The organism is Streptomyces sp. HUAS 31 (genome assembly GCF_028198125.1).
Lineage (GTDB): Bacteria > Actinomycetota > Actinomycetes > Streptomycetales > Streptomycetaceae > Streptomyces > Streptomyces chartreusis.
Window position 1 is genome coordinate 8156698 of the sequence record NZ_CP116353.1, and the last position, 113471, is coordinate 8270168.

100 protein-coding genes, 3 tRNA genes and 3 pseudogenes (2 of these 106 only partly in view) are annotated in these 113471 nt (G+C 71.0%); 55 read left to right on the plus strand and 51 right to left on the minus strand.

Annotation, left to right across the window (positions count from 1 at the left end):
• Positions 1-49, minus strand: partial view of an aromatic ring-hydroxylating dioxygenase subunit alpha gene (locus PGH47_RS36055; RefSeq protein ID WP_271666909.1) — the start only. The gene continues 1019 nt to the left of window position 1, outside the view; the window shows 49 of its 1068 coding nt (coding positions 1-49); the start codon lies at positions 47-49; its stop codon lies off the left edge, out of view.
• A 513-nt stretch (positions 50-562) separates the two neighbouring features.
• Positions 563-1024: an ATP-binding protein gene (locus PGH47_RS36060; protein ID WP_271666910.1), complete on the minus strand. Its 462-nt coding sequence runs from the start codon at positions 1022-1024 to the stop codon at positions 563-565.
• A 167-nt stretch (positions 1025-1191) separates the two neighbouring features.
• Here PGH47_RS36060 and PGH47_RS36065 point away from each other — a divergent pair, with 167 nt between their 5' ends.
• Positions 1192-1569 carry an STAS domain-containing protein gene (locus PGH47_RS36065; protein WP_271666911.1) on the plus strand — a complete coding sequence of 126 codons (378 nt, stop codon included), beginning with the start codon at positions 1192-1194 and terminating at the stop codon, positions 1567-1569.
• Positions 1570-1661: 92 nt separating this feature from the next.
• On the opposite strand, the gene PGH47_RS36070 is transcribed toward PGH47_RS36065, so the two are convergent.
• Positions 1662-2633 (minus strand): L-threonylcarbamoyladenylate synthase, encoded by a 972-nt coding sequence (locus PGH47_RS36070; protein WP_271668233.1) that lies wholly within the window; start codon positions 2631-2633, stop codon positions 1662-1664.
• A gap of 349 nt (positions 2634-2982) precedes the next feature.
• Here PGH47_RS36070 and PGH47_RS36075 point away from each other — a divergent pair, with 349 nt between their 5' ends.
• Positions 2983-3228, plus strand: a complete 246-nt coding sequence (locus tag PGH47_RS36075; RefSeq protein WP_271666912.1) for a hypothetical protein — start codon at positions 2983-2985, stop codon at positions 3226-3228.
• Between the two features lie 313 nt (positions 3229-3541).
• Here the strand turns inward: PGH47_RS36075 and PGH47_RS36080 are convergent, their stop codons facing one another.
• Positions 3542-4462, minus strand: coding sequence for an SCO1860 family LAETG-anchored protein (locus tag PGH47_RS36080; protein WP_271666913.1), 921 nt, complete (start codon positions 4460-4462; stop codon positions 3542-3544).
• Between the two features lie 224 nt (positions 4463-4686).
• On the opposite strand from PGH47_RS36080, the gene PGH47_RS36085 reads away from it, so the two are divergent.
• Complete coding sequence (locus PGH47_RS36085; protein WP_271666914.1) at positions 4687-4809, plus strand: hypothetical protein; 123 nt, start codon at positions 4687-4689, stop codon at positions 4807-4809.
• A gap of 121 nt (positions 4810-4930) precedes the next feature.
• Positions 4931-6634: a hypothetical protein gene (locus PGH47_RS36090; protein ID WP_271666915.1), complete on the plus strand. Its 1704-nt coding sequence runs from the start codon at positions 4931-4933 to the stop codon at positions 6632-6634.
• 71 nt (positions 6635-6705) lie between these two features.
• Here PGH47_RS36090 and poxB read toward each other — a convergent pair whose 3' ends face one another.
• The 6 genes from poxB to PGH47_RS36120 form a co-directional block, all read right to left on the minus strand.
• A complete protein-coding gene (gene poxB / locus PGH47_RS36095) occupies positions 6706-8442 on the minus strand; it encodes a ubiquinone-dependent pyruvate dehydrogenase (protein ID WP_271666916.1) in 1737 nt (578 codons plus the stop codon).
• Positions 8443-8549: 107 nt separating this feature from the next.
• A complete protein-coding gene (locus PGH47_RS36100; protein ID WP_271666917.1) occupies positions 8550-9038 on the minus strand; it encodes a hypothetical protein in 489 nt (162 codons plus the stop codon).
• A 226-nt stretch (positions 9039-9264) separates the two neighbouring features.
• Complete coding sequence (locus PGH47_RS36105) at positions 9265-10263, minus strand: sugar phosphate isomerase/epimerase family protein (protein ID WP_271666918.1); 999 nt, start codon at positions 10261-10263, stop codon at positions 9265-9267.
• 26 nt (positions 10264-10289) lie between these two features.
• Positions 10290-11486, minus strand: coding sequence for a Gfo/Idh/MocA family protein (locus PGH47_RS36110; protein WP_271666919.1), 1197 nt, complete (start codon positions 11484-11486; stop codon positions 10290-10292).
• Positions 11487-11581: 95 nt separating this feature from the next.
• Positions 11582-12433, minus strand: a complete 852-nt coding sequence (locus tag PGH47_RS36115; protein WP_271666920.1) for a sugar phosphate isomerase/epimerase family protein — start codon at positions 12431-12433, stop codon at positions 11582-11584.
• Positions 12434-12536: 103 nt separating this feature from the next.
• Positions 12537-13556, minus strand: coding sequence for a sugar ABC transporter substrate-binding protein (locus tag PGH47_RS36120; RefSeq protein WP_271666921.1), 1020 nt, complete (start codon positions 13554-13556; stop codon positions 12537-12539).
• A 148-nt stretch (positions 13557-13704) separates the two neighbouring features.
• On the opposite strand from PGH47_RS36120, the gene PGH47_RS36125 reads away from it, so the two are divergent.
• Positions 13705-14742, plus strand: coding sequence for a LacI family DNA-binding transcriptional regulator (locus PGH47_RS36125; protein WP_271666922.1), 1038 nt, complete (start codon positions 13705-13707; stop codon positions 14740-14742).
• Between the two features lie 45 nt (positions 14743-14787).
• Here PGH47_RS36125 and PGH47_RS36130 read toward each other — a convergent pair whose 3' ends face one another.
• The 3 genes from PGH47_RS36130 to PGH47_RS36140 form a co-directional block, all read right to left on the minus strand.
• A complete protein-coding gene (locus PGH47_RS36130; RefSeq protein ID WP_271666923.1) occupies positions 14788-15375 on the minus strand; it encodes a hypothetical protein in 588 nt (195 codons plus the stop codon).
• Positions 15376-15468: 93 nt separating this feature from the next.
• Positions 15469-15684, minus strand: coding sequence for a hypothetical protein (locus PGH47_RS36135; RefSeq protein ID WP_107908204.1), 216 nt, complete (start codon positions 15682-15684; stop codon positions 15469-15471).
• 249 nt (positions 15685-15933) lie between these two features.
• Positions 15934-16956 carry a DNA-directed RNA polymerase subunit alpha gene (locus tag PGH47_RS36140; protein WP_271666924.1) on the minus strand — a complete coding sequence of 341 codons (1023 nt, stop codon included), beginning with the start codon at positions 16954-16956 and terminating at the stop codon, positions 15934-15936.
• Positions 16957-17523: 567 nt separating this feature from the next.
• Here PGH47_RS36140 and PGH47_RS36145 point away from each other — a divergent pair.
• Positions 17524-19575, plus strand: coding sequence for a phosphocholine-specific phospholipase C (locus PGH47_RS36145; protein WP_271666925.1), 2052 nt, complete (start codon positions 17524-17526; stop codon positions 19573-19575).
• Positions 19576-19605: 30 nt separating this feature from the next.
• On the opposite strand, the gene PGH47_RS36150 is transcribed toward PGH47_RS36145, so the two are convergent.
• Positions 19606-20751, minus strand: a complete 1146-nt coding sequence (locus PGH47_RS36150; RefSeq protein WP_271666926.1) for a hypothetical protein — start codon at positions 20749-20751, stop codon at positions 19606-19608.
• The gene (locus tag PGH47_RS36155; protein WP_271666927.1) at positions 20748-21605 is read right to left on the minus strand and encodes a phosphatase PAP2 family protein; all 858 of its coding nucleotides are present in this window, start codon (positions 21603-21605) and stop codon (positions 20748-20750) included. The genes PGH47_RS36150 and PGH47_RS36155 overlap by 4 nt, the downstream gene beginning before the upstream one ends.
• Before the next feature lie 233 nt (positions 21606-21838).
• Between PGH47_RS36155 and PGH47_RS36160 the strand changes: the two genes are divergently transcribed.
• Positions 21839-22453 (plus strand): TetR/AcrR family transcriptional regulator, encoded by a 615-nt coding sequence (locus PGH47_RS36160; protein ID WP_107908208.1) that lies wholly within the window; start codon positions 21839-21841, stop codon positions 22451-22453.
• Between the two features lie 168 nt (positions 22454-22621).
• On the opposite strand, the gene PGH47_RS36165 is transcribed toward PGH47_RS36160, so the two are convergent.
• The 3 genes from PGH47_RS36165 to PGH47_RS36175 form a co-directional block, all read right to left on the minus strand.
• The gene (locus PGH47_RS36165) at positions 22622-23695 is read right to left on the minus strand and encodes a DUF2510 domain-containing protein (protein WP_271666928.1); all 1074 of its coding nucleotides are present in this window, start codon (positions 23693-23695) and stop codon (positions 22622-22624) included.
• Between the two features lie 115 nt (positions 23696-23810).
• The gene (locus PGH47_RS36170; protein WP_271666929.1) at positions 23811-24965 is read right to left on the minus strand and encodes an anhydro-N-acetylmuramic acid kinase; all 1155 of its coding nucleotides are present in this window, start codon (positions 24963-24965) and stop codon (positions 23811-23813) included.
• Between the two features lie 18 nt (positions 24966-24983).
• A complete protein-coding gene (locus PGH47_RS36175; protein ID WP_271666930.1) occupies positions 24984-26315 on the minus strand; it encodes an MFS transporter in 1332 nt (443 codons plus the stop codon).
• A gap of 250 nt (positions 26316-26565) precedes the next feature.
• Between PGH47_RS36175 and PGH47_RS36180 the strand changes: the two genes are divergently transcribed.
• Positions 26566-29238, plus strand: coding sequence for an ATP-binding protein (locus PGH47_RS36180; protein WP_271666931.1), 2673 nt, complete (start codon positions 26566-26568; stop codon positions 29236-29238).
• A gap of 94 nt (positions 29239-29332) precedes the next feature.
• Here the strand turns inward: PGH47_RS36180 and PGH47_RS36185 are convergent, their stop codons facing one another.
• The 8 genes from PGH47_RS36185 to PGH47_RS36220 all read right to left on the minus strand — a co-directional run bounded on the left by PGH47_RS36185 (position 29333) and on the right by PGH47_RS36220 (position 36632).
• Positions 29333-30124: an SDR family NAD(P)-dependent oxidoreductase gene (locus PGH47_RS36185; protein WP_271666932.1), complete on the minus strand. Its 792-nt coding sequence runs from the start codon at positions 30122-30124 to the stop codon at positions 29333-29335.
• A 63-nt stretch (positions 30125-30187) separates the two neighbouring features.
• Positions 30188-31300, minus strand: coding sequence for a bifunctional 3-oxoadipate enol-lactonase/4-carboxymuconolactone decarboxylase PcaDC (gene pcaDC / locus PGH47_RS36190; RefSeq protein ID WP_271666933.1), 1113 nt, complete (start codon positions 31298-31300; stop codon positions 30188-30190).
• A complete protein-coding gene (pcaB, locus tag PGH47_RS36195) occupies positions 31297-32607 on the minus strand; it encodes a 3-carboxy-cis,cis-muconate cycloisomerase (RefSeq protein WP_271666934.1) in 1311 nt (436 codons plus the stop codon). The genes pcaDC and pcaB overlap by 4 nt, the downstream gene beginning before the upstream one ends.
• Positions 32604-33209 (minus strand): protocatechuate 3,4-dioxygenase subunit alpha, encoded by a 606-nt coding sequence (gene pcaG, locus PGH47_RS36200; protein WP_271666935.1) that lies wholly within the window; start codon positions 33207-33209, stop codon positions 32604-32606. Before pcaG ends, pcaB begins: the two co-directional genes overlap by 4 nt.
• A 6-nt stretch (positions 33210-33215) precedes the next feature.
• Positions 33216-33989: a protocatechuate 3,4-dioxygenase subunit beta gene (gene pcaH / locus PGH47_RS36205; RefSeq protein WP_271666936.1), complete on the minus strand. Its 774-nt coding sequence runs from the start codon at positions 33987-33989 to the stop codon at positions 33216-33218.
• 17 nt (positions 33990-34006) lie between these two features.
• Complete coding sequence (locus tag PGH47_RS36210) at positions 34007-35209, minus strand: thiolase family protein (RefSeq protein ID WP_271666937.1); 1203 nt, start codon at positions 35207-35209, stop codon at positions 34007-34009.
• The gene (locus PGH47_RS36215; RefSeq protein ID WP_271666938.1) at positions 35206-35850 is read right to left on the minus strand and encodes a CoA transferase subunit B; all 645 of its coding nucleotides are present in this window, start codon (positions 35848-35850) and stop codon (positions 35206-35208) included. Before PGH47_RS36215 ends, PGH47_RS36210 begins: the two co-directional genes overlap by 4 nt.
• A 2-nt stretch (positions 35851-35852) precedes the next feature.
• On the minus strand, positions 35853-36632 hold the full coding sequence (locus tag PGH47_RS36220; protein WP_107908218.1) for a CoA transferase subunit A: 780 nt from the start codon (positions 36630-36632) through the stop codon (positions 35853-35855).
• Positions 36633-36843: 211 nt separating this feature from the next.
• On the opposite strand from PGH47_RS36220, the gene PGH47_RS36225 reads away from it, so the two are divergent.
• Positions 36844-37308, plus strand: a complete 465-nt coding sequence (locus tag PGH47_RS36225; RefSeq protein ID WP_271666939.1) for a MarR family winged helix-turn-helix transcriptional regulator — start codon at positions 36844-36846, stop codon at positions 37306-37308.
• 29 nt (positions 37309-37337) lie between these two features.
• Here the strand turns inward: PGH47_RS36225 and PGH47_RS36230 are convergent, their stop codons facing one another.
• On the minus strand, positions 37338-38282 hold the full coding sequence (locus tag PGH47_RS36230) for a DUF3048 domain-containing protein (RefSeq protein WP_271666940.1): 945 nt from the start codon (positions 38280-38282) through the stop codon (positions 37338-37340).
• Positions 38283-38584: 302 nt separating this feature from the next.
• Here PGH47_RS36230 and PGH47_RS36235 point away from each other — a divergent pair, with 302 nt between their 5' ends.
• Positions 38585-39775 (plus strand): zinc-dependent alcohol dehydrogenase, encoded by a 1191-nt coding sequence (locus PGH47_RS36235; RefSeq protein ID WP_271666941.1) that lies wholly within the window; start codon positions 38585-38587, stop codon positions 39773-39775.
• A 43-nt stretch (positions 39776-39818) separates the two neighbouring features.
• Here the strand turns inward: PGH47_RS36235 and PGH47_RS36240 are convergent, their stop codons facing one another.
• Positions 39819-40889 (minus strand): ATP-dependent DNA ligase, encoded by a 1071-nt coding sequence (locus PGH47_RS36240; RefSeq protein ID WP_271666942.1) that lies wholly within the window; start codon positions 40887-40889, stop codon positions 39819-39821.
• Between the two features lie 75 nt (positions 40890-40964).
• Between PGH47_RS36240 and ligD the strand changes: the two genes are divergently transcribed.
• Positions 40965-42026, plus strand: a complete 1062-nt coding sequence (gene ligD, locus PGH47_RS36245) for a non-homologous end-joining DNA ligase (protein WP_271666943.1) — start codon at positions 40965-40967, stop codon at positions 42024-42026.
• 10 nt (positions 42027-42036) lie between these two features.
• On the opposite strand, the gene PGH47_RS36250 is transcribed toward ligD, so the two are convergent.
• A complete protein-coding gene (locus PGH47_RS36250; RefSeq protein ID WP_271668234.1) occupies positions 42037-44229 on the minus strand; it encodes an OmpL47-type beta-barrel domain-containing protein in 2193 nt (730 codons plus the stop codon).
• A 14-nt stretch (positions 44230-44243) separates the two neighbouring features.
• Positions 44244-46721 carry a ThuA domain-containing protein gene (locus tag PGH47_RS36255; protein ID WP_271666944.1) on the minus strand — a complete coding sequence of 826 codons (2478 nt, stop codon included), beginning with the start codon at positions 46719-46721 and terminating at the stop codon, positions 44244-44246.
• A gap of 178 nt (positions 46722-46899) precedes the next feature.
• Between PGH47_RS36255 and PGH47_RS36260 the strand changes: the two genes are divergently transcribed.
• From PGH47_RS36260 to PGH47_RS36270, 3 genes are all read left to right on the plus strand, one after another.
• Positions 46900-47886, plus strand: a complete 987-nt coding sequence (locus PGH47_RS36260; protein WP_271666945.1) for a multicopper oxidase domain-containing protein — start codon at positions 46900-46902, stop codon at positions 47884-47886.
• Positions 47887-47900: 14 nt separating this feature from the next.
• The gene (locus PGH47_RS36265) at positions 47901-48836 is read left to right on the plus strand and encodes an ornithine cyclodeaminase family protein (protein ID WP_271666946.1); all 936 of its coding nucleotides are present in this window, start codon (positions 47901-47903) and stop codon (positions 48834-48836) included.
• A 194-nt stretch (positions 48837-49030) separates the two neighbouring features.
• Positions 49031-50068: a LacI family DNA-binding transcriptional regulator gene (locus PGH47_RS36270; RefSeq protein ID WP_271666947.1), complete on the plus strand. Its 1038-nt coding sequence runs from the start codon at positions 49031-49033 to the stop codon at positions 50066-50068.
• 22 nt (positions 50069-50090) lie between these two features.
• Here the strand turns inward: PGH47_RS36270 and PGH47_RS36275 are convergent, their stop codons facing one another.
• The gene (locus tag PGH47_RS36275; protein WP_271666948.1) at positions 50091-50882 is read right to left on the minus strand and encodes a VOC family protein; all 792 of its coding nucleotides are present in this window, start codon (positions 50880-50882) and stop codon (positions 50091-50093) included.
• A gap of 272 nt (positions 50883-51154) precedes the next feature.
• Between PGH47_RS36275 and PGH47_RS36280 the strand changes: the two genes are divergently transcribed.
• The 5 genes from PGH47_RS36280 (at position 51155) to PGH47_RS36300 (ending at position 54417) form a co-directional block, all read left to right on the plus strand.
• A complete protein-coding gene (locus PGH47_RS36280; RefSeq protein WP_176574620.1) occupies positions 51155-51409 on the plus strand; it encodes a WhiB family transcriptional regulator in 255 nt (84 codons plus the stop codon).
• 82 nt (positions 51410-51491) lie between these two features.
• Positions 51492-51565 (plus strand) — tRNA-Gly (locus PGH47_RS36285).
• A gap of 10 nt (positions 51566-51575) precedes the next feature.
• Positions 51576-51647 (plus strand) — tRNA-Glu (locus tag PGH47_RS36290).
• Between the two features lie 41 nt (positions 51648-51688).
• On the plus strand, positions 51689-53101 hold the full coding sequence (locus PGH47_RS36295; protein ID WP_271666949.1) for an SDR family oxidoreductase: 1413 nt from the start codon (positions 51689-51691) through the stop codon (positions 53099-53101).
• Positions 53102-53208: 107 nt separating this feature from the next.
• Complete coding sequence (locus PGH47_RS36300; protein WP_271666950.1) at positions 53209-54417, plus strand: ribonuclease inhibitor; 1209 nt, start codon at positions 53209-53211, stop codon at positions 54415-54417.
• A 27-nt stretch (positions 54418-54444) separates the two neighbouring features.
• Here PGH47_RS36300 and PGH47_RS36305 read toward each other — a convergent pair.
• Together PGH47_RS36305 and PGH47_RS36310 are read right to left on the minus strand one after the other, a co-directional pair.
• Positions 54445-55078: pseudogene (locus PGH47_RS36305) on the minus strand (AAA family ATPase); the annotation flags it as partial.
• 35 nt (positions 55079-55113) lie between these two features.
• A pseudogene (locus PGH47_RS36310) lies at positions 55114-55656 on the minus strand (DUF2201 family putative metallopeptidase); the annotation flags it as partial.
• Between the two features lie 89 nt (positions 55657-55745).
• Between PGH47_RS36310 and PGH47_RS36315 the strand changes: the two are divergent.
• Positions 55746-55821, plus strand: a tRNA-Trp gene (locus PGH47_RS36315).
• A gap of 27 nt (positions 55822-55848) precedes the next feature.
• On the opposite strand, the gene PGH47_RS36320 is transcribed toward PGH47_RS36315, so the two are convergent.
• The 6 genes from PGH47_RS36320 to PGH47_RS36345 all read right to left on the minus strand — a co-directional run bounded on the left by PGH47_RS36320 (position 55849) and on the right by PGH47_RS36345 (position 63498).
• Positions 55849-56688, minus strand: a complete 840-nt coding sequence (locus tag PGH47_RS36320; protein ID WP_271666951.1) for a hypothetical protein — start codon at positions 56686-56688, stop codon at positions 55849-55851.
• 102 nt (positions 56689-56790) lie between these two features.
• A complete protein-coding gene (locus PGH47_RS36325; protein WP_271666952.1) occupies positions 56791-57765 on the minus strand; it encodes an acyl-ACP desaturase in 975 nt (324 codons plus the stop codon).
• A gap of 218 nt (positions 57766-57983) precedes the next feature.
• The gene (gene ddaH, locus PGH47_RS36330; protein WP_271666953.1) at positions 57984-58760 is read right to left on the minus strand and encodes a dimethylargininase; all 777 of its coding nucleotides are present in this window, start codon (positions 58758-58760) and stop codon (positions 57984-57986) included.
• Between the two features lie 101 nt (positions 58761-58861).
• Positions 58862-61129 (minus strand): excinuclease ABC subunit UvrA, encoded by a 2268-nt coding sequence (locus tag PGH47_RS36335; protein ID WP_271666954.1) that lies wholly within the window; start codon positions 61127-61129, stop codon positions 58862-58864.
• 10 nt (positions 61130-61139) lie between these two features.
• A complete protein-coding gene (locus PGH47_RS36340; RefSeq protein WP_271666955.1) occupies positions 61140-62765 on the minus strand; it encodes an ABC-F family ATP-binding cassette domain-containing protein in 1626 nt (541 codons plus the stop codon).
• A 316-nt stretch (positions 62766-63081) separates the two neighbouring features.
• A complete protein-coding gene (locus tag PGH47_RS36345; RefSeq protein WP_271666956.1) occupies positions 63082-63498 on the minus strand; it encodes an SsgA family sporulation/cell division regulator in 417 nt (138 codons plus the stop codon).
• A 223-nt stretch (positions 63499-63721) separates the two neighbouring features.
• On the opposite strand from PGH47_RS36345, the gene PGH47_RS36350 reads away from it, so the two are divergent.
• Both PGH47_RS36350 and PGH47_RS36355 read left to right on the plus strand, forming a co-directional pair.
• The gene (locus PGH47_RS36350; RefSeq protein ID WP_443048594.1) at positions 63722-64825 is read left to right on the plus strand and encodes a WD40/YVTN/BNR-like repeat-containing protein; all 1104 of its coding nucleotides are present in this window, start codon (positions 63722-63724) and stop codon (positions 64823-64825) included.
• A gap of 47 nt (positions 64826-64872) precedes the next feature.
• Positions 64873-65196, plus strand: coding sequence for a plasmid stabilization protein (locus PGH47_RS36355; RefSeq protein WP_271666958.1), 324 nt, complete (start codon positions 64873-64875; stop codon positions 65194-65196).
• 3 nt (positions 65197-65199) lie between these two features.
• Here the strand turns inward: PGH47_RS36355 and PGH47_RS36360 are convergent, their stop codons facing one another.
• Positions 65200-65496: a YciI family protein gene (locus tag PGH47_RS36360; RefSeq protein WP_271666959.1), complete on the minus strand. Its 297-nt coding sequence runs from the start codon at positions 65494-65496 to the stop codon at positions 65200-65202.
• 41 nt (positions 65497-65537) lie between these two features.
• On the opposite strand from PGH47_RS36360, the gene PGH47_RS36365 reads away from it, so the two are divergent.
• Positions 65538-66227 (plus strand): endonuclease V, encoded by a 690-nt coding sequence (locus PGH47_RS36365; RefSeq protein WP_271666960.1) that lies wholly within the window; start codon positions 65538-65540, stop codon positions 66225-66227.
• A gap of 85 nt (positions 66228-66312) precedes the next feature.
• Entirely contained in the window at positions 66313-66459 is a 147-nt protein-coding gene (mmpA, locus tag PGH47_RS36370) for a morphogenic membrane protein MmpA (protein ID WP_163017079.1), read from the plus strand.
• A 6-nt stretch (positions 66460-66465) separates the two neighbouring features.
• Here mmpA and PGH47_RS36375 read toward each other — a convergent pair whose 3' ends face one another.
• Positions 66466-67644 (minus strand): saccharopine dehydrogenase family protein, encoded by a 1179-nt coding sequence (locus tag PGH47_RS36375; protein ID WP_271666961.1) that lies wholly within the window; start codon positions 67642-67644, stop codon positions 66466-66468.
• 91 nt (positions 67645-67735) lie between these two features.
• On the opposite strand from PGH47_RS36375, the gene PGH47_RS36380 reads away from it, so the two are divergent.
• The 7 genes and pseudogenes from PGH47_RS36380 to PGH47_RS36410 all read left to right on the plus strand — a co-directional run bounded on the left by PGH47_RS36380 (position 67736) and on the right by PGH47_RS36410 (position 75172).
• Positions 67736-68116 (plus strand): MmcQ/YjbR family DNA-binding protein, encoded by a 381-nt coding sequence (locus PGH47_RS36380; protein ID WP_271666962.1) that lies wholly within the window; start codon positions 67736-67738, stop codon positions 68114-68116.
• Between the two features lie 128 nt (positions 68117-68244).
• A complete protein-coding gene (locus PGH47_RS36385; RefSeq protein WP_271666963.1) occupies positions 68245-69393 on the plus strand; it encodes a CaiB/BaiF CoA transferase family protein in 1149 nt (382 codons plus the stop codon).
• Positions 69390-70532: an acyl-CoA dehydrogenase family protein gene (locus PGH47_RS36390; RefSeq protein ID WP_271666964.1), complete on the plus strand. Its 1143-nt coding sequence runs from the start codon at positions 69390-69392 to the stop codon at positions 70530-70532. The genes PGH47_RS36385 and PGH47_RS36390 overlap by 4 nt, the downstream gene beginning before the upstream one ends.
• Before the next feature lie 21 nt (positions 70533-70553).
• A complete protein-coding gene (locus PGH47_RS36395; protein WP_271666965.1) occupies positions 70554-71768 on the plus strand; it encodes an acetyl-CoA C-acetyltransferase in 1215 nt (404 codons plus the stop codon).
• Positions 71769-71802: 34 nt separating this feature from the next.
• Positions 71803-73977: a 3-hydroxyacyl-CoA dehydrogenase NAD-binding domain-containing protein gene (locus tag PGH47_RS36400; protein WP_271666966.1), complete on the plus strand. Its 2175-nt coding sequence runs from the start codon at positions 71803-71805 to the stop codon at positions 73975-73977.
• 118 nt (positions 73978-74095) lie between these two features.
• Positions 74096-74481, plus strand: a pseudogene (locus PGH47_RS36405) (thiamine pyrophosphate-binding protein); the annotation flags it as partial.
• A gap of 280 nt (positions 74482-74761) precedes the next feature.
• Positions 74762-75172 carry a hypothetical protein gene (locus tag PGH47_RS36410; protein ID WP_150498905.1) on the plus strand — a complete coding sequence of 137 codons (411 nt, stop codon included), beginning with the start codon at positions 74762-74764 and terminating at the stop codon, positions 75170-75172.
• A gap of 110 nt (positions 75173-75282) precedes the next feature.
• Here the strand turns inward: PGH47_RS36410 and PGH47_RS36415 are convergent, their stop codons facing one another.
• The gene (locus PGH47_RS36415; protein WP_271668301.1) at positions 75283-75429 is read right to left on the minus strand and encodes a hypothetical protein; all 147 of its coding nucleotides are present in this window, start codon (positions 75427-75429) and stop codon (positions 75283-75285) included.
• A gap of 3 nt (positions 75430-75432) precedes the next feature.
• Positions 75433-76164 carry a MerR family transcriptional regulator gene (locus PGH47_RS36420; RefSeq protein WP_271666967.1) on the minus strand — a complete coding sequence of 244 codons (732 nt, stop codon included), beginning with the start codon at positions 76162-76164 and terminating at the stop codon, positions 75433-75435.
• A gap of 221 nt (positions 76165-76385) precedes the next feature.
• Here PGH47_RS36420 and PGH47_RS36425 point away from each other — a divergent pair, with 221 nt between their 5' ends.
• Complete coding sequence (locus PGH47_RS36425) at positions 76386-77852, plus strand: amino acid permease (protein WP_271666968.1); 1467 nt, start codon at positions 76386-76388, stop codon at positions 77850-77852.
• 221 nt (positions 77853-78073) lie between these two features.
• A complete protein-coding gene (locus PGH47_RS36430; protein WP_271666969.1) occupies positions 78074-78976 on the plus strand; it encodes a PfkB family carbohydrate kinase in 903 nt (300 codons plus the stop codon).
• A 101-nt stretch (positions 78977-79077) separates the two neighbouring features.
• On the opposite strand, the gene PGH47_RS36435 is transcribed toward PGH47_RS36430, so the two are convergent.
• Complete coding sequence (locus tag PGH47_RS36435) at positions 79078-80571, minus strand: M1 family metallopeptidase (protein WP_271666970.1); 1494 nt, start codon at positions 80569-80571, stop codon at positions 79078-79080.
• Positions 80572-80778: 207 nt separating this feature from the next.
• Between PGH47_RS36435 and PGH47_RS36440 the strand changes: the two genes are divergently transcribed.
• The 5 genes from PGH47_RS36440 to PGH47_RS36460 all read left to right on the plus strand — a co-directional run bounded on the left by PGH47_RS36440 (position 80779) and on the right by PGH47_RS36460 (position 88676).
• Positions 80779-82749, plus strand: coding sequence for a Xaa-Pro dipeptidyl-peptidase (locus PGH47_RS36440; RefSeq protein ID WP_271666971.1), 1971 nt, complete (start codon positions 80779-80781; stop codon positions 82747-82749).
• Positions 82746-84005: a M14 family metallopeptidase gene (locus PGH47_RS36445; RefSeq protein ID WP_271666972.1), complete on the plus strand. Its 1260-nt coding sequence runs from the start codon at positions 82746-82748 to the stop codon at positions 84003-84005. Before PGH47_RS36440 ends, PGH47_RS36445 begins: the two co-directional genes overlap by 4 nt.
• Before the next feature lie 88 nt (positions 84006-84093).
• Positions 84094-85797, plus strand: coding sequence for a BCCT family transporter (locus PGH47_RS36450; RefSeq protein ID WP_435887746.1), 1704 nt, complete (start codon positions 84094-84096; stop codon positions 85795-85797).
• 170 nt (positions 85798-85967) lie between these two features.
• The gene (locus tag PGH47_RS36455; RefSeq protein WP_125525326.1) at positions 85968-86990 is read left to right on the plus strand and encodes an oxidoreductase; all 1023 of its coding nucleotides are present in this window, start codon (positions 85968-85970) and stop codon (positions 86988-86990) included.
• Between the two features lie 45 nt (positions 86991-87035).
• On the plus strand, positions 87036-88676 hold the full coding sequence (locus PGH47_RS36460; RefSeq protein WP_271666973.1) for an ABC-F family ATP-binding cassette domain-containing protein: 1641 nt from the start codon (positions 87036-87038) through the stop codon (positions 88674-88676).
• Positions 88677-88775: 99 nt separating this feature from the next.
• On the opposite strand, the gene PGH47_RS36465 is transcribed toward PGH47_RS36460, so the two are convergent.
• The 3 genes from PGH47_RS36465 to PGH47_RS36475 all read right to left on the minus strand — a co-directional run bounded on the left by PGH47_RS36465 (position 88776) and on the right by PGH47_RS36475 (position 92382).
• On the minus strand, positions 88776-91169 hold the full coding sequence (locus PGH47_RS36465) for a Tex family protein (protein ID WP_271666974.1): 2394 nt from the start codon (positions 91167-91169) through the stop codon (positions 88776-88778).
• Between the two features lie 103 nt (positions 91170-91272).
• Positions 91273-91404: an LPFR motif small protein gene (locus PGH47_RS36470; RefSeq protein ID WP_271666975.1), complete on the minus strand. Its 132-nt coding sequence runs from the start codon at positions 91402-91404 to the stop codon at positions 91273-91275.
• Positions 91405-91512: 108 nt separating this feature from the next.
• The gene (locus tag PGH47_RS36475) at positions 91513-92382 is read right to left on the minus strand and encodes an SCO6745 family protein (RefSeq protein ID WP_271666976.1); all 870 of its coding nucleotides are present in this window, start codon (positions 92380-92382) and stop codon (positions 91513-91515) included.
• Between the two features lie 113 nt (positions 92383-92495).
• On the opposite strand from PGH47_RS36475, the gene PGH47_RS36480 reads away from it, so the two are divergent.
• On the plus strand, positions 92496-93455 hold the full coding sequence (locus PGH47_RS36480) for a GlxA family transcriptional regulator (RefSeq protein ID WP_271666977.1): 960 nt from the start codon (positions 92496-92498) through the stop codon (positions 93453-93455).
• Positions 93456-93519: 64 nt separating this feature from the next.
• On the plus strand, positions 93520-94155 hold the full coding sequence (locus PGH47_RS36485; protein ID WP_271666978.1) for a DJ-1/PfpI family protein: 636 nt from the start codon (positions 93520-93522) through the stop codon (positions 94153-94155).
• On the opposite strand, the gene PGH47_RS36490 is transcribed toward PGH47_RS36485, so the two are convergent.
• On the minus strand, positions 94142-94897 hold the full coding sequence (locus tag PGH47_RS36490) for an enoyl-CoA hydratase/isomerase family protein (protein ID WP_271666979.1): 756 nt from the start codon (positions 94895-94897) through the stop codon (positions 94142-94144). The two genes, PGH47_RS36485 and PGH47_RS36490, sit on opposite strands and share 14 nt — an antisense overlap.
• A gap of 113 nt (positions 94898-95010) precedes the next feature.
• Between PGH47_RS36490 and PGH47_RS36495 the strand changes: the two genes are divergently transcribed.
• Together PGH47_RS36495 and PGH47_RS36500 are read left to right on the plus strand one after the other, a co-directional pair.
• Entirely contained in the window at positions 95011-95604 is a 594-nt protein-coding gene (locus tag PGH47_RS36495; RefSeq protein ID WP_271666980.1) for an HdeD family acid-resistance protein, read from the plus strand.
• Positions 95605-95778: 174 nt separating this feature from the next.
• A complete protein-coding gene (locus tag PGH47_RS36500; protein WP_125525340.1) occupies positions 95779-96288 on the plus strand; it encodes an ATP-binding protein in 510 nt (169 codons plus the stop codon).
• A gap of 48 nt (positions 96289-96336) precedes the next feature.
• Here the strand turns inward: PGH47_RS36500 and idi are convergent, their stop codons facing one another.
• The 3 genes from idi to galE form a co-directional block, all read right to left on the minus strand.
• Positions 96337-96930: an isopentenyl-diphosphate Delta-isomerase gene (gene idi / locus PGH47_RS36505; protein WP_271666981.1), complete on the minus strand. Its 594-nt coding sequence runs from the start codon at positions 96928-96930 to the stop codon at positions 96337-96339.
• A gap of 213 nt (positions 96931-97143) precedes the next feature.
• On the minus strand, positions 97144-98085 hold the full coding sequence (locus PGH47_RS36510; protein WP_271666982.1) for a cation diffusion facilitator family transporter: 942 nt from the start codon (positions 98083-98085) through the stop codon (positions 97144-97146).
• Between the two features lie 157 nt (positions 98086-98242).
• A complete protein-coding gene (galE, locus tag PGH47_RS36515) occupies positions 98243-99214 on the minus strand; it encodes a UDP-glucose 4-epimerase GalE (protein ID WP_271666983.1) in 972 nt (323 codons plus the stop codon).
• Between the two features lie 280 nt (positions 99215-99494).
• Here galE and PGH47_RS36520 point away from each other — a divergent pair, with 280 nt between their 5' ends.
• From PGH47_RS36520 to shc, 13 genes are all read left to right on the plus strand, one after another.
• Positions 99495-101336: a DUF5941 domain-containing protein gene (locus PGH47_RS36520; protein WP_271666984.1), complete on the plus strand. Its 1842-nt coding sequence runs from the start codon at positions 99495-99497 to the stop codon at positions 101334-101336.
• Positions 101333-102085: a phosphocholine cytidylyltransferase family protein gene (locus tag PGH47_RS36525; protein WP_030950985.1), complete on the plus strand. Its 753-nt coding sequence runs from the start codon at positions 101333-101335 to the stop codon at positions 102083-102085. The genes PGH47_RS36520 and PGH47_RS36525 overlap by 4 nt, the downstream gene beginning before the upstream one ends.
• On the plus strand, positions 102073-103134 hold the full coding sequence (locus PGH47_RS36530) for an iron-containing alcohol dehydrogenase family protein (protein WP_269638813.1): 1062 nt from the start codon (positions 102073-102075) through the stop codon (positions 103132-103134). The genes PGH47_RS36525 and PGH47_RS36530 overlap by 13 nt, the downstream gene beginning before the upstream one ends.
• Complete coding sequence (locus PGH47_RS36535) at positions 103112-103891, plus strand: CDP-alcohol phosphatidyltransferase family protein (protein WP_271666985.1); 780 nt, start codon at positions 103112-103114, stop codon at positions 103889-103891. Before PGH47_RS36530 ends, PGH47_RS36535 begins: the two co-directional genes overlap by 23 nt.
• A 5-nt stretch (positions 103892-103896) precedes the next feature.
• Complete coding sequence (locus PGH47_RS36540; protein WP_126898869.1) at positions 103897-104769, plus strand: glycosyltransferase family 2 protein; 873 nt, start codon at positions 103897-103899, stop codon at positions 104767-104769.
• A 93-nt stretch (positions 104770-104862) separates the two neighbouring features.
• Positions 104863-105792, plus strand: coding sequence for an ABC transporter permease (locus tag PGH47_RS36545; protein ID WP_271666986.1), 930 nt, complete (start codon positions 104863-104865; stop codon positions 105790-105792).
• Positions 105785-106564 (plus strand): ABC transporter ATP-binding protein, encoded by a 780-nt coding sequence (locus tag PGH47_RS36550; RefSeq protein ID WP_107908264.1) that lies wholly within the window; start codon positions 105785-105787, stop codon positions 106562-106564. Before PGH47_RS36545 ends, PGH47_RS36550 begins: the two co-directional genes overlap by 8 nt.
• 389 nt (positions 106565-106953) lie before the next feature.
• Positions 106954-107853 carry a squalene synthase HpnC gene (gene hpnC, locus PGH47_RS36555; RefSeq protein WP_271666987.1) on the plus strand — a complete coding sequence of 300 codons (900 nt, stop codon included), beginning with the start codon at positions 106954-106956 and terminating at the stop codon, positions 107851-107853.
• On the plus strand, positions 107850-108797 hold the full coding sequence (gene hpnD / locus PGH47_RS36560; RefSeq protein ID WP_271666988.1) for a presqualene diphosphate synthase HpnD: 948 nt from the start codon (positions 107850-107852) through the stop codon (positions 108795-108797). Before hpnC ends, hpnD begins: the two co-directional genes overlap by 4 nt.
• On the plus strand, positions 108797-108940 hold the full coding sequence (locus PGH47_RS36565) for a DUF6380 family protein (RefSeq protein WP_271666989.1): 144 nt from the start codon (positions 108797-108799) through the stop codon (positions 108938-108940). Before hpnD ends, PGH47_RS36565 begins: the two co-directional genes overlap by 1 nt.
• Positions 108937-110364, plus strand: a complete 1428-nt coding sequence (gene hpnE / locus PGH47_RS36570) for a hydroxysqualene dehydroxylase HpnE (protein ID WP_271666990.1) — start codon at positions 108937-108939, stop codon at positions 110362-110364. The genes PGH47_RS36565 and hpnE overlap by 4 nt, the downstream gene beginning before the upstream one ends.
• Positions 110364-111500 carry a polyprenyl synthetase family protein gene (locus tag PGH47_RS36575; RefSeq protein ID WP_271666991.1) on the plus strand — a complete coding sequence of 379 codons (1137 nt, stop codon included), beginning with the start codon at positions 110364-110366 and terminating at the stop codon, positions 111498-111500. The genes hpnE and PGH47_RS36575 overlap by 1 nt, the downstream gene beginning before the upstream one ends.
• Before the next feature lie 143 nt (positions 111501-111643).
• Positions 111644-113471, plus strand: the 5' portion of a protein-coding gene (shc, locus tag PGH47_RS36580; RefSeq protein ID WP_271666992.1) for a squalene--hopene cyclase. It continues 197 nt past the right edge of the window; the window shows 1828 of its 2025 coding nt (coding positions 1-1828); it begins with the start codon at positions 111644-111646; its stop codon lies off the right edge, out of view.

A 113471-nucleotide genomic window follows, 5' to 3' on the forward strand; every position in this document is an offset into this window, starting at 1 on the left:
AGGCGGCTACGTACCACTGGTTCCTGGCGAAAGTCGTCATGTGCGGCATGGCTGCGGCTCCCGTCTCTGGCTGATGGCGACATCGTCCGGAAGGGCGCCGCTGCGCCGCAACACCTCTTCCGCCTCACGGAAGGGGCGACATAAGAGGCCTGTTCAGGCCGACTTCTATTTCTATGTGGCAACTCCCCGGCTGAGTACGGCAGATACAGCTGAGTCTTTCGGCTCCTTCGCGGGCGTCCTGCTCGTGATCGTCTTCTCAACCTCCACCGGCAGGCAGCATGACGAAGGGCTCCGCGAGGACGTGACTTGCGGGAGCCCTTCGGCCGTGCGATGCAGCACCACCCCGGGACGACGCCCCCGATTTGGTCGCCCGCCTCACCCTGTTCGCCGCCCACGCGGCTGAACTCATCCCCGCGTCCCTCCAGCAGGTACGCCCAAGGCACCGTGCTTCCCCGAGGTTGTGCCGGCGGAACTGCGCACAGCCCCGATCCGGCACGTCCCCTCACGGCCCCTTGGCCTGTGAACCGCGCAGGCGTGTAATGCGATCGACTGGAGTCCGCTCCTAGATGTCATCGTCGAGCAGGGCGATGCGGGCCGTGATGCGTTTGCCGACCGGCTTTCGCTGGGCCTCGAAGCCGTGTGCGACGGCCAGCACGATCTCCAGACCGTGCTGGCCGACCCGGCCGGCATCGGCTGCCCGGGCCTTGGGTAGGGCCGGGTCGGAGTCCCATACTTCGACTTCCACGACGTCACCGTCGGTACGGAGGTGCATCAGCACCGGGCCGGGGGCGTACTTGCGGGCGTTGGTGACCAGCTCACTGACGACCAGCTGCGTGAGGTCGATGCCGCGCTGCGAGACCGTGACCCCATGCTCGACCTGGGTGCGCTTCAGGAAGTCGGCAGCCAGATGGCGGGCTTGAGCAATGGTGGTGCCGTCTCCCTCAAGGGCCACGGTGGTCTGCAAGGCCGGGCGCCGGCCCCCGGTCGTGCCGTCCTCGCCCTGCTGTGCCGCTTCCCTCGTCACTGCCGTAGCTCCCCGTTCACATGCCGCGCCTACCCACCCGCGCACGATTGAGTCCCCGCGTATGGTGACGCCGAATGCGCCTTGCCGGCTCCACCGCCCGGAGGTGTTCTTCCCGACGATGCGGGGCATCACTTGGGGCGAGGATCCGAGCGTGCCAGGATCACGGCATGGCTGATGACGCATGGACGGGTACCGACCGGGCTGGGCAACTGGGAGAGCTGTCGGTCGTTGTCGCCGTCAACGGCGGCATACGCGTGGTGTCCGTCACAGGGGAGATCGACCAGCAAACCGCTGAACCGCTGCGGCAGGCCCTGGATATGAGCACTCCTCCCGGCCCGCGTGTCGTGGTCGACATGAGCGGTGTCAGTTTCATGGATTCCACCGGCATCAACATCCTCATCGCCGCGCACCAGGCTCTCTCCGAAGCCGGCGGCTGGCTGCGCCTGGCCGCCGTCACGGAACCCGTGCAACGCACGATCCAACTCGTCGGCCTTCACACCGTCATCGACTCCCGCGAGACCCTCGAACAAGCACTCCACAACTGACAGCCCGACAGCGCTTGGGCCACATCGGCTCCGCGTCCGAGCGTCGTCGGCTCTGACGCAATACAAAGGCCGTACGGACTCCGAAGGGCCGGTCAGTCGGTGGGCCGGGGCCCCGCGGCGCGGCGGAGCCGGTTGGCGATCGCCAGTCCCAGCCCTTCCTCCGCCGGCAGCGACGCGACGATGACGTCGCATCCTTGCTGGTCGAGCTCGCGCAAGAACCCGTAGAGCCCGCGTGCGTAGGCGGGCATCGAAGCGGGGACCGTCACCACGGCGTGCGCCTTTACCGGGGTGTCGGCATAGGAGGCGGGAAGGAAGACGCCCACCTGGTGCCCCGTCTCCTGCGCGAGCTCCGCCTCGGCGACGACCTTCCCCGGCTCGACGAGGACGACCCGCGCCCGCGGCGCGTAGTGCGACGGATGCTGGCCGGGCACGCGAACACGGCTCGTCGAAGGAACTGAGAGCGGGAACCCCAGAGCTGCTTCGAGGTCCTCGCGCGTCACCCCGCCGGGCCGGAGAACGCTCGGCTGATCGCCCGTGGCGTCGACGATGGTCGACTCGACGCCGACCGTGCAGAGGCCGCCGTCCAGCACGCAGTCGACGTCGCCACCGAGTTCCGCACGGACGTGGTCCGCCGTGGTGGGGCTGACCGCTCCGAAACGGTTGGCGGACGGGGCAGTGACACCGCCGAAGGCCGTCAGCAGCGCCAGCGCGACGGGATGGTCGGGCACGCGCACGGCCACGGTCTCCAGACCGCCCGTCGCTTCGAGCGGCACCCGTCGGCCGCGCCGCAGGACCAGCGTCAGCGGCCCCGGCCAAAAGCGTTCGGCCAGCAACCGCGCGGCTGCGGGCACATCCTCGACCCAGTCATCCAGGTGTTCTGCGCCGCCGATGTGGACGATCAGCGGGTGGGAGGGCGGGCGCCCCTTGACCTGGAAGATGCGCGCGACGGCGGCGGGATCCTCGGCATTGGCGCCCAGGCCGTAGACCGTCTCGGTCGGGAAGGCCACCAGACCCCCGGCGCGCAGCACACCGGCCGCCTGCTCGATATCAGTGGTTCTTGCCATCACCTTCGCAATGCTCCCACTACTCCACTCCCGCACGTTCCGCGTTCCCCCACCCACAGCCGCACCGAGGTCTCCCCAAGCACACGATGGGAGGAAAAGAGACGCCAACACATGCGTTGTGACCGAGCCGAAGTCATGCACAGGGTTGTCCGTTGTCCGGTGCCGGATGCCCGTTGCGAGATCACCGTCGTGGGTCTCTGACCGGATGCTGCGGATCGGACAGTGATTCGCGCCGGGTGTGCGGGCGTCGTTGCCTGAAGACGATGACTGACCACGGAGCCGACCTGCTGATCCGCGCCGGCGCGGTGCACACGCTGGTGCCCGGTCAGGCCCCGCAGCGGGCACTGCCGTGCGCGCCGACGACATCACCGTCTTCCCCGTCACCGACCCGGCCGCCACCGTCGTCAGCCACGGCCACCCCGGTCTCGTCGACACCGTCCTGGTCGCCGGCCGCGTCGTCAAACGGGACGGAGCCCTGGTCGGGGTGGACCTGCCCGCGCTGAAGACGCGCCTGACCGCCTCCCGTGACCGGGTCGCAGCGGCCGCCGGCGTCCGGCTCGACCGCACCTGGCGTCCCCGGTCCGCACCGAAGTAGCCGCACCGGGCAAACCCAGCGGTCGGTAGTCGGCGCGACACTGGCGCTGCTCTCCCCTGAGGCCTGAGCATTGGTCACCACTGTGCGTGATCGGTTCCCATGGACGGTGACCTTCAGTGCCTGGCCGATTTGCTCGACGGTGGGCAGGTCGTCGCCGTCCGAGGAGATTGGCGCTCAGCTCACCCACGAGGTCGGCCAGGCCCGTCCGGACCTGATCGCGGACCCCCATCAGGGCTGGCGCAGCCCCAGGGCTCGGACTTCCCGTGCCGGGGCCGGCTGCCCGTAGGGTCAGTCACTCGACTGGGTACCGGGGTCAGGAGTGCCTGCGGCTGCGGGCGCGGGCGAATGCGACGGCGCTCCCGCCCACGGTTACGAGGAAGGCTCCGGCTGCCAGGATGTAGGGCGTGAGCAGGCTGCCGCCGGTCTTGGCCAGGTGGGTCTCCTTGGAGTCAGTGACTGCGGGTGTGATCGACTCCGTCATGGATGGCGCGGGGCTGTCGGATGCCGGCCGCGGGGACCGGCAGGTGGCCTGCGCCAGGGTCACGGTGCCCTCCACCTTTTCCACGCCCAGCTTCAAAGGATCTACGGACACCTGCAGTTGGAGTGAGGTGGCGGCGGCCGTGCTGCCGGTCACCTCCTTGTGGGACAGGGAAACCCGGACTGTGCCCACGCCCGGGGCCTCGACGGCGACGGTGCGGTCGGGCGCCAGTGAGACCTGTTCGCCCAGGACCGCGATAGGGCCCAGAACCTCGGACTTGGCGGACGGCTGCTGTCCGGCGACGCAGACCGCGGCCGCCGTCACCTCTTCGACCTCGAGCAGCGGCAGCACCGGAAGCCCGGGTAGATGAACACGGGCCCGCACGAGGTGGGACATGCCCTCCGCCCGGCTCTTGGCCACGTCGGCTCTGGCCATGGCGACGTCGGCCTCCAGCAGATGGACGGGGCGATCGCCGTTGACGTGGTCGAGAGTGACGTCGAGGGTCTTCTTCTCGGCGGTCGCCGGCGCCTGAACCTCGTTGAGCGAGGCGCGCAGGGGCATGAGTCCGCTCGCCCCGAGACTGGAGACGTCCAGCGCGGCACGGAACACTGCTGCGGTGGCTCTTCCCTTGGGCCTGTCGGTGGCGGGACCGGCAGCGGCTTGAGCCGTGACGGCCGAGTTGGCCATCAGCAAGCCGCAGGCTGCCAGGGCGGCGAGGCGGCGGGCGTAGGCAGTCAGAGGAGGAAGACCGGTCAACGTTCTGTTTCCTTGCACACGGTGAGATGGGGGGCGCCGGTGCCTGCCGGAGCGGCAGGCGGCAGCAGGGCTCCATCTTGCTGAGACATGAGCGACAAGTCGGGCACCACGCCCACCATTCACCACAAGGTGGATGTTTGCGGGCTCCAGTTCTAACCACGTTCTAGCCACGGCTGAGTGCGCTCGCGGTCTGGACTTGAATCGGATCAAGGCAAGAGCGGGGGGTGCCCCTGATCTCTATGGTCAAGGTGGAGGGCCAGGATGGAGGTATGGCGATCTGGTTCCGCACCACCTACTACGAGGACGAAGAGCTCTGGCTGTACTTCGAGGCCGGTCGATCTCGGTGACGTAAGCCGCACGCCCGGTCGATAAGGTGTGCGTTCGTCGGTGATCGACTGTGCGCGGCCGGCGGCCGTTGGGGAGGGGCTGGTTGTGGGCAGGTTGCCCGGCGTATTCGCACTGCCCAGAATGCTGCGGCACTTCGCGGCCACTGGGGACGGACTGCCGCCGGACGGGGCGGTGGAAGTGGACGCGCCGGATGCCGGTCTGCGGGCCGCGCTGTCCGCGGCGCGGTCGGGAGCCTGGGAGGCGGCGGCGGAGTTGCTGGCGCGGACGCGCGTCGACCGGGACTGGGACCGACGAGGCCAGTACAGCGCTGGGCTCGCCGAACTCGCTCTGCACCACACCGGATGGTTCGACGAGTGGCGGCGCGCGCGACCCGGCGACCCCGACATCGCCCTGGTCGCCGCCGAGTTGGAGATCGACCGCGCCTGGGAGATCCGTACCGCCGCGCGTGCCCGGTATGTGTCGCGGGAGCAGTTCCAGGCGTTCCGCACGGTCCTGCGCGACGCGATACCGGTCCTGCGTACGGCTGCAGACCTCAACCCCGAAGACCCTGTCCCCTGGCGGGTGTTCATCGCGCACGCCATGGGACTCGGCGCTCCGCGCGAGGTGTTCGACGAGTACCTGGCTCGGGGCCGCGCGGCGGATCCGCATCACATGGGACTGCACGCCCGCGCGGTGCAGTACCTGGCGCAGAAGTGGTACGGCTCGCACGAGGAGATGTTCGCGTTCGCCGAGTCGGCCGCCGCCGCGGCCCCGGATGGGTCACCGCTGCGCGGTCTGCCACTGCACGCGGTCACCGAGTACGCGCTGGAGCACGAGGCGGGGATCGGGAAGGGGCCGGTGGCCTGGTCCCGTATCGAGGGGCTCGTCGAGGAGGGACTGGAACTGTCGGCGAGGTTCGAGCCCGGTGACCGGCGGGCGGCGGGCTTCCGTAATCACCTCGCGCTCGCACTGATCCGCTCCGACCGTGAGGCCGAGGCACTGGAGGTCTTCCGGCTCATCGGCAGCGACGCGCGCACATTCCCGTGGGCCTACCTGGGCGATGCCCGGGAGACGTTCCTGCTGATGCGCCAGGGAGTACGCGCCCATATCGCCCGCCGGACACCGTACTTCGGCGGCTCCGTGCCCGCGCCGGCAACGGACGGACCGCCGGGACCCACGGACACGTCGATCGCGGCAACGCCCCCTGCCGCTGCTCCGGCCGTCGCGCACTGTGGTGCGCCGCTGGGCGAGGTCCGGGACGCTGTTCTGATCACCGGCACCACCATGCGTCTCGCGCCGGCGCCCGGCGGAGGCACCTTCGTCGAGACGGCACCCTCGGCCGATCCGCCGGGACGACGCAAGGGCATGCGTACGACGCTGCTCGGGGAAGGCGGGCTGCCCCGCCTGGCCGCCACGTTCAGCCGGGGTGAGAAGTGGCCGGTCCTGGTCGTGGCCAAGGAGGGCGCCGACTACACGCTCCAGCTCTACCGAGACGGCCGTCTGGTGGCCGCCCACGTGTGGTGGGAGGACCCCGCGGAGATGCCGACGCAACAGGAAGCGGCGGAGCGGGCGACCGCGCTGACGGCGGCCTACGGGAAGACGGACCACCGGCCCCTGGCCGCCGCGTTGCGTGGCACCGGTGATCCACGGCGGCACCTCGACGAGGCCTTCGCCGCGCTGGGGCTGCCGACCCTCCCCGCCGGCTTCGGGCAGCGACCGGAGCCCTTGGCCGAGGCTCGGGGGGCGCGGCTGGTGGAGCGGCGGTCCTTCCTGCGTGCCGTCAAGGAGACGCTGTCATCGGGGAGCGACGGCACCTCCGGCGGAGAACTGCCGCCCTTGTCCTGAGCAGGTACGTTGCCTTGAGGGTTCGCCTGGGTCGCCCGGGCCGTCGTGCGGGTGATCCCCCGTCCGGCGACCTACTCGAGGCTGAGCTGGCGCATGTTCGTCTTCGTGAGTTCCACGATCTCGTCGCCGCGCCCGGAGAGGATCGTGCGGGTGGCGAACAGGGTGAAGCCCTTGATCTGCTCCAGGGTGAGCTTTGGAGGAAGTGAGAGTTCCTGGCGTTCGGTGTGGACGTCGACCAGCGCGGGGCCGTCGTGGGCGAAGGCCGCCCGCAGTGCGTCCTCCAGTTCGTCGGCGCGTCGGACTCGGGAGGCGTGCAGGCCGGCCGCGCGGGCCTGGGCGCTGAAGTCGGGATTGTCCAGGCCGGTGCCGTAGGTGACGACGCCGGCGGCCTTCATCTCCAACTCGACGAACGCGAGCGCCGAGTTGTTGAAGACGACGACCTTCACCGGGAGGTCCAGTTGTCGCAGCGTGATCAGTTCGCCGAGCAGCATGGCCAGGCCGCCGTCGCCGGAGAGTGCGATCACCTGGCGGCCGGGATGGCTGGCCTGGATGCCGATCGCGTGCGGCAGCGCGTTGGCCATCGAACCGTGGTTGAAGGAGCCGATCAGCCGCCGCTCGCCGTTCATGCGCAGATGGCGCGCCGCCCAGACGGTGGGTGTGCCGACGTCGGCGGTGAAGGCCGCGTCGCGGGCCGCGAGACGGTCGATGGTCGCGGCGACGTGCTGCGGGTGCAGAGGCGAGTCGGTGGGCTTGGCCTCGGCCAGCCGGTCCAGGCGGGCGCGTACTCGCTCGTAGTGGCGGCGCATCGTCCTCAGGTAGCCGTCGTCGTCCCGACGGTCGAGGAGGGGGAGGAGTGCCCGGGCGGTGTCCTTGACGGTCCCGACCAGCGGGACCTCCACCGGCGTACGGCGTCCGATGTGCTCACCGCGCACGTCGACCTGCACGACGGACGCCTTCTGCGGATAGAACGAGCGATACGGGAAGTCGGTGCCCAGCATCAACAGGGCGTCGCAGTGCTCCATCGCCCGGTAGCCGGAGCTGTAGCCGATCAGCCCGGTCAGGCCCACGTCGTAAGGGTTGTCGTACTCCAGGAACTCCTTGCCCCGCAGCGAGTGCACCATGGGTGCCTTCAGCGCCTCGGCCAGTGCCACGGCCTCCTCGTGGGCCCCTTCGCAGCCGGCCCCGGCCAGGATCGTCACCCGCTCCGCGGAGTTGAGGACCCGCGCGGCACGGGCCAGTTCGCTGTCGTCCGGCCGCATGTGGGACGAGGTCTTGACGATCGGGTGCGCGGCGGGTCCGTCGGGTGCCGGCGCCAGGAACAGTTCGCCGGGGACGACCAGCACCGCCACTCCGCCGCGTTCGAGCGCGGCGCGGATCGCCATTCCGAGGAGCCAGGGCACCTGCTCGGGCATGCTCGCCAGTTCGCAGTACACGCTGCACTCACGGAACAGCAGCTCGGGATGGGTCTCCTGGAAGTATTCGCTGCCGATCTGCTCCTGGGGAATGTGCGCGGCCACCGCGAGCACCGGCACCCGGCTGCGCTGTGCGTCGAACAGCCCGTTGATCAGGTGCAGGTTTCCCGGCCCGCAACTGCCGGCCGCGACCGCGAGACGCCCCGTCACGCCCGCCTCGGCCGCGGCGGCGAAGGCCGCGGCCTCTTCGTGCCGGACGTGCCCCCAGGCGATACCGCCGTCACGGCGCAGCGCGTCGGTGAAGCCGTTGAGGGAGTCTCCGGGCAGGCCGTACACCCGCTGCACACCGGACGCCTTGAGCGTGGAAACGATCAGGTCAGAGACCGTGTCGGCCATGATGGGACGCCCTCCTGACGGGGGCCGCGGACGGCGGTGGGAGCACCGCCGCAGGTCCTGCCCTCAGGATCGCCCGGCTCGGGGAAGGCCGCACCCGCTGCCCGGGTTCAGCAACGCGCGGGTACACCGCCGAGCAGCCGGTTGAACACACTCACCGTCACCACCGCGTAGGCGAGGTGGGGGACGATGTCGGAGATCCAGTCGGACGTGGCCCAGGTCCGGGGATCGGTCACCCCGAGTACCGTCATGGGCCCGTTCGTGGCCACCAACGCCCCCAGCACGGCCACCGTGTACTGGGCGCCGCGCGTCGGACGCCAACCAGCCGCGTGCCCCAGCCCCAGCATCACGCCCATACCGGTCCCGGCCGCCAGGCCCGTCAACGCACCGAGAGCCGAGACCCGGCTCTCCTCGGCCTGACCCTCTCCCGGGATGCGCACATGGAGCTCTTGCGCCAGCCTGCGCACTGTCGTCTCGGGTGTGGAACTGGCCGGCCGGCCCCGCACCACCATGTCGCCGTAGGAGACGACGTCGAGCGCCGTCGCACCCGCGGCGCCGGCGGCGGCCCCGTACAGCAGCGGGCCCGTGACACACACCATGGAAACCCTCCTACGGCTCGCACAGGGGCAGGGCCCGAGCAGGCCGCGAGGCGCATGCGGAGGCGTTGCGCACCGGACGGCAAAGGCGAGCAGGGCCACGAGTCCCTGCTCGTGCCGGCCGTCCCGACGACCCACTTCTCCCCTCAGAATGCGCCCCCTGCGCCTCCCACGCCACGGGACGGCGCGCGTCGACCACGCGCGCCGCCACCGTCCGGCCGGGCTTCGCTCAGAGTGCGGCCGCTGCGCCCCGCAGGTTCTTCGCCGCCAGTGCCAACCCCTCCGTCTGGGAGAACGCAGCGTCCTCGTGCTCGATGTTCACCGCCATGTCCGGGTCGACCTCGGCGAGGGCCCGCAGGAACTCCGTCCAGAAGGGGACCTCGTTGCCGAGGCCGACGGCGACGAATTTCCAGGCCGGGTTCTCGGGCCAGGTGTTGCACCAGAAGCCGTAGCCGGTGGGGACCTTGCCCTCGGCTTCGGCGGGGACGCGGGTGAAGGAGGTGTCCAGGACGCCGCGGATGTCGGCGCCGGGGCACAGCGTCGCGTCCTTCGCGGCGGCGTGGAACACCAGCGGGCCCAGCCACTTGATGCAGGCGATGACGTCCATGCCCTGCCACATCAGGTGCGACGGGTCCATCTCCGCGCCGACGTTGGTCAGGCCGCCCGCCTCGACCAGCCGCTTCAAAGTGACCGGCGAGAACACGAGGTTGTGCGGGTGCATCTCGATGGCGACCCGGACGTCGTTCTCCCGGGCGAGCGCGTCGATCTCCTTCCAGAACTCGACGGCCACACCCCACTGGTAGTCCAGTACGTCCATGTAGACGCCGTCCCAGGGATTGACGACCCAGGACGGGTACTTGGCGTCGGGGTCCGAGCCGGGCGTGCCCGACATCGTGACCACGTGCCGTACACCCAGCTGGCCGGCCAGGCGGATCGTGCGCCGCAGGTCGTCCGCGTGCTTGGGGCCCACCCCCGGCAGCGGGTTGAGCGGGTTGCCGTTGCAGTTCAGGCCGGTCAGTTCCATGCCCCGGTCCGCGAAGACGGCCAGGTACTCCTCGCGCGCCGTCGCCGAGGAGAGCAGCAGGTCGACCGGGCAGTGGGGCGAGGGGATGAAGCCTCCGGTGTTGACCTCCACCGAGGTCAGACCGTTCTCCTTGAGGATGTCGAGGGCCTCGGTGAGGGTGCGGTCGTGCAGACAGGCGGTGTACGCGCCGAGCTTCAGGGCCATCGGGTGTCTCCTTCGGTAGGGGGCGATCAGGCGACGGGCGGGACGGTGACCGCCGCGCCGTCCCTGCGGGAGGACTCGACGACGGCCTGGATGATCTCCATGGTCCGCAGCGCGTCGGCGAAGCCGGCGCACGCAGGCAGCGGCTCGGCGACCCCCGCGACCTGGTCGAGGAACGCGCGGGCCTGATAGGTGAAGTTGTCGCCGTTGCTCGCGCCGACACCGGCCGCCTCCATCGGCACGCCACCCGCGAAGTACGGCATCTGCGGACCGGCGATGACCTGCCGGGCGCCGCGCGTACGGGCGTCGGGCTGGGCGTCGTCGAAGAGGTACTCGGCGGGCCGGTGCTGGTCGAACGCGGCCCGGCCGCCGACGCCGAGGACGTCGAAGAACAGCCCGTTCGGCAGGCCGAAGCCGGTGCGGGTGACGGAGAAGGTGCCTACGAGACCGGAATCGAAGCGGGCCGTGAACGTGGCGGTGTCCTCGTTCTCCACCTCGCCGAACTCGTCCGAGACGGGAGCCGCGTTGTGCCCGACGACCGCGCCCAACGGCAGCGGACGCTTGGTGATCTGCGTCGAGAGGGAGGCGCCGGAGACGGAGGTGATGGGTCCGGCGACGTACTCGGCGACGTCGATGACGTGCGAGCCGACGTCCCCCAGCGCGCCGGAACCCGGGCCGCCCTTGAAGCGCCAGCTCAGCGGGCCATTGGGGTCAGTGGCGTAGTCGCACCAGTAGCGGCCGCTGAAGAGAGTCGGATCGCCCAGCTCACCGGCGCGCACGTGCTCGCGGATCGCGGCGACGGCGGGCGCGCGGCGGAAGGTGTAGCCGACGGCCGTCACCACCTCCGCAGTGCGCTCCAACTCGGCCATGGCGCGCGCGTCCCGCATCGAGCCGGCCAGCGGCTTCTCGCACAGCACATGCTTGCCGGCGGCGACCAGGGCCTCGGCGATCGGCCGGTGCAGGGCGTTGCCGACGACGATGCTGACGGCGTCGATCGCCGGGTCCTCGGCTACGGCCTCCCAGCTCGGCAGCGCCTTCTCGAAGCCGTAGCGGCGGGCGGCGTCCTCGGCCAGCTCCACATGGGCGTCGGCGATCGCGGCCAGCCGGACCGGCGGCAGCCCGGCGCCGAAGACCGTGTTGACGTTGCGGTATCCGGCGGCGTGGCTGCGCCCGGCCATGCCGGCTCCGATGACCGCGACGGAGAGGGGTCGGGTGGACGTGGTCATGGAAGTGCCTTTCACGGACGAGGGGTGGTCGGCCGGCGAATTGCCGGCGGAAGCGCGACTCGAACGGCCTGACGGAGAGGCCCCGGCATTACGGATCACTTCGCCAGAAACTCGGTGATCTTCTCGCGCATGAAGACCGACGACTCCTTCGCCCGTTCCTCCCAGGCGAAGACACAGGCCGTCAGCGTCCCGTCGAAGCCGTTCGCGCGCAGTTCGCGGAAGAGTTCGTCGAAGTCGACCTCGCCCTCCCCGATGTCCAGGTGCTGGTGGACGCGGGCGGACGTGCCGGGCGGGTTGAGGATGTAACGGTTGCCGGAGGACGCCGTGTGGTCGAAGGCGTCGGCGAGGTGGACATGGGTGAGCAGGTCGCCCGCGTACCGGATGATGCCCGGGGCGTCGGTGCCGATGTGGAACGTGTGCGGGGCGCAGTAGAGGAAGCCGACGTTGGGGTGGTTGATGCCCCGGATCAGGTTGACCGCGTCGTAGCCGTTCTCGACGAAGTCGTCGGGGTGCGGCTCGACGGTCAGACGAATGCCCTCGCGCTCGAACAGCGGCAGCAGTTCGTCCAGCGACTTCCAGAACTGCGCCTCGCTGCGGTCGGGATCCTCGGGCCGTCCGTTGAACTCCGAGATCATGCTGTCCACACCGAGATCGGCGGCGATCTGGATGGACCGCTTCCAGTACCGAACGGCCGCCTGCCGGGCTTCCTCGTCCGGGCCGGACCAGCGGAACAGCGGCAGGATCGAGGAGACACCCACTCCGGCCGTGTCCAGCGCCTTGCGGAACTTCCGGACCGTCGCGTCGTCCACGCGAGGGTGGCGGAAGAACGGGATGAAGTCCTCCCGGGGGGAGAGCTCGATCCACTCGTACCCCAACTCGGCGACCACGGAGGGCAGTTCGAGCAGCGGGACGTGACGGATCATGTACGGGTCGAGGGCGATCTTCATGAGGGAATGCCTTCGGGTGGGAGGGGCGGGGCGGATCGTGCGTCGCCGGGGCCGAGGGCGGGCGGTACGGTTGCCGCCGGCTCGGCCCGCTGGGTCGCGCCCGTCACCGGGTGCCCTTCGCGGCGAACCCGGCGATGGCCTCGACGTTGGACTTGTCGACGAACGCCGGACCCGTCAGGATCGGCGCCTCACCGCCGCCGCTGTAGTTGCCGTTGTTCTTGTGGAGCCACAGGGCGTCGACCGCCAGATAGCCCTGGAGGTAGGGCTGTTGGTCGACGGCGAACTCGACGGAGCCGTCCCTGACGGCCGCGATGAGCTCCTTGTTGAGGTCGAACGTGGCGATCTTCGCCTTGCTGCCCGTCTCGTCGACCGACTGCACGGCCGTCAGCGCGACCGGGGCGGCGAGCGTGACCACCTGGTCGATCGAAGAGTCCTGCTTGAGCTTGGCGGTGATCGTCGACTTCACCGAGGGCATGTCGGCACCGTTGACGTAGAGCTTGTCGGTCCTGCCCTTGAAGCCCTTCTCCACACCGGCGCAGCGCTGCTCCAGGTTGACGGCGCCCTGGACCTGCACCACGCACAACGCGTGCTCGGCGCCGGTGCCGTTGAGCCTGGTGCCGAGCGCCTCGCCGGAGATGGCCTCGTCCTGGCCGAAGAAGGACAGCAGGCCCTGCTTCTGCCAGTCGGTCATGCCGGCGTTGAAGCCGACGACCGGGATGCCGGCCTTGACCGCCTTGGCGACCACGTCCTTCAGCGCGTCCGGCTTGGCGAGGGTGACGGCGATGCCGTCGACCTTCTGGTCGATCGCGTTCTGCACCAGGTTCGCCTGGTCGGCGGCCGTCTCGTCGTTGGAGTAGATCAGCTTGACGTTGTCCTTGGCGGCGGCGGCCTCGGCGCCCTTGCGGATGGTGTCCCAGAACGTGTCGCCGGAGGGCGCGTGGGTGACCATCGCGATCGTCATGCGGGGCGTGGTGGCCTTGCCGGCGGACACACCGCTGCCGGCGTCCTCGGCCTGCTTGCCGCCTGAGCCGCTGGAACAGCCGGCGAGGACCAGCGCGGCGGCGATGGCCGCGGCCATGGTGGGGGCGACTGCGCGGGGGTGGGGGAGGGGTGTGCGACTCATGCTGAATGCACCTCACTGTGCGACGACGCCGGAGACTGGCTTTGTCGGTACAACAGGATCTTTTAAAGCGCTTTAAGTCCTGGTACTATCAGTCCGGTTTCACTGATGTGTCAAGGGTGTTGCGCCAGAGAATTGCCGGGAGGTCCGAGTGGGCGACGTCGCATCCGGGCGTCAGCGAAACGGCACGAGCAAGCGCCCCCGGCTGGAGGACGTAGCGGCCCGCGTGGGCGTGTCGACCGCGTCCGTGTCACTGGTGCTGCGCGGTGCGCCCGGCCCCAGCGAACGCACCCGGCAGCGGGTCCTGAAGGCCGCCGCCGACCTCGGCTACCAGGTCGACCGCACCGCCAGCACGCTCGCCAGCCGACGCAGCCGACTGCTCGGCGTGATGATCGACGTGCACAGCCCCTTCCATGCCGAGCTGGTCGAGCATCTGCACACCGAGGCCGAGGAGGTCGGCTACGACCTCGTCCTGAGCACCCAGACCCGCACCCGCGACGAGCACACCGCCGTCGAGACGCTGCTGGCGTTCCGCAGCGAGGCGCTGATCCTGCTCGGTCCGACCGCTCCCGCCGACACGCTCGTCTCCCTGGACCGCAAGGCCCCGGTCATCGTCGTCGGCCGGCGGATCGCCGACGGGGATCTGGACGTGGTCCGCAGCGCCGACGACGAGGGGGTCGGCCTGCTCGTCGACCACATGGTGGGCCTCGGTCACCGGGCGATCGCGCACATCGACGGCGGCAAGGGCGTGATCTCCACGGACCGGCGCCGCGGATACCGCACGGCCATGCGGCGGCACGGTCTCGACGCGCACATCAGGGTGCTGCGCGGCGACAACACGGAGGCGGCCGGCGAGCGCGCCGCCCGCCAGCTCCTCGACTCCGGCGATCCGCCCACGGCTGTCGTCGCCTACAACGACCAGTGCGCCATCGGCGTGCTCGCCGCCCTCCAGCGTGCCGGGGTGGCCGTCCCCGGTGAGGTGTCCGTGGCCGGCTACGACGACGACACGCTGTCCCGCCTGAGCTGCTTCAACCTCACCACGGTCAGCCAGGGCGCCCGGGAACAGGCCCGGTACGCGGTCGCCGCCGCGGTGGAGCGCCTGGACCAGGACCGGGCCGAGCCCCGCGAGGTGGTGCTCACCCCGGAACTCGTCGTGCGCGGCACCATCGCCGAGCCCCGCGACGGCTGACCGGGGATCGGGGGTGCCCCTCGATGGGGCGGCGCCGTGCTCGGCTCAGCCCAGGGATCGTTCGAACGTGAGGCCCAGGTGCCGGTGGAGTGCGTCACGCTGCTCGGCCGTGGCCAGGACCATGAAGTCGTCGTCGAGATGAGGGCCCTCCTGCTCGACGCAGCGGAAGTCCCTGGGGTCGTCGTCGGGGCTGAGCGCTTCGATGGCCTGCTGTGCGGCTCCCATGTCGAGGTAGTCGTTCGACTCCTGCTCTACGCCGAAGGAGAGCGGCTTGCCGTTGCGGGTGAAGTGCATCGTGCCCAGGCCGCAGTCCTCGTCGTCCGGGTCGGTCTTCTCGAAGCGGTAGTCGGAGACCGTGACCTTGCCGCCGGTGAGGGCCGCGGCCTCGTTCAGGAGCCACTCGTAGTGCGCGTCGGCGAAGTCGACGTCCTCGGAGTGGATGGCCACGGCCACCCCGAACGATTCGAGTGCACCGGCGATCTCGTGCCGTCTCTTGATCGGCTCGGCCGCGTAGGAGGCGGCCTCGTCCAGGACGCTCCGGGCCTTGTCCTCGGTGATCATTCCGAGGCCGGTGAGGACTTCGGCTATCCGTACGTAGGTGATCGCCTGGGTATTCGCCTGGATATTCGCCACGCCGGCATCCTGCCAGGCTCACCGTTCCGGCGGCTTGTACGCGGGCTCAGGCGCGGGTGCTGTGACCTCGGCCCACCTGCCCGGCGGCTCCCGTCAGTCGCCCCCGCGATCCATGACCCGGCGAGCGGCCTCGGCCTCCGCGGCCGGCGGTGACAGTTCGTCGAGGGTGTCGAGTTCGTCGTCCGATTCCAGCTCGCGTTCCCAGGCCGCCGCAAGGCGTTCTTGCTCCTGGCGCGGCTTGGCGCCGACGGCCTCGCGCTGCTCCGGGTCCAGGGCCGCCAGGAATCGTCCGACCGGGTCCATGGGCATACGGTGCTCCTCGCTGCCGGAAGGGGTGCCGCCCTGCCCAGCATGGCTGAACACTGCGCCCACCCGCCTCCCGACACCGCCACGGAACACCCCGTTGGTCCCTTGGACGGCGGACCGGAGGCCGCCATCGGCGGTCGCTCCGGCACCGCATGCCGGGGCGGCATCGCTTCGGGCACCGTGGTCAAGGGGTCGACGACCCGTTCGTCCCGATGTGTCGTCTCTCTCCTGACCACGGCCCCGGCGCAGCGCCTAGTACTGCTCGGTCTCCACGAAGCCCGCGTCCGCGTCGTCGTCGGCGCCGAAGGCGTCGGCGGCGGCCGTGGGGTCGAATCCGGGCGGGCTGTCCTTGAAGGCCAGGCCCATGCCGGCGAGCTTCGCCTTGACCTCGTCGATGGACTTCGCACCGAAGTTGCGGATGTCCAGCAGGTCGGCCTCGGAACGAGCCACGAGCTCACCCACGGAGTGGATGCCCTCGCGCTTGAGGCAGTTGTACGACCGAACGGTGAGCTCCAGCTCCTCGATCGGCAGCGCCAGGTCGGCGGCGAGGGCGGCGTCCGTCGGGGACGGGCCCATGTCGATGCCCTCGGCGTCGATGTTCAGCTCGCGCGCCAGACCGAACAGCTCGACCAGGGTCTTACCGGCCGACGCCATGGCGTCACGCGGACGCATGGCCTGCTTGGTCTCGACGTCGACGATCAGCTTGTCGAAGTCGGTGCGCTGCTCGACACGCGTGGCCTCGACCTTGTACGTGACCTTCAGAACCGGCGAGTAGATCGAGTCGACCGGGATGCGCCCGATCTCCTGGCCGACCTGCTTGTTCTGCACGGCGGACACGTAACCACGGCCACGCTCGACCGTGAGCTCCATCTCCAGCTTGCCCTTGCCGTTGAGCGTGGCGAGGACCAGGTCGGGGTTGTGCACCTCGACACCGGCCGGGGGCGCGATGTCGGCGGCGGTGACCAGACCCGGACCCTGCTTGCGCAGGTACATCACGACCGGCTCGTCGTGCTCCGAGGAGACGACCAGCTGCTTGATGTTGAGGATCAGGTCGGTGACGTCCTCCTTGACGCCCGGCACGGTGGTGAACTCGTGCAGCACGCCGTCGACGCGAATGCTGGTGACAGCGGCGCCGGGGATCGAGGACAGAAGGGTGCGGCGAAGAGAGTTGCCGAGGGTGTAACCGAAGCCCGGCTCCAGCGGCTCGATCACGAACCGGGAGCGGAATTCGTCGACGACCTCTTCGGTCAACGAGGGACGCTGAGCAATCAGCACGAGGTGTTGCCTCCAGTGGTTTGGTGCCCGCTATGTGACACCGTAGACACCACGAAGGGTACGGCCGATACGGCCGGGACGGCGCGCCAAGGGGCCGACCCGCCCGAATCCGGCCCGGCGAGGACGTGTGGTACTGCTCACTGGCCCCGCAGTTCCCACGCCCATTTCTCTTTCCCTCCCTGCCACTCCCGGGCGCGCCGGACGGCCAGGCAGGCGTGTGCGGCCATGGCACAGAGTGACGTCGTGATCACGGCGCCGGTTGCGACAGTCGATGGAACAAATGTGCGCGTAAGGCCGGCGGTCCTTGGCGTGAGGCCGCCCCCATCCCGTCGAAGGGCCCGGTCATCGGCACGTGAGTTCGACAGGGAATCCGTGCTCGTCCACTCTGCCGTGATCGCGGTCGTCCGCGTGTCCCGGACCCCAACACACCTCACGTACCCCCGACTTTCACACGAGCGCCACCGCACCCTTCCCTGACGTTTGGTGCTCCTGGAACACTCCTTCCGCGCGCATTCCGTCACATGCCGTTCGGTCAAATCACCCTCTATGGGAAGAGGTCCCTCACTCATGCCCGAAGTCAATCGCCGCAGTTTCCTCCAAATCGCGGGCGCGACCACGGCGTTCACGGCTCTGTCGAGCAGCATCCAGCGGGCCGCCGCCATTCCGGCGAACCACCGCACCGGGTCGATCGAGGACGTCGAGCACATCGTCGTCCTGATGCAGGAGAACCGTTCCTTCGACCACTACTTCGGCAAGCTGCGCGGCGTCCGCGGCTTCGGCGACCCGCGTCCGGTGGCCCACGACAACGGCAAGTCGATCTGGCACCAGTCGAACGGCACCAAGGACGTCCTGCCGTTCCACCCGGAGGCGGACGACCTCGGAATGCAGTTCCTGGAGGGCCTCCCGCACGGCTGGAACGACGGCCACCAGGCCTACAACAGCGGCAAGTACGACAAGTGGATCCCCGCCAAGGGCACCACGACCATGGCGTACCTGACCCGCGAGGACATCCCCTTCCACTACGCCCTCGCCGACGCCTTCACGGTCTGCGACGCCTACCACTGCTCGTTCATCGGCTCCACCGACCCGAACCGCTACTACATGTGGACGGGCTACACGGGCAACGACGGCACCGGCGGCGGCCCGGTCCTCGGCAACGACGAGCTCGGCTACGGCTGGACGACCTACCCCGAGCGCCTGGAGCAGGCCGGCATCTCCTGGAAGATCTACCAGGACATCGGCGACGGCCTGGACGCGGCCGGCTCCTGGGGCTGGATCGCGGACGCCTACCGCGGCAACTACGGCGACAACTCGCTGCTGTACTTCAACAAGTACCGAAACGCCAAGGCGGGCGAGCCCTGGTACGACAAGGCCCGCACCGGTACCGACGCCAAGAGCGGCGACGGCTACTTCGACCTGCTGAAGGCCGACGTCAAGGCCGGCAAGCTGCCGAAGATCTCCTGGATCGCCGCGCCCGAGGCCTTCTCCGAGCACTCCAACTGGCCCTCGAACTACGGCGCCTGGTACATAGCGCAGGTGCTCGACGCCCTCACCTCCAACCCGGAGGTCTGGTCGAAGACGGCTCTGTTCATCACCTTCGACGAGAACGACGGCTTCTTCGACCACGTCGTACCGCCGATGCCGCCGAAGGACGCCTCCCAGGGCAAGTCCACCGTCGATGTCTCGCTCGACCTCTACAAGGGTGACAGCAGCCGTCCGGCCGGCCCCTACGGCCTCGGCCCGCGGGTGCCCATGCTGGTCGTCTCGCCGTGGAGCAAGGGCGGCTACGTCTGCTCCGAGACGCTCGACCACACCTCGATCCTGCGCTTCATGGAGAACCGCTTCGGTGTGAAGGAGACCAACATCTCCCCCTGGCGCCGAGCCATCTGCGGCGACCTGACCTCGGCCTTCGACTTCTCCCGCAAGGACAGCCGCCCGGCCGCCCTGCCGGACACGGACGACTACGAGCCGCAGGACCGCGAGCGTCACCCCGACTACAAGCCGGTCCCGCCGGCCGCCGGCGACATGCCGAAGCAGGAGCGCGGTCTGCGTCCCTCGCGCCCGCTGAAGTACGCGCCGCACGCCGACGGTTCGGTGGACGCGGGGGCCGGCAAGTTCACGCTGTCGTTCGCCTCCGGCGCCAAGGCCGGTGCCGCGTTCCACATCACGTCGGGCAACCGCACCGACGGCCCGTGGATGTACACCACCGAGGCCGGCAAGGGCATCGCGGACACCTGGAACTCGGCGTACTCGGGCGGTGCGTACGACCTGACGGTGCACGGCCCGGCCGGTTTCGTGCGCTGGTTCAAGGGCTCGAACAAGGTGGCCGGCCCCGAGGTCACCGCCCGCCACCAGGGCGACGACATCGAGCTGACCTTCACCAACAAGGGCACGACCAGCGTCCGCCTCAAGATCGCCAACGGGTACGGCGGCCGTCCCTCGACGGTGACCGTGCGCCCCGGCGCCAAGGTGTGCCGCACGGTCGACCTCGCGGCGAGCCGGCGCTGGTACGACCTGACCGTCACGTCCGAGTCCGACCCGGCGTTCCTGCGGCGCTTCGCCGGGCACGTCGAGAACGGGCGGCCGGGCGTGAGCGACCCCGCGATCATCTCGGAGTAGTCGGGACAGCCGGGCCGCCCGGCGCACGGTTCACAGCGCGGTGAGGTGCCCCGGCCCGGGCTGCCGGGGCACCAACGCCGGTTCGGTGGCGGCGGACCCGGGCTCCAGGGCCAGTACGGCGGCCACGGGGTGGTCCTCGTCGGCTGCCGGGTCCGGCGGCGCGCCGACGTCCGCGGCCGGGTCGGCCGGGACGCGGTCGATCGCTGCGGGACCGGTGGCGGCCACGGGGTTCGCGGCGAGGCCGGTCGTGCCGGCAGAAGCGGTGGCGAGGCCGGTCGTGCCGAGCTGGGGCGCGGCGTGACCGGTCGTGCCGGGAGTGTTCGAGGCGACGACGATCGAGACGCCCGACTCGGCCGGCTTCGGTGTCGCGCGGCTCAGCAGCACCACGCCCCATGACGCCAGGCCGGCTCCGGCCAGCGCGAGCAGGATGCCCGTCGGCCCGCCCTGGAGGCGCTCGCCGAGCAGGACGAGTCCGATCACCGCGGCCGCCAGCGGGTTCGCCAGCGTCACCACCGCGAGCGGGGCGCCGAGACCGCCCCGGTAGGCGGTCTGCGACAGCAGCAGACCGCTCGCCGCGAACGCCGCGACCAGCAGCGCCACGCCCACCACCTGAAGGCTGAGCAGCGGGGCGGAGTGGTCCGTCGCGGCCACCGTCACGGTCTGCGTGAGCGCCGAGGCGACACCGGAGGCGAAGCCGGACGCGGTCGCGTGCCGCAGCCCCGGCCGGGCGCCCGGCCGTGACAGCATGCCGATCAGGGCCGCCGTCACCGCCGCGACCGCCAGCGCCTCGGGGGTGCTCAGCACGTCGTCGGGCGCCGGCCCGGACGCCGTGACGAGGATCGCTCCCAGGCCGGCCAGCGTCAGCGCCGTACCGCGCCACTCGACACCGCTGACCCGCCGCCCCGCCAGGCGCGCGCCCAGCGGCACCGCGGCCACGAGGGTGAGCGCGCCGAGCGGCTGCACCACGGTCAGCGGGCCGTACTTCAGGGCCACGACGTGCAGCAGCGCGCCCGAGCCGTTGAGCAGGACCGAGCCCCACCAGGCGCCGGAGCCCAGCAGCCGCAGCAGGCCCGAGCCCGGGGCACGGGAGGCCAGCCGCTCCTGGGCGACGGCCGCGGCGGCGTAGGCGACGGCGGAGAACAGCGACAGGACGACGGCGAGCAGGGTGGCGTTCATCGGGCCGCTCCCACGAGTTCGGACTCATCGTCGACGGTTGCCTCGCCCCGGGCCGCGGGTACGAGCTTCCCGGTGCCGTGGCCGGCCGTCGTCGCGGTGCGCCGCGGCGGGCGGAGCGAGACGGGCGTTCCGGCGGAGGAGGCCCGGGGGCGGATCACGGCGAGGGCGACGCCGAGCATGGCCGTGGCCACGATCGCGTCGAGCCAGTAGTGGTTGGCCGTGCCCACGATCACCAGCAGGGTCAGCAGCGGGTGCAGCAGCCAGAGCAGGCGCCAGCGCGAGCGGGTGGCCACGATCAGGCCGATCGCGACCATCAGGGCCCAGCCGAAGTGCAGCGACGGCATCGCCGCGAACTGGTTCGAGAGGTGGTCGGTCTGCGGGGAGCCGTACACGGAGGGGCCGTAGACCTGTCCGGTGTCGACCAGTCCGGTCGCGGCCGACATGCGCGGCGGGGCGAGGGGGAACGTCAGGTGCACCAGGAGGGCGGCGGCGGTGACGGCGGCGAGGACGCGGCGGGCCCAGACGTAGTGCGTCGGGCGCCGCAGGTACAGCCAGACCAGGAAGGCGACGGTGGCCGGGAAGTGGACGGTCGCGTAGTAGGTGTTCGCGACGTGTATGAGCGTGTCGCCGTGCAGCAGCAGGTTCTGCACCGAGCCCTCGCCGGGCAGATGAAGGGTCCGTTCCAGATCCCACACTCGGTCCGCGTTGCGGAAGGCCTCGGCGGTGTGACCCGTGGCCAGCTGGCGGCCGAACTTGTAGACGACGAAGAGCCCTGCGACGAGCAGGAGCTCCCGGACGAGCGGAGGCCGCGCTATCGCGGTCTTCGCCTCTGAAGGCTCGGTGCGGGCATTCATTCCCCCGGCCCTTTCGCTGACGTGAGTGGTGCTGGCCGAGCTGTCGAGCTGTTGACTCCTCGGGCTCGGCGAACTCATCGGTACGGCCGCGTACCGAAACGCGCCTGTACCGATACGCCACTGTACCGATACGTCGCCGTTCCGGTACAGTGACGTTTCGATAGACGTGCGACACACTGGAAGGCGGGCCCCGGACAAGGCGGGGCGTGGCACCAGAGCGAGGAGACGAGCAGATGACGTCGCAGGCCGCGGACGGACCGGAGACGGTCGCCGCCTCGCGCCGCTCCAAGATCACGCCCGAGCGTGAGCAGGAGTTCTTCGACGCCGTCCTCGAACAGGTCCGCGCCTGCGGCTACGACTCCGTCACCATGGAGGGCGTCGCCGCCACCACGCGCTGCAGCAAGGCCACGCTCTACCGGCAGTGGAAGACGAAGCCGCAGTTCGTGGCGGCCGCGCTGCGCGCCAGCCGGCAGACCCGCTTCGACGGCATCGACACCGGCACGCTCGCGGACGACCTGCGGGAAGCCGCACGGGCCGCGGGGGCGTGGTCGGCCAAGGACACCCGGCTGTTGCAGGCCCTCGGGCACGCCGTCATGGAGGACCCGGAGCTCAAGAAGGCGCTGCGCGAGGCGCTCATCGACCCCGAGATCGACGCGCTGCGGCAGATCCTGAGGCGCGGCGTCGAGCGGGGAGAGGTGGCCGCGGACAATCCGGCGCTGGAGTACATCCCCGCCCAGATCTTCGGTGTGCTGCGTGCCCGGCCCGTGCTGGAGGGCGAGGACGCCGACCCCGAGTACATCGTCCGATTCGTGGAGGCCGCCGTGCTTCCGACGCTCGGACTCACCTAGGACCCAGGCCGCCGTCCACGGGATGACTGGACGGTGACCTGTTCCGCGCCGCACCGTGGGGACGGGGGCGGCGCGCACCCCCCGGCCGGGTGGGGTTCCTCTTGAGCGGAGAGGAGTCCCACCCGGCCGCCATGTGTCCGCGGCGGACCGGGGCGGGCCCGGGGTGGATCAGATGTCCTGGCCGTTGCCGCCGCCCGTGGACACCTTGATGCCCTTGGTTATCTCGTCGATGACCGACTGCTTCTCACCGACGTCGACGCCGAAGCGGACCACGACCATCTGCCGCTCATTGGTGGGGGAGGGGAAGGCGAGCGACTCCACGTAGCCGTCGGCGCCCTTGCTCGTGACCGCCTTCCAGCGGACCAGATAGCCCTTCTGCCCGGCCACGGTCACCGCCTTGGAGGCCAGCACCTCGTGCGAGGTGATCTTGCCGTACCCCTTGCCGTAGGACTCGTCGGCGTTCGCCGCGATGTCCGCCTTGGCGACCTCCTCCGCGGTGTCGCCCTTGGTGCCGAGCGCGAGCGCGGGCGCCGAGTAGGCGCCGCCCTTCATACAGGTCTGGGAGGTGTCGGCGGGGCACTTGTACGACTCCTTCGACGAGACCTGCGCACCCACGGTGATCTCCTGGCCGTACCAGCCGTCCGGCACGGGGACGCTGATCCCGTTCACCGCGTCGGCCACCGAACCGCTCTCGATCCTCGGCGCCTCGGACCCCTCCGGCGAGGGCGACTGCCCACCGGATCCGCCGTCACCGCCGCCGGAGTCCCCGAAGGGTCCGCCCTGCCCGCCACCGGGCCCGCCCTGGCCGTCCTGTCCGCCCGGGCGCTGCTGGGAGTTGGAGCCGCCGCCCGAGCCGTCGTTCGCGGTCAGCGCGTACACGCCGACCCCGATGCTCGCGAGGACGACCGCGGCCACCCCCACGGCTATGCCCGTGCGCAGACCCCGTCGCCCGCCGGACTGCACCTGGCCGGGATAGCCGGGGTGCACCGGATAGCCGGGGTACACCGGATGGGCCGGCTGCTGCGGGTGGCCCGGATACACGTGGTCCGGATGCGGCTGGTCCGGATGTGCCGGGGGCTGCGCGGCGGCCGCCGGCTGCTCCGGGGGGCTCCAACCGTCGGCCTGCCCCACGGGCCGGACCTGGTCCGTCCATGCCTTGCCGTCCCACCAGCGCTCGGTGGGCGGACCGTCACTTTGCCGGCCGGGATCGGGGTACCAGCCGGGAGGAGTCTCCTGCGTCATGTGCACACCGTATGAGGCGTCGGTGAAAGGGGGATGAGAGGACCCGTCCCGGGGTCCGGAATGTCGGCTCGATCGGTGCCGATTCCGCCGCCGGCATCACGGCACGCCGCCTGAGTCACTCCACCACGAGCCTCACGGGCCGCTGCACCGCCGGCGGCGGAAGCCGCAGTCCGCCCCGGCCCGGGGTGATCGAACCCAGCACGCGCGCGTGCCGGGCGCCGGTGGCCGAGGGCACGGCGCCGGGCAGACCGTGCGCGGTCAGGAAGCCGAGCACGGCGAACGCGTACGCCTCCTTCGCGGCCGACGCCAGCCCCAGCTCGTCGGAGGTGCGCAGCGCCACCCCGGGCAGCCGCTGCCCGAGCATCCGCATCAGCACCGGATTGCGCGTCCCGCCCCCCGACGCGACGACCTCGGTCGCGCCCAGCGTGCTCACGGCATCGGCGACCGTCCGTGCCGTGAGCATGGTCAGAGTGGCGACGACGTCCTCGGCGGGCAGGGTGCCCACACCGGACAGCGCGTCCCGCAGATGCCCCAGGTGGAACAGCTCCTTGCCGGTCGTCTTCGGCGCGGGCAACGCGTAGTACGGCTCCTCCAGCAGCCTCAGCAGGAGTGGCTCGCGGACGGTGCCGCCACCGGCCAGCGCCCCGTCCACGTCGTACGACAGCCGACCGCCGCTGAACCCCCGTGCCGCCGCGTCGATCAGCGCGCAGCCCGGCCCGGTGTCGAACGCGGTGCCGTCGGGCGCGGTCAGGTTGGCGATGCCGCCGAGGTTGAGCGCGACGGGCGTGCCCGGCCGGCCGCGCAGCCACAGCAGGTCGACCAGGCTGACCAGCGGTGCGCCCTGACCCCCGGCGGCGATGTCGCGCGATCTGAAGTCGGCGACCACGGGCAGCCCGGTCGCCTCGGCGATCCACGCGGGCTGCCCGAGCTGGAGCGTGCCGTGCACCCGGCCGTCCTCGGCCCAGTGGTACACCGTCTGCCCGTGCGAGGCGATCAACTCCGCCCGTCCGTCGCACAGTTCACGCACCGCACGTACGGCCGTCGCGGCGAACGCCTGCCCGATGCGGGTGTCGAGCCGGCACACCTCGGCCATCGAGGTCGCCCCCGGCGGCAGCGACGCCGCGAGCGCCTCACGCAGCGTCTCGTCGTACGCCTCGCTCACCAGCCCCAGCGGCTTGAGGGCCAGACTGCCGCCGTCGAGGCTCAGGTCGGCGGCGCCGGCGTCGATGGCGTCGTACGACGTGCCCGACATCAGGCCGATCACCCGCATCAGATCACCCGCATCCGATCAACTCGCCTTTCCCTTCGCTTCCTTCACCCCCGGGTCCCTCGCATCCCGGGACCCGGCCCGGCCGGCCACGGCCCTGGGGGCCCAGGCCAGCGCCAGAACGCTCACCGCGCACGTGGCCGCCGCGTAGTACGCGGGGATGTCCACGCTCCCCGTCCGCTCGATCGTCTCCGTGATGATGAGGCCGGCGCAGCCCGAGAACACCGCATTGGACAACGCGTAGGCGAGTCCAAGACCCGTGTAGCGGACGTTCGTCGGGAACAGTTCCGCCAGCATCGCCGGCCCCGGGCCCGCCATCAGCCCCACCACGGCTCCCGCGCCCCACACTGCCGCACCCTTCACGGTGAGGGAAACGCCCGGGTCCTGGAGAAGGTTGAGCAGCGGCACCGCGAGCAGCACCACGAGCACCGCGCCCGTCAGCATGACCGGCCGGCGTCCGAACCGGTCGCTGAGCAGGCCCGCCGGCACGATCGTGACCGCGAAGCCGAAGTTCGCCAGCACCGTCGCGATCAGCGCCTGCTGGAAGGACGCGTCCAGCGTGGACTGGAGATACGACGGCAGCACGACCAGGAAGGTGTAGCCGGCCGCCGCCCACCCCATGATCCGTCCCGCCCCCAGCGCGATCGCCCCGGCGACCTCCCGCGCGGGCGGCCGCTCGGCCTGCCGCTCCTCCCGGAACGCCGGCGTCTCGTCCAGCCGCAGCCGCAGCCACAGCGCGCCGAGACCGAGCGGCAGCGTCAGCAGGAACGGCAGGCGCCAGCCCCAGTCGCCGAGTTGCTCCTCCGTCAGCGCGGTGGCGAGCAGTGCCGCCACCCCCGCGCCGCCCAGCAGCCCCAGCGCGACGGTGAACGACTGCCACGACCCGTACAGCCCCCGTCGCCCCGGTGGCGCGAATTCGGTCATCACCGACACCGCGCCACCGAACTCCCCGCCCGCCGACAGCCCTTGCAGCACCCGCAGGAACGTCAGCAGCCACGGCGCGAGGGCACCGACGGTCGCGTACGTCGGCAGCGCGCCGATCAGCGTCGTCGCCACGGTCATCAGGGTGATCACCAGGATCAGCACCGGGCGCCGCCCGATCCGGTCCCCGAGCCGGCCGAACAGGGCCGCTCCGACGGGCCGGAAGAAGAACGCCAGCGCGAACGAGGCGTACGTCCTCACCAGCGCCTCGACCTCGCTGCCGCCCTCCGGGGTGAAGAACCGCGCCGCGATGATCGTCGCGAAGTAGCCGTAGACACCGAACTCGTACCACTCGATGAAGTTGCCCACCGACCCCGCGACCAGGGCCTTGCGGGACCGGACCGTGCCTCGCTCATGGATAGCCAACGTCATCCCGCGCCTTCGCAAGTCGCCCGAGGGCCGGCCGGCCGTCGAGCGGATGTCGACTGAATGCCGGTTCGAACGACGGTTTTTGACTGCCATTTAGGTTTTCAGGGGCTGGTCGCGGGCCCTTCGCGTCGCCTGCCCGCACCCGTTGTCACCCATCACGGCAACAGCTGCCCGGACAGGCCTCCACTCAGTCACCCGGAGGGCTACGCTCGAGGTCTGTACGTCGTCAGGGCGACATCGGGGAGGTAGCGGGATGACGCAGGTACGGCCCACACCGGCCGCCTCGGCTTCCCTCTGGGAGCGCGACGAGGAACTCGCCGCGGTCGAGGGGGCCCTCGACGCGCTGTGCGCGGACAACTCCTCGTCGGGCAGCCTCCTGGTACTCCGGGGCGAGGCGGGACTCGGCAAGACCGCGCTGCTGGCCGAAACCCGTCGCATCGCCGAGACCCGCGGCTGCACGGTGTGGTCCGCCCGCGGCAGCGAGACGCTGAGCGAGGTCCCCTTCAACGTCGTACGGCAGCTGCTCCAGCCCGCGCTGCTGTCGCTGATGCCGGAGGAGGCGCGCGAGTACCTCGGCGACTGGTACGACATCGCCGGACCGGCCCTCGGCATAACGGAGCCCGGGGACCGCCAGGCGGACCCGCAGGGGGTGTGCGACGGACTCGTCGCCGCCGTACGCCGGCTGGCCCGCCGCGACTGGCCGTTGGTCCTGCTGATCGACGACGCGCACTGGGCCGACCAGGAGACCCTGCGCTGGCTCGCCGCGTTCGCCGAGCACGTCGGCGAACAGAACGTCCTCGTCGTCGTGGCCCGCCGCCCCGGCGAGACCAGCAACGGCGACAGCGCCCGCCACCTCGACTCGGTCGCCGCCGCGGGCTCCTCAGTGGCCACGCTGAGCGCGCTGACCCCGGACGCCACCACCGGCCTCACCCGCGCCACCCTGGGCGTGCACGCCGACGCCCCGTTCTGCCGCGAGGTCTGGGCGGTCACCGGCGGCAACCCGTACGAGACCGTCGAGCTCCTCGCCAAGGTCCAGGACAGCGAGTTCGAGCCCACCGAGTCGGCGGCCGCCGAGCTGCGCGCCCTGAACCGCGCGGCCCGTGGCGGCGGTCTCGTCGCCCGCCTGGAGACCCTCGGCATCGAGTCCACCCGGTTCGCCTGGGCGGCCGCGATCCTCGGCACCGGCATCTCCGTCGACCTGGTCGCCGAACTCGCCACCATGAACCTGGACGAGGCCGTGCGCTGCGCCGCGAAGCTGCGCACCGCCCGCATCCTCACCGAGTCGGACCCGGCGGGCGTCCAACCCGACGACGGCGACCTCCAGTTCGTGCACCCGCTGATCGCCACCGCCGTCTACAACTCCATCCCGGACGCCCTGCGCACCGCGATGCACGGCATCGCCGCCCGCGTCGTCACCGACAACGGCCACGGCGCCGCGGTCGCCGCCCGCCATCTGCTGGAGGTCCACCCGGACGACGACGAGGAACTCGTCGAGCAGCTGCGCGAGGCCGCCCGCGAGCACCTCGCCGTCGGCGCCCCGGACGCGGCCCGCCGCTGTCTGGAGCGGGCCCTGCTGGAGCCACCGCTGCCCGCGGTCCACGCACGCGTCCTCCACGAACTCGGCTGCGCCACCCTGCTGACCGCACCCGCCAGGACCATCGACCACCTCCAGGCCGCCCTCGCCATGCCCGGCCTCGACGGCGACGAACGCGTCGACGCCGTCTACCGCCTCTCCCAGGCCCTCCTGCACAACGACCAGCTGGAGGAGGCCGTCCGCACCGTCGAGGCGGAGGCAGCCCGGCACCCCGCCGGACCGGCCAGGCTGCGGCTCCAGGCCGTGCAGTTCATGTGGGAGGGCATCCACGCGGGCGAGACGACCTCACCCGGGCGCTCCACCCGCCTCGCCGAACTCGCCAGAACCTGCACAGGACGCGACAACCCCGAGCGCGCCCTGCTCATACTGCGCGGCTTCGACGCCATGGCCCGCGGCGAGAACGCCGAGGAGGTCGTCGAAGTGTGCGACCGCGCCCTCGTCAACGGCCGCCTCGCCCCGGGACTGGGCTGGACCGACCCCGAGTGGGGCATCGAACTGCCGATGATGCTGGCCAGCGCCTACGCCTACACGGACCGGCTGGATCGCGCAGAGGCCCTCTACAACGAGGCGCTGCGCGCGTACGAGTCCGCCGGCTGGAGCGGCGGCCACCTCTCCCTGGCCCACGCCTACGTCGGACTCGGGCTGCGCCGGCGCGGCAGCCTCCGGGAGGCGGAGGCGTCCCTGCGCAAGTCGCTGGCGCTCGCCGAGCGCGTCGGCCGACGGCTGCCGCTGCACTGGTCGGCCACCTGCAACCTCGTCGACACGCTGCTCGCCCGCGGCCATGTCCAGGAGGCCTGGGACATCGCCGACCAGTACGGCTTCGCCCCGCCCTACCCCTCCACCATCGTGCTGCCCGACCCGCGCTCCGTCCGCGGCCGGCTGCTCCTGGCCGTCGGCCGCACCAAGGACGGCATCAACGAACTGGAGGCGGCGGAGAAGGCCGCCGAAGCGCGCGGCCACCACAACCCGGTGCTCGCCCCGTGGGCCGTCGACCTCACCCGCGTCCTGGCGAGCGAGGACCCGGAGCGTGCCGCCCGCCTGGCCACCGAGGTCCGCCGCAACGCCGAGCGACTGGGCACCGACACCGCGATCGGCGAGGCCCTGCGGTGCGCCGCCGCGTTGGAGACCGGGCAGCGCGCGGTGCGCCTGGCCGAGCAGGCGGTCGCCTATCTGGAAGCCTCCCCGTGCCAGTACGAACACGCGGCCGCCCGCGTCGAGTACGGGATCGCTGCGCGGTCTGCCACGGAGCTGCGGCGGGGGATGACGCTTGCGCAGGCGTGCGGGGCGGATGGGCTGGTGCTTCAGGCCGAGGCGGCGTTGGCGCTCCGCTAGGAGGCCGGATTTCGGCTGCGGCGCCGTGGGGACTGGTCGCGCCCACGCGGCGGAGCCGCACATCGATACCGCCCCGCGCCCCTGTCGGGGCGCGTCAGAGGCTGAGGAGTTGATCGGTGACCGTGGCCAGTCGCCGCTGCACGCCCGCGTCGTAGGTCCCCTCGTGCGCCCGGGCCGGGGCCGCCCCGTCGAAGTAGCCGCCCGTTCCCATCTCCCGTGTCGCAAGGGCCAGGACGCCCGGTGCCCCGTCGGCGACCGTGTTCCACGGTTCGATGCCGCCCTCACGGACCATCCCGGTGTCCATGAACGTCGCCGGATGCAGCACATTGACCGCGACCCCGGTGCCCGCCAGCTCCTCCGCGAGGGTGAACGTATGGGCCGCGAGGGCGAACTTGCTGCGTCGGTAGGCCACGGTGCCGTCGTAGCCGCGGGTCAGCTCCGGGTCGTCGAGGTCCAGAGGCTCCTGGCCCGCCGAACCCACGTTGACGATCCGCGCGGGCGCGTTCGCGCGCAGCACGGGCAGCAGCGCGCGGGTCAGCACGACCGGCGCCAAGTAGTTCACCGCGAGGCGCAGTTCATGCCCGTCGGCGCTGAGCTCACGGCCCGAGCCGGGCGAGCCGAAACCCACCCCGGCGTTGTTGATCAGCACGTCGAGCTCGGGATGCTCCCCGGCGACATGCGCCGCCAGCTGCCGTACCTGATCCAGTGAGGCCAGGTCCGCCACGAACCCCTCGGCCTCGCCCTCGGCCCGCAGCTCCTCGGCGAGCCGCTCGACCCGGACCGCGTCCCGTCCGTGGGCGAGGACGCTGTGCCCGGAGCGGACCAGCTCGAAGGCCACGTATCGGCCGAGACCCGAGGTGGCGCCGGTGATCAGAATCGTGGACATGCACCCACCGTAGGCGCGGGCGCAGCCATGTGCGAGGTGCCGCTGGAGCTACGACCAGCAGGGTCACCCTTCCTCTTCCGCGAGCACCCGCTGGGCCGTCGCGAACGCCGAGTTCGCCGCCGGGACTCCGCAGTACACGGCCGTCTGGAGCATTACGGCGCCGATCTCCTCCGGCGTCAGACCGTTGCGCAGCGCCGCTCTGACATGCATGGCCAGCTCGTCGTAGTGGCCGTGCGCGACCAGCGCCGTCAGGGTGATCATGCTGCGCTCGCGGCGGGTGAGCGTCGGGTCGGTCCAGATCTCGCCCCAGGCGTAGCGCGAGATGAAGTCCTGGAAGCGTGCGGTGAACGGTGTCTGCCGTGCCTGGGCCCGGTCCACGTGCGCGTCTCCCAGCACCTCGCGCCGTACCTCCATGCCGCGCCGGGCGCCCCCGTCGAAGTGCGCCCGCAGTGCCGTGAGCACGGCTTCCGGGCACTGTGCCGGCGCCAGGTGCGAGGCTCCGGGGATCTCGACCAGCGCGGCACCCGGCACGGCGTCCGCGATCTCCCGCAGGTGCACCGGCGGGGTCGCGGGGTCCTCGCGCCCGGCGATCAGCAGTGTCGGGGAGGAGATCTCGGCCAGCCGGTCGCGCAGGTCGAAGGCGGCGAGGGCGTCGCAGCAGGCGGCGTAGGCACCGGGATCGGCGTCGCGGTGGTCCCGCACCAGCTCCGGCACGGTGAACCCGGGTGTGAACCAGCGGGCGTTCGCGCTCTCGGCGAGTCCAGCGAGCCCTTCGCGGCGCACCAGCGCGGCCCGCTCCTCCCACGGCTTCGCACCGTTGAAGTGCGCCGACGAACAGATCACGGCCAGCGAGTCGACCCGTTCGGGGTGGTGCACGGCGAGATGCAGGCCGACCGCACCGCCGAGCGAGACGCCCGCGTGGGCGAACCGCTCGATGCCGAGCGAGTCGGCGAGTGCCAGCACCAGTCCGGCGAGGTCATCGACGGTGGCGCCCGCCCGGATGAGATCGGCGGCCGAACCGCCGTGCCCCGGCAGTTCCCAACGGACCACCCGATGGGTGATCGACAGCTCGGGCGCGACCTTGTCCCACAGGGCGGACGACGTGCCGAGGGAGGGTCCGAGCAGCAGCGGCGGTGCCGAGGGGGGCCCTTCGGCACGGTGGTCGAGGAGTTTCAACGTCGCTCCAGGGCGCGGTCGGTGAGGGCTCCGGCGGAGCCGGTGTAATGGGTGGGGTCGAGATCGACGTCCGCCAGCTCCGGTGCCTCGGCGAGCGGACGCCCCTCGGCGGCCAGCCGGGTCAGCAGCTCCTTGGCGCGGGCCCGGCCCAGCACCGGGGCGAGTTCGGCGGACAGCCGCTCGGAGACGATCAGCCCATGGGTCAGGTCCAGGTGCGCACGCATGACATCGGCGCTGACCCGCAGCCCCTCGGCCAGTTCCACGGCGTCCCGGGCGGCCCCGCCGACCAGCCGCAGCAGATCCCGCAGCGGCTCCCACTCGGCGTGCCAGGCGCCGGCCGGCCGCTCGTCCTCGGCGGCCAGCGAACCGTACAGCGTGGCCGCGAGCTGCGGTGCCCGCCGGGCGGCGGAGGCGATGAGGGTGGACCGTACGGGGTTGGACTTGTGCGGCATGGCGGACGAGCCGCCGCCGCTGCCCTCCGCGACCTCGGCGATCTCGGTGCGGGAGAGGGTGAGCACGTCCACGGCGACCTTGCCGAGCGCGCCCGCCGTGAAGGCGAGGCATCCGGCGAGATCGGCGACGGGCGTGCGCAGGGTGTGCCAGGGCAGGTCGGGCGCCCGGAGGCCGAGTTCACGGGCGTACGCGGCCGGCAGCGCGGTCGGATCGCTCGCGCCGTACGCCCCGAACGCCGCCAACGTCCCCGCCGCGCCGCCGAGTTGGGCGGGCAGCGAGTCCCGTACGGTCCGTACCCGGTCCCGGGCGTCGAGCAGCAGCGCCCGCCATCCGGCCGCCTTCAGCCCGAACGTGGTCGGTACGGCGTGCTGGGTCAGCGTCCGCCCCGGCATCGCGGCGTCCCGGTGCTCGGAGGCCAGCCGGGCGAGCGCCGCAGCCGTGCGGTCCAGGTCGCCGAGGACCAGGTCGAGGGTGCGTGCGGCGACCAGCATCGACGCCGTGTCCATGATGTCCTGGCTGGTCGCGCCCCGGTGGACGTAGGGGCCGTACTCCTCGCCGTACTCTTCGCCGACGGCCTTCGTCAGGTCGCCGACCAGCGGGATCACCGGGTTGCCGCCGGCGCGGGCGCGCTCGGCGAGGGACCGTACGTCGAACCGCCCGGCGTCCGCCGCCCGCGTCACCGCCCGCGCGGCCCCGGCCGGGGCGAGGTCAAGGGCGGCCTGGGCCCGGGTGAGGGCGGCCTCCGCGTCGAGCAGGGCCTGGAGCCAGGCCGTGTCGCCGGTCGCGGTGGCCGCGGGGGAGCCTGCCCACCCGGGGGCGAGCAGGCCGGTGTCGTCGCCGTCGGCAGAAGTCACTGGAACTCCAGGAAGACCGTCTCGCCCTCGCCCTGAAGGCGGATGTCGAAACGGTATGCGCCCGGGCCCTCTTCCTCGGCGATCAGCGTGTCGCGTCGCGCCTCGTCCAGTTGGGCGAGCAGCGGGTCGGCGGCCAGTGCCGCGGCGTCGCCCGGCAGATAGATCCGGGTGAACAGATGCACCAGCAGCCCGCGCGCGAACACGCACACGCTGATGTACGGCGCGCTCCGCCCCCGCGCCCCCGGCCGCAGCGTACGGGCCGTCCAGTGGCCGGACGCGTCCGTCTGGACGCGCCCCCAGCCGGTGAACTCCACGCCGTTGCGGCCCAGGAAGCCGCCGCTCGCCGGGTCGCGCCGCATCGAGCCGTCGACGTGGGAGACGCGGCCGTCCGGGTCGGCGCCCCACAGCTCCACGAAGGCGTCCGGGAGCGGCTTGCCCTCGCCGTCGAGGACGTACCCCTGGAGCGTGATGGTGTCCGGATGGCCGGCGGGGGCGATGTCGCCGCCGCCGGGGAAGGGCAGCGCGTGGCCGTAGAAGGGGCCGACGGTGTGCGACGGAGTGGGGAGCACCGTCTCAGGGCGGCTCGTGTCGATCTTCGTCATGGCAGGTCAGCGCCCTTCTTCGATCCAGGTGGCGGCGGGCCCGTCGAGCACGATGTCCCAGTGGTAGCCCATCGAGAACTCCGGTACGGACAGGCTGTGGTCGTACGTCGCCACCAGCCGCTGCCGGGCCGCGTCGTCCGTCACCGACTGGATGATCGGGTCGTACGGGAACAGCGGGTCGCTCGGGAAGTACATCTGGGTCACGAGCCGTTGGGTGAACGCCGTTCCGAACAGCGAGAAGTGGATGTGGGCCGGCCGCCAGGCGTTCTCGTGCTGCCGCCAGGGGTAGGGGCCCGGCTGGACGGTGGTGAAGCGGTAGAAGCCGCTGTCGTCGGTGAGCGTGCGGCCGACGCCCGTGAAGTTCGGGTCCAGCGGGGCGTCGTGCTGCTCGCGCTGATGGGCGTAGCGGCCGGCCGAGTTCGCCTGCCAGATCTCGATCAGCTGACCGCGGATCGGGCGGCCGGCGGCGTCGAGGAGGCGGCCCTCGACGGTGATGCGCTCGCCGATCGGCTCCCCGGTGTGCTGCCGGGTGAGGTCGCTGTCGATCTCGGTGATGTCCCGCTCGCCGAAGGCGGGGGAGTACAGCTCCACCAGCTCCGGGTCCTTGCTGACGTCGATGGCGATCGGCGGCTGCTTCGGGTGACGCAGGACGGAGGACCGGTAAGGGGCGTAGCCTCGCCGCGGATGGTGCTCGACCGGGGCGCCGTCTGCGACCCGCTTCTCGTACGCGGCGTGCTCGGCCGCGATCTCCTGGTCGATGTCGTGCTGGGTGAGAGTCATGGGAGTTCCTCGGGTTCCTAACGCTCCAGGACGAGGGCGAGGCCCTGGCCGACGCCGATGCAGAGGGTGGCGACGCCGGTCCCGGTGCCCTTGCGGGCGAGTTGGTGGGCGACGGTGCCGGCGAGGCGGGCACCGGAGGCGCCGAGTGGGTGGCCGAGGGCGATGGCGCCGCCCTGCGGGTTGAGGATCGCCGGGTCGAACTCGGGCCACTCGGCGACACAGCCCAGCACCTGGGCGGCGAACGCCTCGTTCAGCTCCAGCACGTCCAGGTCGGCGAAGTTCTTGCCGGCCTTGGTGAGGGCCCGGTTGACGGCCTCGACGGGGGCGAGGCCGAAGTAGTGCGGGTCGAGGGCGGACACGCCGGTGGCGGAGATCCGGGCGAGCGGCTCGCGGCCGGTGGCCTTCAGGCCCTCCTCGTCGGTCAGCAGCAGCGCGGCGGCGCCGTCGTTGAGGGGTGAGGCGTTGCCCGCGGTGACCGTGCCGTTCTCTTCGCGGAAGGACGGCTTGAGCCGGGCCATCGCCGGCAGGGAGGCGTCGGGGCGTACGCACTCGTCGGCGGTGAAGACGACCGGGTCGCCCTTGCGCTGCGGGATCGACACGGGTGCCAGCTCGGCGTCGAACAGGCCGGCCTGCTGGGCCTTCGCCGCCTTGAGGTGTGAGGCCAGCGCGTACTCGTCCTGCTGCTCCCGGCCGATCTTGTGCTTGTCCGCGATCAGCTCGGCGGACTCGCCGAGCGGGACGGTCCACTGCGGTTCCATCCGCGGGTTGACCATGCGCCAGCCCAGGGTGGTGGAGTACAGCTCGGTGTGCCCGGCGGGGAAGGGCCGGTCGGACTTGGGCAGCACGTACGGCGCCCTCGTCATGGACTCCACGCCACCGGCCACGGCGATGGAGGCGTCCCCGACGGCGATGGCGCGGGCGGCCTGGATCACGGCTTCGAGGCCGGAGGCGCACAGCCGGTTGACCGTCACGCCCGGAACGGAGGTGGGCAGTCTGGCCAGCAGGGCGGCCATCCGGCCGACGTTGCGGTTCTCCTCGCCCGCGCCGTTGGCGTTGCCGAAGTAGACGTCCTCGACCCGGGACGGGTCCAAGTCGGGCGTACGGCCCAGCAGTTCGTGGATCGCGTGGGCGGCCAGGTCGTCCGGGCGGACCGGCGCGAGTGAACCGCCGTACCTGCCGAACGGTGTGCGTACGGCATCGACGATGTAGACGGTCTTCACAGCAGGCCCTCCGTGACGGTGAGCTTGGCGTCGGTCTTCGCGACGATCTCGTCCGTGCTCACGCCGGGTGCCCTCTCGACGAGGTGCAGCCCGTCGTCGGTGACGTCCAGGACGCCGAGGTCGGTGATGATCCGGTTCACGCACGCCTTGCCGGTGAGCGGCAACGCGCACTCGGTGAGGATCTTCGCCGAGCCGTCCTTGGCGGTGTGGGTCATCACGACGATGACCTTGCGGGCGCCGTGCACCAGGTCCATCGCCCCGCCGATGCCGGTGATCATCTTGCCGGGGATCGCCCAGTTCGCCAGGTCACCGGTCTGCGAGACCTGCATGGCGCCCAGCACGGCCACGTCGATGTGCCCGCCGCGGATCATCGAGAACGACAGCGCCGAGTCGAAGAAGGAGGCGCCGGGCAGGACCGTGACGGTCTCCTTGCCGGCGTTGATCAGATCGGGGTCGACCTGGTCCTCGGTGGGGTAGGGGCCGGTGCCCAGGATGCCGTTCTCGGACTCCAGGACCACCTCCACACCCGCCGGGAGATAGTTCGGGATCAGGGTCGGCAGTCCGATGCCGAGATTGACGTACTGGCCGTCCTGGAGCTCACGAGCGGCCCGCGCGGCCATCTCTTCCCGCGTCCACGCCATGATCAGTTCTCCGTCCCTCGTGCCTGGGGCACGGAAACCGTGCGCTGCTCGATGCCCTTGTCGGCGGCCTGCTCCGGGGTGAGCGCCACGACCCGCTGCACGAAGATCCCCGGCAGATGCACCGCGTCCGGGTCGATCGCGCCCGGCTCCACGAGTTCCTCGACCTCGGCGATCGTCACCCGCCCGGCCATCGCGGCCAGCGGGTTGAAGTTCCGGGTGGACCTGTTGAACACCAGGTTCCCGTGCCGGTCGCCCTTCGCGGCCCGCACCAGCGCGAAGTCGGTCCGGATGCCGCGCTCCAGCACGTACTCGGTGCCGTCGAACTCCCGCACCTCCTTCGGCGGGGAGGCGAGCGCGACCCCGCCGGAGCCGTCGTAGCGCCAGGGCAGCCCGCCCTCGGCGACCTGTGTGCCCACCCCGGCCGGCGTGTAGAACGCGGGGATCCCGGCCCCGCCGGCCCGCAGCCGCTCGGCCAGCGTGCCCTGCGGGATCATCTCCACCTCCAGCTCCCCGGCCAGGTACTGGCGGGCGAATTCCTTGTTCGCGCCGATGTAGGAGCCGGTCACCCGGGCGATCCGGCCCGCCGACAGCAGCACCGCGAGGCCGGACTCCATCGCCCCGCAGTTGTTCGAGACGACCGACAGCCCGGACACACCACGCTCGTACAGAGCCTGGATCAGCACGTTCGGCACACCGCTCAGCCCGAAGCCACCCACCGCGAGCGACACGCCGTCGCCGACATCGGCCACCGCCTCCAGGGCCGTGGCGACCACCTTGTCCATCCGAGAAGCCCCATCTCTTCCGAGCTCCCAGCACCCAAATTAGTCAGGGCACTGATTATTTCTGCGAAGTCCTTCCTCACGCTGCCACCGGAGCGGGAACCCGTCAAGACCTCGGCAAATGTGAGGCTCGCCGGATCTGCCGGGCCGCAGACAGTCATCGCGAGGCCGGGTATTGTTCAGTGCACCGACGAAAACGACCAGGGGAGCGCGCATGGCCGCCGTGGACCTCACCACCCACCCCGGGCACCTGGCCCGGCGGCTCCAGCAGGCGCACTACCTGCTGTGGAACACGATGGTGTCCGAGGAGATCACCTCGCCCCAGTTCGCCGTCCTCAACACCCTCGTCGCCGAGCCGGGCCTCGACCAGCGGACGGTGGGGGAGCGGGTCGGGCTCGACCGGTCGACGATCGCCGAGGTGATCAGCCGGCTCGGCCGGCGCGGACTGCTCGACAAGGTCCGCGACCCCCAGGACGGCCGCCGCTTCCTGCTGCGCCTCACGGACGAGGGTCTGCGCACCCACAAGAAGCTGACCCTGCGCACGGCCCGGATGAACCAGGTCTTCCTGGCCCCGCTCTCCAGCGAGGAGCAGACCGTCTTCTTCGACCTGATCAGGCGGGTGGCGGACGCGGCCGAGGGGCTGCGCCATCCGGCGGAGCCCCTCGTCGCCCAACCCTGATCCCGTCCCGGCATGCCCGGGCCGGACCCTCAGGACGCGTTCGCGAACACCACCCAGACCTGGCCGTGCTGGAAGTTCATCCGCTTGCCGCTGTTCGTCGTGAACGTCGTGCCGTCAGTCGCCTTCGCGCGCTTCCACTTGACGTCGTAGGCCCGTCCGTCGCGCAGCACGCGCGCCTTTCCGGAGCCGACCGTCTCGGTGTACGGCGTGTAGTGGCCGAGCTTGTCGTGGAACGTGGACTTGCGCACCTTCACGTACTGCACGACGACCGTGCCGGCCATGACCCGCTTGCCGTCCGTCGTGCCGGCCGCCTTGCCGTCCATGCCGACCAGCCAGCGGCCCTGGCTCCTGGACCAGGTGAAGGTGTACCGGGCGGCGTCGTAGGTCACCTTCTGCGTGGTGGTCGGCTTGCCGCCGGCGGGGGCGGAACCGAAGCGGAAGCCGGTCGTCAGGGCAGCAGTGCCCGGTGGCTCGGCCATCAGCCGGTTCGGCCGCAGGTAGAGGTTGTGCGGGGAGGGCCGCATCTTGCTGCGGAAGTACGCGGTGGACGCCTTGCCGGGCGGCTCCGCCTTCAGCGGTGCCTGGTCGATCTTAGGCAGGAGCTTGCCCTGTGCACCGGAGAAGGCGAGCGTCGGCCGGTCGAACTGGCGCAGCAGCTCCAGGTCGGTCTCACGGGCGCTGCGCACCGGCCCGACGGCCTTGGGCAGCTTCTGCGCGTACACCGCCATCAGACGGCTGAGTCCGCCCTCGACCGGCTCGACGTACACGATGTCCGCCTCGTTGAGGCCGGTGTGCGGCCGTGCGTTGCGGGAGTTGTCGATCTTCACGGCCAGTACGGAGCCGCCCTTCGCCCGGCTCTCGCCGTCGCCCGTCGGGGAGCTGCTCCGGCCGCGGCCGTCGTCGTGGGAGCCGTCGGACGTCGTGCATCCCGCGGCCAGGGAGGCCGCCAGGGTGGCGGCCAGCAGTCCGGTCATGGTCGTGGCGCGTCTTGCGCGCGCCGGTCGTCGCCTGCTCACCGTCGTCACCCGTAGCCACCCGCCCGGTTCATGTCATCAATTGTGCGCTTATCTGTTCATAGGTTGCATACCCGATCGGGCCTGGCTCTCCTCGGCGTTCCGCCGATCGGCCCTGGCATCGACAGCCGGTCGGCTGACAGGTCATGGCTTGGGGACGGCTCCGGGGTTCGCCCGTCGGCGATTCGGCCCGGGAGCGCCCGGGTACCCGGTTCGCCCACCGTACGAGCGCCGAGCGCGGACGACCGGAGGGAGCGCGGGCGATGAGGGCAGTGACCTGGCAGGGAAAGCGGGACGTACGGGTGGAGACCGTGCCCGATCCCGGGATCCAGGAGCCGACGGACGCGGTCGTCCGCATTACCTCCAGCGGGTTGTGCGGCTCCGATCTGCATCTGTACGAGGTGCTCACGCCGTTCATGACGCCGGGGGACATCCTCGGGCACGAGCCCATCGGGGTCGTCGAGGAGGTCGGCGCGGGAGTGCCGGACCTCCAGGCCGGCGACCGGGTCGTGGTGCCGTTCCAGATCGCCTGCGGCAACTGCTGGATGTGCCTGACGGGGCTGCCCACCCAGTGCGAGACCACCCAGGTCACCGGCGAGGGCATGGGCGCCGCGCTGTTCGGCTACACCCGCCTCTACGGCGCGGTGCCGGGCGCCCAGGCCGAGTACCTGCGGGTTCCGCAGGCGCAGTACGGGCCGATCAAGATCCCGGACGGGCCGGCCGACGACCGGTTCGTCTACCTCTCCGACGTGCTGCCCACCGCCTGGCAGGCGGTCCGCTACGCCGAGGTCCCCGAGGGCGGCAGCGTCGCGGTGCTCGGCCTCGGTCCCATCGGCGACATGGCCTGCCGCGTAGCCCGGGTGACGGGCGCGGAGCGGGTGTTCGGCGTGGACCTGGTGCCCGAACGGCTGCAAAGGGCACGCGAGCGGGGCGTGGAGACATTCGACCTCAGGAGCTTCGACGACGAGAAGGAACTCGTCGCCGCCATCCGCGACCGGACCGACGGCCGCGGCCCCGACGCCGTCATCGACGCGGTCGGCACCGAGGCCCACGGCAGCGCCGCGGCCCGGCTCGCCCAGCAGGCCTCGGCGCTGCTGCCGCGCAAACTGGGCGCGCCGCTCGCCGAGCGCTTCAGCGTCGACCGGCTGGCCGCCCTGTACACCGCGATCGACCTGGTGCGGCGCGGCGGCACGATCTCGCTGTCCGGTGTCTACGGCGGCACGGCGGACCCGATCCCGCTGCTCACGCTGTTCGACAAGCAGATCCAGATACGGATGGGCCAGGCCAACGTACGCCGCTGGGCCGACGACATCCTGCCGTACCTCACGGACGAGGACCCCCTCGGAGTGGACGACTTCGCCACCCACCGCGTGCCGTTGAGCGACGCCCCGCACGCCTACGAGATGTTCCAGCAGAAGCAGGACGGCGCGGTGAAGGTGCTCATGAAGCCCTGACGGGCCGGGTGAAACGCCCCGCGAGGTCGGGCCTGCGCGAGGATCAGGCCTGCGGGCCGAAGATCGCCCCGAGGTCGTAACGCACCGGCTCCTCCAGCTGCGCGTACGTGCAGCTGTCCGGCGTGCGGTCCGGGCGCCAGCGGCGGAAGCGGGCCGTGTGCCGGAAACGCACGCCGTTCTCCATGTGGTCGTACGCCACCTCGGCCACCCGCTCCGGCCGCAGCGGCACCCAGGACAGGTCCTTCTTGCCCGACCAGCGGCTCGGCGCACCCGGCAGCCGGGCCGACTCGTGCGCCGCCTCCTCGGCCCACGCCGCCCAGGGATGCCCCGTGGCGTCCTCCATCCGCAGCGGCGCCAGTTCCTCGATCAGCTCGGCCCGCCGCTTCATCGAGAACGCGGCCGACACCCCCACGTGCTGGAGCGTGCCGCGGTCGTCGTGGAGGCCGAGCAGCAGGGAACCCACGATCGGCCCGCTCTTGTGCAGCCGGTAGCCCGCGACGACGACGTCCGCCGTGCGCTCGTGCTTGATCTTGAACATGGCCCGCTCGTCCGGGAGGTAGCGCAGCGTCAGCGGCTTGGCGATCACCCCGTCAAGACCCGCCCCCTCGTACTGCTCGAACCAGCTCTGCGCCGTCTCGACGTCCGTCGTCGCCGGCGCCACGTGCACGGGTGACGACACCCCGGACAACGCCATCGTCAGCAGCGCCCGCCGGTCCGCCAGCGGCGTCTCCACCAGGGACTCGTCCGCGAGCGCCAGCAGGTCGAAGGCCACGAACGACGCCGGGGTCCGCTCGGCCAGCGTCCGCACCCGCGAGTCCGCCGGGTGGATGCGCTCGGTGAGCGCGTCGAAGTCCAACCGCCCCTCCCGGGCGATCACGATCTCCCCGTCCAGCACGCACCGCTGCGGCAACCGCTCCTTCAGCCCCTCGACCAGCTCGGGAAAGTACCTGGTCAGCGACTTCGTGGTACGGCTGCCCAGCTCGACCTCGTCCCCGTCGCGGAACACGATCGCCCGGAACCCGTCCCACTTCGCCTCGTACTGCATGCCCGGCGGGATCTTCGCCACCGACTTGGCGAGCATCGGCTTCACGGGCGGCATCACCGGCAGGTCCATGCTGTCGATTCTGCTCGCATACGGCGGCCGCCGCCCGGTGTGCGAGCGGTGCGCCGGGCGCCTACCGTGGCTCGCATGGGCGAAGCGGTGGAACTGGAGGCGGCCGGGCGGACGGTACGCCTGTCCAACCCGGGCAAGATCTTCTTCCCGGAACACGGCTACACCAAGCTGGACCTCGCCCGCTACTACATCGCCGTCGGCCCCGGCATCCTGCGCGCCCTGCGCGACCGCCCCACGACCCTGGAGCGCTACCCGGACGGCCTGAACGGCGAGTGGTTCTACCAGAAGCGGGCGCCCAAGAACATGCCCGACTGGATCCCCCGCGCCCACATCACCTTCCCCAGCGGCCGCAGCGCCGACGAGATGTGCCCCACCGAGGAGGCCGCCGTCCTGTGGGCCGCCCAGTACGGCACCCTCACCTTCCACCCGTGGCCGGTCCGCCGCGGCGACGTCGACAGCCCCGACGAACTGCGCATCGACCTCGACCCGCAGCCCGGCACCGACTTCGACGACGCCGTCACCGCCGCCCACGAACTGCGCGCCGTCCTCGACGAGTTCGGCGGCCTGCGCGGCTGGCCCAAGACCTCCGGCGGCCGCGGTCTGCACGTCTTCGTGCCCATCGAGCCGCGCTGGACCTTCACCCAGGTGCGGCGCGCCGCCATCGCCGTCGGCCGGGAGCTGGAACGCCGGATGCCGGAGCAGGTGACGATCAAGTGGTGGAAGGAGGAGCGCGGGGAGCGCATCTTCGTCGACTACAACCAGACGGCCCGCGACCGCACGATCGCCTCCGCCTACTCCGTACGCCCCCGCCCGCACGCCCCGGTCTCCGCACCCCTCAGCTGGGACGAGGTCGGCGTCGCCCACCCCCAGGACTTCGACATCACCACCATGCCCGTCCGTTTCGCCGAACTCGGCGATGTGCACGCGGACATGGACGACCACCGCTTCTCCCTGGACGCGCTGCTGGAGCTGGCCAACAAGGACGAGCGCGACCACGGGCTGGGCGATCTGCCGTACCCGCCCGAGTACCCGAAGATGCCGGGCGAGCCCAAGCGGGTACAGCCGAGCCGGGCCAAGAAAGCGGCGCCTCCCAAGGACGAGCCGAGGGAGACGCCGCCGGAACCTACAGCTCCTTGATGCCCGGAACCTACAGCTCCTTGATCCGGACGTCCCGGTACGAGACCACGTCCGTCGTGCCGTGCACCTGGAGCCCGACGTAACCGGAGGCGAACCGCCGCCCGTCCGTGCCCGGGTCGTCCGAGCGGGGCGGGGAGAACACCTGGCCACCGGTGTTGTCGAACTCGTTGATCAGCACACCGTTGCGGTAGACCGAGTAGTGCTGGTCGACCACCCGGATCTCGTAGTCGTTCCACGTGCCCTTCTGGGTGACACCCGCACCGGCGAGCCCCACCCGGTCGAAGCCGTAGACCGAACCGGTCTTGTACATGTCGCCGTCAGGACGGTCGAAGACCTGCACCTCGTGCCCGTACTTGATGGCCACCCACTCCGGCCGCGACTCCTCGGGGTGGTCGTGGACCCACGGGAAGCGGACGAACACACCGGAGTTGGCGTTGCCGGTGCCCGGTGCGTCGTCACGCCACTGGAGCTTGAGCGAGAAGTCGCCGTACTTCCGCTCCGGGAACCACAGCATGCCGAGGCCGGCCTTGGTCGTCCCCGAGGTGATCGAGCCGTCGCCGTTCGGTGCGAACGAACCACCGCCCACCTGCTGCCACTTGGCGAACGACGCCGCGCTGCCGTCCAGGATCGTGCGGTAGCCCTCGGTCTGACCGGGCTTGCCGATCCCGGACTGGCGGGCCGCCTTGCGGATGGCGTTGTACTCGCGCTGGTCGACGACCCCGTCCTTCAGGAGCTTGTCCAGGACCGCCGTCACATGCTTGAGGAACAGCGCGTGGGACGTCCACTCCTTCTCGTCCTCGATCAGCTCGTTGATCCGGCACCGGCTGTTGGTCAGCCGGTTCGGGACACCCGAGTCGACCGTGCCGACGATCACCGTCAACCGCTCGTCGAACTCCGCGCAGTTGGGCGCCGGCACCTCACTGGACACCACGGTGAACGTCACCGTACGGGCCGCGGAGGTGTTGCCCGCCTTGTCCGTCGCCCGGTAGCCGAGGGTGTGCGTGCCCGCACGGTCGACCACCACCGGGGCGGTGTACGCGAGATACGGCCCGCCGTCGATCGAGTACTCGATCCGGTCGACGCCCGAGCCGTGGTGCTCGTCGGTCGCCGTGACGGTCACCTTGGCATTGCCGATGTAGGCACCGGACGAGTTCTTCGCGCCCTCGACCGTCACACCCGTCACCGGCGCGGTCTTGTCCGGCTGGGGCGCCGCCACGACCGTGAACTGCACGTTCTTCTCCGCCGCGACGTTCCCCGCCTTGTCGGTGGCGCGGTAGCGCACGGTGTGACCGCCGACCTCGTGCACCATCACGGGCGCGGTGTACGGCTGCCAGGCGCCGGAGCCGATCGCGTACTCGATGGTGTTGACGCCGGTACCGGTGTCGGAGGCGGAGACGGTGACGGTCGCCATGGCGACGTACGCCCCGTCGGGGTTCTGCTCGCCGCTGACCGTCGCCGACGTCTCGGGCGCTGTCGTGTCGTCGCTCTGCGGCGCCACGACCGTGAACGAGACGCTCTTCTCCGCGGAGACGTTGCCCGCCTTGTCGAGCGCGCGGTAGCGGATCTTGTGATCGCCGACCTGATCGACGACGACCGGGGTGGTGTACGGCAGCCAGGCACCCTCGTCGCCGACCGCGTACTCGACGCGGTCGACCCCGGAGCCGCCCTCGTTGTCGGTGGCGTGCAGTGCCACGCTCGCCGAACCGACGTACTGCCCCTGCGCGTTCTGCGTCCCGCTGACATGCGCCGACGCCTCGGGCGCCGTGGTGTCGTCGCCGTTGCCCTCGGTCACCACCAGGATGCCCTGCATCTGCCCGTGACCGGGGATCGTGCAGTAGTAGCGGTAGCGGCCCGGGGTGAGCGTGACCTCGGCGGTGTGCTTGCCGCCCTGGCCGTCGTTCGGGTTGGCGAGGATGTTCAGCTGGACGTCGTTGTTGTACTCGGGGTCCGAGGTGTCGAACGTCAGCGTGTGCGGCATCCCGGTGGTGTTGCCGGTCGCCGTGCTGTTCTCGAAGACGATCGTCGTCGAGCCCGCCACCGCGGTCGTCGGCGCCGAGCCGTACTTCGTGATGTCGTCGCCCGCCGTCCAGGTGAGAACCTGTGCGGCGGCGGCCGCCTCGGGCTGCGGTTGCGGCTGTCCGGTCGCGGGCAGCGCTTGCAGCCCCAGCACCACCATCAGCGCGGCCAACAGGGCCGCCCACATTCTTCGTTGCCGGGTCACTGCGCCCCCCTCGCCAGCTGGTCGGCGGCCGGGGTCGGCCCGCCGCCGGTGTAGGTGACCCGCCACAGCGCCGACTTGGCGTCCGAGGTGAAGAAGCCCCGGCCGTAGTCGAGCACGTACAGCGCGCCGTCCGGACCGAACTTCCAGTCCATGAGGTTCTTGATGCCGTCGTTGCCGATCGGCACGATCTTCTTCAGCGACTCCGAGTGCACCGGCAGACCGCCGTCCCCGTGTGTCTTCGGGTCGGTGAGCACCGCGTTGCGCGGCTGGTCGGCGTCGTAGAAGTCACCGACGAACCACTTGCCGTCCCAGTAGGCCGGCCACTTGGTGCCACTGGTGCTCGCCGCGTCGTACCGGTAGACCGGCCCGTTCATCGCGGCCTGACCGCCGCCCTTGAGCCACGGCAGCGAGTAGGTGGCCTCCTCCTGCTTGTACGACGGCACCCCGCTTGCGTCCCGTGGGAAGTCCGGGGCACCGCCCTGGGGCGAGTACCAGATGTTGTTGCCGGTGACCGGCGGAAGGTTGACGAGACCGTCGTTGTTCGGCGACTCGTTCTTCGGGGCGTTGCAGTCGTACCAGCCCAGCGGCTTGCTGGGATCGGGCAGATTGCGGTCCCGGTAGGGCTGCTTGTTGCCCATGCAGTACGGCCAGCCCCGGTTGCTCGCCTTGGTGATGACGGCGAACGTGTCGTACTTGGCCGGGCCCCAGGTCGTCGACGGCGCGCCCGCGTCGGGGCCGACCCAGCCCGCGTACAGGATGTCGGTCTGCTTGTCGACGAAGATGCGCGCCGGGTTCCGGACGCCCATCACATAGATCTCGCCGCGCGTCTTCCCACCGCCCTCGTCGGTCTCCTGGCCGGTGAAGAGGTTGCCCGACGGCAGTGTGTAGGTGCCGTCCGGCTCCGGGTGGATGCGCAGGATCTTGCCGTTGAGGTTGTTGGTGTTGCCGGCGGTGCGGCGCGCGTCGGCGAAGGAGACGCCCTTGTAGTTGGGCTCGGGGTTGTTGCCCGAGTAACCGCCGCTGAACCCGCTGGAGTTGTTGTCGCCGGTCGCGATGTACAGGTTGCCCTTGGAGTCCCAGGTCATCCCGCCGCCCGCGTGGCAGCAACTGTGCACCTGCACCGGCCACTTGAGCAGGACCTTCTCACTGCCCAGGTCCAGCTTGTTCGTCGCCAGGTCGAGCGTGAAGCGGGAGACCCGCCGCTCGGCCATCCGGGTGTCGCGGTTGAGCTGCGAGTGCGGGGTGTAATGCAGGTACACCCAGCCGTTCTCCTCGAAGCGCGGGTCGAGCTCGATACCGAGCAGGCCCTCCTCGACCTTGATCAGCTCGTCGCCGCCGCCCTTGTTGCCGAAGATCGTGAGCGCCCCGGCCAGGGTGACCTTCTTGGTCTTCGGGTCGTAGACGTGTATCTCGCCCTTGCCCTTGCCGATCTCCGGGTTGTTCCAGTCGGTGACCACCGGCTGGGAGGAGTCGGCGCCGCCCCGGCCGATGTACAGAACCCGGCCGTCGGGGGCCGTGACCAGGCCGTGCGGTTCGCCGATCTGGTCGTTCTGGCCCGCCTGGTTGGGCTGGGTGAGGCGCTCGGCCTTGTAGTTGCCGGTGATGGTCGCCTTGCAGTCGGCCTGCGACACCCGGGTCGTCCACAGCAGGGCCCCGCGCAGATGCGTACGGAAGTCGGTCTCGTCGTACGACGACACCGTGCCGCCCATGCCCGTGTAGAAGGAGCGGCCGCCGTCGTAGTCACGGCACCAGCTCACCGGGTGGTCCCAGCCGTTGGCGCTCGACCCCGGCTGGTAGCCGGCCTCCCGCACCCGGGCGACCGTGTGCACCGAACCCGAGGGGTTCTTCGTCCAGTTCAGCCACTTGTCCGGCCGCTTCCACTGGACCGGCAGGTCCTTGGTGGCCGGATGTCGCCGGTCGCCGACCTCGACGACCGCCCGCTGCGCGTTCGTCGGGCCGCCGGCCGCCGGGCGGGCACCTACGAGGCCGGTGAACCAGTCCGAGTACGGCTCGGCGCGGGCCGCGTCATGGATGCCGACGAAACCGCCGCCGGCCTCCATGTAGGACTCCAGGCCCGCCTCCTGCTCCGGGTCGAGGACGTCGCCGCCACCGGTCAGGAACACGATGGAATTGAACCGGCTCAGCCTCGTCTCGTTCGTGAACACCGAGGCGTCGTTGGTGGCCTCGGTCCTGTAGCGCTGGTCGGCCGGGCCCGACAGGCCGATCTTCTCGATCGCCTCGATGCCGGCGTTCACCAGCGGCGACTCCTCGCCGGAGGCAGCGGACCCGTAGAAGATGAGCACCCGTACATTGGCGCCGCCCGGAGGCGACTTGATGGACATCGTTGTCAGGGGCGGTTCCGGGGCAGGACGCGCGTCGGCCGCCGGGGCTGCCATCAGCCCGGCGCCGACGATCCCTGCCGTCACGGCAGCCACCCAGGTCTGTCTTCTCGTGCTCAACCCTCGTAAGTGCATGGGCACCTCCACGGTCACAGCAACAGCGAGAAGGAAGCTAGACCCCTTTGACCGACAGGCCAATACCTATGACCGCATCGGGACCAACTTTGTCCTGGGTGTGGATAAACGGGGGAGCGGCCGGTACCGTCTCAGCGGTTCATCCCCGTAATTTCCGTACCGCCGTGGGGAGTTCGGCATGGACAGACGCAGCTTCAACAGACGTGTACTGCTGGGCGGCGCCACCGTCGCGACATCGTTGTCGCTGGCATCGGTACCCGAGGCCGTCGGCGCTGACACACCACCGAGGACCGCCCCGGCCGGAGGCGAGGTCAGACATCTCAAGCTGTACGCCGAGAAGCTCGCCGACGGGCAGATGGGCTACGGCCTGGAGAAGGGCAAGGCGAGCATCCCCGGGCCGCTGATCGAGGTCAACGAGGGCGACACCCTGCACATCGAGTTCGAGAACACGATGGACATACCGGTGAGCCTGCACGTCCACGGCCTCGACTACGAGATCAGCAGCGACGGAACGAAGATGAACAAGAGCGACGTCGAGCCGGGCGGCACCCGCACCTACACCTGGCGCACCCACGCCCCCGGCCGCCGCAAGGACGGCACCTGGCGGGCGGGCAGCGCCGGTTACTGGCACTACCACGACCATGTCGTCGGCACCGAGCACGGCACCGTCGGCATCCGCAAGGGCCTGTACGGGCCGGTGATCGTGCGGCGCAAGGGCGACATCCTCCCGGACGCGACCCACACGATCGTCTTCAACGACATGCTCATCAACAACAAGCCCGCGCACACCGGCCCCAACTTCGAGGCCACGGTGGGCGATCGGGTCGAGATCGTGATGATCACGCACGGCGAGTACTACCACACCTTCCACATGCACGGTCACCGCTGGGCGGACAACCGCACGGGCATGCTCACCGGCCCCGACGACCCCAGCCAGGTCATCGACAACAAGATCGTCGGCCCCGCGGACTCGTTCGGCTTCCAGGTGATCGCCGGCGAAGGGGTCGGAGCCGGTGCGTGGATGTATCACTGCCATGTGCAGAGCCACTCCGACATGGGGATGGTGGGGCTCTTCCTGGTGAAGAAGACGGACGGCACGATTCCCGGCTACGAGCCGCACGAACACGCTCATGGGACGGCCTCGGGGTCCGCGCACGAGCACTGACGGATCATGGACGGGTGACTCTTGTTCTGACACGCGGCGACCTGGAAGCGGTGCTGGCACCCGGGGCCTGCCTGGAGGCGTTGCACGACGGCTTCCTGCGGGCGCGGGACGCCACGGTCGCCGGGCAGCGGGTGCGCACCGACCTGCCGTTCCCCGGCACGGCCACCGCCCTGATCCCCGGCGTCCTGCCGGGCATCGAGGCGTACACGGTGAAGGTCAACGCCAAGTTCCCCGGCGCCCGGCCCGCCCTGCGCGGAGTGATCTGCCTGCACAGCGGGCAGGACGGCGAACTCCTCGCGCTGCTCGACTCGGCCACGGTGACGGCATGGCGCACGGGGCTCGCGGCGGCCCTGGGGACGCATGCGCTGGCCGGACCGGGAGACGTCCTCGGGGTGGTCGGCGCGGGCGCCCAGGCGGAACTGACGCTGCGCGGACTTGCCGAACTACGGCCCTGGAGCGACCTCGTCGTCCATGACACGGACGCCGGACGGGCCGAGGAGTTCGCCGTACGGCACGCCGGCCGGACGGCGGCCTCGGCGCAGGAGGTCGCGGCGGCCGCCGACACCGTACTGCTGGCCACCTGGGCCCGTGAGCCCCTGCTGCGGCTGTCGGACACCCGGGACGGCCAGCACTTCACGAGCCTGGGCGCGGACGAGCCCGGCAAACAGGAGCTCGCCGCCGATCTGCTGCGCGCCGCGCTCCTCGTGGTGGACGACCGCGAACTCGCCGCGAGCACCGGCGCTTTGGCGGCCGCCGGCCTGCCCTCGACTGCTGCTGACGCCGAGCTGGCGGACGTCCTGCGGGGCGACCGTCCGGGGCGGGCGAGCGCCGCAAGCCGGAGCGTCTACGCGCCGGTCGGACTTCCCTGGCAGGACCTTGCGCTGGCGTGGTCGGCGTACGGGGCGGCGGAGCGGGAGGGCGTGGGGCGGCGGGTCGATCTGTTGGCGTGAAAGGCCGCTCGTGCCGAGCTTCCCCGGTGCGGGAAGCCGGGCGAGCCCCACTCCCGGTCGGCCTCGTGGCGGGTGTGGCCGCGCGCAGGACACCCAGCACGGGGCGTACGGAATCCCGGCGGGACGAGAGCGCTCTCACGCGCAGCTCACGGCAGGGCTATCCTGATCGGCAACCGTCGATGAGGAGCCGCGCAGTGACCGGTACAGCCCCGCGCCCCACTCTGGAGGCCGTCGCCGAGCGGGCCGGGGTCTCGCGGGCCACCGTGTCGCGCGTCGTCAACGGCGGGGACGGAGTCAGGGAGCCGCTCGTCGAGCGGGTCCGCAAGGCCGTGGAAGAACTCGGCTATGTGCCGAACCAGGCGGCCCGCAGCCTGGTGACCCGGCGCCACGACGCCATCGCGGTCATCGTCGCCGAACCCGAGAGCCGTGTCTTCGCCGACCCCTTCTTCGCCCTGCAACTGCGCGGCATCAGCAAGGAGTTGACGGCCCACGACAACCAGCTCGTACTGCTCCTCACGGAGGGCCGGGACGACCACGCCCGCGTCGGCCGCTACCTCGCCGGCGGGCATGTCGACGGGGCGCTCGTCTTCTCCCTGCACCTCGACGACCCCCTGCCCGAACTGATCCAGCGCGCCGGAGTGCCCACCGTGTTCGGCGGACGGCCCGGCTGGAGCGGCGACGGGCGCGGGGTGGCCTACGTCGACGTGGACAACCGCGGCGGCGCCCGCGACGCCGTACGGCACCTCGTCGGCCTCGGCCGCACCCGGATCGCGCACATCACCGGCGCCCTCGACCAGACCTCGGCGGTGGACCGGCTCGACGGATACCGGGACGTCATGGTCGACGCCGATCCCCGGCTGATCGTCGAGAGCGACTTCACTCCGGCCGGCGGGGAGCGGGCGATGCGCGAACTGCTGACCCGCTGCCCGGACCTGGACGCGGTGTTCGCCGCCAACGACCTCACCGCGGCCGGAGCGCTGCGGGTGCTGCGGGAGGCCGGGCGGCGGGTGCCGGACGACGTCGCCGTGATCGGCTTCGACGACATGCTGCCGGTGACGGAGCAGACCGAACCGCCGCTCACGACGATCCGTCAGGACATAGAGGAGATGGGCCGGCTGATGGCCCGGCTGCTGCTGCGCGGCCTCGAACGCAACGCCGCCGACGAGGGCATCGCGGCCGCGCCGTCCAGCGTGGTGCTGCCGACCACGCTGATACGGCGCGCCTCCGCGTAGGCCGAACCCTGGCGCCGTCCCGTCAGCTCCGCGCGGGCGCGCTCCTGATCACCGCGAAGCGGGCGCCGTAGGGGTCGGTGAGCTTGGCGATACGGCCGACGTCGGGGAGGTCCGTGGCGGGCATGCGGACCGTGCCGCCCAGCTCCTGGGCCCTGGCGACCGTCGCGTCCGTGTCGGTGACCTCGAAGTACGGCAGCCAGTACGGCGGGCTCTGCGCCTCCGCCGGGTCGTCCGCCTTGTCGACGACCCCGCCGAACATGGCGTCCTCACCCTGGCCGCCGGGGCTGAAGGTCGTGTACGTGCCGCCGTAGAAGTCGAGGGCGAAGGTCTCCATGCCGAGCGTCGCGTTGTAGAAGCCCGCTGCGGCCGGCACGTCCGCCGTGTACAGCTCCAGCCAGCACAGCGAACCGGGCTCCTGGACGACGTCGAGGCCCTTGTTGGTGCCGGGCTGCCACAGGCCGAAGTGGACGCCCGCCTTGTCGGCGAGGACGGCCATGCGGCCCATGTCCAGCACGTCCATGGGCTGGATCAGCACCGAGCCGTGCGCCTCCTCCGCGGCCTTCGCGGTGGCGTCCGTGTCCGGCGTCTGGAAGTACACCGTCCAGGACGGCGGCCCCTGATCCTCGGTCGTCTGCATACCGCCGGCCACCGTCTTCCCCTCGAGCTGGAAGAGGCCGTAACCGCCGGTCTCGGGCCCGCCCGGCTGAAAACGCCAGCCGAACAGACCGCCGTAGAAGTAACCGGCGCTCTGGATGTCGGGTGTGGTGAGGTCGATCCAGTTCGGCGCGCCGGTGACGAAACGGGTGGTGAGCATCATCGCCCTCCTCGGAAGGGTCCCGCTGTCTGCTGCACTGCCGAGTCTTGCACCGCCCACTGACAATCGCTGCCGGAACACCGCCGTCTGCCGGGACCGCCGTACTGTCACTGACAGTGACCGTCAGGCGTCTCGTAGTTTTCTTCCGCTTCCGCGCGCCGCCGTGCGCCGCGGAGCGCCGAAGAGGAGCATCGAGTCGGCCGGGGGCCCTGCGACGCGGCGTTGATCCCGCGTTGATCGAACGTTTTTCGCCGCCCGGCACGATCCTGCGCATGCACATCGACACGATCGCGATGATCACCTCGCCCGACCTGACCTGGCAGGAGGAGGCGTTGTGCGCACAGACCGGGGCGGACTTCTTCTTCCCCGAACCAGGAAGCTCCGTCCGGGAGGCGAAGCGGATCTGCGGCATGTGCCCGATCCGCTCCGCCTGCCTGGAGTACGCCCTCGACAACGACGAACGCTTCGGCGTCTGGGGCGGCCTGTCGGAGAAGGAGCGACTGGAGCTCAGGCGTACGTCGCGCTGAACCCCGGGTCCCGGCGGTTTCGTGGCGAGCGGGAAATTCGGTGCGGGCGGGGTTCGGGCGGCGGTTAGGATCCGGGGGCGCACCCGGGGTAGCGCAGAGGCAGGCGCACTCGCCTTGCCCAGGCGAAAGACATCGGTTCGAATCCGATTCCCGGGCTGCGTCCGTGGGCCCTGTGGAGCAGAGGCAGACTCGCCGCCCTCTCAAGGCGGATACGCCGGTTCGAATCCGGCCGGGGCCCCGTACAGGCGTGGGGTACCGGCGGGGATTCGGGCGGGGAACATGGGCGACGCGGGTGCGGACGGCACTGGCTCCGGCATCGATATCGGCTCCGGTGCCGCTGTCGACTCGGGCTCCGGCTCCGGTATCGGCCAGGACGAGCTCGACGCGTTTCACCGTACGGTCGGACGGCTGCGGGCGCTGTCCGTGGACGACCCGGTGCGGCTGCGGGCCGAGCAGGTCGCCGCGTCCTTCGCCCGGGACGGACGGCTGCGGCGACGCAAGGAGCGGGACGCGCAGGCGTCGGCGGCGGACGCGGCGGCGATGGCCGCGACCTCGACGGGCGCTGTCGACCGGCGTGAGGACGCACCGCTGGTCCCCGTCGACGAAGCGGTCGGCGACGCGGGCGTTTATCGCAAGCCGCGCGGTTGCTACATCTGCAAGTCGTCCTATCGACAGGTCGACTCCTTCTACCACCGGCTGTGCCCGCGCTGCGCCGCCGACAACCGGTCCCGGCGCGCCCTGAGCACCGACCTGGGCGGGCGCCGCGCCCTGGTCACCGGCGGCCGGGTGAAGATCGGGTTCCAGCTTGCGCTGATGATGCTGCGGGACGGCGTCGAACTGCTGGTGACCAGCCGCTTCCCGCACGACACCGTGCGCCGCTTCCAGGAGGCGCCCGGCAGCGAGAAGTGGCTCGACCGGCTCACCGTCGTCGCCGTCGATCTGCGCGACCCGCGCCAAGTCCTCGGCTTCTGCGAGGAGTTGCGGCAGGAGGGCGAGCCGCTGGACATCCTCGTCAACAACGCCGCGCAGACGGTGCGGCGGCCCGTGGAGTCGTACGCCCTGCTGGCCGCCGGCGAGTACGACGCGCTGCCCGACGGCGCTCGGCGGGCGCCCGGGTTCACGCCGATGCGGATGCTTCAGAGCGGCGCCGCGTCCCCGCCCGTCGCCCTGCGCGAGGCCGACGAGGCCGGGCTGCTGCCCGACCCGTCCCCGGAGAACTCCTGGTCCGCCCGGCTCGGCGACCTCGACCCGGCCGAGGTGCTGGAGACCCAGTTGGTCAACGCGCTGGCGCCCGCGCTGCTCTGCGACCGGCTGCTGCCGCTGCTGCTGGCCTCGCCGAACCCCCGGCGCTACGTCGTCAACGTGACCGCGGTGGAAGGCCGTTTCGCCGTCCGCAACAAGATGGCGGGCCATCCGCACACCAACATGGCCAAGGCCGCCCTCAACATGCTCACCCGCACCAGCGCCGCCGAACTCGCCGAGCAGGGCGTGCACATGTGCGCCGTCGACACCGGCTGGATCACCGACGAGAACCCGGCGCCGAAGAAGACCCGTATGGCAGGGGCCGGTTTCCGTACGCCGCTGGACATCGTGGACGGGGCGGCGCGGGTGTACGACCCGATCGTGCGGGGCGAGGCGGGGGATCCGGTGTCCGGGGTGTTCCTCAAGGACTACCGGGAGGCGGCGTGGTGAACGAGGAGGCCGGTCCGGCGGTGGACGAGGGGTCCGGTTCGGCCCGGGAACGGGAGGCCGGGCCTGTGGTTGAGGGGGAGGGTTCGGTGGTTGAGGGGGAGGGTTCGGTGGTTGAGGGGGACGGACCCGTGGTGCGGGCAGAGGGGGCTTCGGCCTTCGCCGGTGTGCCGTCCGTCGTGCCGCGGCCGATCGCTGAACTCGGCCCCCTGCTGGAGTGGTTGCGTGCCGGTCGGCCCGCCGGGGAGCGGCTGGACTTCGCCGCTGGTACGGCGTTGCCCGACGGGCGACTCGACCTGTGCAAGCAGGGGCTGGGCGCGGAGGGCGCCGCCCTCGTCGCCGGCGCCCTGGCCGAAGGCCCCTCTCCCGTACGGCATCTGCTGCTCGGCACCGACGGGTTGGGCGACGAAGGGGCCGCCGCCGTCGCCGGGACCGCCACGGACGTCGAGACGCTGTACCTCGGCTGCAACGGGATCACCGCGGGCGGGGCCTGCCGGATCGCCGATCAGCTGCGGGCGTCGCCGCAGGTGGTGACCGGTGTCTGGCTCAAGCGGAATCCGCTGGGCGGCGGGGGCGGGCGGGCTGCCGCCGAAATCGTCGAGTCCGCACGGTCGTTGCGGACGCTGGACCTTGTGCAGACCGGACTCGACGCGGGTGCCGTAGCCGTCCTCGCCGACGCGCTGCTGGCCGCCGCCGGGAACGGGCGGCGGATCGAGCGGCTCTTCGTCGGAGGCAATCCGCTGGGGGCGGACGGGGCGCGGGCGTTGGCCGCCGTCGTGGAGGCGGGGGCCGTCGACGAGCTCTACGTGTCCGCTGCGCGGTTGGGGGACGCGGGGGCGTCGTGCCTGGCCGAGGCACTGGAGCGGGCGCCGTACGGGCGGCTCGTTCGGTTGTCCCTCGCCAGCAACGGCATCGGGCCGCAGGGCATGGCCCGCGTGGTGACTGCGGCGGTCGCTTCCGGTGTCACGCTGCTGGATCTCGGGCGGGTGCGGGCGGCGGCGGTGCTCGGGGCGGTGGACAACCGGATCGATCTCGCTGCCGCGGAGGGAATGGCGGGGGTGCTCGCGGGGCGGGAACATCGGCTGGCCCATCTGGTGCTCAGCCACACCGGTATGCGCAGCCGGGAGGCTCATCGGCTGCTCGACGCCGCGTCCATCGCCGTCACGGCCACCCGGTTCGTGTTGGGACAGGGGATCGCAGGGAGCATCAAGCGGCGGTTGGACGGGTTGAGCGCGGGAGTTCCTCAGCCGGTGGTCCCGGCTGATGTCGCCGCTGTCCGCAGCGTGCATCGGACGGCTCCGCCGGCGCCGGGCGGCTGACGAGGGGTTTGCCCCCCGCCTCTCACCTCACCCCCCCAACCCCACGAACACCTCCGTCCAGAACCGCTGCTGTCTCTCTGACGCCCCCACCAGATACGTCGCCCTCAGCTTCGGCGGCAGCAGGGCCACGAAGCGGGCCACCACCGCTCGGTGCTTCTTCAGTTGGGACAGCTCCGCGTTGGCCAGGATCTGGTGGACGACGTCCGTGTCGTCCGTGCCCTCGGCCGAGGTCTCGGCGGCGCGGCGTAGACGGGACTCCCAGGCGGCTGCGTCGCGGGCCAGTTCACGCAGGCCCGTGACCGGGCGGCCCCTGAGGCGGTCCATGAGAGCCGTCAGTGGTACCGGGGCGTATTCGCCGTCGCCCAGATAGACCGTGGCCATCTCCAGAGGGAGGCCGCGGCGGTGCAGCTTGATGAGCCGCTCCAGGGTGCGCTTGGTGATCCAGGCGCGGCCGTCGTGGTCGATGTCGTGCTTCCACCACTCGAGCACCGTCTCGGCGTCCTGGCCGTAGTGCGCGAGGAGCCACTCGTTCGCCGGGATGTCCTCGGGCCGGGACCTCCAGGGATGCCGTGAACCGGGTCGCCCGGGCGATGTTGTTCCGCGCGACCAGCAGCTTGCGGCCCAGGTGGTAGGGCGGGTTCTGGACGGCTATCTGGGCCCGTCCCGTCGGCCGAAGGGATCGGCGCGCACAGGTCGCGGCACCGGCTCCAGGCCGTGCGCCGTCAGGTCCGCGCGGTAGGCGGCGTACACCTCGCGGGGGTCGACTCCCGTCGGACGGCCCTCCAGCAGCGGCAACTGCTCTCTGCCGAGCCGGATCAGGGCCACGTGGTTGATGGAGACCTCGCAGGCCAGCTCGAACACTGGGTCCTCGCGCAGCTCCGCGTCGGTGAACAGATGCCGGTGCACGAGGTGCCGGGCCTCGTGGAACAGCACGAACTTCACGCCGTCCAGGCCCAGTCCGACGAAGAAGCCGGGGTTGTACAGCAGCAGGCAGGTGCCGTCGCCCGAGGCCACCACGGCCGCCGTGTCCACCGCGGTCGTCGGGATCTGGTGGTGGCACTTCGCGTACAGCCAGGACGCCACCGCCGACTCCGTCAGGCCGAAGTCCAGCAGCGCGGCCTCCTTGAGCCGGCGTGCCTCCTCCACCGTCGCCGGGTCCGCCGGCCGGTGATGCTCCAGCGCCCTGCGGTCGTTCAGGTCGACCACAGGGACACGCCGCCCCCGCTCTCCGTACGCCATGACGAGCCCCCGTACCGAATTTCCCCCAGACCTCATTGGTAGCAGCGCCCACTGACAACGGGCCAACGCATTACGCTCGGGGATCAAGGGCGGGGTCGTAGCGCAGAGGCAGGCGCGCCGGTCTCCAAAACCAGAGCACGCTGGTTCGAATCCAGCCGCCCCGCCCCCCTCACGGCGAGCGGCCGGGTGCCGTCAGTCGATCGCGCCCGCTGTCATCACCAGCTCCGGCGTCCTGCCGTGGAACGTCTCCATGAGCTGCGCCAGCACCGCCCAGGCCTCCTCGCGGTCGCCCAAGTGGTCCCGCACGAGCGGCCGCAGGGCGTCCTGCGCCTCGTGGACGCGCGCGGGGAACAGCAGGTGTCCCATCGCCAGGACCTCCAGGACGTCGACGGCGGGCCCGTGGGCCGTCGCGTACTCGGCCGGGCCGTCGACGATGCCCGCCTCCCGCAGGCGATGGGTGAACTTGGCGTGCGAGCCGAACCCCGCGCGCACCAGGGGCGGGCAGTCCGGGCGCACCGACAGCGCCCAGCGGGCGTAACCGGGCAGCGGACGGTCGAGATCGGCCTCCCCGACCGTCCACCAGTCCTCGGCCGTCAGCACCATGGACGCGGCGGCGCGCGCCTGGCCCATCGACGTGACGGCACGCAGCGCGCCCACGAGGCCGTGGCGGACGTAGCTGTCGGGCACCTCGGGCTCCTGCTCCCGCACTGCCCGGTCGACGTGCAGGGGACCGGTGCGGCCGGCTCCGAAGGGCACGCCACGGGCGACCGCCCGGCGCAGTCCCGCGTCGTCGGCGAGGTGGTTCCACATCACGGCGTTGAGCGCCGGATCGTCGTTCTCCAGGATCCACAGCGCCACGGAGGACGGCAGGCACCGCGCCCACGTCCACGCGCGCGTGAGCCGCAGCCGGGACGTCCTCGGGTCCTCCGGCCCGGGCAGCCCGGTGCGCGCCCGGACCCGCTCGGCTGTCTCCGCATCGACCAGGTGGAGCAGGAAGCCGACGGCCTGCTCCACCCTGCTGTTCTCACGCATGGCGAGCATGATGCCGCAGGCCAGGGCCGACGCGCACAGGAAAAAGCGACGGCCGGCCCGCTGTGCGGCGGGCCGGCCGTCGGTGACCGTGGGACTCGGCGGTCAGCCGGCCGCCCGCGCGGCCATGCGGGCCTTGCGCGCCGCGAGCTTCTCGTCGAACTTCGTGGCCTCGGCGTTCAGTCCGCCCATGAACAGACCCAGTTCCTCCTGGGCCTTCTGGCCCTCGGGGCCGAGACCGTCGATCTCCATGATCTTCAGGAAGCGCAGGACCGGCTCGAGGACGTCGTCGTGGTGGATGCGCATGTTGTAGACCTCGCCGATGGCCATCTGGGCGGCCGCGCGCTCGAAGCCGGGGATGCCGTGGCCGGGCATGCGGAAGTTGACCACGACGTCGCGTACGGCCTGCATGGTGAGGTCGGGGGCGATCTCGAACGCGGCCTTCAGCAGGTTCCGGTAGAAGATCATGTGGAGGTTCTCGTCGGTCGCGATGCGCGCCAGCATGCGGTCGCAGACCGGGTCACCGGACTGGTGGCCGGTGTTGCGGTGCGAGATGCGGGTCGCGAGCTCCTGGAAGGAGACGTAGGCGACCGAGTGCAGCATCGAGTGGCTGTTGTCCGACTCGAAGCCCTCGCTCATGTGGGCCATGCGGAACTGCTCCAGCTTGTCCGGGTCCACGGCGCGCGAGGCGAGCAGGTAGTCGCGCATCACGATGCCGTGGCGGCCCTCCTCGGCCGTCCAGCGGTGCACCCAGGTGCCCCAGGCGCCGTCACGGCCGAAGAGCGAGGCGATCTCGTGGTGGTAGCTCGGCAGGTTGTCCTCGGTGAGGAGGTTCACCACCAGGGCGATGCGGCCGATCTCGGTGACCTTGGACTGCTCCTTGTCCCAGGACTCGCCGTCCTCGAACAAGCCGGGGAAGTTGCGGGCGTCCGACCACGGGACGTACTCGTGCGGCATCCAGTCCTTGGCGACCTTCAGGTGCCGGTTGAGTTCCTTCTCGACCACTTCCTCCAGCGCGTACAGCAGACGTGCGTCGGTCCAGCCGGCAGAGCTGCCGAGGTGAGGGGAAGTGATCGTCACGGGAACTCCAGGGGGACGCGCAACACAGGAATGGTGACCGGCGAGCGGTTGCCGGAACCTACGGGATCGTAGGCTACGAACCCGTAGGTTACGAAGCCGTAGGTTAAGAGCGATGTAAAGACCGCTGATCAGCTGCCCTGCCACCGGAAGTTCACGGGACTGCCGGCAGCCCCGGGAGCCGCAGGTCCCAGGGCTGAAGAGGCGACTCGTTCAGCCGGTCAGACGTACAGTTCCCGCATTCGGACCGAGAGGCAAGTCACACAACCTTCGAGCTTCTCGAATTCGCCGATGTCGACCGGCACGGTCTCGTGGCCGAGGTCGGCGAGCAGCTCCGCCGTCTTCGGCGCGCTCGCGGCGATGAGCAGCTTGTCCCCGCCCAGCAGCACCACATGGGCCCCGGACTCCTCAGGCACCGGCAGGAAGCGCGGGAACAGCGACGGTGCGTCCAGCTGCGGGATGCGGCCCAGGATCGTGCCGTCGGGCAGTGCCGTGATCGCCGACTTCAGGTGCAGCACCTTGCTCACGGGCACCGCGACGACCCGCGCGCCCAGCGGCTCGAACACGGCCCGCAGCTGCTGGACGCCTTCCGCGTTGGTGCGCCCGCCCCGGCCGACGTAGATCGTGTCGCCGACCTTCAGCACGTCGCCGCCGTCCAGCGTGCCGGGCTCCCAGATCCAGTTCACGGAGCAGCCGAGCGAGGCGACGGCCTCCTCGACGCCCGCGGTCTCCGCGCGCCGGGACTCGGCGCCGGAGCGGGCGATCAGCGCGACGTTGCGGTACATCACGACCGTGTCCTCGACGAACACCGAGTCGGGGCAGTCGTCGGCCGGGTCGACCTCGATCGTCTCCCAGCCGTGCGTGCGCAGGGCCTCGGTGTACGCCTCCCACTGCTCGACCGCGAGATCGAGGTCGACCTTCTCCCGCTCGATGTGCGTGACCAGCCCTTCGGCGAGGCGCGGGCTGGGGCGGCGGACGAGGGCCTTCTTGCTGGGCACGACGGGATCTCCGGATCGGTGGCAGGGTTCGGCGCCCATGATGCAGGGTGCACCGACCCGCCATGATGCAGGGCCCACCCGCCCGTACAAAACCCTCCGGGTCAGGCTGTGGCCCTCCTGAGATGCGCCGCGGTGAAGGAGTCGCGGACTTCGAGGAGCTCTCGTGGCGTTCCCTCGAAGATCACCCGTCCGCCGGCGCGGCCGCCGTCCGGGCCGAGGTCGATGATCCGGTCGGCGTGCGCCACCACGTCCAGGTTGTGCTCGACGACCACCACCGTGTTGCTGGCGTCGACCAGCCGGTCCAGCAGACCGAGCAGCCCGTGCACGTCCGACATGTGCAGCCCGGTCGTCGGTTCGTCCAGGACGTACACCGCCCCGGTGCGGTGCAGCCGCGTCGCCAGCTTGATCCGCTGGCGCTCGCCGCCGGAGAGCGTCGAGAGGGGCTGCCCGAGCGTGAGGTACGTCAGCCCCACGTCCCGAAGCGCCCGCAGACGCCGCCGTACGCCCTGGTCCTCGAAGGCCGCCAGCGCCTCGTCCGCCGTCATCGCCAGGACGTCGGCGATGGAGTTGCCGTCCACGGTCAGCCGCAGCACCTCGTCCTTGAAGCGGCGCCCCTCGCAGTCGTGGCAGGTCGTGGTCACCGGGTCCATGAACGCGAGGTCGGTGAGGATGATCCCGCGGCCCTCGCAGGTGCCGCAGGCGCCGGCGGAGTTGAAGCTGAACAGGCCCGCGTCGGCGCCCGTCCCGCGCGCGAAGATCCTCCGTACCGTGTCCATGATCCCCAGGTACGTCGCCGGCGTCGACCGTCCGGAGATCCCGATCGACGACTGGTCCACGACCACCGCGTCGGCGTGGGCGGCGGTGAACTCCCGGACCAGCGTGCTCTTTCCGGATCCGGCGACCCCGGTCACCACAGTGAGCACGCCGGTCGCGAACTCGACCGTGACGTCCCGCAGGTTGTGCCGGTCGGCACCCTTCACCCACAGCCCGCCGCGCGCCTGCCGTACGTCCTCCTTGAGCGTCGTACGGCGCCGCAGGCAGCGTCCGGTCACCGTGCCGGACGCGGCGAGTTCGTCCGGCGTGCCCTCGAACACGACCCGTCCGCCGCCGGCGCCGGCCCCCGGCCCCATGTCGACGACGTGATCGGCGAGCGCGATGACGTCCGGGTCGTGCTCTACGACCAGCACGGTGTTGCCCTTGTCGCGCAGCCGCAGCAGCAGATCACCGAGCCGGCCGACGTCACGCGGGTGCAGCCCGACGCTGGGCTCGTCGAAGATGTACGTCATGCCGGTGAGGCTGGAGCCCAGGTGCCGCACGGTCTTGAGGCGCTGTCCCTCGCCGCCGGACAGGGAGGCCGTCTCACGGTCGAGGCTGAGGTAGCCGAGGCCGATGGCTTCGATGCGTTCGAGGGCGGTGACGGCGGCCCGTGCGACCGGCCCGGCGACCGGGTCGTCGATGTCCGCCAGCGCGGTGATCAGGTCCGTGATCTGCATACGCGCGCAGTCGGCGATGCCCAGGCCGTTGATCCGGGTCGCCAGCGCCGCGGCGTTCAGGCGGGCGCCGTCGCAGGCCGGGCAGGTGCCCTCCACGAGGTACTCCCGCACCAGGTCGCGGGTCTTCTGGCTCATCGCCGACAGGTCCCGCTTCAGATACAGCCGCTCGAAGCGGGTGGCGAGGCCCTCGTAGTCGGTGGTCCACGTACCGCCGGAGCCGTTGACGGTGACCTTGCTTCCGGGGCGGCCCCGCATCAGGAACTCCCGCTCGGCGGCGGTGAACCGGCCGACGGGCGTGTGCGGATCGAGGTCGGCGCTGTTGGTGTACGCCTGTCCCTGCCAGGTGTGCGCGGCGAACGGCGGGAAGCGGACCGCGCCGTCGGCGAGCGTCCGGTCGGGGTCGAGGATGCGGTCCCAGTCCGGCCGTACCGTCCGCCCGAGGCCGTCGCACTCGGGGCACATGCCGGACGGGTCGTTGAACGAGTAGGCGGTCGCCGGCCCGGCGCTCGGGTTGCCGTGCCGGGAGAACAGCACCCGCATCACCGGGTGGATGTCGGTCATCGTGCCGACCGTGGACCGGGAGTGGCCCCCGATCGGCCGCTGGTCGACGACGATCGCGGGGGAGAGGTCCTGGAGGGACTCCGCGTGCGGGCGCTCGTACTTGGGCAGCCGGTTGCGGACGAACCAGGTGAACGTCTCGTTCAGCTGGCGCTGCGACTCCACCGCGATCGTGTCGAAGACGATCGACGACTTCCCCGATCCCGAAACGCCGGTGAACACGGTCAGCCGGCCTTTCGGGATGCGGAGGGTGACGTCCTTGAGGTTGTTCTCGCTCGCTCCGGTGATGGTGATGAACTGGGGCGTGAATTCGGGCATGCCCCCGAAGCTAGGCGGGATACCCGACAGCTTCTGGCGTGATTTCCTTCAGTTCTCCCTCCTCCACCATCAGCCAGCGCGTGATGCCGATCGACTCCAGGAACGGCAGGTCGTGACTGGCCACGATCAGCGCCCCCTCGTACGACTCCAGGGCCGTGGTGAGCTGCCGCACGCTCGCCATGTCCAGGTTGTTCGTCGGCTCGTCCAGCATCAGCAGCTGCGGCGCGGGCTCCGCCAGCATCAGCGCGGCCAGCGCCGCGCGGAAGCGTTCGCCGCCCGAGAGCGTCGCCGCCCGCTGGTCGGCGCGGGCGCCCCGGAACAGGAAGCGGGCAAGGCGCGCCCGGATCCGGTTGTTGGTGGCGCCAGGCGCGAACCGGGCCACGTTCTCGGCGACCGACAGCTCGTCGTCGAGGACGTCCAGCCGCTGCGGCAGGAACCGGAGCGGGACGTGCGCCGTCGCCTCGCCCGCCACCGGCGCCAGCTCACCGGCGATCGTGCGCAGCAGCGTCGTCTTGCCCGAGCCGTTGCGCCCGATCAGCGCGATCCGCTCCGGACCGTGCAGATCGAGACCGCCGGCCACCCGCGCGCCGTACACCAGCTCCAGGTCGCGAAGCGTCAGCACACCGCGGCCCGGCGGTACGGCCGTGTACGGCAGGTCGACACGGATCTCGTCGTCGTCCCGTACTGCGTCCACCGCGTCGTCGAGCCGTTCCCTGGCCTCGGCGAGCTTCTCCTCGTGCATGATCCGGTGCTTGCCCGCGGACTCCTGCGCCGCGCGCTTGCGCGCCCCCATGACGATCTTCGGCTCGCGCTTCTGGTCCCACATCTTCTGGCCGTACCGCTTGCGGCGGGCCAACTTGACCTGGGCGTCGACCAGTTCGCGTTTCTGCTTCTTGAGGTCGGCCTCGGCGACCCGCACCATTCGTTCGGCCGCCTCCTGCTCGGTGGCGAGCGCCTCCTCGTACGCCGAGTAGTTGCCGCCGTACCAGGCGATCTCCCCGGAGCGCAGATCGGCGATCTGGTCGACCAGGTCCAGGAGTTCACGGTCGTGACTGACCACCACCATCACCCCCGGCCAGGACTCGACGGCCGCGTACAGCCGCCTGCGTGCGTACAGGTCGAGATTGTTGGTGGGCTCGTCCAGCAGCAGGACGTCGGGGCGGCGCAGCAACAGCGCGGCAAGCCGCAGCAGCACCGACTCGCCGCCCGACACCTCGCCGATCGTGCGGTCCAACTCGACGTGACCGAGCCCGAGTTCGCCGAGGGTGGCGAGGGCGCGCTCCTCCACGTCCCAGTCGTCGCCGACGGTCTCGAAGTGCTCCTCGGCCACGTCGCCCGCCTCGATGGCGTGCAGCGCGGCCCGCTTGTCGGCGATGCCGAGGGCCTCGTCGACCTTCAGGACGGTGTCGAGCGTGACGTTCTGCGGGAGGTAGCCGACCTCGCCCGCGACGCGCACGACACCGTCGACCGGGGTGAGCTCCCCGGCGACGAGCTTCAACAGGGTCGATTTTCCCGACCCGTTGACGCCGACGAGCCCGGTCCTGCCGGGACCGAACGCGACGTCCAGACCCTCGAAGACGGCGGTGCCGTCGGGCCAGGCGAAGGAGAGGGAGGTACAGCTGATGGAAGTAGGCATAAGGGCGCCTCCGCGGTTGCTCGAAACGATCAGGGGCAAACGCGTATCGAGACACCGGCGACCAACGGGCGGCGAGGGGCCCTGGGCATGAGAAAAGCCCTGTTCCGTGAGGGACGGCTCGAACGCCGAGGTCGCACGCGGCGTACACACACTTCAGGTGTGACGCGGTGTCTCAGACCTCAGACGAGCAACGTCCTTCTCCAATCGACGGCAACAGGACCGATATACACCGTACGAGGGGGCATCGACGGTGTCAACGTGATTAAGCGGGACCCGGTGCGGGGCCCTTGTCGACGGGTGAGCCCGGCGGGGCGCCTCAGCAGGCGTCCCGCATCAGTTCCGCCAGGTCGCGGTCCAGGTCGAGCTGGAGGTGCTCCAGGCCGAGTGGCACCAGGTCGCTCGTCGACTTCAGGAAGCGGCGCACCTCACCGCTGCGGATGTGCACGACCGCGGTGCCCTCGGGTGCGTGGAACTCCAGGACGGTCCGGTCGAAGCCGTACGGCCGCACCCGGACGTCGCCGTGGCCCTCGGGGCCTTCGAGGCCGGCCACCAGCAGCTCCCGGCTGAAGGTCCAGCAGACCTCGACACCCTCCAGGGTGGCCGGGGCGGGGAAGGTCATCCGGACGGCGAAGGGGTCGCTCCGGTCGTAGTGCAGAGTGGCCGGAATGCTCTGCATCCGCGGCGCGGCGGCGACGAGGCGGGCCTCGACGGGCTGCTCGATGACAGTGGACAACGCCTTGCTCCCTTGCGACGGCTGGACGAACATCCGGGTGGACGAGACGGGACACTGGTAGAGACGACGGAATCGGCGAATCCGTGCACCCGGAGGGCGAGTGACCTCTGTCACCGCCTTCATGCACGGGAGTGGGGCCTTCGTCCTTGCGTGACCGGAAGGTCGGCTGTGGCGGGTGTGGCCATCTGGACGGCGGCCGGGCGGTCGACTAGCTTCGCCCGCCATGAGGCGTTCGGGAAGCACGCGACGGGTGGGGCGTACGTTTCGGACAGTGGCCGCGGTGGTGGCGTGCGGGGCCGCGCTGGCCGCCCTCGCGGCCGTACCGGCGCAGGCGCGTGAGCCGGGGCGGCACGCGCCGCACTGGGAGCTCAAGGACAGCGGCACGCCGGAGGTGCGGTTCCGCGGTCTGTCCGCGGTGAGCCGGAACACCGCATGGGTGGCCGGGACCGCCGGCACCGTGCTGCGCACCACCGACGGCGGCGCGAGCTGGCGGAACGTCTCGCCGCCCGGCGCGGCCGAGCTCCAGTTCCGGGACATCGAGGCCTTCGACACGCGGCGTGCCGTGGTGCTGGCCATCGGGGAGGGCGAGGCGTCCCGGATCTACCGCACGGACGACGGCGGCGCGACCTGGACCGAGTCCTTCCGCAACACCGATCAGCGGGCCTTCTACGACTGCCTCACCTTCTTCGACCGCCGTCACGGACTCGCGATGAGCGACCCGGTCGACGGCAGGTTCCGCATCCTGTCGACCGGCGACGGCGGCCGTACCTGGAAGGTGCTCCCCGGCGACGGGATGCCCGCGGCGCAGGAGGGCGAGGCCGGGTTCGCGGCGAGCGGGCAGTGCCTGGTCGCCTCCGGGCCGAAGGACGTGTGGCTGGCCACCGGCGGCGCGGCACGCGCGCGTGTGCTGCACTCCGCCGACCGGGGGCTGACCTGGACCGCCGCCGACACACCGATCCCGGCGGGCGACCCGGCCCGCGGGGTCTTCGGGCTCGCCTTCCGCGACCGCACGCACGGTCTCGCCGTCGGCGGCGACTACCGTCCCGACCAGGCCTCCCCGCAGGCCGCCGCCCGCACCGGCGACGGGGGCGGCACCTGGCGGTCCGCCGTGACGCCGGTGCCCGCCTACCGCTCCGGCGTGGCCTGGCTCCCGCACAGCCGCAGCGCCGCCCTCGCGGTCGGCCCCACCGGCACCGACCTGACGACCGACGGCGGCCGGACCTGGCGGACCGTGGACAGCGGTTCCTACGACACCGTGGACTGCACGCCCGACGTGGGGTGCTGGGCCGCGGGGGAGAAGGGGCGCGTCGCGCGGCTGGAGAGCTGAACCGGAATGTGGGTACCCGGACGCGGACGGCGAGAGGAGTGATCCGTATGCCGGCCGGTTCGAACCCGAAGCGGGAACGCCAGTACGAGCACATCAAGAAGAGCGCCCAGGACCGCGGTGAGAGCACCTCGCGCGCCGAGGAGATCGCCGCGCGGACGGTGAACAAGGAGCGTGCCCGCTCCGGCGAGTCCAAGACCGCCGGCCGTACGTCCACCGAGGACATGTCCTCCGGCAGGCGGGGCGGGCAGCGGTCCGGGAAGGGCTCGCAGGGTCCGACCTACGACCAGCTGTACGAAGAGGCCAAGCAGCGCAACATCCACGGGCGTTCGGACATGAACAAGGGCGAGCTCAAGCAGGCGCTGGGCAAGTGAGGCTCACCGGGGCGCCTCGCGGTACCGCTCCAGTTCCGGCGCCGTCTTCGTGGCGACGAACTCGGTGACGCGGTAGGCGCAGACGCCCGCGCCGACGAACGGGTCGGTCGCGGCGATCCGCTCGATGGCGGCGCGGTCCTCCGCGACGGCGAGGATCACCCCGCCGTCGCGGGGGTCCTTGCGTCCGGAGGCGAGGAAGATCCCCTTCTCGTACTGCTCGTCGAGCCACGCCACATGGGCCTCCAGCACGGCGTCGACGTCCTCGATCGGTGCGGTGTAGGTCAGCTCCAGCACGAACATGATCGCGAGCCTACAGCGGGGCCCTTAGGCTCGTTCCCACCATGACGACCGTACGCATACCCGCGGGCTGGCCCGCGACCGAGGAGGCGGCCCGCGCCGTCCAGGACGAGCTGCGGGCGCGGGTGGTGCTCGACGAACCGGGGCCGCCGCCCGGATCCGGGCACGTGACCGGCGTGGACGTGGCCTACGACGACGAGCACGACGTGGTCGCCGCCGCGGCGGTCGTCCTCGACGCGGCGACCCTCGACGTCGTCGCCGAGGCCACGGCCGTCGGCCGGATCTCGTTCCCCTACGTCCCGGGCCTGCTCGCCTTCCGCGAGATCCCCACGGTGCTGGCCGCCCTCGACGCCCTGCCCTGCCCGCCCGGCCTGGTCGTCTGCGACGGCTACGGCCTGGCCCACCCCCGCCGCTTCGGCCTCGCCAGCCACCTCGGCGTCCTCACCGGCCTGCCCACGATCGGCGTCGCCAAGAACCCCTTCACCTTCACCTACGACGCCCCTGCCGCCCCCCGGGGCTCCTGGACCCCCCTCCTGGCAGCGGACGAGGAGGTCGGCCGGGCCCTGCGCACCCGCGACTCCGTCAAGCCGGTCTACGTCTCGGTGGGCCACCGAGTAGACCTGGACACCGCCTGCGCCCATACCCTGACGCTGACCCCCGAGTACCGCCTGCCGGAGACGACCCGCAGAGCGGACACGCTGTGCCGGAAGGCGTTGAAGGAGGCCGCTCCCTGACGGGACGGCACCCCAGGATCTGAGTACCGGGACTGAGTACCCGTACGGATGCCGCCGCCCCACCCCGATCGGCAGGGTGGGGTGCATGACGACGCACCGCTCCCCGAAGCCCCTCGTTGATCCTGATCGTCCTGTTGAGCGTGCCGTGACGGCTGCGCTGGTGGTGGCCACCCTGGCAGGGCTGGGGTGGATCGTCGGGATGATCTACACCATTGCCGGGTGGCCGCTGTAGGGCGATTCAGCGGGTGGCGGCCACCCGGAAGGTGATGCCTGCCGTGCGCAGGCGTTCGATCAGGGTGTTGCCCATCGCCACCGCAGTGGTGACCTGGCCCGCTGTGGGGGGCAGTTCGTCGAAGGCGAGGCAGAGGGCCGACTCGGCGAACATCTTCGCCGTCTCGCCGTAGCCGGGGTCGCCGCCGGAGACCTCCGTGAAGACGCGCCTGCCGCCGCCCTCGCCGACGAAGCGGACCGAGAACCAGCTCCTCGCGCGCTTCTGCGGCCCCGGCCCCTCGCCGGGCTTGAGCCGGTCCGACAGCCAGCGCCGGGCCGGCGGCAGCTGGGCGGCCGAGAAGAGCGCGCCCATCGCGGCGACCCCGCCGACCGCGACGGGCAGGGTCCGTACGGCGGCGTAGTGGCGGTAGCGGAAGTCGGGGCCGTAGCGCTCCAGGGCACGCGCGGAGCGCTTCACGATCTGCGGGTCGATCGTCGGCAGCGGCAGCGCCCACGCGCCGACCTCCCCCACGAACCGGGGCACACCCGTCGGAGCCTGCGCCCGGCGCCCCATCAGCCGCGGCTCGTGGCGCGCCCGGTCACGCGCTGCGGCGATCATCTGGCGACCGCGCGCGAACTGGTTGAGCGCCGAGGCGAACGTACCGCCCGAGAAGGTGGCGTCGGCCGTCACGAACCCGTCCACCGCAAGCGGCACGTCCTGCGGAAGCTGCTGCACGGTGAAGTACGCGCCCAGGTCGTGCGGGATCGAGTCGAAACCGCAGGCGTGCACCAGCCGCGCACCCGTCTCACGCGCGCGTGCGTCGTGCCGGACGTACGTCAGGTCCACGAACTCCGGCTCACCGGACAGGTCGAGATAGTCGGCGCCGGTGTCCGCGCAGGCGGCGACGAGATCCTCGCCGTATTTCACATACGGGCCCACCGTCGTGGCCACCACGCGCGCCTGCTCGGCGAGCCGCCGCATGGACGCCGGATCGGCGACGTCCGCCTCCAGCACCCCGACCCCCTCACCGCCCGGCAGCGACTCGCGCAGCCGCTCCAGCTTCTCGGCACTGCGGCCGGCGATCGCCCAGCGCAGGCCCTCGGGCGCGTTCTCCGCGAGGTACTCCGCGGTGAGTACCCCGACGAAGCCCGTCGCTCCGAAGAGCACGATGTCGTACGGACGATCCGTCCTGCTCAGCCTGCTCATGACACCCCTCGGTCCCGCACCACGCGCCGTTGTCGGTGGCCGAGGCTAGCGTGAGGTGTGCGGAGCCCGACGACGAGCCCGGAGGTATGCGGTGGCCGTGCCCAGGTCTGCCCTGAAGAAGTGGGAAAAAGTGCGCGAGTTCGCGCTCGGCATGCCCGGCGCGGTCGAGGAGTTCCCCTGGGGCGAGACGGTCGCGAAGGTCAACAAGAAGGTGTTCGTCTTCCTCGGTGTCACCGACGGCAGCCATCCGACGGGCGTCACCGTGAAGCTCAAGGACGAGGCGGCCCACGCGCACGCCCTGACCTGCCCGGGCGCCGAGCCCGCCGGATACGGCCTGGGCAAGGCGGGATGGGTCAGCATCCCGCTGGAGCAGAAGGGCGCCCCGGCCGTGGAGCTGCTGTGCGACTGGGTCGAGGAGAGCTACCGCACGATCGCGCCGAAGCGGCTGATAGCGGAGCTCGACGCGCGCTGATTGCGCGAGGTGGGTTCGCGGTCAGGCTTCCGGCGAGTAACTTCCTAAGCGCTTGCTCTTGTATCCGCCGGGACACTTTCTTAGCATCGCTGGTGTTACAGCAGTAGTGTCAAACCCCTGGGGGCAGGATGGCGACGACGCCAGGACAGGGCCCGCTGACCGGCGTGCGTGTGGTCGAGCTGGCCGGGATCGGGCCCGGCCCGTTCGCCGCCATGCTCCTCGCCGACCTCGGCGCGGACGTCGTCCGCGTCGACCGGCCGGGCGGCACCGTGCTGGCCATCGACACCGAGTACGACATCACCAACCGCAACAAGCGCTCGGTGATCATCGACCTGAAGTCCCCCGACGGCCCCGCGCGTGTCCTCGACCTCGCCGCCCGCGCCGACATCCTCATCGAGGGCTACCGCCCCGGCGTCGCCGAACGCCTCGGCGTCGGCCCCGAGGCCTGCCACGCCCGCAACCCCGCGCTGGTCTACGGCCGGATGACCGGCTGGGGCCAGGAAGGACCGCTCGCCGAGCGCGCCGGCCACGACATCGCGTACATCGCGGTCACCGGCACCCTCGGCATGATCGGCAACCCCGACGAACCACCCGCCGTCCCCGCCAACCTGGTCGGCGACTACGCGGGCGGCTCCCTCTATCTCGTCGTCGGCGTCCTCGCCGCCCTGCACCACGCGCGCGCCACCGGCGCCGGCCAGGTCGTCGACGCCGCGATCGTCGACGGCACCTCCCACCTCTCCGCGATGATCCACGGCATGCTCGCGGCCGGCGGCTGGCAGGACCGGCGCGGCGCCAACCTCCTGGACGGCGGCTGCCCGTACTACGGCACCTACGAGACCGCCGACGGCCGGTACATGGCGGTCGGCGCCCTGGAACCGCAGTTCTACGACGAATTCCTCCGCCTGCTCGGCGTCGAGGACCTCGCCTCCGCCCGCAAGGACTTCTCCCGCTGGGGCGAGCTGCGCGACGCGGTCGCCGCCCGCTTCAAGTCCCGCACCAGGGACGAGTGGACGGCCGTCTTCGAGGGCTCCGACGCCTGTGTGGCCCCCGTCCTGTCCCTGCGCGAGGCCCCGCGGCACCCGCACCTCGCCGCCCGCAGCACCTTCACCGACCAAGGCGGCATCACCCAGCCCGCCCCGGCGCCCCGGTTCTCCGCGACCCCGACGGCCGTGCGGACGGGCCCGGCCCAGCCCGGCGCGGACACCGCCGACGTGGCGCGCGACTGGGACGTACCCGACCTTGTGAAGCACCAGGAACCCACGAAGGGCCTCGAATGAAGCGGCAGATCTTCGCCCCCGAGCACGACGCGTTCCGCGCGACCGTGCGCAGCTTCCTGGACCGGGAGGTGCTGCCGCACTACGAGCAGTGGGAGAAGGACGGCATCGTCTCCCGCGACGCCTGGCGCGCGGCAGGCAAGCAGGGCCTGCTCGGCTTCGCCGTGCCCGAGGAGTACGGAGGCGGTGGCACCGACGACTTCCGCTACAGCGCCGTCCTCGCCGAGGAGTTCACCCGCGCGGGCACCCCGGGCCTCGCCCTCGGCCTGCACAACGACATCATCGGCCCCTATCTGACGAGCCTCGCCACCGACGAGCAGAAGCGCCGCTGGCTCCCCGGCTTCTGCGACGGCTCGATCATCACCGCCATCGCCATGACCGAACCCGGCGCCGGCTCCGACCTCCAGGGCATCCGCACCCACGCCGAGGACCGCGGCGACCACTGGGTGCTCAACGGCTCCAAGACGTTCATCTCCAACGGCATCCTCGCCGACCTGGTGATCGTCGTCGCGAAGACGACGCCCGAGGGCGGCGCGCGCGGCCTGTCGCTGCTCGTCGTGGAGCGCGGCATGGCCGGCTTCGAGCGCGGCCGCAACCTCGACAAGATCGGCCAGAAGTCGCAGGACACCGCCGAGCTGTTCTTCAACGACGTCAAGGTGCCCAAGGCCAACCTCCTCGGCGACCTCGACGGCGCCTTCGTGCACCTGATGACGAACCTCGCGCAGGAGCGCCTGAGCATCGCCGTCGCCGCGATCGCCGCCGCCGAGCACCTGCTGGAGATCACCACCGAGTACGTCAAGGAGCGCGAGGCGTTCGGCCGGCCGCTGGCGACCAAGCAGCACATCCGCTTCGAGGTGGCCGAGATGGCCACCGAGTGCGCGGTCACCCGCACCTTCCTCGACCGCTGCATCGAGGACCACGCGAACGGGGAGCTCGACGCCGTCCACGCCTCCATGGCCAAGTGGTGGGCGACCGAACTGCAGAAGCGCGTCGCCGACCGCTGTCTGCAACTGCACGGCGGCTACGGCTACATGAGCGAGTACCCCGTCGCCAAGGCCTTCACCGACGGCCGCATCCAGACCATCTACGGCGGGACGACCGAGATCATGAAGGAGATCATCGGTCGTTCCCTGCTCGGCTAACCCTCGTTGAAAGGCTTTCCAGTGAGCACCGAAGCGTATGTGTACGACGCGATCCGCACCCCGCGCGGCCGCGGCAAGGCGAACGGCTCCTTGCACGGCACCAAGCCCATCGACCTGGTCGTAGGACTCATCCACGAGATCCGCGACCGCTTCCCCGGCCTGGACCCGGCGGAGATCGACGACATCGTGCTCGGCGTAGTCGGCCCGGTCGGCGACCAGGGCTCCGACATCGCCCGTATCGCCGCCATCGCCGCCGGACTGCCCGACACGGTCGCGGGCGTACAGGAGAACCGCTTCTGTGCCTCCGGCCTGGAGGCCGTCAACATGGCCGCCGCAAAGGTCCGTTCGGGCTTCGAGGACCTCGTCCTCGCGGGCGGCGTCGAGTCGATGTCCCGGGTGCCGATGGCCTCGGACGGCGGCGCCTGGTTCAACGACCCGATGACCAACCTGTCCACCAACTTCGTGCCGCAGGGCATCGGCGCCGACCTCATCGCCACCATCGAGGGCTTCTCCCGCCGTGACGTCGACGAGTACGCGGCGCTCTCCCAGGAGCGGGCGGCCACGGCCTGGAAGGAGGGCCGCTTCGACCGGTCCGTCGTCCCGGTCAGGGACCGCGGCGGCCTGGTCGTCCTCGACCACGACGAGCACATGCGCCCCGGCACCACCGCCGACTCCCTCGCCAAGCTGAAGGCGTCCTTCGCGGACATCGGCGACCTGGGCGGCTTCGACGCCGTCGCGCTGCAGAAGTACCACTGGGTCGAGAAGATCGACCACGTCCACCACGCGGGCAACTCCTCCGGCATCGTCGACGGCGCCTCGCTCGTCGCCATCGGCAACAAGGAGGTCGGCGAGCGAAGCGGCCTCACGCCCCGCGCGCGGATCGTCTCCGCCGCCGTCTCCGGCTCCGAGCCCACCATCATGCTCACCGGCCCCGCGCCCGCCACCCGCAAGGCCCTCAAGAAGGCCGGCCTGACCATCGACGACATCGACCTCGTCGAGATCAACGAGGCGTTCGCGGCGGTCGTCCTGCGCTTCGTCAAGGACATGGGACTGTCCCTGGACAAGGTCAACGTCAACGGCGGCGCCATCGCCCTCGGCCACCCGCTCGGCGCGACCGGCGCCATGATCCTCGGCTCGCTCGTCGACGAACTGGAGCGCCAGGACAAGCGGTACGGCCTCGCCACGCTCTGCGTCGGCGGCGGCATGGGCATCGCCACCATCGTCGAGCGCATCTGACCCCCTCCCGACGGATCACACGGAGCACCTCCACATGAGCACTGAATCCACCACCATCCGCTGGGAACAGGACCGCGACGGCGTCGTCACCCTCGTCCTGGACGACCCGAACCAGTCCGCGAACACCATGAACCAGGCGTTCCGCGACTCGCTCGCCGTGGTCACGGACCGGCTGGAGGCGGAGAAGGACACCATCCGCGGTGTCATCATCACCTCCGCCAAGAAGACCTTCTTCGCCGGCGGCGACCTGCGCGACCTCATCCGGGTCACCCCGGAGACCGCGCAGGACCTCTTCGAGGGCGGCATGGCGATCAAGCGCCAGCTGCGCCGCATCGAGACCCTGGGCAAGCCGGTCGTCGCCGCGCTGAACGGCGCGGCCCTGGGCGGCGGCTACGAGATCGCCCTCGCCTGCCACCACCGCGTCGCCCTCGACGCGCCCGGCTCCAAGATCGGCTGCCCCGAGGTCACCCTCGGCCTGCTGCCGGGCGGCGGCGGCGTGGTGCGCACCGTCCGACTCCTCGGCATCGCTGACGCCCTGCTGAAGGTCCTCCTCCAGGGCACCCAGTACAACCCGCAGCGCGCGCTGCAGAACGGCCTCATCGACGACGTGGCCACCACGCGGGACGAACTGCTCGCCAAGGCACGCGCGTTCATCGAGGCCCACCCCGAGTCGCAGCAGCCCTGGGACAAGCCGGGCTACCGCATCCCCGGCGGCACGCCCGCCAACCCCAAGTTCGCCGCGAACCTGCCCGCCTTCCCGGCCAACCTGCGCAAGCAGACAGCCGGCGCCCCTTACCCGGCCCCGCGCAACATCCTCGCGGCCGCCGTCGAGGGCTCCCAGGTCGACTTCGAGACCGCGCAGGTCATCGAGGCGCGCTACTTCGTGGAGCTGGCGGCGGGCCAGACCTCGAAGAACATGATCCAGGCGTTCTTCTTCGACCTCCAGGCCGTCAACTCCGGCGCCAACCGCCCCAAGGGCATCGAGCCCCGCAAGGTCCGCAAGGTCGCCGTCCTCGGCGCCGGGATGATGGGCGCCGGCATCGCCTACTCCTGCGCCCGCGCGGGCATCGACGTCGTCCTGAAGGACGTGTCGGCGGAGGCCGCCGCCAAGGGCAAGGCGTACTCGGAGAAGCTGTGCGCCAAGGCGGTCTCCCGGGGCCGTACGACGCAGGAGAAGGCCGACGCGCTGCTCGCCCGCATCACGCCGACCGGCGACCCGCAGGACGTGGCCGGCTGCGACGCGGTCATCGAGGCCGTCTTCGAGAACCCGGAGCTCAAGCACAAGGTCTTCCAGGAGATCCAGGGGATCGTCGAGCCGGACGCGCTGCTGTGCTCCAACACCTCGACGCTGCCGATCACCGTCCTCGCCGAAGGCGTGGAGCGCCAGACCGACTTCATCGGACTGCACTTCTTCTCGCCCGTCGACAAGATGCCGCTCGTCGAGATCATCAAGGGCGAGCGGACCGGCGACGAGGCGCTGGCCCGCGCGTTCGACCTGGTCCGGCAGATCAACAAGACGCCGATCGTCGTCAACGACTCCCGCGGCTTCTTCACCTCCCGCGTCATCGGCCACTTCATCAACGAGGGCGTGGCGATGGTCGGCGAGGGCATCGAGCCCGCGTCGGTCGAGCAGGCGGCGGCCCAGGCGGGCTACCCCGCCAAGGTCCTGTCCCTGATGGACGAACTGACGCTCACGCTGCCCCGCAAGATCCGCAACGAGTCCAAGCGGGCCGTGGAGGAGTCGGGCGGCACCTGGACCGCGCACCCCGCCGAGGCCGTGATCGACCGCATGGTCGACGAGTTCGAGCGCCCCGGACGCAGCGGCGGAGCCGGTTTCTACGACTACGACGAGAACGGCAAGCGGGCCGCGCTGTGGCCGGGCGTTCGCGAGCACTTCACCCGTGAGGGCGCGCAGATCCCGTTCCGCGACATGCAGGAACGCATGCTCTTCTCCGAGGCACTGGACACGGTCCGGCTGCTGGAGGAGGGGGTCCTCACCTCCGTCGCCGACGCCAACATCGGCTCCATCTTCGGCATCGGCTTCCCCGGCTGGACGGGCGGTGTCCTGCAGTACATCAACGGCTACGAGGGCGGAGTCGCCGGCTTCGTGGCACGCGCGCGTGAACTGGCGCAGACGTACGGGGAGCGGTTCACGCCGCCCGCGCTGCTGGTGGAGAAGGCGGAGAACGGGGAGACCTTCGGCGACTGACGCCGTAGCGTCACATACCGTTCAGCGATACGCCGACCTTGCTCCCCGGGGAACGGGGCACCCAAGCCGGCGGACGAACAGTCCTCCCGCACAGGTCCCCTTCCCCGAAGAGCCCTCCATGGGACCCCGCCCCGCCCTCGCCCCGCTGGACATCCTGCGCGGCGAGGGCGTGGACCGCGTCTTCGGCAATCCCGGCACGACCGAACTGCCCTTCCTGGCAGCGCTGTCGGAGACGGACGACGCCCCGAGTACGTCCTCGGCGTGCACGAGGGCGCCGTCGTGTCGATGGCCGACGGATACGCGCGCGGCACCGGCCGCCCCGCGTTCGTCAGCCCGCACATCGCGGCGGGCCTCGCCAACGGCCTCATCGGCCTGCTCAACGCCCGCCGCTCGCGCACCCCGCTGGTGGTGACGGCCGGCCGGCAGGACTGCCGGCACCTCCAGCAGGCCCCGATGCTCGCCGGCGACCTGACGGGCCTCGCGGCACCCGCGGTGCCGAGGACCGCAGTCCACCGCACCGCACCCTGCCCCGCCTCACCCCGCGCACCTTCGTCCTGCCTGGCCGGCTCGCCCGATCTCCGTCAACGGCGGCACCCGCAGGCTGGACGTGGACCGCCGCGGCGCCCGGGTGTGTGCCGCGGCACGGGCGCCGACGCGGGCGCTGTCTGCCTGAGCAGGCGTTTCAAGAATCGTCCAAGGTCCGCGCAAAGCGGCGTCCCTAGCTTCATGGACGTATCCGGAAACACGACCGGGAAGCAGGGGACCTATGCGTACGAAGCAGATCATGCGTTCACTCGGAGTGGCCGCCGCCGGGGCCGCACTGGCCGTCGGGGTCTCGGCGGGCACCGCCAACGCGGCGTCGAGCTGGAACCTCCAGTACACCCAGGGCGACCTGGTGGGCGCGCACGCCTGGGGCACCGTCAGCCTGTCCGGCGGGCGGTACTACGTCAAGGTGAACATCCGCGACACCAAGGCCGACTCGCACGGCGCCCGGGTGTACCTGCGGGCGACCTACCAGGACGGGTGGGGCGGCGACCGGACCGAGGTCCTCTCCGCCTCGGGATCGGGCGCCGAGAACAGCTACACCTGGAACTTCGACGACACCGTGTCCTGGTTCGAGGCCAAGGAGTGCCTCACGGAACAGGGCGCCGACTGGACCTGCGCCGACTACAGCAAGATCTACGGCAGCCCGTGACGCCGGGCCGCCGATGACGACACGCGCGGGCCCGCTCCTTGCCTGGCGGAGCGGGCCCGTCCGCCCAGCCGCCGCTCGGCCGCTGCACCACGACCGCCGGCGACCGCCGCTCACCTCGCCGGTGACATCCTCGGCTCGGTCGCCAGCCACTTCGCGAGGACGGCCTTCTGCTGGTTGCCGCCGGACAGCCGGGCCACGACGTCGTACGGGCCGCCGCGCAGCCGCGGCCGCTCCGTCAACCCGGCCGTACGACGCACGTGTCAGGCGGATCCGCGTTCCGCTGAGCCGCCGCCCAGCCACTGCCGCAGCTCCTCGCGCAGGGACCGCTGAAAGGTCGTCAGCAGGGCCTGCACGATGACGGGTTGCATATAGGCGGACAGCGACTTCACGTCCCGCGCGTCGCGTTCCGACACCTCGTCGCGGAAGAGCTGCGACAGCTCGTGCGCCGCCGCCCGCGAGTGCTCGATGAGGACCGTGCGCGACGCGAGGATCGCGTCCTGGGAGAGCGGTACGTCCAGCAGCCCGACGCCGAGCCGCAGCAGTCCGAGGTCCACGCGGTACTCGCCGTCCCCCTCACCCGCCTCGACCACGCCCATCGCGGCCAGCCGCTCCAGGTCGTCGTCGCCGATGGCGCGACCCGCCCGCCGCTCCAGCTCCTCCCGCGTCACCGTCTCCACGGTCTCCGGCGCCCAGGAGGCCACCACGGCCCGGTGCAGGGCGAGGTCGTGGGCGTCCAGATCCGGCGGCAGCTGCTGGAGATACCGCTCGATCGCTGCGAGCGTCATGCCCTGCTGCTGCAGTTCCTCGATGAGCGCCAGCCGGGCCAGGTGCTCGCGCCCGTAGTGCCCCACCCGGCGCGGGCCGATCACCGGCGGCGGCAGCAGACCCCTGGTGCCGTAGAACCGCACCGTGCGAACCGTCATCCCGGCGCGCGCGGCCAGTTCGTCGATCGTGAGGGTGGGCTGGGTCGGTTCCTCGGTGCCGGTCTTCATATGCAGCAGTATCGCTGTCTCACCACTGCTGTGACACCTGCCGGGACCGCTGGGACGGACGTGTGAGAAGTAACGCTCTGTGACGTATGCCACCGCATGGGGCGCGTTCCGTGGGGGAAGGTGGCCCATTGGTCTGTGCCTTTTACGGAAGGCGCAGGCCATACGTTCGTCCGGACACCCGAGCGCGACCCGCTCGGGCGCACCAGAGATTGGTACCACCCGTGAGCAAGGACGCCGTGAACACGGCAGTGGCCGCATCCCGCACCGACGCGGCCCAGGTGCCCGCGGACGCGGGCGACGCCGGTTACAGCAAGGACCTCAAGGCCCGCCACGTCAACATGATCGCCATCGGCGGGGCCATCGGCACCGGCCTCTTCCTCGGCGCCGGCGGTCGCCTCCACAACGCGGGCCCGGCCCTCGCGATCGCCTACCTCGTCTGCGGCGTCTTCGCCTTCTTCGTCGTGCGCGCCCTGGGCGAACTCGTCCTCTACCGCCCCTCGTCCGGCTCGTTCGTGTCGTACGCGCGTGAGTTCCTCGGCGAGAAGGGCGCCTACGTCGCCGGCTGGATGTACTTCCTGAACTGGTCGACGACCGGCATCGCCGACATCACCGCGATCGCGCTCTACACGCACTACTGGAGCCTGTTCACCGACATCCCGCAGTGGGTGCTGGCCCTGATCGCGCTGGCGGTCGTGCTGGCCGTGAACCTGATCTCGGTGAAGATCTTCGGCGAGATGGAGTTCTGGTTCGCGATCATCAAGGTCGCCACGCTCGTCGGCTTCATGTTCGTCGGCATCTTCCTGCTCGCCACCCAGCACGAGGTGGGCGGCACGACGCCCGGCGTGAGCGTGATCGCCGACAACGGCGGTGTCTTCCCGCACGGCATGATGCCCGTCGTCCTGGTCATGCAGGGCGTCATCTTCGCGTACGCCGCACTGGAACTCGTCGGTGTCGCCGCGGGTGAGACCGCGGAGCCGGAGAAGGTCGTCCCGCGCGCGGTGAACTCGATCATGTGGCGCGTCGGCCTCTTCTACGTCGGCTCGGTCGTCCTGCTCGCCCTCCTCCTCCCCGGCTCGGTCTACTCGGCCGACGAGAGCCCCTTCGTCACCGTCCTGTCGAAGATCGGTGTCCCGGCGGCCGGTGACGTGATGAACCTGGTGGTCCTCACGGCCGCCATGTCCTCCCTCAACTCCGGCCTCTACTCCACCGGCCGCATCCTGCGCTCCATGGCGATGGCGGGTTCGGCCCCGAAGTTCACGGCCCGCATGAACCGCAGCCAGGTGCCCTACGGCGGCATCCTGCTCACCTGCGCGGTGTGCGTGCTCGGCGTCGGCCTGAACTACCTGATGCCCAGCCAGGCCTTCGAGATCGTGCTGAACGTGGCGTCCCTCGGCATCATCTCCACCTGGGTGATCATCATGGTCTGCCACCTGATCTTCGTCCGCCGCGCGAAGGCCGGCCTGCTGGAGCGCCCCTCCTTCCGCCTCCCCGGCAGCCCCGTCACCGAGATCGCCACGGTCGTCTTCCTGCTCGCCTGCCTCGGCATGATGTGGAACGACCCCGAGGTCGGCCGCAAGACCCTCCTCCTCATCCCGGTGATCGCCGCGATGCTGGTCACCGGCTGGTACGCGGTACGCCGCCGCGTGAACCGCACGGAGGACCAGGAACTGGCCGAGCTCACGAAGTAGTTCCCGGGCCGTTGTCGGCGAAGGGCATCGAGGCAGGCGCCTTTCAGTGCCCTTCGCCGGACAGTCGCGGATGCGCCCCCCGAGGGGCGCGGGGAACTGCGCGACCGGCCACATGGGACCATCACGTGACCACCAACCGGGTGGACTGCGGCGGGATGCCCCGCCTTTTCAGCGGAGCGTTCCGTCGCCGTGACGGTCTACGACCATGGGGAGGGCCGGAGTTGAGTCGCGACATCGACGTGCTCGTGCTGGGTGGGGCGGGCGTCGACACCATCGTGTACGTGCCGGAACTGCCGCTGCCGTACGCCGACAGCTACATGATCGACTCGGGTATCCGCACCCGTGCCGGGCAGACCGGCGATTTCGTCGCCCTGGGCCTGACCGCGCTCGGCCTGCGCGTCCACCACCTCGACATGCTCGGCGACGACCCCGAGGGCGACCTGGTCCGTGCCCTGCACGCCGAGAAGGGCATCGCCCTCACCGCGATTCCGCAGCCCGCGGGGACGAAGCGGGCCGTCAACCTCGTGAGCCCCGACGGCAGAAGGCTGTCGCTGTACGACACCAGCCGCGGCCACGCCGACGACCGCCTCCCGGAGGCCACGGTGACCGCCCTGGCCGGCGCGAGCCGTCACGTCCACGTCACCATCACCCAGCCCTGCGCCCACGCCCTGCCCGTCCTGCGCGAGTCGGGCGCGACGCTCTCCACCGACCTGCACGACTGGGACGGCGAGAACCCTTACCACGAGCCCTTCGCGCAGGCCGCGGACGTCGTCTTCCTGTCCGCCACCGCCCTGACCGACCCCGAGCGCACCATGCGCCGCATCGCCGACCGGGGCCGGGCCGAGGTGGTCGTTGCCACGGCGGGCGCGAAGGGCGCGTACGTACTTGCCGACGACGAACTGACCCGTCTGCCCGCCGCGACACCGCCCGCGCCGGTGGTGGACTCCAACGGCGCGGGCGACGCCTTCGCCGCCGCGTTCCTCTACGCCTGGCTCAGCCGGGAGACCCCGGCCCGCAGCGCCCTGTACGGCACCATCGCAGGCGCCCACGCCTGCACGGTCCCGTCGACGGATGCGAAGGCGATAGACCTGACGGAACTACTCCGGCTCACTGCAACGCCTTAAGGGGCGCGGGGCTGTATCGATATGCGGCTCCGCCGCGCGGGCGCGATCAACCACAACACACCCGCAGCCGCCCGACAACATGACGTGGCCCCAGCGGCGACCTAATGCTCGTGCACCTCATTGGTCGCGGCGATCTTCTTCCACGACTTCGGCTGCACCGGCGTCGCCGCCGACTTGGCGATCGACGCACTGCGCGCCGCAGGCGCCCCCGGCTTCGACGGCTGGAACAGCCACGTGTCGAACAGTGCGGCCAGCGGCTTGCCGGACACCTCCTCCGCGTACCGCACAAAGTCGGCCACCGAGGCGTTGCCATACGCGTACTTCGCAGGCCACCCCTTCAGAATCGCGAAGAACGCGTCGTCCCCGATCTCGTTGCGCAACGCCTGAAGCGCCAGCGCCCCCCGGTCGTACACGGCGATGTGGAACTGGTTCTCCGGCCCCGGATCCCCGGGCTCGACCGACCAGAACGCGTCGTCGGCCGCCCGCGACGCGTACACGTAGTCGGCGATCTCCTGCGCCGTCCCCTCACCCTCGTGCTCGGACCACAGCCACTGCGCGTACCGCGCGAAGCCCTCGTTGATCCAGATGTCCTTCCACTTCTTCACGGACACCAGGTCGCCCCACCACTGGTGGGCCAGCTCATGCACGACGACGGACGTGTTCGACCCGTTCGCGAAGTTCGAGGGGCTGTAGAACGGCCGGGTCTGCGTCTCCAGCGCGTACCCGGTGTTCGTGTTCGGCACATACCCGCCGAGCGCGTTGTACGGATACGGCCCGAAGTACTCGCTCAGCCAGTCGGCGATCTCACCGGTCCGCTCGATGCTCGCCCGCGCCGCCCCCGCCCGGTCGCCGAGATCCTTGCTGTAGGCGTTGATGACCGGAATTCCACTCTCGGACGTCCCCGTGGTGACGTCGAAGCGGCCCGCCGCGAACGTGGCCAGATATGTGGCCTGCGGCTTGTTGGAACGCCAGTTGTAACGCGTCCAGCCCGCCCGCGAACTCGTCGACTGGAGCGTTCCGTTGGAGATGAACTGCGTACCGTTCGGCACCTGCACCGACACGTCGTAGGTCGCCTTGTCGAGCGGGTGGTCGTTGCTCGGGAACCACCACCACGCCCCCTCGGGCTCACCCGCGGCGACACCGCCGTCCGAGGTGCGCAGCCACGCGTTGAAGCCGTACGCCTCCTTCGTCGACGGCACCCCGCGGTAGCGCACGACGACGGTGATGGACGTGCCCTTGGCCAGCGCCTTGTTCGGCGTGATCTCCAACTCGTGCTCGCCCGAGGTCGCGAACGACGCCTTCGCGCCGTTCACCCGCACCTCGCTGACGTCCAGCAGGAAGTCCAGGTTGAACCGGGAAAGGTCCTGCGTGGTCTTCGCCAGCAGGGTGGCCGTGCCCTCCAGCTCGTCCGTGGCCGGCTGGTACTTCAGCCGCAGGTCGTAGTGGGAGACGTCGTAGCCGCCGTTGCCGTAGGCCGGGTAGTAGGGGTCGCCGATGCCCGGGGCTCCGGGGGAGAGGCTCGCCGCCGACGCCGGGATCGCCAGCATCAGCGAGGCAGCAGCCAGCGCGCCCGGCGCCATGATTCTGCGGTGCACGAAAGCTCCAAGTCGTAGGGGGTGGAGTCTGTCCGGAGCCTATTGAGTACCTGTGCCTCCTGCGTGTCCATGACCACCCGTGTCACACGATCGCCATTCGGCCGACATGAGCGGATCCGCCACAAGGGTGTTTATCGGCCACCCGAGACCTCATACGGCGTCAGTCGCCCTCTTCTGCACAGGAGTTGACCGATGTACCGTCCGCGCATGCCGAAACGCACGCGCTTCACGATCTGGAGACCGCTCGCGACGGCGGCCGCAGCCGCCCTGATGGCCATGTTCCTCGTGCCCACGACGGCACAAGCCGGCCCCGGGGCGAGTGGCCCGCGGGAGAGCACACCCGTCTACTCCTACGACAACGCCGTCCGCGAGGCCGTCTGGGTGGACACCGGACTCGACCTCGACCGCGACGGCAGCCACGACCGCGTCGCCGTCGACGTCGTCCGGCCCCGCGAAGCGGCCGCCGAGGGCCGCAAGGTGCCCGTCATCATGGACGCCAGCCCGTACTACTCCTGCTGCGGACGCGGCAACGAGAGCCAGAAGAAGACGTACGACGCGAGCGGCAACATGGTCCAGGCGCCGCTGTACTACGACAACTACTTCGTGCCCCGCGGCTACGCGTTCGTCGGCGTCGACCTCGCCGGCACCAACCGCTCCGACGGCTGCGTGGACGTCGGAGGCCGCTCCGACATCCTCTCCGCGAAGGCCGTCGTCGACTGGCTGAACGGCCGCGCGAAGGCGTACACGACCCGCACCGGCACCACCACCGCCAAGGCGACCTGGACCAACGGCAGAACCGGCATGATCGGCAAGAGCTGGGACGGCACCATCGCCAACGGCGTCGCCGCGACCGGCGTCAAGGGACTGAGGACCGTCGTCCCGATCAGCGCCATCTCCTCCTGGTACGACTACTACTTCCAGCAGGGCGCCCCGCTCTACGACTCCGGCCCCGACTGGCTCTCCGACTACGTGGACAGCCCCGACGCCCGCGCCAAGTGCGGCGCCGTCCAGCAGATGCTCGTCGACGGCGCCCCGCGCACCGGTGACTGGACGCCCCTGTGGACCGAGCGCGACTACGTCAAGGACGCACGCAAGGTGAAGGCCAGCGTCTTCGCGATCCACGGCATGCAGGACCTCAACGTCCGGATGAAGCATCTCGGCCAGTGGTGGGACGCCCTCGCGAAGAACGGCGTCGAGCGCAAGATCTGGCTCTCCCAGACCGGCCATGTCGACCCCTTCGACTTCCGCCGCGCCGACTGGGTCAAGACCCTGCACCGCTGGTTCGACCACGAACTCCTCGGCTACGACAACGGCATCGACCGCGAGCCGATGGCGGACATCGAGCGCCACCCCGACCAGTGGGTCACCTCCGCGGTCTGGCCGCCGCGCGGCACCGACACCGCCACCCTGCGGCCCGCCAAGGGCAGCCAGGCCGGCGTCGGCACCCTCGGCCTGCGCCCGGGCAAGGGCGCCGAGACCTTCACCGACGACCCGCAGCGCAGCGAGACCGACTGGGCCACGCAGATCGACGTGTCCACCCCGGACAAGGCCGGTTTCACGACCGGTCCGCTCACCCGCGACCTGCGTCTGTCCGGCTCCTCCGAGGTCACCGTCACCGCCACCCCGTCCACCTCGACGGCCCACCTCTCCGCCGTCCTTGTCGACCTCGGCCCCGACACCATCCGCGACTACGCGGCGAGCGGCGAGGGCATCACGACGCTCACCGACCGCACCTGCTGGGGCGCGAGCACCACGGGCGACAGCGCCTGCTTCAAGGAGACGAAGGCCAGGACCGCCGACGTCGACCACACGGTCGTAAGCCGCGGCTGGGCCGACCTCGGCAACCACGCCTCGGACAAGGGCGTACCGCTCACCCCGGGCAAGGCGTACACGATCACCCTCCACCTGGCCGCCACCGACCACGTCGTCCCGGCGGGCCACCGCCTGGCCCTGATCGTCGCGGGCACGGACAAGGACCTGATCGACCCTCCGTCGACCAGGCCGACCCTCACCCTCGACCTCTCCCGCACCAAGGCGCGCGTCCCGCTGGTCGGCGGCGCAGGCGCCTTCGCGCGCGCCATCGCCGGTGCCCCGTCGGCCGCACCCGCGGCCGAGCCCCTCGACGGCGTGACGAGCGCGCCGCGACCCGCCCACCGCATCCCGGAGGGAGCCCGTTGAACCGCGTCCGAGCCCTCACCCTGACCGCGGCGGCCCTCGCCGCGTCCCTGGTGGCCGTGCCCGCCCGAGCCGCCGACTCCCCGCCCCGCACCGGCTTCGAGCAGACGAACGGGGCCCGCTGGACCAGCCAGCCCGAGGAGCAGGACTTCCTGGCCGCCGTCGACAGGGCGAGCAAGAGGGTCTCCGTCGACCGGATCGGGACGACCAAGCAGGGCCGCCCGCTCCAACTGGTCCGCATCGGGGAACGCCCCGCGGCGAACAAGGTGCTCCTCGTGTGCAGCCAGCACGGCGACGAACCCTCCGGCCGCGAGGCGTGTCTGTCCACGATCCGTGACCTGGCCTACGCCAAGGACCGGCAGACCCGGCGCTTCCTGGAGCGCACCACCCTGCTGGTCGTGCCGACCGCCAACCCGGACGGCCGGGCCGCCGACACGCGCGGCAACAGCGACGGCGTCGACATCAACCGCGACCATCTGGCGCTGGCGACCGCCGAGGGACGCGCCATGGCCGCTCTCGTCCGCGACCGCCGGCCCGACGTCATCTACGACCTGCACGAGTACGGCGCCACACCCCCCTACTACGACAAGGACCTGTTCGACCTGTGGCCCCGCAACCTCAACACGGACGGCGACGTCCACGACGAGGCGCGGGCCCTGTCCGAGTCGTACGTGCGCCCGGCCGCGGCGGACGGCGGCTACTCGACCGGCACCTACGGCATCTGGACCGACCCCGAGACGGGTGATCCGATCCGGCAGGTCGCCGGTGACGGTCAGGAACGCATCCTGCGGAACATGTCCGGCATCAAGCACTCCGTCGGGCTGCTCATCGAGAGCCGCGTCGATCCCCTCACCGAGGCGGAGAAGGCGGACCCGGCGCTGAACAACCGGCGCCGCGTGCACTCCCAACTCGCCGCGCTGGGAGGACTGTTCGACTTCACCGACGACCGGCGCGGCCGGATCGAGGCGGCGACCGGCCTGGCCCGTCTGACCGGCTACGCCGACACCGGGCCCGTGTACGTGGGCGGAGCCGACAACGACCCGCCCGAGACCACCGAGGTGATCCAGGACCCGCCCTGCGGCTACCGGCTCACCGACGACCAGTACGCCAAGGTGAAGGACGAACTGGCCCTGCACGGCGTGCGGACCCACGGCACCTACGTCCCGCTCCGTCAGTCCCTGCGCGCCCTCGTCCCGCTGCTCCTCGACGAGCGCGCCCCGTACCACCTCACGGTCGGTGAGCCCGACACCGACTGCTGAGCTGCTGTGATCGGCGGGATCTGTGGTAGGTCCTGGGAAACGACGTGGAAACCGGCGTATCCACGGGTTCCAGGGGAAGGTGCCGCTGATGACAGACGATCTGATGAAGAGGGGTGGCGGCCCGGAAGGTCATGCCGACGCTTCCGGCCGCCACACCGATCAAGTGGTGTTCGGGGTCACGGCCGCCATCACGCTGGCATTCGTGATCTGGGGCTGGGCAGGCACGGACTCGCTGGAGAGCGTGTCCACGAAGATGCTCAACGGCCTGATCCACAACGGCGGCTGGGCCTTCATGCTGGCCGCCTCCGGTTTCGTGGTCTTCGCGCTGTGGCTCGCCATCAGCCGCTACGGCCGCATCCACCTGGGCGCCGAGGGCGAGGAGCCCGAGTTCCGCACGGTGTCGTGGGTCGCGATGATGTTCAGCGCCGGCATGGGCATCGGCCTGATGTTCTACGGCGTCAGCGAGCCGCTCGCGCACTACACGACCCCGCCGCCCGGCACGGACCCCGCCAACTCCGGGGAACGCATGGAGACGGCGATGGCCACCACCCTCTTCCACTGGACGCTGCATCCCTGGGCGATCTACGCGGTGGTGGGACTGGCGATCGCCTACAGCACCTTCCGCAAACGCCGCCGCCAGACCATCAGCGCGGTGTTCACCCCGCTCATCGGTGAGAAGCACGCCAACGGCACCGGCGGGCGCGTCATCGACATCCTGGCGATCATCGCCACCGTCTTCGGCTCCGCGGCCTCGCTCGGCCTCGGCGCGCTCCAGATCGGCTCCGGCTTCCAGGAACTGGACTGGATGGACGACGTGAGCACCGGCCTGCTCGTCGCGATCATCGCCGTGCTCACCCTGGCGTTCGTCGCCTCGGCCATCTCCGGCATCGAGCGGGGCATCCAGTGGCTGTCCAACATCAACATGGTGCTGGCGCTGGTCCTCGCGGTCTTCGTGTTCATCGCGGGTCCCACGATCATCGTGCTCGACCTGGTGCCGACGTCGATCTTCGCCTACCTCGGTGACCTGCCCCAGCTCGCCGGCCGCACCGAGGCCAGCGGCGGCGAGGGAGTCGCGGACTGGCTGGGCAGCTGGACGGTCTTCTACTGGGCCTGGTGGATCTCCTGGACGCCCTTCGTCGGCATGTTCATCGCCCGCATCAGCCGCGGCCGCACCATCCGGCAGTTCGTCGGCGGCGTCATCCTCGTGCCCAGCACCGTCAGCCTCATCTGGTTCGCGATCTTCGGCGGTACGGCCATGAAGGTGAAGGAAGGCGGCGGACTCGGCGGCGAGGACACGCCCGAGGGCCAACTCTTCGGTCTGCTGCAGGAGTTCCCCATCGCCACGGTCACCAGCCTGCTCGTGATGATCCTGGTCGGCATCTTCTTCGTCTCCGGGGCCGACGCCGCCTCCATCGTGATGGGCACGCTCTCCCAGAAGGGCGCCCTCGAACCCGGCCGGTTCGTCGTGGTGTTCTGGGGTGTGGTGACCGGCGCCGTCGCCGCCATCATGCTGCTCGTCGGCAGCGGCCAGGGCGACGCGCTCACGGGCCTGCAGAACCTCACGATCCTGGCCGCCGCGCCGTTCGTGCTCGTGATGATCGGCATGTGCTTCGCCCTCATGCGCGATCTGCGCCGCGACCCGGTCATCGTGCGCGGCGAGATGGGCTCCGAGGCCGTCGAACTCGCCGTGATCGCCGGTCACAAGGAGTACGACGGCGAGTTCGAGATCAAGATCGGTCCGGGCGCGGGCACCGAGGCGGAGGGTGACCCGCTGGGGCACGACCACGTCTGAGTGACGCGCACGCGCGGGGCGGAGGCGAGTAGGAACGCCTCCGCCCCGCGCGCCTTCACGCCCCCTCTTTACGGCGACAACCTCGGCCACCTGTTTGTTTCGCATGCCGGGACGTAGCGGAATATGTCATGCCGCGCTCATATCGGTCTCGCTCTGGGGATACTCACAGCATGTCTGCCGAGTACGCGACCTTCGGCCTGGCACCGGCGATGCGTGCCGGTGGCGTCCTCGCCAACGGTGACTTCCAGGTGCACCGGGACTTCGTGGACTTCATCGTCGACGGACGCCCGCTGCTGTTCCAGCTCTCCGACCTCGACGCCGTCTCCCCGCTCGCCTCCGACGTCCCGCCCGCCATCTTCACCGCACAGGTCCGCAGCCTGCTCCTGGAGGCGGAACCCCCGCTGCCGGGCGGGCGGTACGTGATCTACGGCTGCCCCGAATGCGCGGACCTCGCCTGCGGCGCCGTCACCGCGGTCATCGACAAGGAGGACGACGACTACATCTGGCAGGACTTCGCCTGGCAGACCGACGAACACGCCGACCTGGAGCTCAACGGCTACCACGGCATCGGCCCCTTCCGCTTCCAGGGTGCCGAGTACCGCGCGGCCCTTGGCGCCCTGCTCCAGGGGACCGCTGAGGCACCCCGCCGCCGGGTGCTCCTCATCGGCGCCCGCGTCGCCCTCCTCGCCAAGCTCGCCGCCGCCCTGCGCACCATCGGCATCGGCGCCGACATCACCCACGAACTCGGCGACGTCCCCGCCGACGAACTGCGTGCCTACGGCGCCGTCGCCTTCGGCCGCGGCATCGGCGGGGAACAGCGCGCCGCCGTACGCCGCGCCTTCACCGACGCCGGGGTGGAGGTGGCGTACGTCGACGGCCTCGCGCCGATCGTGCCGCTGCTCGTGGCGCAGATCGAACACGCCCTGGACCGCAGCCCCGTCGAACAGCGCCGCCTGACCCGGCTCGTCGCCGCCGACGGCGAGGCCGGCGTCGAGGTCACCTCGCCCTGCCGGGTACGCCTGACCGCGTACCGCCTCGACCGCCTCTACCGCACCCACACCCACGAGGTCTTCGACGGCATCCTGGAAGCGGGCCGGCACCGCATCGCGCTGGACGCCAAGGCGGTGAAGGGGGAGTCGTTCGTCGTGGCGAGGACGTCCGGGAGCGTGCTGGTGGAGGCCATGGCGAGATGAAACGAAGGTGCCCGGGGCCCGCCGGGGCGATTAGGATCGCCCTCTGTGACTGCCACCCTCGTCGCCAAGAACCTCGCCGCCGGCCACGGTGACCGCTCCCTGTTCAGCGGGCTCGACCTCGTCGTCGCGCCCGGAGACGTGATCGGCCTGGTCGGGGCCAACGGCGCGGGCAAGTCCACGCTGCTGCGCCTGCTCGCCGGGCTGACCGCGCCGGAGGACGGCGAGCTGCGGCTGTCCCCGCCGACCGCGACCGTCGGTCACCTCCCGCAGGAACCGGAGCGGCGCCCCGGCGAGACCGTACGGCAGTTCCTGGCCCGCCGCACCGGAGTCGCCGAGGCCCAGCGGACCATGGACGAGGCGACCCAGGCCCTCGTGGACGGGGCGCCGGGCGCCGACGACGCGTACGCCACGAGCCTGGAGCGCTGGCTGGACCTGGGTGGCGCCGACCTCGACGAGCGGGCGGAGGAGACCGCCGACTCGCTGGGCCTCGCCGTGGACCTGGACCAGCCGATGACCTCGCTGTCCGGCGGTCAGGCGGCCCGCGCCGGACTGGCCTCGCTGCTGCTGTCGCGCTACGACGTCTTCCTGCTGGACGAGCCGACCAACGACCTCGACCTCGACGGCCTGGAACGCCTGGAGGCGTTCGTCTCCGGCCTGCGCGCCGGCACGGTCGTCGTCAGCCACGACCGCGAGTTCCTCACCCGCACGGTCACCAAGGTCCTCGAACTCGACCTCGCCCAGCGGCAGATCAACCTCTACGGCGGCGGCTACGAGGCCTACCTCGAAGAGCGCGACGTGGCCCGCCGGCACGCCCGCGACGACTACGAGGAGTACGCCGACAAGAGGGCCGCCCTCCAGGACCGGGCTCAGATGCAGCGCTCCTGGATGGACAAGGGCGTAAAGAACGCCCGGCGCAAGGCGAGCAACGACAACGACAAGATCGGCCGCAAGTTCCGCAGCGAGGCCAGCGAGAAGCAGGCCGCCAAGGCCCGCCAGACCCAGCGCATGATCGAGCGCCTGGACGTCGTCGAGGAGCCCCGCAAGGAGTGGGAACTGCGCATGGAGATCGCCTCGGCGCCCCGCTCGGGCGCCGTGGTCGCGACCCTGCGCGACGCCGAGGTACGACGCGGCGGCTTCACCCTCGGCCCGGTCTCCCTCCAGATCGACTGGGCGGACCGCGTGGCCGTCACCGGCGCCAACGGCGCGGGCAAGTCCACGCTGCTGGGCGCCCTGCTGGGCCGCGTCCCGCTGACCGCGGGCCAGGCGTCGCTCGGCTCCGGCGTGCTGATCGGCGAGGTCGACCAGGCCCGCCGGCTGTTCCACGGCGAGGAGTCCCTGCTGGACGCCTTCTGCGCGGCCGTCCCCGACACCGAACCGGTCGAAGTCCGCACCCTCCTGGCCAAGTTCGGTCTGAAGCGCGATCACGTCCTGCGCTCCGCCGGCACCCTCTCGCCGGGCGAGCGGACCCGCGCCGCCCTCGCCCTCCTCCAGGGCAGGGGCGTCAACCTCCTGGTCCTGGACGAGCCCACCAACCATCTCGACCTGCCGGCCATCGAGCAGCTGGAGTCGGCCCTGGACGCCTACGAGGGCACACTGCTCCTGGTCACCCACGACCGGCGCATGCTCGACGCGGTCCATGTCACCCGCCGCCTGGACGTCGCCGACGGCAAGGTGACCGAACGCTAGGACGCCCCGTCGCCCCACACGCGAAAGGGCCCGGCCCCTCCGAGTCGTACCGGAGGGGCCGGGCCCTTTGTCACGTCGGCGTCCCTTTCGGGGGTCGGGTCAGCGCTTGCCCTTCTTCGGGTCGAGCAGACCCGCGCGGCGCAGCGCGTCGGCCATGGCGCTGTTGGCCGGCGGCGGCGCCTGGCGGGAGCCGCCACTGCCCTGACGGGAACCTCCTGCGCCGCCTCCGCCGCGGCCCTGCCGCTGCTGCGGCGGGCGCCCGCCGCGCTGCCTGCGCTCGCCGCCGCCCCCGCCCTGCTGGCCCTGACCGGCGGCCTCGTCGTCGAGGCGGAGCGTCAGGGAGATCCGCTTGCGCGGGATGTCGACGTCGAGGACCTTCACCTTGACGATGTCACCGGGCTTCACGACGTCCCGCGGGTCCTTCACGAACGTCTTCGACAGTGCGGAGACGTGCGCGAGACCGTCCTGGTGGACACCGACGTCGATGAACGCGCCGAACGCCGCCACGTTCGTCACGACGCCCTCCAGGACCATCCCGGACGTCAGGTCGGAGATCTTCTCCACGCCCTCCTTGAAGGTGGCCGTCTTGAAGGCGGGACGCGGGTCGCGTCCGGGCTTCTCCAGCTCCTTGAGGATGTCCGAGACGGTCGGCAGACCGAACGTCTCGTCCACGAACTCGTTCGGCTTCAGCGAGCGCAGCACGCCCGTGTTGCCGATGAGCGCGGCCACCTCCTGGCCCGACGTCTTCACCATGCGCCGTACCACCGGATAGGCCTCCGGGTGCACGCTGGATGCGTCCAGCGGGTCGTCGCCGCCGCGGATGCGCAGGAAGCCCGCGCACTGCTCGTATGCCTTCGGGCCGAGCCGCGCCACGTTCTTCAGCTGCGAGCGGGACATGAACGGGCCGTTGGTGTCCCGGTGGGACACGATGTTCTCGGCGAGCCCGGAGGTGATGCCGGAGACGCGGGCGAGCAGCGGCGCGGAGGCGGTGTTGACGTCGACCCCGACGCCGTTCACACAGTCCTCCACCACCGCGTCAAGCGAGCGCGACAGCTTCACCTCGGACAGGTCGTGCTGGTACTGGCCGACGCCGATCGACTTCGGGTCGATCTTCACCAGCTCGGCCAGCGGGTCCTGGAGCCGGCGGGCGATCGAGACGGCACCGCGCAGCGACACGTCCATGTCGGGCAGTTCCTGGGAGGCGAAAGCGGACGCCGAGTACACCGAGGCGCCGGCCTCGGACACCATCACCTTGGTGAGCTTCAACTCGGGGTGCTTGGTGATGAGTTCACCGGCGAGCTTGTCGGTCTCGCGGGACGCCGTGCCGTTGCCGATCGCGATCAGCTCGACCGCGTGCTCCTTCGCCAGGCGCGCCAGCTTGGCGATCGCCTCGTCCCACTTGTTCGCCGGGACGTGCGGGTGGATGACGTCCGTCGCGACGACCTTGCCGGTGGCGTCGACGACGGCGACCTTGACGCCCGTGCGGAAACCGGGGTCCAGGCCCAGCGTCGAGCGCGTGCCTGCCGGGGCGGCGAGCAGCAGGTCGCGGAGGTTCTTCGCGAACACGTCGACCGCCTCGTCCTCGGCGGCGGTGCGCAGCCGCAGCCTGAGGTCGATGCCGAGGTGCACCAGGATCCGGGTCCGCCAGGCCCAGCGGACCGTGTCCGTCAGCCACTTGTCGGCGGGACGCCCGCGGTCGGCGATCTGGAACTTGTGGGCGACGATCCCCTCGTACGACGAAGGACCGTCGGTCTGCTCCTCGGGCTCCAGGACGAGGTCGAGGACCTCCTCCTTCTCGCCGCGCAGCATCGCCAGGATGCGGTGCGAGGGCAGATCCGTGAACGGCTCGGCGAAGTCGAAGTAGTCGGCGAACTTCGCGCCCGCCTCCTCCTTGCCCTCGCGGACCTTCGCGGCCAGCCGCCCGCGCACCCACATGCGCTCACGCAGCTCGCCGATGAGGTCGGCGTCCTCCGAGAACCGCTCCGTCAGGATCGCCCGGGCGCCGTCCAGGGCGGCCTGCGGATCGGCCACGCCCTTGTCGGCGTCCACGAACGCGGCGGCCGCGGCCAGCGGCTCGACCGTCGCGTCACCGAGCAGCCCGTCGGCCAGCGGCTCAAGGCCGGCCTCGCGGGCGATCTGCGCCTTGGTCCGCCGCTTGGGCTTGTACGGCAGATAGATGTCCTCGAGCCGTGCCTTGGTCTCGGCGCCGTGGATCCGGGCCTGAAGCTCCTCGGTCAGCTTGCCCTGCTCGCGCACCGAGTCGAGGATCGCCGTCCGCCGCTCCTCCAGCTCACGCAGATAGCGCAGCCGCTCCTCGAGCGTGCGCAGCTGCGCGTCGTCGAGCATCTCGGTCGCTTCCTTGCGGTAGCGGGCGATGAAAGGCACCGTCGAACCGCCGTCGAGCAGCTCCACGGCAGCCTTCACCTGCCGCTCCCGTACGCCGAGCTCCGCGGCGATCCTGCCTTCGATGGACCCTACGAGGGGTGTCGTCACGATCCCGTCCCGCCTTCTCACTGAGGTTGCGCGGCAATTGTGGCAGGTGACACCGACAACCGGGGATCAGGGCACCAACCCGGCCCGTCGCGGCGGGACGGAATCAGACACGGCGGCTGCGGGTGCTGCTCGAAGCACCGCCGAACAGCCGCGCCAGAGCCCGGAACGGCAGTGTCACGACGGTGGCTATGGCGCCGCCGATCTGGCGTATTACGTCTGCGATTGCGCGAAGCACGTGGTTCACCTTTCCTCTCGCGGCCGGGTACGGCCGACGCAGGACCGGGTACCGCGCCCTGGGCCCGTTATGCGGCACGGGCCCCACGCGTATCGACCGCCGCTCCGCTCACGCCTTGCCGAGCAGATCCGCCGGGAAGGCCCCCGCCGTCACCACGGCCCCCGCGAACCCGGCACCGAGCTCGGTCAGCCGCGTGACGCCCTCCGCCCCGAGGTGCTCGTACGGCGCCCGGTCCAGGCGGTCCGTCTCGGACTCGATCTCCTTGCGCAAGGCAGTGCCCTGATCCGTCAGTTCACCGCCCGCGTCCAGCAGGCCGCGCTCGCGCAGGCGCTCCGACGCCGCGTACCAGTCCTCCTGCGTCCAACCGCGCGTGGAGAAGATCCACTTCGGCGTCATGCCCTTGCCGGTCGCCGTGTGCGTCACCACCGCCTCCAGCCCGTCGAGCCCGGCAGCCATCAGCACGGCGAGATGCCCGTCGCCCCGGTGCTCACGCAGCAGCGTCGTGGCATGGAAGTACGCCAGATGCGGCTCCTCGGGCACCGGCAGATCCGCGTGTGCCGAGTACAACGGCCGGGCGCTGCGCGAACACGCCTCGGTCGCCCGCAGCGCGAGCTGCGCGGCCTCCGTCATCTCCGCCGACGCCAGGGCCTCCTCGCCGAGCAGCCGCCGCAGCGCCGAGTCGACGGCACGCACGCGTGCCGCGAGCACGTCCTCGGGCGAGGCGATCGCCCACACGGCGGGGACGTGCCGGGCGACCAGCTCGTGCTTGTAGTTGTAGAACGTCGCCGTCACCGCGCCCGCGCCGACCGGCCCCAGGGCGGCGGCCCGTACCGCGAAGTTGACGGCCCTCGGGTGCGTGATCCCGAGAGCGGCCAGTTCCCTGCCCAGCTCGGGAGCGAAGTACGACGTCGCGTGCAGGGAGTTGAGCATGTTGTGGCAGCGGCGGCCGGCACGGGGCTCAAGGGCGGCAGTAGTCATGCCCGGCAGGTTACCAACCGCTTGGTACGTTGCTCCGGTCCGTGCACACGATGGCAGGAAAGGTGGGGAGCCCGTCATTGCGGCCACCCCCTGGGCGCCGAAGAATTGAAGGCATGGCGCAGCGAACCGTTCTCTTCGTACTCTTCGACGCGGTGCAGAGCCTCGACGTCACCGGCCCGCTCGAGGTCTTCATGGGGGCCGAGCAGCACGTTCCGGGCACGTACCGCATCCGCACCGCCTCCCTGGACGGCGCTCCCGTACGCACCTCCAGCGGCCTGACCCTCGTACCGGACCAGGCCCTCGACGGCCCGCTCGACGCGCACACCCTCGTCGTCCCCGGCGGCCAGGGCACCCGCACCCCGGACCCCGCCCTGGTCGGCTGGCTGCGCGAGCACGGCCCCCGCGCCGAGCGGCTGGTCTCCGTCTGCACCGGCGCGATCCTGCTCGCCGCCGCGGGCCTGCTGGACGGCCGCCGCGCCACGACCCACTGGGCGTACTGCGACAAGCTCGCCCGCGACCACCCGGACGTCGAGGTCGACCCGGACCCCATCTATGTGCGCGACGGACATGTGGCCACCTCCGCCGGTGTGACCTCCGGCATCGACCTCGCCCTCGCCCTGGTCGAGGAGGACCTGGGCCGGGAAGTGGCCCTCGGTATCGCTCGCCACCTCGTCGTCTTCCTGCGCCGGCCCGGGAACCAGGCCCAGTTCAGCGCCCAGCTCGCCGCCCAGACCGCCCAGCGAGAGCCGCTGCGGGACGTCCAGCGCTGGATCACCGAGCATCCCGACGCCGACCTCACCGTCGAGTCCCTCGCCACCCGCGCGAGCCTCTCACCGCGCCACTTCGCCCGTGCCTTCCAGACCGAGACCGGCATGACCCCCGGCCGGTACGTCGACCGGGTCCGCCTCGAACACGCCCGCCGGCTCCTGGAGGACACCTCCGACGGCATCGAGGAGATCTCCCGGGCCAGCGGCTACGGCACCCCGGAAGCCATGCGCCGGGCCTTCGTCAGGGCCCTCGGCGCCGCCCCGGCCGAGTACCGCCGCCGGTTCCGCCCGGCACCGGCCCGCTGAACCCACCGACCGTGCGGAACCGCCACCGAAAGACCGAGCAGAACAGCGACCGAAAGGCAGGCCCATGCAGATCGCGATGGCCCTCTACGACCGATTCACCGCCCTCGACATCGTGGGGCCCTACGAGGCACTGAGCCGGCTCCCGGACGCGGAGGTGGTCTTCGTCGCCGAGACCGCGGGACCCGTGCGGGCCGACACCGGGTTCCTGGCCATCACGGCCGACAAGGCCCTCTCCGACGTGCCGAGTCCCGACATCGTCGTGGTGCCGGGCGGCCCCGGGACCTTCGCCCAGATCGAGAACGAGACCTTCCTGGACTGGCTGCGGACCGCCGACGGCACGAGCACCTGGACGACCTCAGTCTGCACCGGCTCGCTGCTCCTCGCCGCCGCCGGCCTCCTCGACGGCCGCCGCGCCACGACCCACTGGCTCACCCTCGACTTCCTTGCGCAGTACGGCGCCGAGCCCACGGGTGAGCGGGTCGTGCCCGACGGCAAGTACGTCACCGCCGCCGGTGTCTCCTCCGGCATCGACATGGGCCTGACCCTGGTCGGGAAGATCGCCGGCGACGAGCACGCGCAGGCCGTGCAGCTGCTGACCGAGTACGACCCGCAGCCGCCCTACGACGCCGGATCGCCGGACAAGGCGCCCGCGCACCTCGTCGAGGAGTTCCGCACGAACAGCAGGTTCAGCCTGGCGTAGGCACGTTCCAGGTGAACCGGGGCTGTCTGCGCTCCAGGAACGCGGCGACCCCCTCCGCGGTGTCGCCGCTTGCGCGCGCCTGCTGCGTCCAGTGGGCGTCACGGTCCGTGCGCCCGTTCGCGAACTCCTTCGCCGCGGCCTGCGTCAGCTGTGAGCGCGACGCCAGGATCCGGGTGAAGTCCGCCACCCGCTTGCCGAGTTCGCCCTCCGGCAGCACCTCGTCCACCAGGCCCGTCCGCAGCGCCCGCGCCGCGTCGATCAACTCGCCCGAGAACAGCAGGTACTTGGCCGCGGCCGGACCCACCAGCGACACCAGCCGCCGGGTGGAGGACGCCGGATACACGATCCCGAGCTTCGCCGGCGTCACCCCGAACAGCGACCCCTCCTCGGCGAACCGCAGATCACAGGCCGCCGCCAGCTGCGAACCACCGCCCACACAGTGCCCCTGGATCGCGGCCAGCGTCGGCTTCGGGAACGCCGCCAGCGCCTCCTCGGCGGCAACGGCCAGCTCCTGCGCCTCCTGCGGCGACCCCCGCAGCGTGGAGATGTCGGCGCCCGCGCAGAACGTCCCGCCCTCACCGGTCAGCACCAGCACCCGTACGGCGGGGTCGGCGGCCAGTGTGTCCAGCAGCGGGGGCAGCGCGCGCCACATCGCGGCCGTCATCGCGTTGCGCTTGGCCGGATGGTGGACGACGACGGTGGCCACCGAGTCCGTGACCTCGTGCAGCAGCTGGGGCTCCATGCGGCGGATGCTATCCGCTTGCGCCGAACGGCCGATCACGAAGGGCCATGAAGTCGATCACGACCCAGGGTTCGAAGAGGGGCAGCAGGACACGAACGATCCAGGAGGCGCCGATGGCAAGGTCCACCAAGCCCAAGGGCCAGGCGGCGAAGCTCCAGCGCGGCTTCGGCCTGCTCGCCGCCCTCGGCGTACTGCTCGTCATCGGCGGCCTGATCGGGCTCCTGTACACCGCCTTCGCGACCCTGACGACGATGCTGCTGTTCGGCTGGCTGCTGCTGGTCGGCGGGCTCGTCGGGCTGCTGCACGCGGTCCAGGCGCGCGGCACCAACTTCTTCTGGCTCGGCGTGGTGGTCGCGGCACTGAACATCGCGGCCGGCGTGGTGGTGATCCGCAGACCGGAGGCGACGGCCGAGGCGCTGGCCATGTTCGGAGCCCTGCTGTTCCTGACGGGCGGGCTGTTCCGGCTGGCCGGCAGCCTGGTGGTGCGCGGGCCGCAGATGGGCTGGACCCTGCTCCAGGGCGCCTTCGACCTGTTCCTCGGCATCCTGGTGCTGAGCACCTGGCCCAGCAGCCGCTATGTGATGGGCACGCTCTTCTCTCTCGCCCTGCTCTTCGACGGGCTCGGCCTGCTCGCGACCGGCTTCGGCGGCCGCCGGATCGTCGGCATGGTCTCCGAGGGTGCCGGCAAACCCGTACAACCCGAATAGTTCCCCAAGGTTGCACCAGCTGCACAGGAGCGGTCCCACAACTGACCGCGTCATACGCCAACGGTCAGAAACGCTCGATATCTGCTGACTTCTGTTCAGTTCAACGGTCCGGACCTGCGCGTTACCAACACTCGAGTTGTGGTGACAATCGAGCGCGAGGGTGGCGACCGGACGATGGAGAACCACGGGCGCGGGTCCGGCCCACGCCCAGCAGACGGCGCGAACGAGCCCGTCGATCCGCGGCCGCCGAATGCCCTGCCTTACGAGGGCGTCTGGAGGTTCACCGCCCCCGCGGTGGACGCCTCTGTCCCGCAGGCCCGGCACGCCGTCCGGGACCTGCTGTACCGCCAGGGCGTGCCGGTCTCGGACGACCTCGTCCAGGGGCTGCTGCTGATCGTCTCGGAGCTGGTCACGAACGCCGTCCGGCACGCGGCGCTGCTGTCGCCGATGCTCGCCGTGGAGGTCGCCGTCGGCGCCGAGTGGTTGCGGGTGTCCGTGGAGGACAACCACCCCTACCGCCCGACCGCCCTGGAGGCCGACCACGGCCAGACGGGCGGCCGGGGACTGCTCCTGGTGCGCGAGGTGGCCCGGGAGGCGGGCGGTGTGTGCGACGTCGAGCACACGGCGAGCGGCGGCAAGGTGATCTGGGCCGCCGTGCCGCTCAAGCCCGTGCACGTGCCCTAGGGGGTGTCCGCCGGACCGTCCCGCGTCCGCAGGACACCCCCGGGACGGTCACCAGCCGGCCGACGGGCCCGTCAGCTCACGGATCGCGGGACGGGCCGAGTCCAGCACCGTCATGAACCACGCCGAGAAGGTGTCCTTCGCGTGGCGCTCGGCCAGCTCGGCCGGCGTCACGAAGGCCGTCCCGCCGACCTCCTCCGGGTCCGGGCGCAGTGCGGACTGCACCATGCCGACGAAGAGGTGGTTGTACTCCTGCTCCACCAGACCCGAGTCCGGGTCCGGGTGGTTGTAGCGGACGGTGCCCGCCTCGGCGAGCAGCGACGGGGAGACGCCGAGCTCCTCGAACGTCCGCCGGGCCGCGGCCGCGAACGGGGCCTCACCGGGGTAGGGGTGGCCGCAGCAGGTGTTGGACCAGACGCCGGGGGAGTGGTACTTGCCGAGTGCGCGCTGCTGGAGCAGCAGCCGGCCCTGCTCGTCGAAGAGGAAGACCGAGAAGGCGCGGTGCAGCTGTCCCGGCGGCTGATGGGCGGCGAGCTTCTCCGCGGTGCCGATCGTCACACCGTTCTCGTCGACGAGCTCCAGCAAAATCGCGTCAGCGGTGCCGTTCGACGGACTGTGCGTCGTGGTGGCAGGTGTGATCGGCATACCCATCCTTCACATCGGTCTTGCGCCCCAAGTGTGCCGTACTCGTACGGCACTCCCGGCAGTTGATCGTGCCCGGCGCGGCGGGCACGGAACCGTCGGAGAGGGGGCTGTGAGCTTGAGGACGCGACGGACCACCGGAAAGCTGCATTCCGCCCGTACTGACGTCTTGTCGGACCGTACGGTTGTTTCAGTGGTGTCCATGAGGCGCGTGCGTCAGTGGCAGAGCCGGGCCTCGTGCTCGGCGTGCCCGATCGGCTCCAGCTGGAACGTGCAGTGCTCCACGTCGAAGTGATCGCCGAGGCAGCCCTGGAGCTCGTGCAGCATCTTCTCGTGGCCGATCGCGTTCAGTACGTCGAAGCGGACCACCACATGGGCCGACAGGACCGGCATGCCGGACGTGATCGTCCAGGCGTGCAGATCATGGACGTCCTCGACACCGTCCAGGGCGAGTATGTGGGCCCGAACCTGGGCCATGTCGACGTCCTTGGGGGCCGACTCCAGCAGGACGTCGAGGGTCTCGCGCAGCAGCTTCAGGGTGCGGGGCACGATCATGACGCCGATGAGCAACGAGGCGATCGGGTCGGCCGCCTGCCAGCCCGTGGTGAGGATCACCGCGGCGGAGATCAGCACCGTGAGCGAGCCCAGGGTGTCGGCGGCGACCTCCAGGAAGGCGCCGCGCACGTTCAGGCTCTCCTTCTGGCCCCGCATCAGCAGCGTGAGCGAGATCATGTTCGCGACCAGGCCGATCGCACCGAACACGATCATCAGGCCGCCCTCGGTCTGAGCGGGCGTGAAGAACCGCTGGATCGCCTCGTAGAGGACGTAACCGCCGACGCCCAGCAGGAGCAGACAGTTGGCGAGCGCGGCGAGGATCTCCGCGCGGGCGTAGCCGAAGGTGCGGTTGGTGCTCGCCGGAAGGTTCGCGAAGTGGATCGCGAGGAGGGCCATGCCCAGTCCCAGCGCGTCCGTCGCCATGTGTGCCGCGTCGGCGATCAGGGCCAGTGAGTCCGCGAGGACGCCGCCGACGATCTGGACCACCATGACGCCGAGCGTGATCGCCAGCGCGACGCGCAGCCTCCCGCGGTACGCGGCGGCCGCGGTACCTGTCGGGGGCGCGTGCGAGTGCCCGTGCCCGTGGTCGTGTCCAGCCCCCATGAAAAGCCGCCCTTCGGTGTCCGCCGGACGATCGGAATTTCCGTCCCGGGATCACAGTGAACTACGGGTGGGGGGTATCCGGCAACGCGGCACTGAACACCGTTGTCATGTGCCCTGACCTGCGGAAACGATCCGCAGGTCAGGCTGCTTCGCATGATCAGCGGCCGTGGTGCCGCTGCCATCCCGCCCACGCCGACTCGACCATCTCGCGTACCCCGCGCCGTGCCGTCCAGCCGAGCTGCTCGGCGGCGAGCGCGGCCGAGGCGACCGCCCGCGGGGCGTCCCCGGGGCGCCGGGGCTCGACGACGGCGGGGCGCCGGTCGCCGCTCACCTCGCCGATCACGGTGATCAGCTCGCGCACCGAGACGCCCTCGCCGCTGCCGATGTTGACCGTCAGATCGCCGCCCGCGTCCGGCTCGCCGAGCCGCCGGGCCGCCGCCAGATGCGCCTCGGCGAGATCGGCGACGTGGATGTAGTCACGGACACAGGTGCCGTCCGGCGTCGGATAGTCGTCGCCGAAGATCCGCGGGGCCTCACCGCGGGTGAGCCGGTCGAAGACCATGGGGACGATGTTGAAGACGCCCGTGTCGGCCAGCTCGGGCGAGGCGGCGCCGGCGACGTTGAAATAGCGCAGACAAACGGTGGAGATCCCGTGTGCCCGGCCGGCCGCGCGCACCAGCCACTCCCCGGCGAGCTTGGTCTCGCCGTAGGGGTTCACCGGCGCGCACTCGGTGTCCTCCGTGATGAGGTCCACATCCGGGTTGCCGTAGACGGCGGCGGACGACGAGAACAGGAACCGCTTGATGCCCGCCTCGGCGACCGCCTCCAGGAGCGTGGTGAGACCGCCCACGTTCTCCCGGTAGTAGCGCGTGGGCTGCGCCACGGACTCACCGACCTGCTTGCGGGCCGCGAGATGCACCACACCCGTCACCGAGTGCTCCGCGAACACCCGCTTCAGCAGGTCACCGTCCAGCGAGGAGCCCTCGACGAGCGGGACATCCTCCGGGAGCCGCGCGGGATACCCGGCCGAGAGGTCGTCCAGTACGAGCACGCGTTCCCCGGCACCGGTCATGGCCCGCGCCACATGTGCCCCGATGTAGCCGGCTCCGCCTGTGATCAGCCATGTCATGGTCGCCCACCCTATGCGCAGCTTTTCGCGCGCTGCGCAATGTCTTCGATGCCCCGTTCTGTGCGCTCGGGTTTGTGGGCGGACCCCGGAATCCCTGATGATGATCGCGGCGGAGGTCCGGGCAAACCACGTTGATCGCTTCGCCAAACGGCCGGTGAACGTTGGCTTCCAATCATCCGATAGCCTCTGCCGACACATCGCCCGGCCGCCCCGCCGACAGGCGCTGCCACCCACGTACACGACCGGCGCGGACATGCCGGCACCCAGGGAGTGAGTTCGGTTGTCGACCGCCATCCTCACCGGTCAGCCGGTCCCCGGCTCGTCGATCGAGGGCGATCTGCGGTCCCTCGGCTACGACGTGCGGGTCGCCGCGGACGCGGCCGAGACCGAAACGCTCCTCGCCCAGGTACCCGGTGATCAGCGCGTCGCCCTCGTCGACGCCCGCTTCGTCGGCCACCAGCACGCGCTGCGCCTCGGTCTGACCGACCCGCGCTTCCCGCTGGTGGCGATCCCGGGAGCCATGACCGCGCAGGCGGCCGGCCGGCAGGCCCTGACCCGGGCGATGGCCCGCGAGAACTCCTCGGGCGGGGCAGCCGAGTTCTCGGCGTCACCGGAGCAGGCAGGCGCCACCGTCGCCGTGGACAGCCTCGCCGACCGCATCGTCGTCGCGCTCGACGACGACGGCACCGACGTCCACCGCCCCGAGCTCGGCAGCCTGGTCGCCGCCGTACCGGCCGACCCGCAGGCCCGCAACGAGGCGCGGCAGGCCGTCGCGTCCGTCGACGACGAGGCCGTACGCCTGAAGTCGGCCGTCAAGGCCCGCGACGGCTTCTTCACGACCTATTGCATCAGCCCCTACTCCCGCTACATCGCCCGCTGGTGCGCCCGCCGGGGCCTGACCCCCAACCAGGTCACCACCGCCTCCCTGATCACCGCGCTCATCGCGGCGGGCTGCGCGGCCACCGGCACCCGGCCCGGGTTCGTCGCGGCCGGCCTGCTGCTGATCTTCTCCTTCGTCCTGGACTGCACGGACGGCCAGCTCGCCCGCTACTCCCTGCAGTACTCCACGCTCGGCGCCTGGCTCGACGCCACCTTCGACCGGGCCAAGGAGTACGCCTACTACGCGGGCCTCGCCCTCGGCGCGGCCCGCGGCGGCGACGACGTATGGGCCCTCGCCCTCGGCGCGATGGTCCTGCAGACCTGCCGGCACGTCGTGGACTTCTCCTTCAACGAGGCCAACCACGACGCCACCGCCAACACCAGCCCCACGGCCGCCCTCTCCGACAAGCTCGACAGCGTCGGCTGGACGGTCTGGGTGCGCCGGATGATCGTCCTGCCGATCGGCGAGCGCTGGGCGATGATCGCGATCCTGACGGCGTTCACGACACCGCGCATCACCTTCTACGCCCTGCTCGTCGGCTGCGCGTTCGCCGCCACGTACACGACGGCCGGCCGCGTGCTGCGCTCCCTGACCCGCAAGGCCCGCCGCACCGACCGGGCCGCCGAGGCCCTCGCCGACCTCGCGGACTCCGGCCCGCTCGCCCAGGGCCTCGCGGGTGCCCTGAGGAGCCGGGCGCGGCGACTGCCGGCCTTCGCCGTCCCCGCCGTGGCCCTGCTCGGCGGCGCCGTCGTCGTCGCGACGGCCGCGCTCACCGACTTCGGCGGGCCCTGGCCGGTGGTGGCCGCGCTGGTGTACACCGTGACCTCGGCCCTGGCCGTCGCCCGGCCGCTCAAGGGCGCCCTCGACTGGCTGGTCCCGCCGTTCTTCCGGGCCGCCGAGTACGGCACCGTCCTTGCGCTCGCGGTTAAAGCTGAGGTAAACGGAGTGCTTCCGGCGGCTTTCGGCCTGGTGGCCGCCGTCGCCTACCATCACTACGACACGGTGTACCGCATCCGCGGCAACGCCGGAGCGCCCCCGGCCTGGCTGGTGCGCGCCATTGGGGGGCACGAAGGGCGGACGCTGCTCGTCACCGTCCTCGCCGCGGTGCTCTCCGCCTCGCAGTTCAAGGTCGCGCTCACGGTCCTCGCCGTGGCCGTGGCGCTCGTGGTGCTCGTCGAGAGCATCCGCTTCTGGGTGTCCTCCGGGGCGCCCGCCGTACACGATGAAGGAGAACCCGCATGATCGGCCTCGTGCTGGCAGCCGGCGCCGGACGGCGTCTGCGCCCCTACACCGACAGCCTTCCCAAGGCTCTGGTGCCGGTGGGTCCTGCGGGTATAGAGGGCGAGCCCACGGTCCTCGACCTCACGCTCGCCAACTTCGCCGAGATCGGGCTGACCGAGGTCGCCGTCATCGTCGGCTACCGCAAGGAAGCGGTGTACGAGCGCAAGGCCGCGCTGGAGGCGAAGTACGGCCTCAAGCTGACCCTCATCGACAACGACAAGGCCGAGGAGTGGAACAACGCCTACTCCCTGTGGTGCGGCCGTGACGCCCTCAAGGACGGGGTGATCCTCGCCAACGGCGACACCGTGCACCCGGTCTCCGTCGAGAAGACGCTGCTCGCCGCCCGCGGTGACGGCAAGAAGATCATCCTCGCCCTGGACACGGTGAAGAGCCTCGCCGACGAGGAGATGAAGGTCGTCGTCGACCCCGCCAAGGGCATGACGAAGATCACCAAGCTGATGGACCCCGCCGAGGCCACCGGTGAGTACATCGGCGTCACCCTCATCGAGGGCGACGCCGCCCCCGAGCTGGCCGACGCCCTGAAGGCGGTGTGGGAGACCGACCCGCAGCAGTTCTACGAGCACGGCTACCAGGAGCTCGTGAACCGCGGCTTCCGCATCGACGTGGCGCCGATCGGCGACGTCAAGTGGGTGGAGATCGACAACCACGACGACCTCGCCCGGGGACGGGAGATCGCATGCCAGTACTGACCCGGCTGATCCCCTCGCCGGTCGTCGTCGACATCCGCCCGGGTGCTCTCGACGACCTGGCGGGTGTGCTCGCCGACGAGCGGATCTCGCACTCCGGCAAGCTGGCCGTCGCGGTCAGCAACGGCTCCGGTGCCCGGCTCAAGGAGCGGCTCGCTCCCGCACTGCCCGGCGCCTCCTGGTACGAGGTCGGCGGCGGCACCCTCGACGACGCGATCCGGCTGGCCGGCGACATAAAGGCAGGCCACTACGACGCCGTCGTCGGGCTCGGCGGCGGCAAGATCATCGACTGCGCCAAGTTCGCCGCGGCGCGCGTCGGCCTGCCGCTGGTCGCCGTACCGACGAACCTCGCGCACGACGGCCTGTGCTCGCCGGTCGCCACCCTCGACAACGACGCCGGACGCGGCTCCTACGGTGTGCCGAACCCGATCGCCGTCGTCATCGACCTCGACGTCATCCGCGACGCCCCCGTGCGCTTCGTCCGGGCCGGCATCGGTGACGCCGTCTCCAACATCTCCGCCATCGCGGACTGGGAGCTGGCCAACCGGGTCAAGGGCGAGAAGATCGACGGCCTCGCCGCCGCGATCGCCCGGCAGGCCGGCGAGGCAGTGCTGCGCCACCCCGGCGGCATCGGGGACACCGACTTCCTCCAGGTGCTGGCCGAGGCGCTGGTGCTCAGCGGCATCGCCATGTCGGTGTCGGGTGACTCCCGTCCGTCCTCCGGCGCGTGCCACGAGATCAACCACGCCTTCGATCTGCTGTACCCGCGGCGCGCCGCCGCCCACGGCGAGCAGTGCGGGCTCGGCGCGGCCTTCGCGATGTACCTGCGCGGAGCCCACGAGGAGTCGGCCTACATGGCCGAGGTACTGCGCCGGCACGGCCTGCCGGTACTGCCGGAGGAGATCGGCTTCTCGGACGACGAGTTCGTCCGCGCGGTGGAGTTCGCTCCGCAGACCCGGCCCGGCCGCTACACGATCCTCGAACACCTCGACCTGACAACCGACCAGATCAAGGACATCTACGCCGACTATGTCAAGGCCATCGGTAGCTGAACTCCGCCCCGTCGTTCACCCCGCGGGGGTGAAGGACCGGCGCAGCGGTGAGCACTGGATGGGACGCCTCTACATGCGCGAGGTGTCCCTGCGGGTCGACCGCTACCTGGTGAACACCAGGGTCACGCCCAACCAGCTCACGTACCTGATGACCGTCTTCGGTGTACTCGCGGCCCCGGCGCTCCTGGTGCCGGGGATCCCGGGGGCCGTGCTGGGCGTGGTGTGCGTCCAGATGTATCTGCTCCTCGACTGCGTCGACGGCGAGATCGCGCGCTGGAAGAAGCAGTACTCCCTCAACGGCGTCTACCTCGACCGCGTCGGCGCGTACCTCACCGACGCCGCCGTCCTCGTCGGCTTCGGCCTGCGCGCCGCCGACCCGTGGGGCAGCGGCCGTATCGACTGGCTGTGGGCCTTCCTCGGCACGCTGGCCGCGCTGGGCGCAATCCTGATCAAGGCCGAGACCGACCTCGTCGGCGTCGCCCGCCACCAGGCCGGCAAGCCCCCGGTCCAGGAGTCGGCGTCCGAGATGCGCTCCTCCGGCATGGCGATGGCCCGCAAGGCCGCCGCCCTGCTGAAGTTCCACCGCCTGATCCTCGGCATCGAGGCCTCGCTGCTCATCCTGGTCCTGGCGATCGCCGACCAGGTCCGCGGCGACCTGTTCTTCTCCCGGCTCGGCGTCGCCGTGCTCGCCGGCATCGCGCTGCTCCAGACCCTGCTGCACCTCGTGTCCATCCTCGCCTCCAGCAGGCTGAAGTGAACGGCATGAAAGTCGGCGCGGTGATCATCACCATGGGCAACCGCCCCGACGAGCTGCGCGCCCTGCTCGACTCCGTCGCCAAGCAGGACGGCGACGCGGTCGAGGTCGTCGTGGTCGGCAACGGCTCCCCGGTGCCCGACGTCCCCGAGGGCGTGCGGACCATCGAGCTGCCCGAGAACCTCGGCATCCCCGGCGGGCGCAACGTCGGCATCGAGGCCTTCGGCCCGAGCGGCCGTGACGTCGACATATTGCTCTTCCTCGACGACGACGGCCTCCTCGCCCACCACGACACCGCCGAGCTGTGCCGCGAGGCATTCTCGACCGACCCGAAGCTCGGCATCGTCAGCTTCCGCATCGCTGACCCCGAGACCGGTGTCACCCAACGCCGCCACGTCCCCCGGCTGCGCGCCTCCGACCCGATGCGCTCCTCCCGGGTCACCACCTTCCTCGGCGGCGCCAACGCCGTGCGCACCCAGGTCTTCGCCGAGGTCGGCGGGCTTCCGGACGAATTCTTCTACGCCCACGAGGAAACCGACCTGGCATGGCGGGCCCTCGACGCGGGCTGGATGATCGACTACCGGTCGGACATGGTGCTGTACCACCCGACGACCGCGCCCTCGCGGCACGCGGTCTACCACCGCATGGTCGCCCGCAACCGCGTCTGGCTGGCCCGCCGCAACCTCCCCGCCCCCCTTGTCCCGGTCTATCTCGGCGTCTGGCTGCTTCTCACCCTGGCCCGGCGCCCCTCCCGCCCCGCTCTGCGAGCATGGTTCGGCGGATTCCGGGAAGGCTGGACCACTTCGTGCGGCCCCCGCAGGCCCATGAAGTGGCGTACGGTGTGGCGGCTGACTCGACTGGGCCGACCACCCGTCATCTGACAGGCTCGACCCTGAGAGCGACCGGGCCCGACGGCCCCAGGTTCATGCCAGACCCGCACAGTCTGCGCATCTCGAAGACGAAAGTTTCAACTGGTGAGTGAGACAACGCACGACGGCTCGGTCGCGGTGAGCGCGCCGCCGTCGCCCGACGAGGGACTCACGGCGTCCCAGCTGGCCGCCAAGTACGGGCTCGCTGTGAGCGGCGCCCGGCCCTCGCTGTTCGAGTACGTCCGCCAGCTCTGGGACCGGCGGCACTTCATCCTCGCGTTCTCGCGGGCGAAGCTGACCGCCCAGTACAGCCAGGCGAAGCTCGGCCAGATCTGGCAGGTGGCCACCCCGCTGCTGAACGCGGCCGTGTACTTCTTCATCTTCGGCGTGATCCTCGAGGCCGACCGGGGCATGCCCCGCGAGGTGTACATCCCGTTCCTGGTCACGGGCGTCTTCGTGTTCACCTTCACGCAGAGCTCGGTGATGGCGGGCGTCCGCGCGATCTCGGGCAACCTGGGCCTGGTGCGCGCGCTGCACTTCCCGCGTGCCTCCCTCCCGATCTCCTTCGCGCTCCAGCAGCTCCAGCAACTGCTGTACTCGATGATCGTGCTGTTCGTCGTGGCGATCGGCTTCGGCAGCTACCCGAAGCTGAGCTGGGTGCTGATCCTGCCGGTGCTGGCCCTGCAGTTCCTGTTCAACACCGGCCTCGCCCTGATCATGGCCCGCGCCGGCTCGAAGACCCCGGACCTGGCCCAGCTGATGCCGTTCGTGATGCGTACGTGGATGTACGCGTCCGGCGTGATGTTCTCCATCCCGGTCATGCTGAAGGACAAGCCGGAGTGGATCGCCACCGTCCTGCAGTGGAACCCGGCCGCGGTCTACATGGACCTGATGCGCTTCGCCATGATCGACGGCTACGGCTCCTCGAACCTGCCCGACCACGTCTGGGCGGCGGCGGCCGGCTGGGCCGTGCTGTTCGCGGTCGGCGGCTTCGTGTACTTCTGGAAGGCGGAGGAGAGGTACGGCCGTGGCTGAGCAGAGGACGGATGCGCACATCCCCACCGTCATCGCGGACGAGCTCCACATCGTCTACCGCGTCAACGGCGCCAAGTCCGGCAAGGGCAGCGCCACCGCGGCCCTCAGCCGCATCGTCAAGCGCGGCGAGGAGCGGGGCGTACGCAAGGTGCACGCCGTGCGTGGCGTCTCCTTCATCGCCTACCGGGGCGAGGCCATCGGCCTGATCGGCTCCAACGGCTCCGGCAAGTCCACCCTGCTGCGTGCCATCGCCGGCCTGCTCCCGCCGGAGAGCGGCAAGGTCTACACCGACGGCCAGCCCTCCCTGCTCGGCGTGAACGCGGCCCTGATGAACGACCTCACCGGCGAGCGCAACGTCATATTGGGCGGGCTCGCCATGGGCATGACCCGCGAGCAGATCAAGGAGCGCTACCAGGGGATCGTCGACTTCTCCGGCATCAACGAGAAGGGCGACTTCATCACCCTGCCCATGCGCACCTACTCGTCCGGCATGGCGGCCCGGCTGCGCTTCTCCATCGCGGCGGCCAAGGACCACGACGTCCTCATGATCGACGAGGCGCTGGCCACCGGCGACCGCAAGTTCCAGAAGCGCTCCGAGGACCGCATCCGTGAGCTGCGCAAGGAAGCCGGCACGGTGTTCCTGGTCAGCCACAACAACAAGTCGATCCGCGACACCTGCAACCGTGTGCTGTGGCTGGAACGTGGCGAGCTGCGCATGGACGGACCGACGGACGAGGTCCTCAAGGAGTACGAGAAGTTCACGGGCAAGTAGTCCACCCGGACATGGGCCGTGCGGCCCAGCAAGCTTCCCGGGGCCCCGCCGGAACTGCACCGGCGGGGCCCGCGTCTGCAAAGGAAACGTCAACTCCGGCCAACGCCAGGAATCTTGACGCCAATCGGTGTGTTGTTGTGATGTGCAGGACACCCTCACGGGCCACGCTGCGTTGTACAACGTAAGCTGTAGCGGTACCGAAACGCGGCAAGTGGGGCGATAAGGCGCGACACCCTCCCTCCGGGCTGCGGCGCGGACAGCCGGGCGGCGTGTCCGAAATAGTGTGCATTGGGTCAGCGGTGTAGAACGGGAGATGTGACGGCAATGGCTACGGAAACTCCCCAGCTCAACGCACCCGCCTGCGCCGTCCCCGCCCCGGGCAGTCCACGGTGAAGGGAACCGGCGCGCGCCCTGACGATCCGGCGCGCGGCACGCTCGACAAGGCCGCCGCGGAGAACTTCCCCGTGGCGCCGTTCTTCCTGCCCAGGGCCTGGCGCGACGACCTGATGGCCGTCTACGGCTTCGCCCGCCTCGTCGACGACATCGGCGACGGCGATCTCGCCCCCGGCGGTGCCGACGCCCGCCTGCTCGGCGTGTCGCCCGAGTCGGCCGAGGACCGTCTTGTCCTGCTCGACGCCTTCGAGGCCGACCTGCGCCGCGTCTTCGACGGCACCCCCCGCCACCCCCTGCTGCGCCGCCTCCAGCCGACGGTCCGCCGCTGCTCGCTGACCCCCGAGCCGTTCCTCGGCCTGATCGCCGCCAACCGCCAGGACCAACTCGTCGGGCGCTACGAGACCTACGACGATCTGCTTGCCTACTGCGAACTGTCCGCCAACCCCGTCGGCCGACTCGTCCTCGCCGTCACCGGTACGGCCACACCCGAGCGGATCCGCCGCTCCGACGCGGTGTGCACGGCGCTCCAGATCGTCGAGCACCTCCAGGACGTCGCCGAGGACCTCGGCCGTGACCGGATCTATCTGCCCGCGGCGGACATGAAACGCTTTCACGTCGACGAAACCGATCTCGGGGCGAAAACGGCGGGCGCATCGGTGCGCGCACTGGTTGCATACGAAGCCGAACGTGCCCGGAACCTCCTGAATGAAGGCACCCCCCTGGTGGGTAGCGTCCACGGCAGGCTCAAGCTGCTGCTGGCGGGTTTCGTGGCGGGGGGAAGGGCGGCGATCGGCGCGATCGCCGCCGCCGAATACGACGTACTGCCGGGCCCGCCCAAGGCCAGCAAGCTCCGACTGCTGCGCGAGGTGGGCGTGACTCTGCGAGGAGAGGGGTGATCCGGACCGTGGAGTCTGCACCACACGCGTCCGCACCGGTACTCGCCGCCTACAGCTACTGCGAGGCCGTCACCGGACAGCAGGCACGGAACTTCGCCTACGGCATCCGGCTGCTGCCCACGCCCAAGCGGCGGGCGATGTCGGCGCTGTACGCGTTCTCGCGCCGCGTCGACGACATCGGCGACGGCGCCCTGAGCGGCGACGTCAAGATCGCGAGGCTGGAGGACACCCGGGAACTGCTGACCCGGATCCGCGAGCACGAGGTCGACGAGGACGACACCGACCCCGTGGCCGTCGCGCTCGCCCATGCCGCCGACGCCTTCCCGATCCCGCTCGGCGGACTGGACGAGCTGATCGACGGCGTCCTGATGGACGTACGCGGCGAGACCTACGAGACCTGGGACGACCTGAAGGTCTACTGCCGCTGCGTGGCGGGCGCCATCGGCCGTCTGTCGCTCGGTGTGTTCGGCACCGAACCGGCCGCCCGCGGCGTCGAGCGCGCGTCGGAGTACGCGGACACGCTCGGCCTGGCGCTGCAGCTGACCAACATCCTGCGTGACGTCCGCGAGGACGCCGAGGGAGGGCGCACCTATCTGCCCTCCGACGACCTCGCCAAATTCGGCTGCTCGGCCGGCTTCAGCGGGCCGACCCCACCGGAGGGCTCCGACTTCGCGGGCCTCGTGCACTTCGAAGTGCGACGGGCCCGCGCCCTTTTCGCCGAGGGCTACCGGCTGCTCCCCATGCTCGACCGGCGCAGCGGTGCGTGCGTCGCCGCCATGGCCGGCATCTACCGCCGTCTGCTGGACCGCATCGAGCGCGACCCGGAGGCCGTGCTGCGCGGCCGGGTCTCCCTGCCCGGACGCGAGAAGGCGTACGTCGCCGTGCGCGGTCTGTCCGGTCTCGACGCCCGGCATGTCACCCGAACCGTCAGGAGGCGTGCCTGATGGACATTTCGGCCCAAGGTGATGCCACCGGGGAAAAGTGGCAGGCAACCCTCCGCCGTCATGCGGCGTCCCTGACTGAGACGACCGGCGGTACACCGTTGAACCATCGGCACGGCGGTCGCGCAGGGGAGGGTGCACGATGACCGACGGCACGCGGCCGGACGGGTCGCTCGCGGACATCCCGGGACGGGCCGGGAGGGACGCCGTCGTGATCGGCGGCGGGCTCGCCGGCATCACCGCCGCGCTCGCACTCGCCGACGCGGGCGTCCGCGTCACCCTCATCGAGGGCAGGCCGAGGCTGGGCGGCCTGGCCTTCTCCTTCCAGCGCGGCGATCTGACCGTCGACAACGGACAGCACGTCTACCTGCGCTGCTGCACCGCCTACCGCTGGTTCCTCGACCGGATCGAGGGGACGGCGCTGGCGCCGCTCCAGGACCGGCTCGACGTACCCGTGGTCGACGTCGACAAGCCCGAGGGCCGACGGCTCGGCAGACTGCGGCGCGACGCGCTGCCCGTGCCCCTGCACCTGGGCCGGAGCCTGGCGACATATCCGCATCTCTCCCTCGCCGAACGCGCCAGGGTCGGGCGTGCCGCGCTCGCGCTCAAGGGGCTCGACCTCGCCGATCCGACCCTGGACACCCAGGACTTCGGCAGCTGGCTGACCGCGCACGGTCAGTCGGCGCGTGCCGTCGAGGCCCTGTGGGACCTGGTCGGGGTCGCCACTCTCAACGCGGTCGCGGGCGACGCCTCGCTGGGGCTCGCCGCGATGGTGTTCAAGACCGGTCTGCTGTCCGACCCGGGCGCCGCCGACATCGGATGGGCGCACGTCCCGCTGGGCGAACTGCATGACCGGCTGGCCCGCAAGGCGCTCGACACCGCGGGCGTCCGTACCGAGGTCCGTACACGCGTCACCTCCATCTCCTCTGACGAGAACGGACGTTGGAGCGTTCAGGTTCCCGGCGAGACGCTCCGGGCGGACGCGGTCGTGCTCGCCGTTGCCCAGCGCGAGGCGTACGACCTGCTGCCCGGCGGTGCTCTCGACGCCCCCGAACAGCTCCTGGAGATCGGCACCGCGCCGATCCTCAACGTCCATGTCGTCTACGACCGCAAGGTGCTGAGCACGCCGTTCCTCACGGCCCTGGGCAGCCCCCTCCAGTGGGTGTTCGACCGCACCGACGCCTCCGGGCTCAAGGACGGCCAGTACCTCGCCGTCTCCCAGTCGGCGGCCCAGGACGAGATCGACGAACCCGTGGCCACCCTGCGTGAGCGGTATCTGCCGGAGCTGGAGCGGCTGTTGCCCGGGGCGCGCGGAGCCCGGGTGCAGGACTTCTTCGTGACCAGGGAGCGCACGGCGACGTTCGCCCCCACCCCCGGCGTCGGGCGGCTGCGGCCCGGCGCCCGCACCAAGGCATCCGGCCTGTACCTGGCCGGCGCGTGGACCGCCACAGGGTGGCCCGCGACCATGGAGAGTGCGGTCCGCAGCGGCGTGAGTGCGGCCGAAGCCGCGCTGAGCGCTCTGGGCCGGCCTCGCCCCAGCCACCTCTTCGACGTCGAGGAGGCGGCGTGATGCTGAACGAGCAGTCGGCGGCAGGCCCCCGCACCCCCCGTAGCGCAACAAGAGGAGAGAACGTGCCCACTGTGCCCCCGGCCGAGAAGGCCGCTGAAGAGACCGCGGTGTCGGTGACCGCGCTCCTGGAGCGCGGTAGGACCCTGACCACACCGGTCCTGCGTGCGGCCGTCGACCGCCTGGCTCCTCCCATGGACACCGTCTCCGCCTACCACTTCGGCTGGATCGACGCCGACGGCAGGCCCACGGCCGGCGACGGCGGCAAGGCCGTACGTCCCGCCCTCGCCCTGCTCTCCGCCGAGGTCACCGGCGCCGCGCCCGAGGTCGGCATCCCCGGCGCCGTCGCCGTCGAGCTGGTCCACAACTTCTCCCTGCTGCACGACGACCTGATGGACGGCGACGAGCAGCGCCGCCACCGCGACACGGTCTGGAAGGTGCACGGCCCCGCCCAGGCCATCCTCGTCGGTGACGCCATGTTCGCGCTGGCCAACGAGGTGCTGCTGGAGCTCGGCACCGTCGAGGCCGGCCGCGCCACCCGCCGGCTGACCACCGCCACCCGCGCCCTGATCGACGGTCAGGCCCAGGACATCTCCTACGAGCACCGCGACCGCGTCGGCGTCGAGGAGTGCCTGGAGATGGAGGGCAACAAGACCGGCGCCCTGCTCGCCAGCGCCAGCTCCATCGGCGCGGTGCTCGCCGGGGCGGACGACCACACGGCCGACACCCTGGAGAAGTACGGCTACCACCTGGGGCTCGCCTTCCAGGCCGTCGACGACCTCCTCGGCATCTGGGGCGACCCGGTCTCCACCGGCAAGCAGACCTGGAGCGACCTGCGCCAGCGCAAGAAGTCCCTGCCGGTCGTGGCCGCGCTCGCGGCGGGCGGCCCCGCCTCCGAGCGGCTCGGCGAGATCCTCGCCGCGGACGCCAAGAGCAGCGACTTCGAGAACTTCTCCGAGGAGGAGTTCGCCGCCCGTGCCGCCCTCATCGAGGAGGCGGGCGGCCGCGAGTGGACCGCCGAGGAGGCGCGCCGCCAGCACGCGGTCGCCGTCGAGGCCCTGGACGCCGTCGACATGCCCGACCGGGTGCGGGCGCAGTTCACGGCGCTCGCCGACTTCGTCGTCGTACGAAAGAGATGATCACCACCGGGCGAAAAGAGATGATCAGTATCGGTCGAATAGCCCTCGCGTAGTCGCCGGCCGGTGTCGCTGGAAGAAGCGCACCGGCCGACGGCGGACCCACAGCAGACGCACTACCTGTAGCACTGCACGAAGGGGAAGCCATGACAGCGACGACCGACGGAAGCACCGGGGCGCGGCCGCCCCGGGCAGCCGCGGCCAGCGACACCGACAGCGAGAACCCCGTGGCGGCCGGGGTGCACGAAGCCGCCGAGGGCGCGGTCCGGCGCGCCACCGACTTCCTGCTGGCGCAGCAGGACGCCCAGGGCTGGTGGAAGGGCGACCTCGAGACGAACGTCACCATGGACGCCGAGGACCTTCTGCTCCGTCAGTTCCTGGGCATCCGCGACGAGAGGACCACTCAGGCCGCCGCGCTCTTCATCCGGGGCGAGCAGCGCGAGGACGGCACCTGGGGCACTTTCTACGGCGCGCCGGGCGAGCTCTCCACCACCATCGAGGCGTACGTCGCCCTCCGCCTGGCCGGCGACGCGCCGGACGCACCGCACATGGCGCGGGCCTCCGCCTGGATCCGCGAGCAGGGCGGCATCGCCGCGGCCCGGGTCTTCACCCGGATCTGGCTGGCCCTGTTCGGCTGGTGGAAGTGGGAGGACCTGCCCGAACTCCCGCCGGAGCTCATCTACTTCCCCAAGTGGGTCCCGCTCAACATCTACGACTTCGGCTGCTGGGCCCGGCAGACCATCGTCCCGCTGACGATCGTCTCCGCGAAGCGCCCGGTACGGCCCGCGCCCTTCCCCCTCGACGAACTGCACACCGACCCCGCCGACCCCAATCCGCCGGGGCCCCTTGCACCGGCGGCGAGTTGGGACGGTGCCTTCCAGCGGCTCGACAAGGCGCTGCACCAGCTGCGCAAGGTCGCCCCGAGGCGACTGCGAAGAGCCGCCATGAACACCGCCGCCCGCTGGATCATCGAGCGGCAGGAGAACGACGGCTGCTGGGGCGGCATCCAGCCTCCGGCGGTGTACTCGATCATCGCGCTGCATCTGCTCGGCTACGACCTCCAGCACCCGGTGATGCGCGAGGGGCTCGCGTCGCTGGACCGTTTCGCCGTCTGGCGCGAGGACGGGGCCCGGATGATCGAGGCCTGTCAGTCCCCGGTCTGGGACACCTGCCTCGCCACCATCGCGCTGGCGGACGCCGGCGTGCCCGCCGATCACCCGCAGCTGGTCAGGGCCGCCGACTGGATGCTGGGCGAGGAGATCGTCCGGCCCGGCGACTGGGCGGTCAAGCGGCCCGAACTGCCGCCGGGTGGCTGGGCGTTCGAGTTCCACAACGACAACTACCCCGACATCGACGACACCGCCGAGGTGGTCCTCGCCCTGCGCCGGGTCCGGCACCACGACCCGGAACGGCTGGAGAAGGCGATCGGCCGCGGTGTGCGCTGGAACCTCGGGATGCAGTCCCGCAACGGGGCGTGGGGCGCCTTCGACGTCGACAACACCAGCCCGTTCCCCAACCGGCTGCCGTTCTGCGACTTCGGCGAGGTCATCGACCCGCCGTCGGCGGACGTCACCGCGCACGTCGTCGAGATGCTCGCCGTCGAGGGCCTGGCCCACGACCCGCGCACCCGGCGCGGCATCCGATGGCTGCTTGCCGAGCAGGAACCGGACGGCTCGTGGTTCGGCCGCTGGGGCGTGAACTACATCTACGGCACCGGATCCGTCGTACCCGCCCTGGTGGCCGCCGGCATGCCGGGCTCGCACCCCGCGATCCGGCGCGCCGTCACCTGGCTGGAGTCCGTCCAGAACGACGACGGCGGCTGGGGCGAGGACCTGCGTTCCTACAGGTACGTCAAGGAGTGGAGCGGCAAGGGCGCCTCGACGGCGTCGCAGACCGGGTGGGCGCTGATGGCGCTGCTGGCCGCGGGGGAGAGGGACTCCAAGGCCGTCGAGCGCGGTGTCGAGTGGCTCGCGG

What these genes read in the sequence shown, in the direction of transcription:
- PGH47_RS36065 (WP_271666911.1), top strand. Translation starts at nt 1,192, where the DNA reads ATGGCTGATGACGCATGGACGGGTACCGACCGGGCTGGGCAACTGGGA.
- PGH47_RS36070 (WP_271668233.1), bottom strand. Translation starts at nt 2,633, where the DNA reads ATGGCAAGAACCACTGATATCGAGCAGGCGGCCGGTGTGCTGCGCGCC.
- PGH47_RS36090 (WP_271666915.1), top strand. Translation starts at nt 4,931, where the DNA reads ATGCTGCGGCACTTCGCGGCCACTGGGGACGGACTGCCGCCGGACGGG.
- poxB (WP_271666916.1), bottom strand. Translation starts at nt 8,442, where the DNA reads ATGGCCGACACGGTCTCTGACCTGATCGTTTCCACGCTCAAGGCGTCC.
- PGH47_RS36100 (WP_271666917.1), bottom strand. Translation starts at nt 9,038, where the DNA reads ATGGTGTGTGTCACGGGCCCGCTGCTGTACGGGGCCGCCGCCGGCGCC.
- PGH47_RS36105 (WP_271666918.1), bottom strand. Translation starts at nt 10,263, where the DNA reads ATGGCCCTGAAGCTCGGCGCGTACACCGCCTGTCTGCACGACCGCACC.
- PGH47_RS36110 (WP_271666919.1), bottom strand. Translation starts at nt 11,486, where the DNA reads ATGACCACGTCCACCCGACCCCTCTCCGTCGCGGTCATCGGAGCCGGC.
- PGH47_RS36115 (WP_271666920.1), bottom strand. Translation starts at nt 12,433, where the DNA reads ATGAAGATCGCCCTCGACCCGTACATGATCCGTCACGTCCCGCTGCTC.
- PGH47_RS36120 (WP_271666921.1), bottom strand. Translation starts at nt 13,556, where the DNA reads ATGAGTCGCACACCCCTCCCCCACCCCCGCGCAGTCGCCCCCACCATG.
- PGH47_RS36135 (WP_107908204.1), bottom strand. Translation starts at nt 15,684, where the DNA reads ATGCCCATGGACCCGGTCGGACGATTCCTGGCGGCCCTGGACCCGGAG.
- PGH47_RS36145 (WP_271666925.1), top strand. Translation starts at nt 17,524, where the DNA reads ATGCCCGAAGTCAATCGCCGCAGTTTCCTCCAAATCGCGGGCGCGACC.
- PGH47_RS36150 (WP_271666926.1), bottom strand. Translation starts at nt 20,751, where the DNA reads ATGAACGCCACCCTGCTCGCCGTCGTCCTGTCGCTGTTCTCCGCCGTC.
- PGH47_RS36155 (WP_271666927.1), bottom strand. Translation starts at nt 21,605, where the DNA reads ATGAATGCCCGCACCGAGCCTTCAGAGGCGAAGACCGCGATAGCGCGG.
- PGH47_RS36160 (WP_107908208.1), top strand. Translation starts at nt 21,839, where the DNA reads ATGACGTCGCAGGCCGCGGACGGACCGGAGACGGTCGCCGCCTCGCGC.
- PGH47_RS36165 (WP_271666928.1), bottom strand. Translation starts at nt 23,695, where the DNA reads ATGACGCAGGAGACTCCTCCCGGCTGGTACCCCGATCCCGGCCGGCAA.
- PGH47_RS36170 (WP_271666929.1), bottom strand. Translation starts at nt 24,965, where the DNA reads ATGCGGGTGATCGGCCTGATGTCGGGCACGTCGTACGACGCCATCGAC.
- PGH47_RS36175 (WP_271666930.1), bottom strand. Translation starts at nt 26,315, where the DNA reads ATGACGTTGGCTATCCATGAGCGAGGCACGGTCCGGTCCCGCAAGGCC.
- PGH47_RS36180 (WP_271666931.1), top strand. Translation starts at nt 26,566, where the DNA reads ATGACGCAGGTACGGCCCACACCGGCCGCCTCGGCTTCCCTCTGGGAG.
- PGH47_RS36185 (WP_271666932.1), bottom strand. Translation starts at nt 30,124, where the DNA reads ATGTCCACGATTCTGATCACCGGCGCCACCTCGGGTCTCGGCCGATAC.
- pcaG (WP_271666935.1), bottom strand. Translation starts at nt 33,209, where the DNA reads ATGACGAAGATCGACACGAGCCGCCCTGAGACGGTGCTCCCCACTCCG.
- pcaH (WP_271666936.1), bottom strand. Translation starts at nt 33,989, where the DNA reads ATGACTCTCACCCAGCACGACATCGACCAGGAGATCGCGGCCGAGCAC.
- PGH47_RS36215 (WP_271666938.1), bottom strand. Translation starts at nt 35,850, where the DNA reads ATGGCGTGGACGCGGGAAGAGATGGCCGCGCGGGCCGCTCGTGAGCTC.
- PGH47_RS36220 (WP_107908218.1), bottom strand. Translation starts at nt 36,632, where the DNA reads ATGGACAAGGTGGTCGCCACGGCCCTGGAGGCGGTGGCCGATGTCGGC.
- PGH47_RS36225 (WP_271666939.1), top strand. Translation starts at nt 36,844, where the DNA reads ATGGCCGCCGTGGACCTCACCACCCACCCCGGGCACCTGGCCCGGCGG.
- PGH47_RS36230 (WP_271666940.1), bottom strand. Translation starts at nt 38,282, where the DNA reads ATGACCGGACTGCTGGCCGCCACCCTGGCGGCCTCCCTGGCCGCGGGA.
- PGH47_RS36235 (WP_271666941.1), top strand. Translation starts at nt 38,585, where the DNA reads ATGAGGGCAGTGACCTGGCAGGGAAAGCGGGACGTACGGGTGGAGACC.
- PGH47_RS36240 (WP_271666942.1), bottom strand. Translation starts at nt 40,889, where the DNA reads ATGGACCTGCCGGTGATGCCGCCCGTGAAGCCGATGCTCGCCAAGTCG.
- ligD (WP_271666943.1), top strand. Translation starts at nt 40,965, where the DNA reads ATGGGCGAAGCGGTGGAACTGGAGGCGGCCGGGCGGACGGTACGCCTG.
- PGH47_RS36250 (WP_271668234.1), bottom strand. Translation starts at nt 44,229, where the DNA reads ATGTGGGCGGCCCTGTTGGCCGCGCTGATGGTGGTGCTGGGGCTGCAA.
- PGH47_RS36255 (WP_271666944.1), bottom strand. Translation starts at nt 46,721, where the DNA reads ATGCACTTACGAGGGTTGAGCACGAGAAGACAGACCTGGGTGGCTGCC.
- PGH47_RS36260 (WP_271666945.1), top strand. Translation starts at nt 46,900, where the DNA reads ATGGACAGACGCAGCTTCAACAGACGTGTACTGCTGGGCGGCGCCACC.
- PGH47_RS36275 (WP_271666948.1), bottom strand. Translation starts at nt 50,882, where the DNA reads ATGCTCACCACCCGTTTCGTCACCGGCGCGCCGAACTGGATCGACCTC.
- PGH47_RS36280 (WP_176574620.1), top strand. Translation starts at nt 51,155, where the DNA reads ATGCACATCGACACGATCGCGATGATCACCTCGCCCGACCTGACCTGG.
- PGH47_RS36295 (WP_271666949.1), top strand. Translation starts at nt 51,689, where the DNA reads ATGGGCGACGCGGGTGCGGACGGCACTGGCTCCGGCATCGATATCGGC.
- PGH47_RS36320 (WP_271666951.1), bottom strand. Translation starts at nt 56,688, where the DNA reads ATGCGTGAGAACAGCAGGGTGGAGCAGGCCGTCGGCTTCCTGCTCCAC.
- PGH47_RS36335 (WP_271666954.1), bottom strand. Translation starts at nt 61,129, where the DNA reads ATGCCCGAATTCACGCCCCAGTTCATCACCATCACCGGAGCGAGCGAG.
- PGH47_RS36340 (WP_271666955.1), bottom strand. Translation starts at nt 62,765, where the DNA reads ATGCCTACTTCCATCAGCTGTACCTCCCTCTCCTTCGCCTGGCCCGAC.
- PGH47_RS36350 (WP_443048594.1), top strand. Translation starts at nt 63,722, where the DNA reads ATGAGGCGTTCGGGAAGCACGCGACGGGTGGGGCGTACGTTTCGGACA.
- PGH47_RS36355 (WP_271666958.1), top strand. Translation starts at nt 64,873, where the DNA reads ATGCCGGCCGGTTCGAACCCGAAGCGGGAACGCCAGTACGAGCACATC.
- PGH47_RS36360 (WP_271666959.1), bottom strand. Translation starts at nt 65,496, where the DNA reads ATGTTCGTGCTGGAGCTGACCTACACCGCACCGATCGAGGACGTCGAC.
- PGH47_RS36365 (WP_271666960.1), top strand. Translation starts at nt 65,538, where the DNA reads ATGACGACCGTACGCATACCCGCGGGCTGGCCCGCGACCGAGGAGGCG.
- mmpA (WP_163017079.1), top strand. Translation starts at nt 66,313, where the DNA reads ATGACGACGCACCGCTCCCCGAAGCCCCTCGTTGATCCTGATCGTCCT.
- PGH47_RS36375 (WP_271666961.1), bottom strand. Translation starts at nt 67,644, where the DNA reads ATGAGCAGGCTGAGCAGGACGGATCGTCCGTACGACATCGTGCTCTTC.
- PGH47_RS36385 (WP_271666963.1), top strand. Translation starts at nt 68,245, where the DNA reads ATGGCGACGACGCCAGGACAGGGCCCGCTGACCGGCGTGCGTGTGGTC.
- PGH47_RS36390 (WP_271666964.1), top strand. Translation starts at nt 69,390, where the DNA reads ATGAAGCGGCAGATCTTCGCCCCCGAGCACGACGCGTTCCGCGCGACC.
- PGH47_RS36400 (WP_271666966.1), top strand. Translation starts at nt 71,803, where the DNA reads ATGAGCACTGAATCCACCACCATCCGCTGGGAACAGGACCGCGACGGC.
- PGH47_RS36410 (WP_150498905.1), top strand. Translation starts at nt 74,762, where the DNA reads ATGCGTTCACTCGGAGTGGCCGCCGCCGGGGCCGCACTGGCCGTCGGG.
- PGH47_RS36420 (WP_271666967.1), bottom strand. Translation starts at nt 76,164, where the DNA reads ATGAAGACCGGCACCGAGGAACCGACCCAGCCCACCCTCACGATCGAC.
- PGH47_RS36440 (WP_271666971.1), top strand. Translation starts at nt 80,779, where the DNA reads ATGCCGAAACGCACGCGCTTCACGATCTGGAGACCGCTCGCGACGGCG.
- PGH47_RS36450 (WP_435887746.1), top strand. Translation starts at nt 84,094, where the DNA reads ATGACAGACGATCTGATGAAGAGGGGTGGCGGCCCGGAAGGTCATGCC.
- PGH47_RS36455 (WP_125525326.1), top strand. Translation starts at nt 85,968, where the DNA reads ATGTCTGCCGAGTACGCGACCTTCGGCCTGGCACCGGCGATGCGTGCC.
- PGH47_RS36475 (WP_271666976.1), bottom strand. Translation starts at nt 92,382, where the DNA reads ATGACTACTGCCGCCCTTGAGCCCCGTGCCGGCCGCCGCTGCCACAAC.
- PGH47_RS36480 (WP_271666977.1), top strand. Translation starts at nt 92,496, where the DNA reads ATGGCGCAGCGAACCGTTCTCTTCGTACTCTTCGACGCGGTGCAGAGC.
- PGH47_RS36485 (WP_271666978.1), top strand. Translation starts at nt 93,520, where the DNA reads ATGCAGATCGCGATGGCCCTCTACGACCGATTCACCGCCCTCGACATC.
- PGH47_RS36490 (WP_271666979.1), bottom strand. Translation starts at nt 94,897, where the DNA reads ATGGAGCCCCAGCTGCTGCACGAGGTCACGGACTCGGTGGCCACCGTC.
- PGH47_RS36495 (WP_271666980.1), top strand. Translation starts at nt 95,011, where the DNA reads ATGGCAAGGTCCACCAAGCCCAAGGGCCAGGCGGCGAAGCTCCAGCGC.
- PGH47_RS36500 (WP_125525340.1), top strand. Translation starts at nt 95,779, where the DNA reads ATGGAGAACCACGGGCGCGGGTCCGGCCCACGCCCAGCAGACGGCGCG.
- idi (WP_271666981.1), bottom strand. Translation starts at nt 96,930, where the DNA reads ATGCCGATCACACCTGCCACCACGACGCACAGTCCGTCGAACGGCACC.
- PGH47_RS36510 (WP_271666982.1), bottom strand. Translation starts at nt 98,085, where the DNA reads ATGGGGGCTGGACACGACCACGGGCACGGGCACTCGCACGCGCCCCCG.
- galE (WP_271666983.1), bottom strand. Translation starts at nt 99,214, where the DNA reads ATGACATGGCTGATCACAGGCGGAGCCGGCTACATCGGGGCACATGTG.
- PGH47_RS36525 (WP_030950985.1), top strand. Translation starts at nt 101,333, where the DNA reads ATGATCGGCCTCGTGCTGGCAGCCGGCGCCGGACGGCGTCTGCGCCCC.
- PGH47_RS36530 (WP_269638813.1), top strand. Translation starts at nt 102,073, where the DNA reads ATGCCAGTACTGACCCGGCTGATCCCCTCGCCGGTCGTCGTCGACATC.
- PGH47_RS36535 (WP_271666985.1), top strand. Translation starts at nt 103,112, where the DNA reads ATGTCAAGGCCATCGGTAGCTGAACTCCGCCCCGTCGTTCACCCCGCG.
- PGH47_RS36540 (WP_126898869.1), top strand. Translation starts at nt 103,897, where the DNA reads ATGAAAGTCGGCGCGGTGATCATCACCATGGGCAACCGCCCCGACGAG.
- PGH47_RS36565 (WP_271666989.1), top strand. Translation starts at nt 108,797, where the DNA reads ATGGACATTTCGGCCCAAGGTGATGCCACCGGGGAAAAGTGGCAGGCA.
- hpnE (WP_271666990.1), top strand. Translation starts at nt 108,937, where the DNA reads ATGACCGACGGCACGCGGCCGGACGGGTCGCTCGCGGACATCCCGGGA.
- PGH47_RS36575 (WP_271666991.1), top strand. Translation starts at nt 110,364, where the DNA reads ATGCTGAACGAGCAGTCGGCGGCAGGCCCCCGCACCCCCCGTAGCGCA.